General features: G+C 66.3%; 111 protein-coding genes, 2 tRNA genes and 1 pseudogene (2 of these 114 only partly in view). 46 read left to right on the forward strand and 68 right to left on the reverse strand.

Features of this window, described 5'->3' with window-relative positions; all coding sequences use genetic code 11:
• The 16 genes from RM543_RS14065 to RM543_RS14140 all read right to left on the reverse strand — a co-directional run.
• Positions 1-96, reverse strand: the beginning of a protein-coding gene (locus RM543_RS14065) for a M24 family metallopeptidase (protein WP_311692706.1). Its footprint begins 1074 nt before the window's first position; the window shows 96 of its 1170 coding nt (coding positions 1-96); the start codon lies at positions 94-96; the stop codon falls past the left edge of the window.
• Positions 96-1046, reverse strand: a complete 951-nt coding sequence (locus RM543_RS14070) for a D-2-hydroxyacid dehydrogenase (protein WP_311692708.1) — start codon at positions 1044-1046, stop codon at positions 96-98. Before RM543_RS14070 ends, RM543_RS14065 begins: the two co-directional genes overlap by 1 nt.
• Positions 1047-1057: 11 nt before the next feature.
• Positions 1058-2356: a TRAP transporter large permease gene (locus RM543_RS14075; protein WP_311692710.1), complete on the reverse strand. Its 1299-nt coding sequence runs from the start codon at positions 2354-2356 to the stop codon at positions 1058-1060.
• On the reverse strand, positions 2353-2868 hold the full coding sequence (locus RM543_RS14080) for a TRAP transporter small permease (protein ID WP_311692711.1): 516 nt from the start codon (positions 2866-2868) through the stop codon (positions 2353-2355). The genes RM543_RS14075 and RM543_RS14080 overlap by 4 nt, the downstream gene beginning before the upstream one ends.
• A 69-nt stretch (positions 2869-2937) precedes the next feature.
• Complete coding sequence (locus tag RM543_RS14085) at positions 2938-3933, reverse strand: TRAP transporter substrate-binding protein (RefSeq protein ID WP_311692712.1); 996 nt, start codon at positions 3931-3933, stop codon at positions 2938-2940.
• Between the two features lie 124 nt (positions 3934-4057).
• Complete coding sequence (gene kce, locus RM543_RS14090; protein ID WP_311692713.1) at positions 4058-4987, reverse strand: 3,5-dioxohexanoate:acetyl-CoA acetone transferase; 930 nt, start codon at positions 4985-4987, stop codon at positions 4058-4060.
• A 2-nt stretch (positions 4988-4989) separates the two neighbouring features.
• A complete protein-coding gene (locus RM543_RS14095) occupies positions 4990-6021 on the reverse strand; it encodes a branched-chain amino acid ABC transporter permease (RefSeq protein ID WP_311692715.1) in 1032 nt (343 codons plus the stop codon).
• Positions 6018-6881 carry a branched-chain amino acid ABC transporter permease gene (locus RM543_RS14100; RefSeq protein WP_311692717.1) on the reverse strand — a complete coding sequence of 288 codons (864 nt, stop codon included), beginning with the start codon at positions 6879-6881 and terminating at the stop codon, positions 6018-6020. The genes RM543_RS14095 and RM543_RS14100 overlap by 4 nt, the downstream gene beginning before the upstream one ends.
• Positions 6881-7588: an ABC transporter ATP-binding protein gene (locus tag RM543_RS14105; protein ID WP_311692719.1), complete on the reverse strand. Its 708-nt coding sequence runs from the start codon at positions 7586-7588 to the stop codon at positions 6881-6883. The genes RM543_RS14100 and RM543_RS14105 overlap by 1 nt, the downstream gene beginning before the upstream one ends.
• Positions 7581-8309, reverse strand: coding sequence for an ABC transporter ATP-binding protein (locus RM543_RS14110; protein WP_311692721.1), 729 nt, complete (start codon positions 8307-8309; stop codon positions 7581-7583). The genes RM543_RS14105 and RM543_RS14110 overlap by 8 nt, the downstream gene beginning before the upstream one ends.
• A 64-nt stretch (positions 8310-8373) precedes the next feature.
• Positions 8374-9651, reverse strand: coding sequence for an ABC transporter substrate-binding protein (locus tag RM543_RS14115; protein ID WP_311692723.1), 1278 nt, complete (start codon positions 9649-9651; stop codon positions 8374-8376).
• Positions 9652-9695: 44 nt separating this feature from the next.
• The gene (locus RM543_RS14120; protein ID WP_311692725.1) at positions 9696-10625 is read right to left on the reverse strand and encodes a 3-hydroxyacyl-CoA dehydrogenase family protein; all 930 of its coding nucleotides are present in this window, start codon (positions 10623-10625) and stop codon (positions 9696-9698) included.
• Between the two features lie 5 nt (positions 10626-10630).
• Positions 10631-11425 (reverse strand): SDR family NAD(P)-dependent oxidoreductase, encoded by a 795-nt coding sequence (locus tag RM543_RS14125; protein WP_311692727.1) that lies wholly within the window; start codon positions 11423-11425, stop codon positions 10631-10633.
• Positions 11426-11427: 2 nt separating this feature from the next.
• Entirely contained in the window at positions 11428-11772 is a 345-nt protein-coding gene (locus tag RM543_RS14130; RefSeq protein ID WP_311692729.1) for a cupin domain-containing protein, read from the reverse strand.
• A gap of 26 nt (positions 11773-11798) precedes the next feature.
• The gene (locus RM543_RS14135) at positions 11799-12785 is read right to left on the reverse strand and encodes an MBL fold metallo-hydrolase (RefSeq protein ID WP_311692731.1); all 987 of its coding nucleotides are present in this window, start codon (positions 12783-12785) and stop codon (positions 11799-11801) included.
• 86 nt (positions 12786-12871) lie between these two features.
• Positions 12872-13708, reverse strand: a complete 837-nt coding sequence (locus RM543_RS14140) for a cyclase family protein (protein ID WP_311692733.1) — start codon at positions 13706-13708, stop codon at positions 12872-12874.
• Between the two features lie 187 nt (positions 13709-13895).
• On the opposite strand from RM543_RS14140, the gene RM543_RS14145 reads away from it, so the two are divergent.
• The 7 genes from RM543_RS14145 to RM543_RS14175 all read left to right on the forward strand — a co-directional run bounded on the left by RM543_RS14145 (position 13896) and on the right by RM543_RS14175 (position 20608).
• Positions 13896-14663 (forward strand): IclR family transcriptional regulator, encoded by a 768-nt coding sequence (locus RM543_RS14145; protein ID WP_311692735.1) that lies wholly within the window; start codon positions 13896-13898, stop codon positions 14661-14663.
• A gap of 173 nt (positions 14664-14836) precedes the next feature.
• Entirely contained in the window at positions 14837-16354 is a 1518-nt protein-coding gene (locus RM543_RS14150; RefSeq protein WP_311692737.1) for an ABC transporter substrate-binding protein, read from the forward strand.
• Between the two features lie 66 nt (positions 16355-16420).
• Entirely contained in the window at positions 16421-17377 is a 957-nt protein-coding gene (locus tag RM543_RS14155) for an ABC transporter permease (RefSeq protein WP_311692739.1), read from the forward strand.
• Positions 17374-18222 carry an ABC transporter permease gene (locus RM543_RS14160; RefSeq protein WP_311692741.1) on the forward strand — a complete coding sequence of 283 codons (849 nt, stop codon included), beginning with the start codon at positions 17374-17376 and terminating at the stop codon, positions 18220-18222. Before RM543_RS14155 ends, RM543_RS14160 begins: the two co-directional genes overlap by 4 nt.
• Positions 18219-19028: an ATP-binding cassette domain-containing protein gene (locus RM543_RS14165; RefSeq protein ID WP_311692743.1), complete on the forward strand. Its 810-nt coding sequence runs from the start codon at positions 18219-18221 to the stop codon at positions 19026-19028. Before RM543_RS14160 ends, RM543_RS14165 begins: the two co-directional genes overlap by 4 nt.
• Positions 19025-19777, forward strand: coding sequence for an ABC transporter ATP-binding protein (locus RM543_RS14170; protein WP_311692745.1), 753 nt, complete (start codon positions 19025-19027; stop codon positions 19775-19777). Before RM543_RS14165 ends, RM543_RS14170 begins: the two co-directional genes overlap by 4 nt.
• 24 nt (positions 19778-19801) lie before the next feature.
• On the forward strand, positions 19802-20608 hold the full coding sequence (locus tag RM543_RS14175) for a DUF1684 domain-containing protein (RefSeq protein ID WP_311692747.1): 807 nt from the start codon (positions 19802-19804) through the stop codon (positions 20606-20608).
• A gap of 73 nt (positions 20609-20681) precedes the next feature.
• Here RM543_RS14175 and RM543_RS14180 read toward each other — a convergent pair whose 3' ends face one another.
• The 6 genes from RM543_RS14180 to RM543_RS14205 all read right to left on the reverse strand — a co-directional run bounded on the left by RM543_RS14180 (position 20682) and on the right by RM543_RS14205 (position 26059).
• Entirely contained in the window at positions 20682-21521 is an 840-nt protein-coding gene (locus RM543_RS14180) for a DeoR/GlpR family DNA-binding transcription regulator (RefSeq protein WP_311692749.1), read from the reverse strand.
• A 28-nt stretch (positions 21522-21549) separates the two neighbouring features.
• On the reverse strand, positions 21550-22608 hold the full coding sequence (locus RM543_RS14185; RefSeq protein ID WP_311692751.1) for an ABC transporter permease: 1059 nt from the start codon (positions 22606-22608) through the stop codon (positions 21550-21552).
• On the reverse strand, positions 22605-24122 hold the full coding sequence (locus tag RM543_RS14190; RefSeq protein WP_311692753.1) for a sugar ABC transporter ATP-binding protein: 1518 nt from the start codon (positions 24120-24122) through the stop codon (positions 22605-22607). The genes RM543_RS14185 and RM543_RS14190 overlap by 4 nt, the downstream gene beginning before the upstream one ends.
• Positions 24119-24745, reverse strand: a complete 627-nt coding sequence (locus tag RM543_RS14195) for a DUF2291 family protein (protein WP_311692755.1) — start codon at positions 24743-24745, stop codon at positions 24119-24121. The genes RM543_RS14190 and RM543_RS14195 overlap by 4 nt, the downstream gene beginning before the upstream one ends.
• A gap of 94 nt (positions 24746-24839) precedes the next feature.
• On the reverse strand, positions 24840-25778 hold the full coding sequence (locus RM543_RS14200; protein WP_311692756.1) for a D-ribose ABC transporter substrate-binding protein: 939 nt from the start codon (positions 25776-25778) through the stop codon (positions 24840-24842).
• Positions 25775-26059: a hypothetical protein gene (locus RM543_RS14205; protein ID WP_311692758.1), complete on the reverse strand. Its 285-nt coding sequence runs from the start codon at positions 26057-26059 to the stop codon at positions 25775-25777. Before RM543_RS14205 ends, RM543_RS14200 begins: the two co-directional genes overlap by 4 nt.
• On the opposite strand from RM543_RS14205, the gene RM543_RS14210 reads away from it, so the two are divergent.
• From RM543_RS14210 to RM543_RS14225, 4 genes are read left to right on the forward strand one after another with little or no spacing between them, the layout of a single operon-like run.
• Positions 26016-27482, forward strand: coding sequence for an L-fucose/L-arabinose isomerase family protein (locus RM543_RS14210; RefSeq protein ID WP_311692760.1), 1467 nt, complete (start codon positions 26016-26018; stop codon positions 27480-27482). The genes RM543_RS14205 and RM543_RS14210 overlap by 44 nt on opposite strands.
• Positions 27482-28300 carry a transketolase gene (locus RM543_RS14215; protein ID WP_311692762.1) on the forward strand — a complete coding sequence of 273 codons (819 nt, stop codon included), beginning with the start codon at positions 27482-27484 and terminating at the stop codon, positions 28298-28300. Before RM543_RS14210 ends, RM543_RS14215 begins: the two co-directional genes overlap by 1 nt.
• A complete protein-coding gene (locus RM543_RS14220) occupies positions 28300-29244 on the forward strand; it encodes a transketolase family protein (protein WP_311692764.1) in 945 nt (314 codons plus the stop codon). The genes RM543_RS14215 and RM543_RS14220 overlap by 1 nt, the downstream gene beginning before the upstream one ends.
• Entirely contained in the window at positions 29241-30707 is a 1467-nt protein-coding gene (locus tag RM543_RS14225; RefSeq protein ID WP_311692766.1) for an FGGY-family carbohydrate kinase, read from the forward strand. The genes RM543_RS14220 and RM543_RS14225 overlap by 4 nt, the downstream gene beginning before the upstream one ends.
• A 66-nt stretch (positions 30708-30773) precedes the next feature.
• On the opposite strand, the gene RM543_RS14230 is transcribed toward RM543_RS14225, so the two are convergent.
• The 4 genes from RM543_RS14230 to RM543_RS14245 all read right to left on the reverse strand — a co-directional run bounded on the left by RM543_RS14230 (position 30774) and on the right by RM543_RS14245 (position 34322).
• Complete coding sequence (locus tag RM543_RS14230) at positions 30774-31889, reverse strand: HlyD family secretion protein (protein ID WP_311692768.1); 1116 nt, start codon at positions 31887-31889, stop codon at positions 30774-30776.
• 19 nt (positions 31890-31908) lie between these two features.
• A complete protein-coding gene (locus tag RM543_RS14235; protein ID WP_311692770.1) occupies positions 31909-33555 on the reverse strand; it encodes an MFS transporter in 1647 nt (548 codons plus the stop codon).
• Positions 33552-33989 carry a MarR family winged helix-turn-helix transcriptional regulator gene (locus RM543_RS14240; protein WP_311692772.1) on the reverse strand — a complete coding sequence of 146 codons (438 nt, stop codon included), beginning with the start codon at positions 33987-33989 and terminating at the stop codon, positions 33552-33554. The genes RM543_RS14235 and RM543_RS14240 overlap by 4 nt, the downstream gene beginning before the upstream one ends.
• A 243-nt stretch (positions 33990-34232) precedes the next feature.
• Positions 34233-34322: transfer RNA gene (locus RM543_RS14245), tRNA-Ser, on the reverse strand.
• A 296-nt stretch (positions 34323-34618) separates the two neighbouring features.
• Between RM543_RS14245 and RM543_RS14250 the strand changes: the two genes are divergently transcribed.
• From RM543_RS14250 to RM543_RS14285, 8 genes are all read left to right on the forward strand, one after another.
• Positions 34619-35512, forward strand: coding sequence for a DUF2059 domain-containing protein (locus tag RM543_RS14250; RefSeq protein ID WP_311692774.1), 894 nt, complete (start codon positions 34619-34621; stop codon positions 35510-35512).
• A 165-nt stretch (positions 35513-35677) separates the two neighbouring features.
• On the forward strand, positions 35678-36412 hold the full coding sequence (locus tag RM543_RS14255; RefSeq protein ID WP_311692776.1) for a 50S ribosomal protein L21: 735 nt from the start codon (positions 35678-35680) through the stop codon (positions 36410-36412).
• Positions 36413-36418: 6 nt separating this feature from the next.
• A complete protein-coding gene (gene rpmA, locus RM543_RS14260; protein WP_116082332.1) occupies positions 36419-36688 on the forward strand; it encodes a 50S ribosomal protein L27 in 270 nt (89 codons plus the stop codon).
• Positions 36689-36870: 182 nt separating this feature from the next.
• Positions 36871-37443, forward strand: a complete 573-nt coding sequence (locus RM543_RS14265) for a GNAT family N-acetyltransferase (RefSeq protein ID WP_311692779.1) — start codon at positions 36871-36873, stop codon at positions 37441-37443.
• Positions 37444-37491: 48 nt separating this feature from the next.
• Positions 37492-38529 carry a GTPase ObgE gene (gene obgE, locus RM543_RS14270; RefSeq protein ID WP_311692781.1) on the forward strand — a complete coding sequence of 346 codons (1038 nt, stop codon included), beginning with the start codon at positions 37492-37494 and terminating at the stop codon, positions 38527-38529.
• Positions 38517-39626 (forward strand): glutamate 5-kinase, encoded by a 1110-nt coding sequence (gene proB, locus RM543_RS14275; RefSeq protein ID WP_311692783.1) that lies wholly within the window; start codon positions 38517-38519, stop codon positions 39624-39626. The genes obgE and proB overlap by 13 nt, the downstream gene beginning before the upstream one ends.
• A 75-nt stretch (positions 39627-39701) precedes the next feature.
• Positions 39702-40949, forward strand: coding sequence for a glutamate-5-semialdehyde dehydrogenase (locus tag RM543_RS14280; protein WP_311692785.1), 1248 nt, complete (start codon positions 39702-39704; stop codon positions 40947-40949).
• 2 nt (positions 40950-40951) lie between these two features.
• A complete protein-coding gene (locus RM543_RS14285; RefSeq protein WP_311692787.1) occupies positions 40952-41578 on the forward strand; it encodes a thiamine phosphate synthase in 627 nt (208 codons plus the stop codon).
• A gap of 47 nt (positions 41579-41625) precedes the next feature.
• On the opposite strand, the gene RM543_RS14290 is transcribed toward RM543_RS14285, so the two are convergent.
• The 9 genes from RM543_RS14290 to RM543_RS14330 all read right to left on the reverse strand — a co-directional run bounded on the left by RM543_RS14290 (position 41626) and on the right by RM543_RS14330 (position 49023).
• Positions 41626-42021 (reverse strand): DUF8776 family protein, encoded by a 396-nt coding sequence (locus tag RM543_RS14290; RefSeq protein WP_311692789.1) that lies wholly within the window; start codon positions 42019-42021, stop codon positions 41626-41628.
• The gene (locus RM543_RS14295; RefSeq protein WP_311692791.1) at positions 42018-42404 is read right to left on the reverse strand and encodes a response regulator; all 387 of its coding nucleotides are present in this window, start codon (positions 42402-42404) and stop codon (positions 42018-42020) included. Before RM543_RS14295 ends, RM543_RS14290 begins: the two co-directional genes overlap by 4 nt.
• 4 nt (positions 42405-42408) lie before the next feature.
• Positions 42409-43287, reverse strand: coding sequence for a CheR family methyltransferase (locus RM543_RS14300; RefSeq protein WP_311692793.1), 879 nt, complete (start codon positions 43285-43287; stop codon positions 42409-42411).
• Complete coding sequence (locus tag RM543_RS14305) at positions 43284-43748, reverse strand: chemotaxis protein CheW (RefSeq protein WP_311692795.1); 465 nt, start codon at positions 43746-43748, stop codon at positions 43284-43286. The genes RM543_RS14300 and RM543_RS14305 overlap by 4 nt, the downstream gene beginning before the upstream one ends.
• Positions 43749-43753: 5 nt before the next feature.
• Positions 43754-45958, reverse strand: coding sequence for a chemotaxis protein CheA (locus RM543_RS14310; RefSeq protein ID WP_311692797.1), 2205 nt, complete (start codon positions 45956-45958; stop codon positions 43754-43756).
• A complete protein-coding gene (locus RM543_RS14315) occupies positions 45955-46335 on the reverse strand; it encodes a response regulator (protein WP_311692799.1) in 381 nt (126 codons plus the stop codon). Before RM543_RS14315 ends, RM543_RS14310 begins: the two co-directional genes overlap by 4 nt.
• A gap of 3 nt (positions 46336-46338) precedes the next feature.
• On the reverse strand, positions 46339-46662 hold the full coding sequence (locus RM543_RS14320) for an STAS domain-containing protein (RefSeq protein WP_311692800.1): 324 nt from the start codon (positions 46660-46662) through the stop codon (positions 46339-46341).
• Between the two features lie 88 nt (positions 46663-46750).
• The gene (locus RM543_RS14325; protein WP_311692802.1) at positions 46751-47716 is read right to left on the reverse strand and encodes a glucokinase; all 966 of its coding nucleotides are present in this window, start codon (positions 47714-47716) and stop codon (positions 46751-46753) included.
• A complete protein-coding gene (locus tag RM543_RS14330) occupies positions 47713-49023 on the reverse strand; it encodes a GH1 family beta-glucosidase (RefSeq protein ID WP_311692804.1) in 1311 nt (436 codons plus the stop codon). The genes RM543_RS14325 and RM543_RS14330 overlap by 4 nt, the downstream gene beginning before the upstream one ends.
• A 400-nt stretch (positions 49024-49423) precedes the next feature.
• Here RM543_RS14330 and RM543_RS14335 point away from each other — a divergent pair, with 400 nt between their 5' ends.
• From RM543_RS14335 to RM543_RS14360, 6 genes are all read left to right on the forward strand, one after another.
• On the forward strand, positions 49424-50779 hold the full coding sequence (locus RM543_RS14335; protein ID WP_311692806.1) for an ABC transporter substrate-binding protein: 1356 nt from the start codon (positions 49424-49426) through the stop codon (positions 50777-50779).
• 113 nt (positions 50780-50892) lie between these two features.
• Positions 50893-51897, forward strand: coding sequence for a carbohydrate ABC transporter permease (locus tag RM543_RS14340; RefSeq protein ID WP_311692808.1), 1005 nt, complete (start codon positions 50893-50895; stop codon positions 51895-51897).
• Between the two features lie 16 nt (positions 51898-51913).
• On the forward strand, positions 51914-53065 hold the full coding sequence (locus tag RM543_RS14345) for a carbohydrate ABC transporter permease (RefSeq protein ID WP_311692810.1): 1152 nt from the start codon (positions 51914-51916) through the stop codon (positions 53063-53065).
• Positions 53066-53081: 16 nt separating this feature from the next.
• Positions 53082-54764, forward strand: a complete 1683-nt coding sequence (locus tag RM543_RS14350; protein WP_311692812.1) for an alpha-amylase family glycosyl hydrolase — start codon at positions 53082-53084, stop codon at positions 54762-54764.
• A 24-nt stretch (positions 54765-54788) separates the two neighbouring features.
• On the forward strand, positions 54789-55883 hold the full coding sequence (locus RM543_RS14355) for an ABC transporter ATP-binding protein (protein ID WP_311692814.1): 1095 nt from the start codon (positions 54789-54791) through the stop codon (positions 55881-55883).
• Positions 55884-56026: 143 nt separating this feature from the next.
• Positions 56027-56800 carry a gamma-glutamyl-gamma-aminobutyrate hydrolase family protein gene (locus RM543_RS14360; RefSeq protein WP_311692816.1) on the forward strand — a complete coding sequence of 258 codons (774 nt, stop codon included), beginning with the start codon at positions 56027-56029 and terminating at the stop codon, positions 56798-56800.
• Between the two features lie 4 nt (positions 56801-56804).
• On the opposite strand, the gene kynU is transcribed toward RM543_RS14360, so the two are convergent.
• Positions 56805-57980 carry a kynureninase gene (kynU, locus tag RM543_RS14365; RefSeq protein WP_311692818.1) on the reverse strand — a complete coding sequence of 392 codons (1176 nt, stop codon included), beginning with the start codon at positions 57978-57980 and terminating at the stop codon, positions 56805-56807.
• A gap of 103 nt (positions 57981-58083) precedes the next feature.
• On the reverse strand, positions 58084-59142 hold the full coding sequence (locus tag RM543_RS14370; RefSeq protein ID WP_311692820.1) for an ABC transporter substrate-binding protein: 1059 nt from the start codon (positions 59140-59142) through the stop codon (positions 58084-58086).
• 385 nt (positions 59143-59527) lie between these two features.
• On the opposite strand from RM543_RS14370, the gene RM543_RS14375 reads away from it, so the two are divergent.
• The 4 genes from RM543_RS14375 (at position 59528) to RM543_RS14390 (ending at position 63989) form a co-directional block, all read left to right on the forward strand.
• Positions 59528-60067 carry an SRPBCC family protein gene (locus RM543_RS14375; RefSeq protein WP_311692822.1) on the forward strand — a complete coding sequence of 180 codons (540 nt, stop codon included), beginning with the start codon at positions 59528-59530 and terminating at the stop codon, positions 60065-60067.
• A 97-nt stretch (positions 60068-60164) separates the two neighbouring features.
• Positions 60165-60650 (forward strand): (2Fe-2S)-binding protein, encoded by a 486-nt coding sequence (locus RM543_RS14380; protein WP_311692823.1) that lies wholly within the window; start codon positions 60165-60167, stop codon positions 60648-60650.
• A gap of 110 nt (positions 60651-60760) precedes the next feature.
• On the forward strand, positions 60761-63178 hold the full coding sequence (locus RM543_RS14385; RefSeq protein ID WP_311692824.1) for a xanthine dehydrogenase family protein molybdopterin-binding subunit: 2418 nt from the start codon (positions 60761-60763) through the stop codon (positions 63176-63178).
• A gap of 22 nt (positions 63179-63200) precedes the next feature.
• Entirely contained in the window at positions 63201-63989 is a 789-nt protein-coding gene (locus RM543_RS14390) for an FAD binding domain-containing protein (protein ID WP_311692825.1), read from the forward strand.
• Between the two features lie 50 nt (positions 63990-64039).
• Here the strand turns inward: RM543_RS14390 and RM543_RS14395 are convergent.
• The 8 genes and pseudogenes from RM543_RS14395 to RM543_RS14430 all read right to left on the reverse strand — a co-directional run bounded on the left by RM543_RS14395 (position 64040) and on the right by RM543_RS14430 (position 70584).
• Positions 64040-64113 (reverse strand) — tRNA-Gly (locus tag RM543_RS14395).
• Positions 64114-64258: 145 nt separating this feature from the next.
• Positions 64259-64780 carry a fasciclin domain-containing protein gene (locus RM543_RS14400; RefSeq protein WP_311693366.1) on the reverse strand — a complete coding sequence of 174 codons (522 nt, stop codon included), beginning with the start codon at positions 64778-64780 and terminating at the stop codon, positions 64259-64261.
• A gap of 42 nt (positions 64781-64822) precedes the next feature.
• Positions 64823-65350 (reverse strand): annotated as a pseudogene (locus RM543_RS14405) (fasciclin domain-containing protein); the annotation flags it as partial.
• Positions 65351-65540: 190 nt separating this feature from the next.
• Positions 65541-67580, reverse strand: coding sequence for an ASKHA domain-containing protein (locus RM543_RS14410; protein WP_311692827.1), 2040 nt, complete (start codon positions 67578-67580; stop codon positions 65541-65543).
• 96 nt (positions 67581-67676) lie between these two features.
• The gene (locus RM543_RS14415; protein ID WP_311692829.1) at positions 67677-68636 is read right to left on the reverse strand and encodes a methyltetrahydrofolate cobalamin methyltransferase; all 960 of its coding nucleotides are present in this window, start codon (positions 68634-68636) and stop codon (positions 67677-67679) included.
• Positions 68633-69301: an HAD family hydrolase gene (locus RM543_RS14420; RefSeq protein WP_311692831.1), complete on the reverse strand. Its 669-nt coding sequence runs from the start codon at positions 69299-69301 to the stop codon at positions 68633-68635. The genes RM543_RS14415 and RM543_RS14420 overlap by 4 nt, the downstream gene beginning before the upstream one ends.
• A gap of 3 nt (positions 69302-69304) precedes the next feature.
• Entirely contained in the window at positions 69305-70234 is a 930-nt protein-coding gene (locus RM543_RS14425) for a methylenetetrahydrofolate reductase (RefSeq protein WP_311692833.1), read from the reverse strand.
• Positions 70235-70272: 38 nt separating this feature from the next.
• Positions 70273-70584: a virulence factor gene (locus tag RM543_RS14430; protein WP_311692835.1), complete on the reverse strand. Its 312-nt coding sequence runs from the start codon at positions 70582-70584 to the stop codon at positions 70273-70275.
• A gap of 276 nt (positions 70585-70860) precedes the next feature.
• Between RM543_RS14430 and RM543_RS14435 the strand changes: the two genes are divergently transcribed.
• Positions 70861-71973, forward strand: a complete 1113-nt coding sequence (locus tag RM543_RS14435) for a Ppx/GppA phosphatase family protein (protein WP_311692837.1) — start codon at positions 70861-70863, stop codon at positions 71971-71973.
• A 102-nt stretch (positions 71974-72075) separates the two neighbouring features.
• Positions 72076-72804 (forward strand): RlmE family RNA methyltransferase, encoded by a 729-nt coding sequence (locus RM543_RS14440; RefSeq protein WP_311692839.1) that lies wholly within the window; start codon positions 72076-72078, stop codon positions 72802-72804.
• A 9-nt stretch (positions 72805-72813) separates the two neighbouring features.
• Here the strand turns inward: RM543_RS14440 and RM543_RS14445 are convergent, their stop codons facing one another.
• Positions 72814-73077, reverse strand: coding sequence for a hypothetical protein (locus tag RM543_RS14445; RefSeq protein WP_311692840.1), 264 nt, complete (start codon positions 73075-73077; stop codon positions 72814-72816).
• 229 nt (positions 73078-73306) lie between these two features.
• Between RM543_RS14445 and RM543_RS14450 the strand changes: the two genes are divergently transcribed.
• Entirely contained in the window at positions 73307-74575 is a 1269-nt protein-coding gene (locus RM543_RS14450; RefSeq protein WP_311692842.1) for an efflux RND transporter periplasmic adaptor subunit, read from the forward strand.
• Complete coding sequence (locus RM543_RS14455; RefSeq protein WP_311692844.1) at positions 74572-77721, forward strand: efflux RND transporter permease subunit; 3150 nt, start codon at positions 74572-74574, stop codon at positions 77719-77721. Before RM543_RS14450 ends, RM543_RS14455 begins: the two co-directional genes overlap by 4 nt.
• 99 nt (positions 77722-77820) lie before the next feature.
• On the opposite strand, the gene RM543_RS14460 is transcribed toward RM543_RS14455, so the two are convergent.
• The 10 genes from RM543_RS14460 to RM543_RS14505 form a co-directional block, all read right to left on the reverse strand.
• Positions 77821-78816 (reverse strand): oligopeptide/dipeptide ABC transporter ATP-binding protein, encoded by a 996-nt coding sequence (locus RM543_RS14460; protein WP_311692846.1) that lies wholly within the window; start codon positions 78814-78816, stop codon positions 77821-77823.
• Complete coding sequence (locus RM543_RS14465; RefSeq protein WP_311692848.1) at positions 78813-79817, reverse strand: oligopeptide/dipeptide ABC transporter ATP-binding protein; 1005 nt, start codon at positions 79815-79817, stop codon at positions 78813-78815. The genes RM543_RS14460 and RM543_RS14465 overlap by 4 nt, the downstream gene beginning before the upstream one ends.
• Positions 79817-80743: an ABC transporter permease subunit gene (locus tag RM543_RS14470; protein WP_311692850.1), complete on the reverse strand. Its 927-nt coding sequence runs from the start codon at positions 80741-80743 to the stop codon at positions 79817-79819. Before RM543_RS14470 ends, RM543_RS14465 begins: the two co-directional genes overlap by 1 nt.
• A complete protein-coding gene (gene oppB, locus RM543_RS14475) occupies positions 80743-81666 on the reverse strand; it encodes an oligopeptide ABC transporter permease OppB (protein WP_311692852.1) in 924 nt (307 codons plus the stop codon). The genes RM543_RS14470 and oppB overlap by 1 nt, the downstream gene beginning before the upstream one ends.
• A gap of 47 nt (positions 81667-81713) precedes the next feature.
• Positions 81714-83357 carry a peptide ABC transporter substrate-binding protein gene (locus tag RM543_RS14480; RefSeq protein ID WP_311692854.1) on the reverse strand — a complete coding sequence of 548 codons (1644 nt, stop codon included), beginning with the start codon at positions 83355-83357 and terminating at the stop codon, positions 81714-81716.
• Between the two features lie 197 nt (positions 83358-83554).
• The gene (locus tag RM543_RS14485) at positions 83555-84514 is read right to left on the reverse strand and encodes a lysophospholipid acyltransferase family protein (protein WP_311692857.1); all 960 of its coding nucleotides are present in this window, start codon (positions 84512-84514) and stop codon (positions 83555-83557) included.
• A 60-nt stretch (positions 84515-84574) separates the two neighbouring features.
• A complete protein-coding gene (locus RM543_RS14490) occupies positions 84575-85816 on the reverse strand; it encodes a multidrug effflux MFS transporter (RefSeq protein WP_311692859.1) in 1242 nt (413 codons plus the stop codon).
• A 261-nt stretch (positions 85817-86077) separates the two neighbouring features.
• Entirely contained in the window at positions 86078-86713 is a 636-nt protein-coding gene (locus RM543_RS14495) for a DsbA family oxidoreductase (protein ID WP_311692861.1), read from the reverse strand.
• A 52-nt stretch (positions 86714-86765) separates the two neighbouring features.
• Positions 86766-87113: a hypothetical protein gene (locus RM543_RS14500; protein ID WP_311692863.1), complete on the reverse strand. Its 348-nt coding sequence runs from the start codon at positions 87111-87113 to the stop codon at positions 86766-86768.
• Positions 87114-87314: 201 nt separating this feature from the next.
• Entirely contained in the window at positions 87315-89126 is a 1812-nt protein-coding gene (locus RM543_RS14505) for an extracellular solute-binding protein (protein ID WP_311692865.1), read from the reverse strand.
• 348 nt (positions 89127-89474) lie between these two features.
• Between RM543_RS14505 and RM543_RS14510 the strand changes: the two genes are divergently transcribed.
• Complete coding sequence (locus RM543_RS14510) at positions 89475-90248, forward strand: 3-hydroxybutyrate dehydrogenase (RefSeq protein WP_311692867.1); 774 nt, start codon at positions 89475-89477, stop codon at positions 90246-90248.
• Positions 90249-90253: 5 nt separating this feature from the next.
• Positions 90254-91291, forward strand: coding sequence for a patatin-like phospholipase family protein (locus RM543_RS14515; RefSeq protein WP_311692869.1), 1038 nt, complete (start codon positions 90254-90256; stop codon positions 91289-91291).
• Between the two features lie 62 nt (positions 91292-91353).
• Here the strand turns inward: RM543_RS14515 and RM543_RS14520 are convergent, their stop codons facing one another.
• Entirely contained in the window at positions 91354-92145 is a 792-nt protein-coding gene (locus RM543_RS14520; RefSeq protein WP_432280462.1) for a DUF502 domain-containing protein, read from the reverse strand.
• A gap of 243 nt (positions 92146-92388) precedes the next feature.
• Between RM543_RS14520 and rpsB the strand changes: the two genes are divergently transcribed.
• The 3 genes from rpsB to RM543_RS14535 all read left to right on the forward strand — a co-directional run bounded on the left by rpsB (position 92389) and on the right by RM543_RS14535 (position 95403).
• Positions 92389-93162, forward strand: a complete 774-nt coding sequence (gene rpsB / locus RM543_RS14525; RefSeq protein WP_311692870.1) for a 30S ribosomal protein S2 — start codon at positions 92389-92391, stop codon at positions 93160-93162.
• 122 nt (positions 93163-93284) lie between these two features.
• Positions 93285-94160, forward strand: coding sequence for a translation elongation factor Ts (gene tsf, locus RM543_RS14530; protein WP_311692871.1), 876 nt, complete (start codon positions 93285-93287; stop codon positions 94158-94160).
• 406 nt (positions 94161-94566) lie between these two features.
• Positions 94567-95403: a sulfite exporter TauE/SafE family protein gene (locus tag RM543_RS14535; protein ID WP_311692872.1), complete on the forward strand. Its 837-nt coding sequence runs from the start codon at positions 94567-94569 to the stop codon at positions 95401-95403.
• Between the two features lie 16 nt (positions 95404-95419).
• On the opposite strand, the gene phoB is transcribed toward RM543_RS14535, so the two are convergent.
• From phoB to gmk, 9 genes are all read right to left on the reverse strand, one after another.
• Positions 95420-96112, reverse strand: coding sequence for a phosphate regulon transcriptional regulator PhoB (gene phoB / locus RM543_RS14540; RefSeq protein WP_311692874.1), 693 nt, complete (start codon positions 96110-96112; stop codon positions 95420-95422).
• A complete protein-coding gene (gene phoU, locus RM543_RS14545) occupies positions 96112-96825 on the reverse strand; it encodes a phosphate signaling complex protein PhoU (protein ID WP_311692876.1) in 714 nt (237 codons plus the stop codon). The genes phoB and phoU overlap by 1 nt, the downstream gene beginning before the upstream one ends.
• Positions 96826-96857: 32 nt before the next feature.
• Positions 96858-97655 (reverse strand): phosphate ABC transporter ATP-binding protein PstB, encoded by a 798-nt coding sequence (gene pstB, locus RM543_RS14550; protein ID WP_311692878.1) that lies wholly within the window; start codon positions 97653-97655, stop codon positions 96858-96860.
• A 17-nt stretch (positions 97656-97672) separates the two neighbouring features.
• Positions 97673-99025 carry a phosphate ABC transporter permease PstA gene (pstA, locus tag RM543_RS14555; protein WP_311692880.1) on the reverse strand — a complete coding sequence of 451 codons (1353 nt, stop codon included), beginning with the start codon at positions 99023-99025 and terminating at the stop codon, positions 97673-97675.
• Positions 99022-100497 (reverse strand): phosphate ABC transporter permease subunit PstC, encoded by a 1476-nt coding sequence (gene pstC, locus RM543_RS14560; RefSeq protein WP_311692882.1) that lies wholly within the window; start codon positions 100495-100497, stop codon positions 99022-99024. The genes pstA and pstC overlap by 4 nt, the downstream gene beginning before the upstream one ends.
• 113 nt (positions 100498-100610) lie before the next feature.
• The gene (locus RM543_RS14565; RefSeq protein ID WP_311692884.1) at positions 100611-101660 is read right to left on the reverse strand and encodes a substrate-binding domain-containing protein; all 1050 of its coding nucleotides are present in this window, start codon (positions 101658-101660) and stop codon (positions 100611-100613) included.
• Between the two features lie 378 nt (positions 101661-102038).
• Positions 102039-103082, reverse strand: a complete 1044-nt coding sequence (locus RM543_RS14570; protein ID WP_311692886.1) for a sensor histidine kinase — start codon at positions 103080-103082, stop codon at positions 102039-102041.
• Between the two features lie 13 nt (positions 103083-103095).
• A complete protein-coding gene (locus RM543_RS14575) occupies positions 103096-103617 on the reverse strand; it encodes a gamma carbonic anhydrase family protein (RefSeq protein ID WP_311692888.1) in 522 nt (173 codons plus the stop codon).
• Positions 103614-104258: a guanylate kinase gene (gene gmk / locus RM543_RS14580; protein WP_432280470.1), complete on the reverse strand. Its 645-nt coding sequence runs from the start codon at positions 104256-104258 to the stop codon at positions 103614-103616. The genes RM543_RS14575 and gmk overlap by 4 nt, the downstream gene beginning before the upstream one ends.
• A gap of 326 nt (positions 104259-104584) precedes the next feature.
• Here gmk and RM543_RS14585 point away from each other — a divergent pair, with 326 nt between their 5' ends.
• On the forward strand, positions 104585-105385 hold the full coding sequence (locus RM543_RS14585; protein ID WP_311692890.1) for a PAS domain-containing protein: 801 nt from the start codon (positions 104585-104587) through the stop codon (positions 105383-105385).
• Between the two features lie 280 nt (positions 105386-105665).
• On the opposite strand, the gene RM543_RS14590 is transcribed toward RM543_RS14585, so the two are convergent.
• On the reverse strand, positions 105666-107027 hold the full coding sequence (locus RM543_RS14590) for a class II 3-deoxy-7-phosphoheptulonate synthase (protein ID WP_311692892.1): 1362 nt from the start codon (positions 107025-107027) through the stop codon (positions 105666-105668).
• Between the two features lie 228 nt (positions 107028-107255).
• Here RM543_RS14590 and RM543_RS14595 point away from each other — a divergent pair, with 228 nt between their 5' ends.
• On the forward strand, positions 107256-108248 hold the full coding sequence (locus RM543_RS14595; RefSeq protein WP_311693372.1) for a GlxA family transcriptional regulator: 993 nt from the start codon (positions 107256-107258) through the stop codon (positions 108246-108248).
• A 3-nt stretch (positions 108249-108251) separates the two neighbouring features.
• On the opposite strand, the gene RM543_RS14600 is transcribed toward RM543_RS14595, so the two are convergent.
• Positions 108252-108665: a hypothetical protein gene (locus tag RM543_RS14600; protein ID WP_311692894.1), complete on the reverse strand. Its 414-nt coding sequence runs from the start codon at positions 108663-108665 to the stop codon at positions 108252-108254.
• Positions 108666-108867: 202 nt separating this feature from the next.
• Between RM543_RS14600 and RM543_RS14605 the strand changes: the two genes are divergently transcribed.
• The 6 genes from RM543_RS14605 to RM543_RS14630 form a co-directional block, all read left to right on the forward strand.
• Positions 108868-110055, forward strand: a complete 1188-nt coding sequence (locus RM543_RS14605) for an ABC transporter substrate-binding protein (RefSeq protein ID WP_311692896.1) — start codon at positions 108868-108870, stop codon at positions 110053-110055.
• A gap of 142 nt (positions 110056-110197) precedes the next feature.
• Positions 110198-110974 carry an ABC transporter ATP-binding protein gene (locus tag RM543_RS14610; RefSeq protein ID WP_311693374.1) on the forward strand — a complete coding sequence of 259 codons (777 nt, stop codon included), beginning with the start codon at positions 110198-110200 and terminating at the stop codon, positions 110972-110974.
• Complete coding sequence (locus RM543_RS14615) at positions 110971-111720, forward strand: ABC transporter ATP-binding protein (RefSeq protein ID WP_311692898.1); 750 nt, start codon at positions 110971-110973, stop codon at positions 111718-111720. Before RM543_RS14610 ends, RM543_RS14615 begins: the two co-directional genes overlap by 4 nt.
• 2 nt (positions 111721-111722) lie before the next feature.
• On the forward strand, positions 111723-112097 hold the full coding sequence (locus RM543_RS14620) for a hypothetical protein (protein WP_311692900.1): 375 nt from the start codon (positions 111723-111725) through the stop codon (positions 112095-112097).
• Positions 112094-112447 carry a hypothetical protein gene (locus RM543_RS14625; RefSeq protein WP_311692902.1) on the forward strand — a complete coding sequence of 118 codons (354 nt, stop codon included), beginning with the start codon at positions 112094-112096 and terminating at the stop codon, positions 112445-112447. Before RM543_RS14620 ends, RM543_RS14625 begins: the two co-directional genes overlap by 4 nt.
• Positions 112448-112666: 219 nt before the next feature.
• Positions 112667-112789 carry the start of a hypothetical protein gene (locus RM543_RS14630; RefSeq protein ID WP_311692904.1) on the forward strand. It continues 297 nt past the right edge of the window, so 123 of the gene's 420 nt are visible here — the first part of the coding sequence; it begins with the start codon at positions 112667-112669; its stop codon lies off the right edge, out of view.

Raw genomic sequence — 112789 nt, forward strand, 5'->3', positions numbered from 1 at the left:
GAGGAGCGCGTCAAGGCCCAGATCCTCCATGACGGATCGGGCCAGGGTTTGGCGACGCTCCAGCTCGGCGTCTGAAATCGGGGAGTTCGTCTGCATCAGGTCCTCCGGAGAGCGCCGGGCAGGGCGTCAGGCCCGCCAGCGTCATAGGCACGGAAATTTTCGAGAAGGGTGGGAAAGCACTGCTCGTGGTAGACGTCCGCGAAGCCGCCGACATGCGGGGTGAGGATCGCGTTCGGGGCGCTGCGCAGTGGGCTGTCTGCCGGGAGGGGCTCGGTCGCGAAGACATCCATCCCGGCCCCCGCGATGGAGCCGCTTGTCAGGGCGTCCAGAAGCGCGTCCTCGTCCACGCAGCCGCCGCGGGCGATGTTTACCAGGAAGGCACCTGGTTTCATGGCGGCCAGCACCTCGGCGCCCACGATATGGCGGGTCTGCGCAGACAGCGGGACGAGAACGACGAGGAAATCGGCCTCCGCGGCGGCGTCCGCAAGGGCGCTGCGCGCATAGATCCGGTCCACGTTCGGAGCGGTGTCCCGTCCCGAAACGCCGGTCACCCGCATTCCCATCGTCTTGCAGTAGAGCGCCAGGACCTCCGCGATCTGGCCCAGGCCGAGAAGGCAGACCGTCTTGCCGTGGAGGAGTGGCTGGGGCCGGCGATCCCATGCCCCGCTCCGCTGCGCGTCCAGAAGTGCGGGCAGGCGGCGTGCGAGGGCCAGCATCAGCATCAGCGCAAGCTCCGACATCTGCGGCCCCTGGACGCCGGTGCAGGTGGTGATCGGGACATGGCGGGGCATCTCCTCCATGGCCAGGAGGTTGTCGACGCCGGTTGTCAGCGACTGGACCCATTCAAGCTTCGGCATGGCGGCCACGAGGGCAGGCGACATCTGCGGACCGATCCCGACATAGACGCGGGCATCCGGCGCCTCGGCCATGGCCTCCCCGGCGGATTTCGCCCCGCGGATGTCGTAGCCGGGGAACTCGGCGCCGAGGCGATCCACGTACCAGTCGGTCCAGTCGGGCAGCTCGTGCCGGATCAAAATGGTTTTCATGCAAGTCTGTCCTAGTAGAGCAGGCCGGGAAGCCAGAGCGCGAGGCCGGGCACCGCGAAGAGCAGGGCGATGAGGACGACGGGGGCGATCAGGAAGGGCAGGATCGCGCCGTAGAGCGTCTTCATCGGAACGTCGGGGGCCTGGGCCCGGATGATGAACAGGTTCATGCCGACCGGCGGCGTGATGAGGCCGAGTTCCACCAGCACCACGACGAAGACACCGAACCAGATCGGATCGTAGCCGAAGGAGACCACGACGGGGAGGAAGACGGGCACGGTGATCAGCACCATGCCGATCCCCTCGAGAAAACACCCAAGGACGATGTAGATCGCGATGATCAGCATCATCACGGTCCAGGCGGACAGGCCCGCGGCCTCGGCCAGCCCGAGGAGGTTGCCGGGCAGTCGCGTCTGCACCACGAAGTTCGAGAACAGCGTCGCGCCCACGATGATCATCAGAAGCGAGCACGAGACCAGCACGCTCGTCTGCACCGCCCGGATCAGTCCGGCCACGTCCAGCGAACCGCGCGCCATCCCGAGGACGATGGCGCCGAAGGCCCCGACGGAGGCGGCCTCGGTGGGGCTGAAGATGCCGGCATAGATCCCGCCGATGGTGAGCACGAAAAGAAGGATGAACTGCCATGGCTCCCGGAGCGCCCGCAGTCGGTCCCGGAAGCTTGCCGGACGCTCGACGGGCGCTGCCGATCCGCGGTTCGCGATGATCAGGGCGACGATGATGTAGAGGCCGAGAAGGACGAGGCCGGGGATCATCGAGGCCGCGAAGAGCCTCGCGACCGAGGTCTCGGTGATCGAGGCGTAGATCACGAGGATGATCGAGGGCGGGATGAGGATGCCGAGCGAGCCACCCGAGGCGACGGTCGCTGCCGAGTAGCCCCGATCGTAGCCGGCCGCGTCCATCTGGGGCAGGGCGATGCGGGTCATGCTGGCGGCGGTCGCGACGGAGCTGCCGCAGATCGCGCCGAAGGCACCGGAGGCGGTGAGCGTCGCGATCCCGAGCCCGCCGCGCAGTCCGGAAAGTAGAACCCGCGCGGCGTGGAAAAGCTCGGCGGACATGCGCGATCTGGTCGCGATCTCTCCCATCAGGATGAAGAGCGGTATGACCGAGAGATCATAGTTGGAGACCACGTCGAACATCGCGGTGCCGGCGAGGAATTTCGCCGAGGACAGCGAGTTGAGGATCAGGTTGCCGACCACCCCGATCGCGGCGAGCGCGAGCCAGACGGGCTGGCGCAGGAACAGCAGCACCAGCATCAGGCCGATGCCGGACAGGCCGATCGCGAATGGGGTCATGACTGGTCGCCCTCGAAAGGTGCCGCCGGGCGGGAGCGCAAGGCCAGGCGCAATTGCAGCAGGTAGGCCCAAAAGATGCCCAGCAGACCCGCGAACGCGATGACCCAGAGCGGCCATTTGGGGATGCCGAGTTCGAGGGACCGCTCGCCCCAGCGCCAGGCATCGAGCGCGGGCTGGATCATCGACCAGGCGAAGAAGACGAAGAGCAGGGCGCCGGCCAGAGCGGAAATCGTCCGCAGCGCCCTGAGGCCGGCGGTCGGCAGGAGCGGATCGATCAGGTCGATCAGGATCTCGCTGCGGCTCGACACGACCGGCACGATGCCGAACATCGCCATCACCAGAAGCGCGATGCTCACGGCGTCGTAAGCGCCCTGGACGGGAGTGTTGAAGACCGCCCGGAGGATGACGTCTCCGACGACGACGAGCATCATGGCGACGAGGGCGACGCAGGCGATGGCATGCATGGCACGGGTGATCGGGTCGGCCTTCGGGGCCGGAGGATGGTCGCTCATCGCCTGTCCTGACGTGAAGGGATGATGGAAAGGTTGGCGGCCCGACTGGTTCGGGCCGCCGTGGCGCACTTACTCGGTATAGGCGTCGAGGAAGGCTCTGCCGGTCTCGCCCGTGGGCTCCAGCGCGGCGTCCACGATGCCCTGGAAGGCGGAGCGGAGCTGGTCCAGTCCTGCCTCGTCGATCTCGACGAAGGTCACGCCGGCGTCTTCCATGTACTGCCGGCCCTCCTCCTCGCCTTCGTCCCACATCGCGCCGAACCAGGCGGCCCGGTCGGGGCCCGTGGTCTCATCGATGATTTGCCGGTTCTCGGGTGACAGGCGGTCGTAGGCTGCATCGCTCATCACCACCGCGAAGGTGGCGGAGGCGAGGCCGGGCTCCAGGGAGTACTGGGTGACCGGGCCGAGATCGAAGGCCTTCGTCGCTTCGAAGGGGAAGGTCGCGCCGTCGACCACGCCCTTGCCCATTGCGTCTGCCGACTGGGCCGGGGGCACGGGGACCGGAGAGGCCCCCATGGCTTCGATGATGCTCTGCCATGTGGAGCCGGCATACCGAATGCGCAGGCCGTCTAGGGCGCCCAGGTCGGTCGGGTCGACGTCGGCGGTGTGCACCTTCAGGGGCGGCGTAGCGGCCAGCCACAGGATGCGAGTGCCCCGGTGTTCGTCGGCGAGATAGTCCGGGGCCAGCTCCGTCAGCCGGCGGGAGGAGATCGCACTCTCATCGCCTTCCGAAGGATGCGTGAGCGGCAGGCCTGCAAGTTCGGTCATCGGGAAGCGGCCGGGGGTCAGGCCGTGCAGGAAGATGCCGATATCGGCGCCGCCGGACGAGACGATGTCGAACTGCCGTGGCGGCGGCCCGAGCTGTGCGGCGGGGAAGACCTCGAGCTCCAGCTCACCGCCGGACCGCTCGCCGATCTCCTCTCCCCATGCCTCGATGGCCTGGACGAAGGTATGCATCGGCGGCAGGAAGGTCGTGACCCTGAGGGTCTCGGCCGAGGCCTGCATGCCGGTGAATGCGGTCGCGAGCGCGGCCGTTGCAGCCAGTGTTTGCCTGATCATGGACGTCATGGTTTCCTCCCGGAACCTGCGGATCTCTGTCCGCGTGAAGTGCCGCCGGGCGTGGCGGCGTCGAACGTGCCGGACGGGCCGAAGCCCGACGGTCTTGATGCCGAGGTCGTGCGGCGCCGGGGCATCAGAAGGTGACCTTGTCGCCGCCCTTGAGGTCGAGGATCTCCCGGGCCTCGTCCGGCGTTGCGACCTCCGAGCCGAGATCCTCGACGATGCGGCGGATCTTCGCGACCTGCTGCGCATTGCTCTCGGCGAGCGTGCCGCGGCTGATGAAGAGGCTGTCCTCGAGGCCCACGCGGACGTGTCCGCCCATCTGGCTCGCCGTCGTCGCCATCGGTATCTGCGCCGCGCCGGCGGACAGGATCGACCAGCGGTAGGTGTCTCCGAAAAGCTTGTCCGCGGTCTTCTTCATGAAGACGAGGTTGTCGATATCCGCGCCGATGCCACCGAGGATCCCCATCACGAACTGGATGAAGACCGGCGCCTTGAAGAGCCCGATATCCATGCAGAACTTGAGGTTGTAGAGGTGCCCGACATCGTAGCATTCGTGCTCGAACTTGATGTCGTGGGGCGCCAGCGTCGTCGCCGCCTCCTCGATGTCCCGGAAGGTATTGCGGAAGATGTTGCCGTCCGAGCCCTCGACGTAGTCGCGCTCCCAGTCGAACTTCCACGTCTCGAAACGCTTCGCGAGCGGATGGAAGGAGAAGTTCATCGACCCCATGTTCATCGAGCACATCTCGGCCGAGAAGGTCGCGGCGGGCTTGATCCGGTCCTGGATCGACAGCGTCAGGGAGCCTCCGGTGGAAATGTTCACCACCGCATCCGTCGCCTGCTTCACACGGGGCAAGAACCCCATGAAGTCCTCCGGATCGACGGAGGGCGCGCCGGTCTCGGGGTCGCGCGCGTGAAGGTGCAGGATCGACGCGCCGGCCTCCGCGGCGGCCACGGCCTGTTCCGCGATGTCGTCGTAGGTATAAGGCAGGGCGTCCGACATGGTCGGGGTATGGATCGCGCCGGTGACGGCGCAGGTGATGATCGTCTTGGGTCGGGCCATGGTTAGTCCTTTGCGGAATCGTCGTCGCGCAGCCTCACGCGGAAGCCGAGCGGGAAGAGGTTGAGGTCCAGCCTGTCGCGCACGAGGCCCCAGAGGCCGCGGGGCGCCGTCAGCATCACCACGATGGCGACGAGGCCGAGGACGATGAGGTAGAGCGTGCCGAGATCGGCCAGCGTCTCGCGCAGCGCGAAGAAGATCAGCGTGCCGATGATCGGCCCCTCGAGGGTGCCGATGCCGCCGATCACGACGATGAAGATGACGAAGGCGGTCCAGTCGTTCACGCTGAAGGCCGCATCGGGAGAGATCCGCAGCTTCTGCAGGAAGATCAGTCCGCCGATGAGTGCGGTCAGCGCCGAGGTCACGACATAGACGACGAACTTCGTGCGCCATATGTCGATGCCGAGGGAGCGCGCGGCGAGTTCGTTGTCGCGGATCGCGGTGAGGGCGAGACCCTGCCGCGTGCGCAGGAAGAGATAGACCGCGGCGACCACCAGAACGGCTGCGCCGAGGGCCAGCCAGTAGCTCAGCGCCTCCCGTGCATCGCGGCTGTCGCCGAGCGAGCGGACGACGGCGATGGGCAGCGAAGAGCCGGACCCGCCCCCGAGCGCGCCGATCTGGGCGAAGGAGAGGCGGAAGACCTCCGCCATGACCCAGGTTCCGATGGCGAAATAGGCCCCGCGCAGGCGGAAGAGGAGGGCCGCGACCGGCATCGACACAAGCGCCGCCAGGACTGCGCCCAGAAGGATCGCCGGGATCGCGCCGAGCCCCGCGAAAATCGTCAGCGTGAACAGCATGTAGCCGCCGAAGCCGACATAGGCCTGCTGCCCCACCGAAACGAGACCGGCATAGCCCGCCATCAGGTTCCAGAGCGTCGCGAGCGCGAGGTAGAGGCTCATCTCCGCCATCAGCCGCAGCTCCGCGTTTCCGGCCCAGGTGGGCGCGGCGACGAGGATGATCAGGACGAGGGCTCCGAGAAGCGCCGCGATGCGTGCCGCGCGGGACGACCGGGTGACATGGAGATCCCGGACGCTCATCCGTTCATCCTCGGGAAGAGACCGTTCGGGCGCACCGCCAGCACCACGAGGAAGACGACGTGGCCCGCCAGCACCTGCCAGCCGGGGTTGATCTGCGCCCCGACGGCCTGCGCGACACCGAGGATCACGCCGCCGGCGAGCGTGCCCCAGAGATTTCCGAGCCCGCCGATGATCACCGCCTCGAAGCCGAAGATCAGCCGTCCGGGGCCTATGGAGGGGTCGAAGCTGGTGCGGATGCCGAGGAAGATGCCGGCGATGGCGGTGACCACGAGGGACAACGCCATGGCGAGCCCGAAGACATGCGCCTTGTTCAGCCCCATGAGCTGCGCGATCTCCTGGTTGTCGGAGGTCGCGCGGAAGGCCCGGCCGAGGGCCGTGCGGTAGAACACCCATTGCAGCCCCGCGATCACGGCGACGGCCACGGCGAAGGTGATCACCGGCAGCAGTCCCAGCGTCAGGCCCGCCACGTCGAAGGAGGCGGCCTCGAGGGCGCCCGCGTTCATTTTCTGAGGATCGGCCGAATAGACCTCCAGCAGGCCGTTCTGCAGGATCACGGAGATCCCGAACGTCGTGAGCAGGGGCGGGAGGATGTCCTCGCCCAGCGTCCGGTTCAGGACGACCCGCTGAAGCACGTAGCCGATCCCCGCCATCGCCGGGATCGCCACGATGAGTGTGACGAGAGGGTTGATGCCGAGCACGGTCGCCGCCGTCAGCCCGAGATACGCGGCAAGCACGATGAGATCGCCATGGGCAATGTTCACTAGCCGCATGACCCCGAAGATCAGGCTCAAACCGGCGGCAATGAGCGTGTAGAGCCCGCCGAGCAGGGTTCCCTGAACGATGACGTTGATCCAGTCCATCACGCGATTCCGAAATAGGCGCGGGAGATCTCTTCCCGCGAGACCGTGCACGAGGCACCTTCGAGGGAGACGCGCCCTTCCTGCAGGCAGTAGACCCGCGAGGAGACCGAGAGCGCCTTGGCGATATCCTGCTCGACGATGATTGCGCTCATCCCGCCAGCGACGATGCCGGGCAGGGCGTCGTAGATGCTGCGTATGATGATCGGTGCGAGGCCCAGGCTGATCTCGTCGAAGAGGATCAGGTCCGGGTTGGCCATGAGCGCCCGCCCGATGGCCACCATCTGCTGCTGCCCGCCCGAGAGGGAGGTGGATGGTTGTGCGCGGCGGTCCTTCAGGACGGGAAAGAGGTCGTAGACCGCAGCGAGGGACCAGGGCCCGTCCCGCTTCACGCGGCCGCCTATCAGCAGGTTCTCCTCCACCGAGAGCGAGGGGAAGAGCTGCCGGCCTTCGGGAACGAGAGCGATGCCCAGACCTGCGATCTGGTCCGCCCTGAGCGCACCGATGGGGCGGCCCCTGTAGACGATCTGGTCCGGTCCGTTCGCCATCAGGCCGGCGATGGAGCGCAGAAGCGTGGACTTGCCGGCCCCGTTCGCCCCGATGATCGCCATAACCTCGCCCTCGCCCAGTGTCAGGTCCACACCGTAGAGCGCCTGGAAATCGCCGTAACGGGCGTCGAGGGCGCTGATCTGGAGAATGGGATCAGGCATCGGCATCGAGCCCCAGGTAGATCGACCGCACCTCGTCGCTGTCCATCGTGCGCCGCGGATCGCCATCGGCAATCTTGCGGCCGAAATCGATCACCACGAGCCGCTCCACGACGCGCAGGAGCGCGTGCACCACGTGCTCGATCCAGATGATGGAGATGCCGCCGGATCGAATGTCCTTGATGGTCTGGACGAGGGTGCCGCATTCGGCCTCGGTCAGCCCACCGGCGATCTCGTCGAGGAGGAGAAGCTTCGGCCGGGCACAGAGCGCGCGGGTCATTTCGAGGCGCTTGCGATCGAGAAGAGTGAGGCTGCCGGCGGCGGTGTTCGCCTTGGGGAGCAGTCCCGTCTGGTCCAGTATCGCAAGGCAATGCCGCTCGGCCGCGCGTCCGCCCAGACCCGCGGCGCCGGTGGCGGCGACCATGGCGTTCTCGAAGACGGTCATGTGCGTGAAGGGCTGCGGCACCTGGAAGCTGCGCGCGATGCCCATGCGGCTGCGTCTTGCGGCGGAGAGCCCGGTGACGTCCTGCCCGTCGAACTGGATGCGCCCGCTGTCGGGCGCCAGCGTTCCGGTGATGAGATTGAACATGGAGGTCTTGCCGGCGCCGTTCGGCCCGATCACGCCCACCGCCTCGCCGGCGGCCAGCTCGAGGCCCAGCGCGTCCGCGACGATCACGGACCCGAAGGCCTTGTTCAGAGTGTCCAGTTTCAGAACCGTGCTCATCGCGTACCTTGATGGGCTGTGGGAACGGGGAGATGGCGGGCCGGCTTCCCGGCCCGCATCGGCATCAGAGCAAGTCCAGCTCGCCCGTGACCGGGATGTCGGGGGCATGGTCGTTGGCCACGATCCTGAGATCGAAACCGTCGCCCTCCCGCTGCCACTGCCCCCCGACGAGGGGCGTCTTGGCAACGTTCTTCACCGGGCCCGCGGCCCAGCTGAGCGGGCCGACGACGGTCCGAAGGTCGGTGGCGGCGATGGCCTCCGTAATGGCGCGCGGATCTTCCAGGTCCCCGGCCCGCCCGATCACGTCCGCCATCACTTCGAAGAGCGCGTGCTTGAAGCCGATCGGCTGCGTCCAGGGGCGGCCCGACGCGGCGACGTAGCCGTCGGCAAGCTCCTTCGCGCTCTCGCCGGTCAGCGACGAGGAGAAGGGATGCGACGGCGACCACCAGACCTCCGAGGTCAGCCCGTCGCCCCGGGCCCCGAGGGACTCGATCACCGAGGGGAAGAGCAGCGCCTTGCCGATGGTCGCGACCTTGGGCGCAAAGCCCTGCTGCGCCGCCTGTGCCCAGAAGGTCGTGAAGTCCGGCGGGATCATGTTGCCGGTGACGATCTCGCAGCCCGCGTCCCTGAAGGCGGCGATGTAGGTGCTGAAATCGTCCGACAGCGGCTGGTAGCGTCCGGGATCGACGAGCGTGTAGCCGGCGGCCGTCAGCTCCGGCGGCAGGCCCCGCTCGGGATCGCCCCACGCGTTGCCGTCCGCGTCGTTGGGAAAGAGCAGGCCGACATTCTCCTCCACGCCGGACATGCCCCACATGTCGAGGAAGACGGCGATGACGTCCTCCAGCCCCCAGAAGAAGTGGTAGGTGTAGTCGAAGCCCTCGCCCGGAACGCCGTTGCGCCCGAAGAAATAGGGCTGCCACGGGCAATCCGTGGTGATGCAGGGCACCTCCATGATCTCGGCCTGATCGGAGACGGGGTTCACGGTATCGGGGGTGGACGCGGCGAGGATGATGTCCACCTCGTCGCCCAGGATCAGATCCGCCGCGACTTCGGAGGCGCGGTTGGGATTCGACTGGCTGTCCTTCGAGATGATCTCGATGTCCCAGCTCTTGCCGTTGTTCTCGATGCCGCCCGCAAGCTGCTCCCGAATGGCGCCGATGACGTAATCGTCCGCCTCGGCGAACCCGGCAAGGGGACCGGTCCTGGGGCTGACATGCCCGACGCGGAGCGTCGGGCTCTGGGCGTAGGCGCGGGTACTCCGCAGGATCGCCGGGGCCGCGAGCAGGGCGCTGCCGCCCGCCATGAAGCGCCGCCGCGTGGGGGCGATGATGGACCGTTTCATTGTCGTACTCCTCCCTCTTCAGCCGGCCTCCCAACCGGCGGTGATCAATCCGGCAGTATCTCTCCCAACTGCCGCAGATGGGTCGTCACGCGCGCGCGGACCCGGTCGGCTTCCTCCGGCGTCCACCTCCGAAATCCCTCGCCGGTCTTCATCCCCAGCTTGCCCTCGGACACGAGCCGCTCGAGATAGGGCGAGGGGCCGGGGCGGTGCTCCAGATCGGCCAGCACGGTCTGATGGATGTCGAGCGTGAGGTCCGTGCCGACGAGATCGGCATTCTCCAGTGGCCCGAGAACCGCGAGACGCCGCCCGAAACAGGACTTCACGACCATGTCGACTGAGGCCGCGTCACAAATCCCGCGTTCGACGAGGCTGATGGCTTCGCGCCAGAGCGCATGTTGAAGGCGATTGCCGATGAAGCCGGGCACGTCCTTCTCGACACGCACGGGCGTCTTGCCGGCATCGGACAGAAGCCCCATGACGGCGTCGACCGCACTCTCGGAGGTGTCGGCCGTGCGGATGACCTCGACGAGCGGGATCAGGTGCGGCGGATTCCACCAGTGGGTGCCGAGGGCGCGGGACCTGTCCTTCAGCTTCGACATGATGTCGGTGATCGGCATGACGGAGGTGTTGGAGGCGAAGATGCACTCCGCGGGGGCATGGGCTTCCACCTCGGCGAAGATCGCCTGCTTCAGCTCCATCTTCTCCGGCGCCGCCTCGAACACGACGCGCGCGCCCGCGACGGCGGAGGCGGGGCTGCCGGCAATCTCGATCTTCTTGAGGATCTTCGCGATCCGCGCATCGCTTTCTCCCAGTCCCGCGAGGCTTGCCGCGATCCGCGCCGAGACGGTTGCGCGCGCCTCGGGGTCCGGATCGGTGATCGCGACATACTGGCCCGCGCGGGCGAGGGTCAGCGCGATGCCATGGCCCATGAGGCCTGCACCGATCACCGCGATCTGGAGGTTCTTCTCGCCCATCCCCGTCACCCCGCCGTATATCCGCCGTCGGCGTAGAGGATGTGGCCCGTGTAGAAGTCGCTGGCCTTCGAGGCGAGAAAGAGGAGGGGACCCGCAAGGTCTTCCGGCTCCCCCAGCCGGCCTTTCGGCACGCGGGCGAGGAACCCCTTGCGGACCTCGCGGGCCTTCTCGGTATCCTCGAACATCCACTGGGTGAGCGGGGAACGGAAGACGGTGGGGGCGATGGCATTCACCGTGATCCCCTGCGGGCCGAGTTCGCAGCCGAGTGCCTTGGTGATCCCGTCCACGGCCGCCTTCGAGGCGCAATAGGCGGTGTAACCCGCCGGGTGCCCCAGAAGCCCGCGGGCGGAGCTCACGAGGACGATCTTGCCGCCCCCTTGCTCTTTCATCTGGACCGTCGCGGCGCGGGCGAGGAGCCAGCTTTGCGTGACGTTGGCATCCATGACGGAGGTGAAGGTCTCGGGCTCCATCTCGTCGATCGGGGCGACCTTGTTCATGCCGGACGCGACGACGAGGATATCGAGCGCCCCGTAGGCATCGACGGCCTGCCGAACGAGATCGGAGCAGGCGGCCTCGTCAACGGGGCGCGCATTGATCGCTGTGACCTCGGCGCCGATCTCGCGGCACTCGTCGCAGATCTCCTCGAGCGAGGTTTCGTTCCCGGCGACCAGCACCAGCTTGCAGCCGGCTCCCGCCAGGACGCGGGCCGCGACCATGCCGAAGGCGCCCGACGCGCCGGTGATGAGCGCGACCTTGCCGGACACCTCGAACATCGACAGGGGGGATTTCGACGTGTTCATTCTCAGTTCTCCGGCGGGTAGGGCATGACGACCAGCATCTTGCAGACGTGGTTCGATCGGTTCTCGATCCGGCGGGTCTGGCCGGGCGGGATGGTGAGGCTGTCCATGGGCCCGAGGGTCTCGGTCCTGCCGTCCCACTCGACGGTCATTTCGCCCTCGATGACGACATACACCTTCTCGATCGGAGTGCTGTCGGGGCCGGCCCCGCCACCTGGCAGGAACTGACTGAATCCGACCCACTGGTTCCGGGGCCCATTCTCCTCGAAACCCTGCAGCCTGAGGCCGTGGACCCCCCAGTGATTGGGAGCCTCGTACGGCGTCGCGTCCTCGAACCGCTTCAGTAACATTTCTTGCCCTCCCCGGCGTGTGCGCCTTACTGCTCTGGCGGCGTGACGATAACGTCGTCGCCAATCTCGAACCGCATCAGATCCTCGGCGACGACGAGAGGACCGTCATAGGTTTCGCGCGTCATCGAGACGAGCTCCTCCGTCGAGAGCGGCGGAATGCCCGGCCGGCCAAGCAGGACGAGATGCGTCAGGGCCGCCATTTTCGGCGCGGCAGCGGCAAAGATCTCGCCAGCCTCATGCGGCAGTGTGTGGTGTGCCAGGATAAGCTGGATCGGCGGTTTCGCAGCCAGTTCGGGGCGCGCGGCACCGACGCTGTGCAGCAGAAGATCGGCGCCCTTGGCGACCTCAGCCACCCGGTCATCCTTCTTGGTGTCGCCGCTGATCACGACGGTATGGTCCTGATATTCGATTGAGTATCCATAGTTTGGTGTGATCTCGTCACCGTGGTCACTTTCGAAAGCGGTCACGACGACACCGCCCTCGTCGAAGACGACGCCAGGCTGATCGAAAGACGTCACATCGATCTCGGTGCCTTCGGGCGGCAGGTTCTGGTCCGCGACGCGGATGCGGATGTCGTCGGCGAAAGCGATCCTGTGGCCTTCGATCAATGCCTCGATACCGGTGGGACCGGTGACGTTGAGCGGCACTTTGCGCGCGCCCCCTGCGGGGAGCCAGGACATCAACCAGAAGTCACCGAACCCGACGGTATGATCCGAGTGGTAGTGGGTAAAGAAGACCTCTTCGATCGAGGCCGGCGAGACACCCGCCTGCGCAAGCCGCACCACCGCGCCGCGACCGGTGTCGAACAGCAGCCTGTGCTCCCCGGCCTCCACCAGAATGCTCTGGCTGTAGCGGTCCGGGCTCAGGATCGGCGCGCCGGTCCCCAGGGTCGTCACGACAATGGCCGGATCTGCGGCCGGATCTGCATCCTGCGCCGACAAGGACGCTGCCGTCAGGGCGACGAACGCCCCCGCGACGACAGTCCGCACCGGAAACTTCGGTATTCTGATCATCTTTTCTCTCCCCCTGAGGCTGGCGCGCTACAGGCGCCAGCCCAATCAAGCTTGCAGCATCCGTCCGGTGATGCAGGCGCTTCGGCTCAGAAACTTTCGCCGGCCTCGATCCGGTAGTGCTGGCCCTGGTCGATCATCGCCACCAGACGGATGATGCAGCCGTCGCCGCGGTCCCAGTTCCACGGGAAGAACGCGAAGGTGCAGCGTTTGCCACTCACCGCGTCGAGGTCGCCGCCGACATTCTCGATCCCCAGGATTCCGTTCCGGAACAGCGTGTTGTGGACCGGCTCCCAATCGGGGAAATCGTCTTTCCAGTCCCGGCCGCCGGACCATTCCCGGTACTCGTCCGCGAGGTGCGGGAGCAGGGGGCCGTTGCGTTGCGGGCCGATTGCGGTTGCGAGCGGATGGTCGTTGGCCTGCGTGTCATGGCCCACAACCTTGATCTTCTTCTCCACCATCCAGTCGGCGGCGGATTGGACGAACCCGGGACAATAGGCGAAGTAATCCCCGTCCTCGTACTCGTGATGCCAGCCGGTGTTCACGATCAGCACGTCGTTCTCGCGGACGGCGTGGCCGCACGCCTTCTCCAGATCGTCCCCGGTGATCGGCTCCCACTTCTCCTTCGGCAGGGGCACCACGAGGCCGGAGCCGAAGAAATGCGGCAGCGGCACTTCGTCGATGAAGGGGGTCTTCGGCACGACGTGGGCGGGCGCGTCGATATGGGTGGTGACGTGCATGGTGTGGGTCAGCGTCTGGCTGAGCACGCCCGACTTGGCCATGTAATGCGTGCGCTCGATTTGCACGTCCTTGAAATACGGCCAGTTCGGCGCCTGATACCCGAACCGATGGCTGAGGTTGTAGAACTCCAGCCCCATCGCGTTGTCGGTGTTGCCCTGGAATTCGATGCCTCGAATTTCGACCATCGTGCAGTTCTCCTCCGTTCACCGCCGAGGGCGATGTCTGTGCAAAATCAGGTGGTAGGTGACGTTCCTCCCGTCGGGGTCGATGCTGATGGATAACCGTATCGCGGTCAATAATTAATTGAACTGCCGGAAATAGTACCGCATGGTGGTACATCTTTAGGGTGAACGGTCGGAGTTGGGAACGTAAATGGACGCTCAAGAGCAGAAGCAGGGCCGAAGCGGCATACAGGTCATTCACCGGGCCGCACGCATCCTTCGGGTGCTCCGCGGGGCGCCCGAAGGACTGAGTCTCGCCGGGATATCGGAGGAGGCGGACCTACCGCGTTCCACGGTCCAGCGGATCGTCGGCGCGCTGCAGACCGAACGGCTCGTGGCCACCGGGGAGAACGGCCGGCTGGTGCGTCTCGGGCCTGGCGTGAGCGAGCTTGCGCCGCGCCCTGACCGCTCCGTGATCGATCTGTGCCGCCCTCTGCTTGCGACGCTGGCGCGGGAGACCGGTGAAACCGCGGATCTCTCCGCCCTGCGGGGCGGCGAAATGGTGTTCCTCGATCAGGTCGCCGGCAGTCACCGCCTGCGCACCGTTTCCTTCGTCGGCGAGGCGTTTCCGTTGACCGCCACCGCCAACGGCCGGGCCGCTCTGGCCGAGCTGCCGCCGGATCGCGCCGCCGCGCTCGCCGAGGCGGAGTGGCGCAAGATCGGTCGGACGGCCCAGCCGGAGAGGCTCCCGGACCTTCTGGAGCGGATCAGGGCAGGCGGCCTTGCGGCCGATCTGGACGAACACACCTCGGGTATCTCCGCCCTCGGGTTTGCCTTCACCGACCCTGCCGGGGACATCTACGCCATCTCGGTTCCGGTCCCCACCAGCCGCTTCAAGGGCGTGAAGGACCGCGTCGAGACCGCGCTGCGGCGCACGAAGGAGGCCCTGACCCGGAAAGAGGAGGAGGCGCCGCAGTGAGCCTTCCGCAGTGACCGCGGGGCTCGCGTGACCCCTGAAGCGCCCATGCCGGCGCCCGGCGCGTGAGGGGACGGCAGCCGATTCAGGTCCGTCCCACCATGGCGGCGGGAGAAATTTCGTTTAGGTTACTCGCAGAGAGAAAGACCAATCCGACCAAACTGCAGGGCACCTACATGACCTTCCGCTCCACGATGTCTCGCCAGGGCCGCGGCTACGCACTCGCCGCGATGACCACCGCGTCCGCGCTGGCGCTGTCCGCCGCTGCCGGCCTCGCGCAGGATTACGATCCCGAGGCCGTCATCAATATCGGCTCGCTCTACGAGCCGCAGAACCTCGACAACACCGCCGGTGCCGGGCAGGGCATCAACGAAGCCTTCAACGGCAACGTCTACGAGGGGCTCTTCGTCCTGACCGACGAGGGCGAGGTCGAGCCGAAGCTGGTCGAGGACTACGAGATCAGCGAAGACGGGCTGACCTACACCTTCACATTGAAAGACGGCGTGAGCTTCCATTCGGGCGAGCCGATGACCGCCGCGGATGTGAAAAGCTCCATCGAGCGTGTGACGGCGGAGAGCTCGGCCAGCTCCCGCAAGAGCAGCCTCGCGGTGATCGAGAGCGTCGAGGCGCCGGATGACGGCACCGTGGTCGTCACGCTGACGACCCCATCGATATCGCTGCCCTACAACCTCTCCTACGTCTGGATCGTGAACGACGCGGCAGAGAACATCAGTTCGGCCGAGGACGGCACCGGCCCCTATACACTTCAGGAATGGCGCCGAGGTTCGGCGCTCTCCATGGTGCCGTTCGAGGAGTATTGGGGCGACGCGCCCACCAATGGCGGCGTGATGTTCCAGTACTTCACGGATGCCACCGCGCAGAACAACGCGCTCCTGACGGGTGCGGTCGACATCATCACCTCGATCCAGAGCCCCGACGCGCTGTCCCAGTTCACGGACAATCCGGATTTCACCGTCTCCGAAGGCGCGTCCACGACCAAGGAACTGATGGCCTACAACGACCGGGTGGAGCCGTTCGACGACCCGCAGGTCCGGTCGGCCCTTGCCCGCGCCGTGGACAACGAGCGTCTCCTGCAGGCGATCTGGGGGGATTACGGCACGCTCATCGGCTCCTTCGTGCCGCCGACCGACCCGTGGTACGTCGATCTGACGGACGTCAACGCCTACGACCCCGGGAGCGCCAGGGAGATGCTGGAAGAGGCGGGCTACCCGGATGGCTTCTCCTTCACCCTCGACACGCCCGATTACGACCCGCACCCCGTGGTCGCGCAGTTCCTGCAGAACGAGCTGGCCGAGGTCGGTGTCGATGTCAGCATCAACATCATCACCGCCAACGAGTGGTATACCAAGATCTACCAGCAGCAGGACTTCGAGGCGACGTTGCAGGAGCACGTCAACCACCGCGACATCGTCTTCTACGGCAACCCGGACTTCTACTGGGGCTACGACAATGCCGAGGTCCAGCGTCTGATCTCCGAGTCCGAGAGCGTCTCCAGCATGGAGGAGCAGACCGAGATGCTGACCGAGGCGAACCGGATCATCGCCGAGGACGCCGCCAGCATGTGGCTCTACCTCTATCCGCAGATCGTCGTCTCGACGTCTAACGTCACGGGATACCCGCTGAACGGGCTGAACTCCCAGTTCTTCGTGGCGGACATCCAGAAGGCCGAGTAAGGCCCTGATCCGGAGCCGCCAGACCTGCGGCGGCTCCGTTTTCGCGTTCGAAGACTGGATTCATCCATGCTGGGATACATGACGCGGCGGCTGGTGATCCTGCTGCTGTCCCTCGTCGCCGCCGCCATCGTCCTCTTCGTGCTCCTGCGGCTCCTGCCGGGCGATCCGGCGAATGCGCTCGTGGGTGTCGGAGCGACGCCGGAGCAGATCGAGGCGGCCCGGGCGCAGCTTGGATCCGACCAACCGCTCTTCGTGCAGTTCGTCTCCTATCTCGGCGATCTGGCGCGGTTCGACCTCGGCCAGTCCTTCGTCTCCCGCGCCCCGGTGATCGAGGAGATCTCCCGCCGGCTGAGCGTGACGTTGCCGCTGACCTTCGCGGCCTTCTTCCTTGCGATGCTGTTGGCCATCCCGCTCGGCATCGTCGCCGCTGTGAAGGCGCGGCGCTGGTACGGGCTGGTCCTCTCCGTCGTCTCGCAGGTCGGCATCGCGGTGCCGGTCTTCTGGCTCGGGATCCTGCTCGTCTACCAGTTCTCCCTGACGCTTCGCTGGCTGCCGTCCGGGGGCTTTCCCCTGCGCGGCTACGAGGATCCGGGGCGGGCGGTCCAGTCGATGATCTTGCCGGTCCTGACCATCGCGCTCATCATGACCGCGTCCCTGATGCGCTACGTCCGTTCGGCGACGCTGGACGTTCTGGAGTCCGACTTCCTGCGCACGGCGCGCGCTCTGGGCGAAAGCCGGACCGGCGCCCTGATGCGACACGGGCTGCGCAACGCGGCCGTTCCCGTGGTCTCCGTCCTCGGGATCGAGCTGTCGACGACCTTCCTCGGCGCCGTGGTGGTCGAACAGGTCTTCTCGCTCCCCGGTCTCGGCTCGATGCTCCTTCTGGGGATCCAGCAGCGGGACTATCCGAACGTCCAGGGGGTCCTGATCGTGTCCACGCTGCTCGTGCTGCTGGTCGGGTTCCTCGCCGACATACTCCAGCGTGTCCTCGATCCGCGCCTGCGCACGGAGGGGAGCCGATGAGCGTTGCAGGGACTGCCGGGCCACGCCGGAGCCGCGGCGGTGCGACCTATATTCTCGGCCTTATCCTCGTCGGAATCATCGTGGCGGCCGGCCTCGTCTCCTTCGCCTGGACGCCCTACGCGCTCTCGGACATGGCGGGCAGCCGTCTCGAGCCGCCGAGCGCGGCGCACTGGGCGGGGACGGACCGGCTCGGCCGGGATCTCTTCACGCAGCTGATGATCGGCGCACGGATCGCGCTCGTCGTCGGTTGCGGCGCGGTCGCCATCGGCGGGGCGATCGGCGTGGTGACCGGAATCCTCGCGGCCTTCGCCACGCGCTTCGCGGACGATGCACTCGCCGCCGTCTTCGACATCCTCATCGCCTTTCCGACGCTGCTCATCGCGATGCTCGTGGTGGCCGCACGGGAGGAAGCGTCCCTCGGCACCGCGATCCTCGCCCTCGGCATCGGCCTGTCGCCCATCGTCGGACGGATCACGCGGATCCTGACGAAGCAGGTGCTGGGGCAGGATTACATCACGGCGGCGCGGGTCTCCGGCACGTCCTGGGGGGCCATCGTGATCTTTCACATCCTTCCGAATATCGTGCCCTTCCTGGGCGTGAACCTCGCGCTGCAATTCGGCCTTGCGATCATGGCCGAGGCGTCGCTGTCCTATCTCGGCCTCGGCGCGCCGCCGCCCAATGCCTCCTGGGGACGGATGCTGCAGGAAGCCCAGAGCACGGTCTACACCGCGCCATGGGGCGCCGTGTTCCCGGGCCTTGCGCTCTTCGCCCTGGTGATCGGGATCAACCTCTTGGCGGACGGGCTGAGGGACCGGCTCGGCCGGAGTGGGAGGGACGCGGGATGAGCGATCTTCTGACCGTCGAAGGGCTGACGCTCGCCACCTCGGAGACGCGCCTCGTCGAGGATCTGTCCTTTTCGATCGCGCCCGGCGAGCGCTTCGGTCTGATCGGCGAGAGCGGGTCCGGCAAGTCGCTGACCGCGCTGGCCGTCACCGGCCTCCTGCCGCCGGCGATCCGCCCGTCGGGGAGTATCCGCCTTGGCGGAACGCAGGTGGTGGGCGCGCCGGAGCGGGCCCTGGTGCGTCTCAGGGGCGACGCCGTCGCCACCGTCTTCCAGGAGCCGCTGACGGCGCTCGACCCCTTGATGCCGCTCGGCGCGCAGATCGCCGGGCCGGTGCGGCGCCGTCTGAGGCGAAGTAGCAGCGATGCAAGCCGCGGCGCCGTCCGCCGCGAGGTCATGGCGCTTCTCGAGCAGGTGCGCCTGCCGGAGCCCGAGCGGCTGACCCGCGCCTATCCCCACGAGGTCTCCGGCGGCCAGCGTCAGCGGGTCGCCATCGCCATGGCGCTGGCCTGCCGGCCGCGGCTTCTGATCGCGGACGAGCCGACGACGGCGCTTGACGTCACCACGCAGGCCGAGATCGTCCAGCTCATCAACGCGCTGGTGAAGGAGCTGGGTCTGGGGCTTCTGTTCATCAGCCACGACCTCCCCGTGGTCGGGCAGGTGGCCGAGCGCGTGATGGTCATGCAGCAGGGGCGGGCGGTGGAGCGGGGCAGCACGGCCCGCGTCCTGATAGAGCCCGAGGACGCCTATACCCGCCGTCTCGTCGACGCCGCGCGCCGCTTCGACAGCGCCCTGGAGGGCCGCCCATGACCCTGATGTCGGTCGAGAATGTCAGCTTTTCCTACGGCGCGGGCCGGCGCGTGCTGGAGGACATCACGTTCGACGTGCCGCGCGGCTCCAATGTCGGGCTCGTGGGCGAGAGCGGGTCCGGAAAGTCCACCCTCCTGCGCCTGCTTCTCGGTCTCGATACGCCCCGGAGCGGCCGCATCCTGTTCGATGGCCAGCCGCTCGAGGCGAAGAGCGGGCGATACATGCGCAGCTACCGGCGACGTGTGCAGGCGGTGTTCCAGGATCCCTATTCCTCCCTCAACCCCGCGCACCGGATCCTCAGGATCGTGACGGAGCCGCTCCGCTCGCTCAAGGTGCCGGGAGATCACCGGGCCATGGCCGAGGAGGCGATGGCGGCTGTCGGCCTGCCGGCGGACAGCCTGGGGCGTTTTCCCGACCAGTTCTCCGGCGGCCAGCGGCAGCGGATCGCCATCGCCCGCGCGATCGTCGCGCGGCCGGAGCTGGTGCTGGCGGACGAAGCGGTCAGCGCCCTCGATCTGTCGACCCGCGTGCGCGTCGTGGACCTTTTCAGGGACATCTCGGAGCGGATGACGATGGTCTTCGTGTCTCACGACATGGGCGTCGTCGCCGCGCTCTGCGACCGGATCGTGGTTCTCGACCGGGGCCGCATCGTTGAGGCCGGGGAAACCGCCCGCATCCTTGCGGACCCGCAAAACGCCTATACCAGAAGCCTGCTCTCCAGCATCCCGCGGATGCCGGAGGGCGCCTGACATGACGAGACAGGACCCCAACAGATGACCGCCGATACCGACTTCGCCGCCGCCCATGCCGAGTGGTTCGAGACCCGCATGAGCAAGCTGACCGCCGAGGATGGCTGGCTGAACCTGCTCGGGCGCTGGTGGATCACGCCGGGGACATGGACCATCGGCAGCGGCGGGGAGAATGACGTGGTGCTGCCCGTGGGCCCGGAGCTGGTCGGGACGCTGACGCTGACGGACGGCGATACCGGCAGCTTCGTGACGAGCGCAGGCGAGGAGATGCCGCTGGACAGGGCGGCTGGCCGCTTCTCCTGGCGCACCGATCGGTTCGCGATGGAGATCACGTCGCTCAACGATCTGCGCGCGCTGCGCATCCGGGATACCCGGTCCGACAGCGCGACACGGCTGGCACCGATCCCCTTCTTCGATTTGGATCCCGCCTTGCGCATCACCGCGCGGTGGGAGCCGCTGCCGGAACCCATCTCCCTCACGCTCGACACGATCATCGGCGTGCCGACCGAGGTTCCGGTGTCCCACGTCGCACGATTCGAGTTCGCCGGTCGCGAGATGGCGATGCTGCCCACCTACGGCACAGCGGACCGTCCGCAATTCGTCTTCCGGGATCTGACCTCGCTGGACGACACCTACGGGCATATGCGCTTCGTCTTCGGCGAGGACGTGACGGAGGGCAGCGTGGTGATCGATTTCAACCGCGCGACCAACCCGCCCTGCGCCTTCACCTCTCACGCCGTCTGCCCGCTGCCCCCGCGGGAGAACCTCTTCGGCGTGCGGATCGAGGCAGGAGAGCAGCGGGTCCGGAGCGGATCGGACGCCGGGGCCTGACGCTTCGACCTTGGGACGCACGCCCGCCAGTCGGGTGACGCGCTCCTACCGGGGTTCGCGTCCGGCCGCACACCTATTCCGCGATCATCACCTCGATGCCCAGCTCCTCGAAGGCGCGGGCGTCCTTGTCCGAGATGCCATCGTCCGTGATGAAGGTGTTCACCACGTCCAGCGTGTTCAGCCGGGTGAAGGACGACAGGTTGATCTTGGTTGAATCGGCCACGAGGATCGTCTGTGTCGCGGCCCCGATCATGGCTTGCTTGAGCTGGAGGTCGGCGAAGCTGGGATAGGTCAGCCCGGTCTCGATGGACACGCCCGCGGTGGCGAGGAAGAGTTTTCCGGCAAGGACGTCCGACAGGTACTCCACCGCCTTGTCGCCGGAGAGGGAGAGTGTCGGAGGCTTGAACTGACCGCCCGGCATGTGGACGGCGATGCTGGGAACGGCGCCGAGAACGATGGCGATGTTGAGCGCGTTGGTGATGATCGTCAGGTCCCGCTTCGCGGTCAGCCGCGTCGCGATCTCCGTCGTGGTGGAACCGGCATCGAGGATCAGCGTCTCGCCGTCCGACACGAGCGACGCCGCCAGCGCGCCGATCTTGCGCTTCCTGTCCATGTTCGTGCTGTGCTGGAGCGACAGGGACGCGACCTGCCTGGCGACCGTGTTGAGATAGGCGCCCCCGTATTCGCGGGTGATGTGCCCCTCGGCCTCCAGCCGCTCCAGATCCTGCCTGATCGTGACATCCGAGACGGTGAAGGCAGTCGCCAGGTCCCGGACGCGGGCCGATCCCTCCTCCTCGAGCCAGTCGAGGATCCGGCGGCGGCGGGTCTCGGACAGCAGGCCGCCGCGCGTCTTCGGTCGTGATCCGCCGTCCTGTGCCATGGTGTTCTCTCGCGATCCGTCCGCCTGCGTCATGTTCCTCTCTACCAAGTCGCTCCCATGATCAACGTGCACCGGCCTGCTGACGCAGCACCACGCGCGCCTCGAAGCGGCTCTGGGCCTGGTCGACGACGACGGCGGCGATGATGACGAGACCCTTGATGACGGTCTGCCAGAAGGTCGACACGCCCATCATCACGAGCCCGTCGGACAGGATGCCGATGACGAACGCGCCGATGATTGTGCCGAAGATCCGCCCCCGCCCTCCGGACATCGAGGTGCCCCCGAGGACCGCGGCGGCGATGGCGTTGAGTTCGAAGGTCTCTCCCGTGGCCGGGTGCGCAGCCTGGAGCTGGGAGGCGATGATGAGGCCGACGAGGGCGGCGCAGAAGCCCGAGAACATGTAGACGTAGAGCTTCACCCGCCGGACCTTCACGCCGGACAGGGACGCCCCGCGCTCGTTGCCGCCCACCGCGTAGATGTGCCGGCCGAGCGGCGTGTTCCGCGCCACGTAAGCCGCGCCGCAGGCCACGGCGATCAGCATCCAGATCGAGACCGGGATGCCGAGCACGTTTCCCGCGCCGATCCAGCGGAACGTGTCCGACCCCCATTCGGCGTTGCCGGAGAGGTTGGGAAACGTGGCGCCGGAGGAAAACAGCAGCGCGATCCCCCGCGCGACGTAGAGCGTGCCGAGCGTGGCGATGAAGGGGGCCACGTTCAGCCGGGTGATCAGGATCCCGTTCACGAAGCCCACGAAGACGCCCACCGCGATGGTCATCAGGGCGATCTCGAACGTGTTGAACTGGATCGTCCAGGCGAAACCGAGGTCGATGCCGTTCAGGACGAGATACCCCGCCACCATCCCGCACAGACCGACGATTGAGCCGACCGAGAGATCGATCCCGCCGGTAATGATGACGAAGGTCATGCCGATGGCGAGAAAGGCGTTCAGCGCCACGTGCTTGGACATGATGATCATGTTGGCGGTGCTGAGGAAGTTCGGCGCCGCGGCGGCGAAGAACACGAAGACGACGATGAGGGCGATGAACGTCCGCGCCTTCAGGAGCAGGAGCAGCAGGTTCTGGGTCGAGGCCCCGCTTTGGCCGGTGGCGGTCGCGCTCATGCGGCTTTGTCCTTCTTGACTTGGGCGGCTTCGACGATCTCGGCCATTGAAGCCGTGCTGCCGTCGAACGTGCCGGTGATCCGGCCCTGTGCCATGACGATGATGCGGTCCGAGAGGCCGGTGACCTCCTCAAGATCCGACGTGACGAAAAGGATGGCGAGCCCGTCTTCGGCGAGGGCGCGCATCGTGCGGAAGACCTCGGCCTTGGCGCCGATGTCGATGCCGCGGGAGGGCTCGTCCATCAGCAGCACCTTCGGCGACGTCATCAGCGCCTTCGAGATGACGACCTTCTGCTGGTTGCCGCCCGAGAGCGAGGAGACGGGATGCTCCGGGCTCGCGATCTTGATACCGAGGCGCTTGACGAAATCACGCGCCGTCTCCGCCTCCCGCGACAGGCTGAGGTGGAGGTATCGGGTGAAGCGGCGAAGGGAGGAGAGTGTCATGTTCTCCCGGATCGCCATGATCTGGACCAGCCCGTCGCGCTTGCGGTCCTCCGGGATGAGGGCGACCCCCCGGTCGATCCGGCTGGAGACGTCGGGCGGGCCGATCGGCTCTCCGTCCAGCCACATCTCGCCGCCCGCATGGGGATGCAAGCCGAGGATGCATTCGAGGAACTCGCTGCGTCCTGCGCCCATGAGCCCGTATATGCCGACGATCTCCCCCGCCTTCACCGACAGGCTCACGTGATCGACCGCCAGCCCGCCGGCCTCGCGCGGAAGGGTGACGTCCTCGGCGCGGAACACGTCTTCCCCGATGGTCTGGGCGCGGGGCGGGAAGTCCTTCGATGTCTCGCCGATCATGGCGGTGACGATCCACGGAATGTCCACGCCGTCCATCGGCTGCGCGCCGGTGATCTCGCCGTCGCGCAGGACGGTGATGTAGTCGCCGATGCGGATCAGCTCCTCGAGGCGGTGGCTGATGTAGACGATCCCGACGCCCTGTCGCCGCAGCTCTCCGATGACGCGGAAGAGCACGTCCACCTCGGTCTGCGAAAGCGCCGAGGTCGGTTCGTCCAGGATCAGGATGCGGGCATCCTCGTTCAGCGCCTTGGCGATCTCGACGATCTGTTGCTGCCCGATGCGCAGGTTGCCGAGCGGCTGATCGACGTCGATCTGCTGTTCCAGCCGCTCCATCAGCTCCCGCGCGATGCGGCTTTGCGCGGCGCGGTCGATATGGCCCATATGGGTTCGTTCGCGGCCGATGAAGATGTTCTCGGTGATCGTGAGATCGGGAAAGAGGTTCAATTCTTGGAAGACGATGCCGATGCCGGCGCGCTCCGCTTCGTCCTTCGAGGCGAAGGTGACGGGCGCTCCGTCCATCTCGATGCGGCCCTCGGTGAGGCGCTCGACGCCCGCGATGACCTTCATCAGCGTGGACTTGCCGGCGCCGTTCTCCCCCACGAGGACGTTGACCGCGCCCATGCGCAGGTCGAAATCGACGCCTTTCAGGGCGACCGTGCCGGGATAGACCTTCACGCCCCCTCGGATCGACAGGGCGATGGACTGCTCCGTCATGGCGCGCTCCAGTCGAGCGTGACGGGGACGATCTCGGCCGCGGCCTCGCCATCCGTCAGGGTAAAGGCACCGGTGAAGGAGACGTCTCGGCCGATGGCATCCTCGGGTAAGACGGGCATGCCGGCATGTGCGGTGTCGTTGAGCGCGCGGGCAAGCTTGGCGAACTCGATCTGGTCGCGGAAATCGGTGAAGACATAGAAGGGCAGGCTGTCGCGCAGCGCAGTGCCCCGGATGACGGGGCCGAGCTGGAGATCGGCATCCGCTGTGCCGTCGCCGTCGAGATCGACCGACAGGCGCGCGGCGCGGCTTTCGAGATCTGCGTCGACGACGGTTCCGCCCCCCCTGACGATGAAGTTGCTCGGGGCACCTTCGCTCCCGCCGATCCCGTAGCGGTCCTCGGCGGCGGGGAAATCGGAGCGCGCGAGGGACAGCACATCCGTGGCCGGGACGGCCATCTCGCTCAGCGTGGGCAGAACGCGAGGCGTCCAGTCCTCGCTCACGATGGCGGCCATGCGGCTGGCATCGTCCTGCGGGACGGCATCGGCGTCATCCGCCTTTTCGACGATCTTGCACGATGCAAGGGGCAGCGCCGCGGCAGCGACGATGGCGATGAGACGGATCATGAGCGAGGTTCCCGCGGGTCCGGTAGGGTCAGAAATGGGAGAGGTCGGGCGGGCGGCGACGAGGCCGCCCGCGCTCTTCAGGGATGTCCCAGGGTCAGTCCGCGAGCGCGAACGTCTCGAGGTTGTCGGCGTTCTCGGCGGTGATGAGCACGCAATCCATCAGCTGTTTCTCGTCGAGGCCGGTGGACCCGTCCGTCAGGTAGGCATCGGCCTGCTCGACGGCGAGCTCGGCCTGGCGGTAGGCGGGCTGGAGGACCGTGGCCTTGATGCCGCCGTTCTGGATCGAGTCGCGCACGTCGTTGGAGCCGTCGAAGCCCACCACGATCACGTCGGTGCGGCCGGCCGCCTCGAGCGCGGCCCAGGCACCCATCGCCATCGTGTCGTTGCCGGAGATGACGCCCTTGATGTCCGGATTGGCCTGGAGCATCGATTCCATGACCGTGTAGGCCTCGGTCTGGGACCAGTTCGCCGATTGCTGGGCGATCATTTCGAGGTCCGGGTACTGGTCGATGACATCATGGTAGCCGGACGAGCGGATGCCGGCATTGGTGTCGGATTCCTTGCCCAGAAGCTCGGCGTACTGGCCCTCTTCGCCCATGAATTCGACGAACGCCTCGGCGCCGAGCTGCGCGCCCTGGTAATTGTTCGACACGATCTGGCTGACGGCGACGCCGGATTCGGTGATCTCGCGGTCGATCAGGAAGGAGGGGATGCCCGCTTCCTTCGCCCGGCGGATCGGTTCGACGGAGGCATCCGCGCCGGCATTGTCGAGAATGACGGCGGACACACCCTGCGCGATCAGCGAATCGTAGATCTCGGACTGGCGGTTGGGATCGTCGTCATGGGTCAGGACGACCGTGTCGTAGCCCAGCTCCTCCGCCTTCGCGGCGGCGCCGTCGGCCTCTGCCTTGAAGAAGGGGTTGTCGTGGCTCGGCGTGACGATCCCGATGGTGCCCTGATCCTGCGCGAACGCCGCGAAGGGCAGGGTGAGCGCGATGGCGGCCGCGCTGGCGATAAGGTGGCGTCGTTTCATGATTGGAGTCCTCCCGTTTTTCGTTTCGGCACAAGCTGCGCCGCTCCTCCAAAACGAAAGAGACCGAAAGAAAAGCCTTCTGTCAACACAGTCGTTCGGCACCGTCTGTTTTCATTCCCGCGCTTCAGCGGGTCATGGCGAGGAATATTGCTCAGAAATTGTTCCTTGCCATGAAGACGTCCGCCCTCTACCAAATCAAACGAAAGAAAACGAAACCAGTTCTTGAGGGAGGAGCCCATGAGCAGGATCGTCGGGCGCAGGATCACGCTGGGCGTGGTCATCGGAAGCCGTGCGTTCTTCTCTCCCGCGCCGTGCCGCGCCGCGAGGGACGAGATCACGGCAGAACTGGGGGCCCTCGGTGTCGACATCGTCACGCTGCCGTTCGAGGCCACCGCGAACGGCGCGGTCCAGTCGATCGAGGATGCCCGGCTCTACGCCGAGCATTTCCGCAAGCATGCGGACAGTATCGACGGGCTGGTGATCTGCCTGCCGAATTTCGGCGACGAGATCGCGGTCTCCGAGCTGGTGAACCGCGCCCGTCTGGACGTGCCGATCCTGGTTCAGGCCGCGAATGACGAGAACGACCAAGTCGACGTGCACAGCCGCCGCGATGCGTGGTGCGGAAAGATCAGCGTCACGAACAACTTCTACCAGTACGGCGTGCCCTTCAGCGAGCCGTCCCGCCATACCTCGGACATCTCCTCCGACGAATTCCGCGCCGACCTGCGCAAGTTCGTGGGCGTCTGCCGCGTGGTCGGCGGCGTGCGCGGCGCGCGACTCGGAGCCATCGGGGCGCGCACGGGCGCGTTCCAGACCATGCGCTATTCCGAAAAGCTGCTCCAGCGCGCCGGGGTCACGGTCGTCACCGTCGATCTGTCTGAGCTGATGGGACGGGCGGGACGGCTCTCCGACGACGAGCCCGTGGTGCGCGAAAAGGTCGAAGCGATCCGCACCTACGGCCGCATCGCGCCGCATATTTCCAACGATCAGCTCGTCCGGCAGGCCAAATGGACCGCCACGGTCAACGCCTGGATCGAGGAGAACGAGTGCGACGCCTCCGCCATCCAGTGCTGGAGCGCGTTGCAGGACAATTTCGGCTGCGCGACCTGCGTGACAATGTCCATGATGGGCGAGGCGCTGATGCCCTCGGCCTGCGAGGTGGACATCATGGGCGGGCTGTCGATGTACATGCTCGCGCTCGCCTCGGAAGCGCCGCCGGCGATCCTCGACTGGAACAACAACTACAATCGCGAGGAGGAGATGGTCGTCGCGACGCATTGCGGCAACTTCCCCAAATCCTTCATCGGCGACACGCCGGAGATCGGGGAGCTCGACGTCCTCGGCGAATCCCTCGGCCGCTCCAATTGCTTCGGCGCGGTGAAGGGCAAGGTGAAGGCCGGGGACATGACCTATTTCAGGGTCTCCTCGGATGACACGAACGGCACGCTCAAGGCCTATCTCGGCGAGGGCGAGTTCACGGACGATCCCTACGGTATGGACGGCGGCATCGCCGTCTGCCGCATTCCGCGCCTGCGCCGGCTCATGGGGTTCGTGACGCAGCAGGGCTTCGAGCACCACGTCGCCATGGTCCGCGGGCACCATGCCGCGATCCTGAACGAGGCGATGACCCGTTACCTGGGCTGGCCGTTCTACGATCACGACACGCCGCCCGAACCGCAACTGTTCCACCCCCGGAGGTTCTGATGACGGACCGCTCCAACACCCTCGCGACGATCCGCGACAATGCCCTGTGGATGCGCCGCCGCGCCTTCTCGATGGTGCATGCCGCCCAGCTCGGCCATCCGGGCGGCGACTTCTCCGCCACCGACATCGTCGCCACGCTCTTCTTCGGCGTCCTGCGGTACGATCCGGCCCGCCCAGAGAAGGCCGACCGCGACCGGTTCGTCATGTCCAAGGGCCACGCGACGGGGGTCCTCTACACCGCGCTCTGCCGCGCGGGATATTATTCCGAAGACTGGCTCGAGACCTACATGCAGCCCGGCTCGAAGCTGAACGGTCACCCGAACCGGCAATACGTTCCCGGCGTCGAGGCCAATACCGGCCCGCTCGGCCACGGCCTGCCCATCGCCACCGGTATCGCCATCGCCGGGCAGATCGACGGCTCGGATCACCGGACCTTCGTCCTGACCGGGGACGGTGAGATCCAGGAGGGCTCCAACTGGGAGGCCGCGATGACAGCCGGTCACCGCAAGCTCGGGAACCTGACCGTCATCGTCGACCGCAACCGCCTGCAACAGGGGCAGGGGACGGAGGAGACCTCCTCCCTCGACCCACTGCCGCAGAAATGGACCGCTTTCGGCTGGGAGGTGATCGAGGTGGACGGGCACGACCATGCCCAGCTTCTCGAGGTGCTTGGCGCCGAGCCTGGCGATCGCCCCCGCGCCGTCATCGCCAACACGGTGAAGGGCAAGGGCGTGTCATTCATGGAGAACCAGGCAAGCTGGCATCACGGTGTGCCGAGCGACGAACAATTCGCCCAGGCGATGGAGGAGCTGGTCTGATGGCCGATACCCTGACTGCGACCGCGAGGGACTGCCGCGTCGCATGGTCCGAAACGCTGGAGGCTCTGGCCCGCGAGGACGACCGCATCGTCGCCGTGGTGAACGATTCCATCGGCTCTTCCAAGTTGAACGCTTTCGCCACGGCGTTCCCCGAGCGAACCGTCAATGTCGGCATCGCCGAGCAGCTGATGGTCGGCGTCGGCGCCGGGCTGGCCAATGGCGGCAAGGTTCCGTTCGTCTCCGCCGCCGGCTGCTTCCTGACGGGCCGGGCTCTGGAGCAGATCAAGGCGGATGTGGCCTATTCGGGCTACAACGTGAAGCTGGTCGGCCAGTCCTCCGGCATCGCCTACGGGGAGCTTGGCGCGACGCACCATTCCATCGAGGACCTGGGGTGGCTCCGCCAGCTCGGCCAGATCACCGTGATCGTTCCCGCCGACAGCTGGGAAACGGAACAGGCCGTGCGGTGGGCCGCGGCGCATGACGGGCCGGTCTACCTGCGGATATCGCGCATGAAGGTGCCGGATCTCGATATCCCGGACCGCCGCTTCCGTCCCGGCGTCGCGGAGGTGGTGCGCGAGGGCGATGATGCCGCGATCCTGGCCTGCGGCACGACGGTCCACCTTGCCCGCGACGCTTCCGTGCTTCTGGCGGAGGAGGGGATCCGGGCCCGGGTGCTCAACATGTCGTCCGTCAATCCGCTGGATACGGAGGCCACCCTCTCGGCGGCGAGGACAGGCCATATCGTCACGGTGGAGGAGGGGCATGTCCGGGGCGGTCTCGGCGGCGCCGTCGCGGAGTTCACCGCGTCTGCGCATCCCTGCCGCGTGACGCGCATGGGCTTCGACGGCTTCCGCACGACCGGTTCCGCGGAGCATCTCTTCGAAGAGGCGGGGCTGTCGGCGCAAGGGATCGCCGGATCGGTCCGCGCCTCCCTCTCGGCATGAGCCGGATTCTCGCCATCGATCAGGGCACGACCAACACCAAGGTCGTGCTCTTCGATGCGTCCCTTACCCCCGTGGCCCGCGCCAGCCGACCCACGCGCACGCACTACCCGGCCGATGGCTGGGCGGAGCAATCGGCGGACGAGATCTGGCAGAGCGTCAGGGCCGCGATCGGGGAGGTCGTGGCCGCCGAAGGGGCAGGCGGCATCGAGGGGATCGCGATTTCGAACCAGCGCGAGACACTGGTCCTCTGGGATGCGGAGGGCGGACCTGCGCCCTGTCCAGCGATCCTCTGGCAATGCCGCCGCACGGCCGGGCGCTGTGCCGAGTTGATCGCTGAGGGGCACGACGAGACCGTCGTCGCCGCCACCGGCCTCGGCATCAACCCGCTCTTCCCGGCCTCCAAGCTCGCCTGGGCGATGGAGAACGTCGACCGCGTGGCCGAGCTTCACGCGGCAGGCCGGTTGCGGGGCGGAACGGTCGATACGTGGCTTCTGTGGAACCTTACCGGCGGGGCGGCCTTCGCGACGGACCACTCGAACGCCTCCCGGACGCTGCTGTTCGACACCGCGAAGCTCGACTGGTCGGAGGAGCTGGCGTCGCTCTTCGGGGCGCCGCACGATGTCCTGCCGAAGCCGATGCCGAGCGACAGCCGGTTCGGCGTGACGGCGGAGAGCGCCACGGCGCTGCCCGCTGGCGTGCCGATCCTCTCCGTCATGGGCGACAGTCACGCGGCCCTCTACGGTCACGACATCCGCGCGCCGGGGGAGGTGAAGGCGACGTTCGGCACCGGCTCCTCCCTCATGACGCTGACCCCGGAGCGCACCGCCTCCGGAAACGGGCTGTCGGGCACCATCGCCTGGAGCGAGGGGGGGAGGACCGCCTACGCCCTCGAGGGCAACATCACCGTCTCGGCGCAGGCGGCGGCCTATGTGGCCGGTCTTCTGGGTCTGCCATCCCCCGCCGCGCTGTCGGACCTCGCGCAAACTGTCCCGGACGCGAACGGGGTCAGCTTCGTGCCGGCGCTCGCGGGCCTCGGCGCCCCGCATTGGGACGACGCCGCCCGGGGGACCATTGGCGGGCTGACCCTCTCCGCCGGCCCGGCTCACATTGCCCGCGCGACGTTCGAGGCCATCGCCCACCAGGTCGCGGATGTGTTCGAGGCGATGGAGCGCGACATAGGCCAGCCCCTCGCCGCGCTGAAGGCTGACGGAGGCGCCTCCGGCAACGACTGGCTGATGCAGCTGCAGGCCGACCTTCTCGGCCGCCCGGTCCTGAGGCGCGACATGGCCGAGATCGGAGCGCGTGGCGCCGCCTCCATGGCTCTTCGGGCTCTCGGTCACGCGGCAAAGGAGGCGGCGGGTCCGATGGTCCGCTTCGCGCCCCTCATGAAAGATGCCGAGAGGCACCGCCACCGTGCCGCCTGGGTCGCGGCCGTGGCACAGGCCCGCGCACGGTCAGCCTGACGGCCAAGGCTCCGCCTATGCTTCGGGTCGCGCCCGCGATTGAATGCGGGACGGGTTGCGCTTGCCTCACATTCCGTCCGGGGCGGCATCGGACGGCGCTGACTGTCCGGCCGGTCCGGGCGTTCGCTCCGGCTGGGCGACGTCCGTGGCATGGCGGGAGGCGTGCAGGACGACCGACAGGCCCGGTGCAAGGCGCTCCGCGCCGGGCTGGTCCGGGTCGATCTCGATCCGCACGGGCAGACGCTGTGCGATCTTGGTGAAGTTGCCCGTTGCCGTTGACGCCCCCATCACGCTGAACTCGGAGGCCGTCGCGGGAGAGAGGACGGCGACCCGCCCGGTGAAGGATCTGTCGCGCAGCGCGTCCACGGTGAAGCTCACCTCCTGCCCCTCATAGAGGTCGGCAAGCTCGGTCTCCTTGACGTTGGCGATCACCCACAGGTTTTCCGGCACGAGGGACATCACCGCCGTGCCCGCCGTGACGAATTGGCCCCGGCGCACCCCGATCTGGCCAAGACGGCCATCCGCGGGGGCCCGGATCGTGCGGTGTTCGAGGTCGAGGCGGGCGAGGCTTACTGCGGCTTCGGCGCTGGCGATTTCGGCCTCCAGCGCCCGTGACTGCACGCGGGCCCCGGCGACGGATTCCCGCGCCACGTCCACCGTGCTCGTGGCCTCCGTCAGCGTCGCTTCGGCGCGGCGGAGCGCGAGGTCGGCGTCGTCGGTCTGGGTATCGGACACCACGCCACGCTCGAGGAGTTGGTGCTGCCTGTCGTCGGTTGCGCGGGCGATCTCGAGAGCGGCCTCGGCGGCGCCGGCCGCGGCCTTGCGCGAGGCGAGCGTCGCCTCGGCGGACCGGATCGACTGGACGTTTCCATCGAGGGCGGCCTCGGCGGAGGCCAGCCGTGCCTCTGCCTGCGCGAGGGCCTGCTTGGCGCTGCGATCGTCGATACGGACGAGGACGTCGCCTTTCGAGACGGTCCTGAAGTCCGTCACCGGAACCTCGACGACCTCGCCGGCGGCCTGCGCCGAGAGGGTCGTCACGCTGCCCCGCACATAGGCATTGGACGTGCGTATCTCGGCGAGGCCGAAAGGCGGCAGCTGCCATGCCCAGAGCATCAAGAGCGTGCCGAGGATACCGGCCAGCAGGACGAAGAGGGTGGGGATGTTGTGTTTCAGAACGCGCATGTCCGGGTCGCTCCAGATGTCAGGCGGTCGCGGCCGCCGAAGGGGCCGCGCGGGATTTCAGGTGAATGTGCAGAAGGTGAAGGGTCAGCACCGCAAGGGCGGCGAGGGCGAGACCGGCGATCGCGGTGAACGCATCGTTGTAGGCGCTGACGGTGGCCTGCCGGGCGATCTGCGTTCCGAGCTGGGTGACCGCCTGCGCTTTCGCCTGGGCGGCATCGGTGACGGTGCCGGACAGGCCGCGCGCGGTCTGTCCGATCCGGCCCGAGACCGCCGCGTCCGTGATCATCAGTTGGTCCCGGATCAGGGCGCCATGCGTCGAGGCGCGCACCGAGACGAGGGTGCGGAAGAGGCCGGAGCCGATCGTGCCGCCGAGGATCTGGGTGGACAGGAACACGGTGATGAAGCTCAGGAGATACTGCGGACCCTTCATCAGGGCGGCGAGCAGTCCTGCCGCCATGGCCGAGGCGAGAAAGAGCGATGAGGCGAAGGCGATCAGGGCCTGGCTCACGATCATGTCGCGCGGGGCGACCGTGATGCTGGCGTGCGAGTCCATGGACGCGGCGATCGCGATGAGCGCGAGGGCTCCCCAGTGGATGAACGGAACGCGTGCGGGCCGCAGGATCGCCGCGCACACAAGACCGCCGGCGAGCGTGCCTCCGGAAATGGCCCAGAAGAGGGGCATGGTCTGCGACGCATCGTAGCCGAGGCTGCGAAAGAGGCCTGGCGCGCCGGCGCTCTGTTCCGACAGCACGATGCGGAAGAGGATCAGCACGGCCGACAGATGAAGCATCGCGGGCGAGGTCAGCCAGCGCACGTCCAGAAGCGGTGCCTTGCGGTGCAGTTCGATCGTCAGCACGAGCGCCAGCGCGGCGATGCTTCCGCCAAGGAGCCAGCCGAGCCAGTTCGCCTCGAACCACCAGTAGATCGCCCCGGTGGTGAAGCAGGCGACGATCCCGCTGAAGGACGCCGCGAGGAGCACGAAGCTGACCAGATCGAGGCGCTTGATGACCTTCATCGTCGGCGTCGCGGCCAGTGGCAGAAGGTAGACGAAAGGCAGGCAGACCAGCGCCATGCCGAGCTTCAGCACGAGGATGCTCATCGTGCTGGCATTCTCGAGGATGAGGGGGGCCAGCGCCTGTCCGAGCGGCGCGCCGAGCGAGATGACGGTGAGCGCGAGGGGCAGGCCGATCACCAGCTTTCGCTCGGCCCGGAACGGCTCCAGCATGTAGAGAAAGGCGAGCGTCGAGAGCGAGGATGCCGCGATCCCGGAAAGCGCCTCGGCGACAAGGGCCGAGCGCAGATCGGTGGTGAAGAGGTTCAGAACGGCCACGGCGGCGTAGATCAGGATCGAGACCTCGGCAAACCGGCGAAGGCCGAACTGCGTCCTGATCTTGATGAGCATGAGCGGCATCCACGCGCGGGGCGACATGAAGGCGACCATCAACCAGGCCGTCTGGCTCTGCGTGGCACCGAGTTCGCCGCCGAGTGTTGTGAGGTTCGCCGTCAGGAACCCCTGTCCAAGCGATTGCGTGAGGGCAAGGAAGCTCGCCGCGGCGATGTAGGCCACGGCGAGGTAGAGCGGCTTCGGAACGAAATCCGGCGCGCGTGCGGGCTGCGGCGCAGGGTCTTCCGCCGCGCTGCCGGGATCTGTCCTGACCTCGGTCATTGGTTGCCCATCGCGTCGAGGTTGGCCTCGATCCGGCGCAGGGTCGCGAGCGCGTGTTCGACGTCCTCCGGCGGGATGCCGCGGTAGGCCTCGCTGCGCAGGACGTGGGTGAATCGCACGACGCGATCGGCCTGGCTGTGCGCCTCCGGCGTGAGGAAGAGCCTGCGCACGCGCTTGTCTTCCCTGGACGTCTTCCGTTCGATCAGATGCGCCGCCTCGAGGTGATCGAGGGTGCGGTTCATCGTGGGCGTCCTGATGTCGAGAAGACCGGCGAGCTCCGTCTGCGTCAGGCCCTCGTTGGCCGAGATGTGGGTCAGGGCCTGCGCGCGGGCATATGTCATGTCGAGCGCCGAGGCTTGCGCATCGAACCGTTTGCGGATGGTGCGCACCAGGGTGAAGACCGAGGCCAACAGATCCGTTCGAACTTCTTGCATGACGATACCATAAGCGTGCTAACGATTTGCTTAGCTAACATCTTATCGTCGCAGCGCAACGTGCATTTGTGCACAGCGTTAATTCACTGGCGTCACAGGAGGACGTGTGGAGGCAGGGCTGCCGCCTGGCGCGGGACGGCATCGCATCGACATGCTGAAAGGTCCGCTGGCGAGCTCAGCTCCGGGGCTGCAAACGCAGAGCGTCAGCGGATGTCGCAGCTTGCCTGGGTTCCTGGGGGGAAATGGCGGAGAGACAGGGATTCGAACCCTGGGACCCCGTGAAGGGTCAACGGTTTTCGAGACCGCCCCGTTCGACCGCTCCGGCACCTCTCCGCGCTGCTGGGTCGCAGGTGGCGTGTCGTTTAGGCCGTGGCGGGCGGGCATGCAACCCCCGATCTGGCGGGTTTCCCAGCGGAATGCGGGGAAGGGGGGCCGGGCCGGCCAAGGGGCGCCGACGTCTGACGATTTGGTGGGCCCCGCTTGGCAGGACGCATCGCGTTGCGTATCGCTGGTCACTGCGATGGGCGGCGCCGTGCCGGACCTGTGCTGCCTCGCGGCACTCCTCGGCACGGCGCCCCGTCTCGTCCTGACGTCTTGCAGCGTCACCGTCCGTAAAAGGGGTCATCCGAATGCGTCCGACCGAGTTTACCGCCCGCGTCCTGTTCTCCGCGCTGCCGGCCACTCTTTGCTGCGGGCTCGCGCTGGCGCCGATCGATGCTGCGGCCCAGCCAGCGCCGATGCCGTCAGTGAGGGCCGCCGATCGTGCGGAGGTCGCGCCGCTTGCGGAGGCGCTGCGCATCGAGGAGCTCATGGCGGTGATGCGGGCCGAGGGGCTGGCCTATGCCATCGAACTGCGGGACCAGCTCTTTCCGGGCGAAGGCGACGCGAGGTGGACCGCGGCGACGCGGGAGATCTACGCAATGGACGCCATGACCCGGGTCATGGTGGAGGGCCTGGTGCACGACATGTCCGCGGAGGACGTCACCGCCGCGACGCGGTTCTTCGAATCGGACCTCGGGCAGCGGATCGTGGATCTGGAGATCGCCGCCCGTGAGGGGCTGATGGAGGAGGGCGTCGAGGAGGCGAGCCACGACCACCTGGACGAGCTGCCCGATGCGGACCCCGAGCGGATGAAGCTTCTGGAGGCGTTCATCGCGGCGAACGATCTGCTGGAGGAGAATGTGGTCGGCGCCCTCAATGCCAATCTCGCCTTCTTCGAAGGTCTGGACGCGGGCGGCGCCTATTCGGAGGAGTGGAGCGAAACGGGCTCGATGTACGGCGATCTCTGGGCCCAGGAGGCGCGCATCCGCCAGGAGACGGGGGAATGGATCTATTCCTACCTCGCCATGGCCTATGCGCCGCTGACCGATTCCGAGCTCTCGTCCTACATCGCATTCTCCGAATCCGACGCCGGGATCGCCCTGAACACGGCGCTCTTCGGCGCATTCGACCGGCTCTATACCCGGATCAGCTACGACCTCGGCCGCGGCGCGGCGCGGTTCATCGCCGGCGATGACATCTAGGGTGCCCCAGCGGCGCTTGACACCAAGAGGCTTCCTCGCCATAGAGCGGCTTCCCTAAGAACCGAGCCCCAGATGGGGCCGCCGTCACAGGCGCCGGCATGGCCGGCACGAACGTTCCGGAGACCCGGAAGGCCGCAGACGCGACAGAAATGAAGGAAACGGCCCATGTTTGCGGTCCTCAAGACCGGCGGCAAGCAATATCGCGTTCAATCCGGCGATGTGCTTCGTGTCGAAAAGCTTGCAGCTGAAGCAGGCGAAACCGTTCAGTTCAACGACATTCTCATGATCGGCTCCACGGTCGGTGCCCCCCTCGTCGAGGGTGCGGGCGTCCAGGCCACGGTGATCGAGCAGATCAAGGGCGAGAAGGTCATCCACTACGTCAAGCGTCGCCGTAAGCACAGCTCGCAGCGCCGCAAGGGGCACCGTCAGCAGCTCACGCTCCTGCGCGTCACCGATCTTCTGGAATCGGGCGCCGACAAGAGCGACGTGAAGGCCGCGATCGGCGCCGGATCCGTTTCGGGTGCCGCGATCGTCGCCTCCGACGGCCGCTACGCCATGAACAAGACCGACCAGGCGGAGATGAACCGCCGCGTCACCGAGGGCAAGGCGAACGAGAAGGCCGCCGAGACCACGGATGCGGCTGATGCTCCGAAGAAGAAGCCTGCGAACCTCCTTAGCGAATCGCGGGACGGCAAGGGTGACGATCTCACGAAGATCGGTGGCGTCGGCCCCAAGCTGAAGCAGAAGCTGAACGACAACGGTGTCTACCACTTTGACCAGATCGCGGCGTGGACGCCGGACGAGGTCGAGTACATGGACGAGCAGTTGTCCTTCAAGGGCCGCATCACGCGTGACGGCTGGATCGACCAGGCGACCCAGTTCGCCGCAGAACAGGAGTAAGTCCCGATGGCACACAAGAAAGCTGGCGGCTCTTCCCGGAACGGTCGCGACTCTGACGGCCGCCGCCTCGGTATCAAGAAGTTCGGTGGCGAAGCCGTGATCCCCGGCAACATCATCGCGCGTCAGCGCGGCAACAAGTGGTGGCCGGGCGAGAATGTCGGCGAAGGCAAGGACCACACGCTCTTCGCCAAGGTCGAAGGCGCCGTGTCCTTCCGCAAGGGCTTCAAGGGTCGGACGTTCATCTCCGTTCTTCCCGTCGCCGACGCTGCCGAATAAGGCGCGTCAGATCCGGACGTAACCGGATCGAAAGACATCCGATCTATCTGGACGGGGCTGGCGTTGTCGCCGGCCCCGTCCCCGTATCGGCCGGAGAATCCGGCTCGGCCGCGTCCGGGGAGGGCACGCGGACGGGCTGCTGGTCGGCGCCGGGCAGTCCCGGTTGCGAGGAGGGTATTTCCATGAGCGAGACAGTTTCCCTGACCGGGCAACCGGAGATCGTGGCCGACCGCGTGGTTCTGCGGCCGCTGCGCCGCTCCGATGCCGGCCTCTTGAGCCTCTATACCGGTGACAAGCGTGTTGCGGCATCCACCTCGTCGATCCCGCATCCCCTGCCGCCCGGCACCTCGGAGGCCTTCATCACGCGTGCTCTCGCGCCGAACCGGCGGGAGGAAGTCTGGGCCCTCGATGGATCGTCCAGCGGGCTTGGAGAGCTTGTCGGCGTCATTTCCCTGACGCGCATGCTCCACGGTGCGCCCAACCAGGCGGAGATCGGATACTGGGTGGCGCCCGCCTTCTGGAATACCGGCCTCGCCTCCGAAGCCGTGCGCGCGCTCACCGCGGCCAATCCGCTCGGCAGTGCGACGATCTTCGCCAGTGTCTTTCAGGACAACCCGATCTCGGCGCGCGTCCTGACGGGGGCGGGGTTCGACTATATCGGCGATGCCGAAACCTTCTGCGTCTCCCGCGGCGCAAAGGTGCCGACCTGGACCTATCTGCTTCGTCTGGGGGCTCGTCGCTCACCCGCGGCTTGATGGCCGCGTCCTCTTGGCGTAGGCGGACAGCCTGACAAGGGGGCGGACATGAAGTTCCTCGATCTGGCCAAGGTCTATCTGCGCTCCGGCGCCGGCGGTAACGGGGCGGTTTCGTTCCGACGCGAGAAGTATATCGAGTACGGCGGCCCCGATGGCGGGGACGGCGGGCGCGGCGGCGATGTGATCGTCGAGGTGGTCGAGGGGCTGAACACGCTCATCGATTTCCGCTATCAGCAGCATTTCTTCGCCAGGAACGGTCAGGGCGGCATGGGTCGCCAGCGCACGGGCCGCACGGGTGATGACATCGTGCTCCGCGTGCCGGCCGGGACCGAGATCCTCGAGGAAGACGAGGAAACCGTGATCGCCGATCTGGCCGAGGTCGGGGATCGCGTCGTCTTGGCGCGCGGCGGCAACGGCGGCTTCGGCAACCTGCATTTCAAGACCTCAACCAACCAGGCGCCCCGCCGCGCCAACTCAGGGCAACCCGGCGTCGAGCGGACGATCTGGCTGCGTCTGAAACTGATCGCGGATGCGGGCCTTCTCGGTCTGCCGAATGCGGGCAAGAGCACCTTCCTCGCGGCGACGTCCAACGCCCGCCCGAAGATCGCGGATTATCCCTTTACCACGTTGCACCCCAATCTCGGCGTCGTCGGCGTGGATAATGCCGAGTTCGTCGTCGCCGACATCCCCGGCCTGATCGAGGGCGCGCATGAGGGCAGGGGCATCGGGGACCGCTTCCTCGGCCACGTTGAACGCTGCGCCGTGCTGCTTCACCTCGTCGACGGCACCTCGGAGGATCCGGTTCAGGACTGGCGCACGATCATCAGCGAGCTCAACGCCTATGGCGGCATCCTCGCCGACAAGCCGAGGCTCACGGTTCTTAACAAGATCGACGCCCTGGACGACGAAGAACGGGATGCGCGCGCGGCCGCCCTCGAAGAGGCGACGGGCGGCGAGGTCATGCGCATGTCCGGCGCGTCGGGCGAGGGCGTGCGCGAGGTGCTGCGCGCGCTTCGCCGGATCATCCTCGCCGAGCGTGGAGCCGAGGCGGCGGTGGACGAGGAGCCGGGACCGTGGCGCCCCTGACGCTGGCCTCCGGACGCCGCATCGTCGTCAAGATCGGCTCGGCGCTTCTGGTGGACGCCGCGACGGGAGCCCTTCGCGAGGACTGGCTGACCGGTCTCGCCGAAGATGTCGCGGCGCTGCGCCGCAACGCGGACGTGATCCTCGTTTCCTCGGGCTCCATTGCCCTGGGGCGCCGCATCCTCGGCCTCGCCCCCGGTGATCTCTCCCTCGATCACGCGCAGGCTGCCGCGTCGGTCGGCCAGATCCGCCTCGCTCGCGCCTACGAGGCTGCCCTCGGCGCCCATGGCATCATCTCCGGCCAGGTCCTCCTGACGCTGGACGACAGCGCGTCCCGCCGCCGCTATCTCAACATTCGTGCGACGCTGCAGACGCTTCTCGGCCTCGGTGCCGTGCCGGTCGTCAACGAGAACGACACCATCGCCACCGACGAGATCCGCTACGGCGACAACGACCGTCTCGCCGCGCAGGTCGCCGTCACCATTGGCGCGGACCGGCTCATCCTCTTGTCCGACGTCGATGGCCTCTACACCGCGAACCCGGCGCTCGATCCCGGGGCGCGCCACCTCCCCGAGATCGGTCGCATCACGCCTGAAATAGAAGCGATGGCCGGCGATCCCGTGTCCGGCCTCTCCAAGGGCGGAATGCGCACCAAGCTCGCCGCCGCCAAGACCGCGACGGCCGGCGGCTGCGCGATGGCGATTGCCCGCGGGGATGCGCATCGTCCGCTGGCGGCGCTCGACGGCGGCGCGCGCTCGACGTGGTTCCTGCCCCAGGACGATCCGCAGGTTGCGCGCAAGCGTTGGATCGGCGCCATGAAGGCGAAGGGCACGGTCGCGGTCGATGCCGGCGCTGGCGATGCGTTGCGTCAAGGCCGCTCGCTTCTGCCGGCTGGGGTGACCGCCGTCACCGGCCGGTTCGAGCGGGGTGACCCGGTGGAGATCGTGGACCCTGGCGGCGCACGCCTCGGCCTCGGCCTTGTCAGGTACGCCGCAGCCGAGGCGAGCCGCATCATCGGGGCCCGTTCGGAGGAGATCGAGGACATCCTCGGACATCCTGCGCGCTCCGCATTGATCCACCGAGACGACATGGTGCTCTGAAGCCGAGCGCCGCCCTTTCATCTTGGGGCGAATAGCCATATTCCGAACATCGAACGGCAACGAAGGGGTCGGGCCATGAAGGACGGCACAGGCGACATTCACGAGATGATGCAGGATATGGGCCGCCGCGCGCGCGCCGCGGCCGACGTGCTCGCCTACACCCCGGCCGAGGCCAAGCGCGCCGCCCTCGAGGCCGCCGCGGACGCGATTCTCGATGCCGAAGCCGAGATCCTGGCGGCGAATGCCGCCGATCTGGACGCCGCGACCAATCTTACTTCCGCCATGACGGACCGGCTGAAGCTCGATACCGGCCGCATCGCCTCGATGTCGGACGGCGTTCGCGCCATTGCCGCACAGCAAGATCCCGTCGGTGCCGTGATCGCCGAATGGGACCAGCCGTCCGGCCTGCGTATCAGGCGTGTTCGCACTCCTCTGGGCGTCGTCGGAGTGATTTATGAAAGTCGCCCCAACGTGACCGCCGATGCCGGCGCGCTCTGCCTCAAGGCCGGCAATGCCGTCATCCTGCGCGGCGGCTCCGAGAGCACGCGCTCCTCCGCGGCCATCCACGACGCCCTCGTACAGGGTCTGAAGGCGGCCGGGCTCCCTGCCGATGCCATCCAGCGTGTGCCCACCACCGACCGGGCCGCCGTCGGCGAGATGCTCACCCTGTCCGAGTATATCGACGTGATCGTTCCTCGCGGCGGCCGCAGCCTTGTTGGCCGGGTACAGGCCGAAGCGCGCGTTCCGGTCTTCGCCCATCTCGAGGGCATCTGCCACATCTACGTCGACAAGGACGTCGATCCAGAAATGGCGCTTGATGTCGTGCTCAATGCCAAGACCCGCCGCACCGGAATCTGCGGGGCGGTGGAGTGCCTCCTCGTTCATGAGGATGCTGCCGAACTCGGTCAGAAGATCGTCGACGCGCTGATGGCGGCCGGTGTCGACGTTCGCGCCGAGGGGCTTTCGGGCTCCGCCCCCGCGACGGAGGAAGATTGGGGGAAGGAGTATCTCGACATGAAGATCGCCGCCCGCCTCGTTCCGGATATCGACGCATCCATCGCGCACATTCGCCGCTACGGATCCTCTCATACCGAGGCGATCCTGACGGCGGATGACGCGGCTGCCGATCTGTTCTTCGCAAGGCTGGACAGCGCGATCCTCTTGCGGAATGCCTCGACGCAGTTCGCCGACGGCGGCGAGTTCGGAATGGGCGCCGAAATCGGCATCGCCACCGGGAAGATGCACGCGCGCGGCCCCGTCGGGGCTGAACAACTTACCTCCTTCAAGTACCTCGTCACCGGCGACGGAACGGTCAGGCCCTGAACATGACGGATACCTCCGAACTCCCGCAGCTTTATCTTGTCACGCCGACGCTTCCGGATCCGGATAGCTTTCCGGACAGGCTCGCGCGGGTCCTTGATGGTGCCGAGATCGCCTGCGTCCGTCTTGCGATCCAAGGCACCGACGAGGATGCCATTGCCCGGGCGGCGGATGCCGTTCGGCCGGTCTGTCATGATGCCGACGTCGCCCTCGTCGTGACGGACCACTTCAAGCTTGCCGAACGCCTCGGCCTCGATGGGGTCCACCTGTCCGGACCGAAGAATATTCGAGCCGCGCGCAAGACCCTCGGTCCGGATGCCATCGTGGGCGCCTTTTGTGGTGCCTCCCGGCACGACGGCCTGAATGCAGGCGATGCAGGCGCCGATTATGTGGCTTTCGGGCCAGTCGGCGGCGGCGGTGTTCTGGGAGACGGCACGGTTGCGGAGCGTGATCTTTTTGCCTGGTGGTCCGAGATGATCGAATTGCCGGTGGTCGCGGAGGGCGCTCTGGACGTCACCGCGGTCAGGTCGCTTGCCCCCGTGACGGATTTCTTCGGGATCGGCGACGAGATCTGGCGCGAAGATGATCCCGCCGCGGCGCTCGCTCGATTGAAGGACGCGATGGGCGTTTAGATGGCATCGCAGCCCGGCATTCCGGCTGCGGCTTTCACCTGGTCCCGTCAGAACATCTGAATGTCTCCTAGGTCCGGGCTCTCGGTTCGAACGATGTCGGCGTGGTCTCCATTCAATCGCTGCTTGAGCGAGGCCAGGCGAAGGCCATCAAACAGATCGGTGTATTCGATCTCGGTGTTGCCAGTCCGTTCGGCAATGTTTGAGGCGAGGCATCCCAAGTCTCGCGCAACCTGAGTGGCGAAGTCCAGGTTCTGGAGTTGTGTCACGCTTCCTGCCGATGCCCGGCCTTCCTCACCGGCAAGGTCCCGCGCCTGAATGGCGGCGGTCAGATCCGACAGGCGGACGAGCTCTGCCGCCATGTTCGTCAAGACCGAGGAAAGGTCCGAGATGGCATCAGTTTCCTCGCCCGACGGATCTCCAAGCCGCTGGCCGATCGTGCTCACAGACGCCCCACCACGGCTTCAATGCAGTTCAGGAGTCCCTGTGGTTCGAAGGGCTTTGCGATGAAATTGTTCATTCCCAACTGCTTTCCGGCATTGATGATGTCGGGATCTGCCTTTCCCGTGATCAGGATGAAGCCGACGCCGCTGAGTTTCGCATCCGAGCGGAGGGATTTGAGAAGTTCGAGCCCGTCCATTCCGGGCATGTTGTAGTCCGAGATGACGAGATGCGCGGGCGCTTTTCCGAGTGCGGCGAGCGCGCTCGGCCCATCTTGGGCGTTGCGTACGTTGCGCACTCCGAACCCGTCCAGGGCTTGCAGGATAAGGCCGCGGCTCGTCGACATGTCATCGACGACCATGACGTGGAGCTGATCACGAAGGGCCATGTTGTCAGTACCTCTCTCTGGAGCCGGAGTATTGGGCGCCGCCCTTTCGATAGGTCGTCGTTCCGACCGGGACGAGCTCCGTCGCTGGTACGCCTTCGACCCGCTCCGAATGTCCGACGAACAGGTGCCCCCCCGATTTGAGCAACGCTTCGAACCGCGGCCACAAGGCCGCCTGCGTTTCTGCATCGAAATAAATGACGACATTCCTGCAGAAGATGATGTCGAATGCGCCGCGCATCGGCCATTGCGTCATGAGATTCAGCGGGCGGAAGGTGCAGAGGGCACGCAGGTTTTCACAGGCCCGCAACGTGTCGCCATCTCTCGACCTCTCGCTGAAGTACTTTGCCCGGATCTCCGGGGGAACCTTTTTGAGCAACGTTGCCGCGTAGACGCCTTTCTCAGCGGTCGCGAGGACGTCCCTGTCGATGTCGGTGGCGAGGATCCGAATGTCGAGCTGTGCGGCTTCGGGACACGCCTCGAGGACGCACATCGCTATTGTGTATGGCTCGGCGCCGGTCGAACACCCGGCCGACCAGATCCGCACGCGCTCTCCCTTTCTTGCGGCGTCCATCAAGGACGGGAGAATCTTCTCTGCCAGATGATCGAAATGATGGGGTTCGCGGAAGAACGATGTCACGTTCGTCGTCAGCGCTTCGATCAGTCCGCGGCGCTCATCTTTTCCATTCGGGCCGTCGAGAACCGCGAGATAGGATGCGATGTCCGGCAATCCCAGCTTCCGCGCGCGTTTTGCGAGGCGAGAAAAGACCATGGAGGCCTTTTCCTGCGGGATCTGGAGGCCGGCTTCCGCGCGCGCGATATCGGCGATGCGGGCGAAATCGACTTGTCTGTCGGTTTCGGAAAAAGAGGACTGAGCCGATGTCATGCCGCCTCCGTCTCATGGCCGGGCTGGACTGCATCGAGATCGAGGATGCGAAGCATGCGACCTTCGATGATCGTCAAAGCCTCGATGAAGCTATGGCTCGCATCCTCCGCCATGTCGGGCGGGGGCTGCATGTCCCCCTGCGGGATCGAGAGGATATCCGAAACGGCATCCACCAGCAGTCCAAGGGTCTGGTCATGGACATGGACCACGATGATCACATTGCGTTCCGTGGCCTCCGCGACCGGGATGCCGAGCAGGCGCGCTAGATCTATGATCGGCAGGACCGTGCCGCGAAGGTTGATGACACCACGGACATGCGCCGCCGAATGGGGCAGGGGCGTTGCGCGGGCCCAGCCCCTTATTTCACGGACGGACATGATATCGACCGAGTATTCCTGTTCGCCGACGCGGAACGACAGCAGCTCCTGCTCGGTGGGATCGATGTGACCTTGCTCACTCATGGACTCTATCCTGCCTGGAGGGATTCTTCGGCCGACGGATCCCGATCGGGGATGACCGTCAGGTCAGCGGCGGCCCTGGTTGCGCCCGAGGCCCGGGCCATGAGATCGACCGGATCGAGGATCAGCGCGACCTGTCCGTCCCCGAGGATGGTTGCCGCAGCAATGCCGGGGACGTGTCCGTAACTTTCCTGGAGGCCCTTGATCACGACCTGTCGCTGTTCCTGGATCTCGTCGACGATAAGGGCGGAGCGGCTTCCATCCTCTTTGGCAATGAGGAGAACGACGCTCGAATCGTAGGTGCCGAGCGGGGTTCGGTAGCCCAGCTCGGCTCCCAGATCGAGAAGGGGGACGAAGCTGTCGCGAATATGGATCACGCTCGTCCGCGGGCCTAGGTGCCGTATCTCGCTGCCGGCAAGAGTAAGCGTTTCGACGATCGATCCGAGGGGGACGACGATGGTCTCCCCGGCGACGCGGACGACCATGCCGTCGAGAACGGCGAGTGTCAGCGGAAGGCTGATCTGGAGTGTCGTGCCACGACCGGGCTCGGACGAGATCGCGATGCGACCGCCGAGGGACTGGATGGAGCTTCGAACGACGTCCATTCCGACGCCGCGGCCGGACAGGTCGGACACTTCGCTGGCCGTTGAGAAACCCGGAAGGAAGAGGAGGTTGTCGATCTCGCTATCGCTGAGCGGCAGACCCGGCGCAATGAGGCCCTTCTCTTCGGCAATCTGTTTGACCTTCGGCCTGTTGATGCCAGCGCCATCGTCGGACACCTCGATGATGACGCGTCCCGACCGATGCGCGGCACTGAGCCTCACGACGCCTTCGTCCGGTTTGCCCGCGGCAACGCGTTTGTCGCGGCTTTCAAGGCCATGATCGACGGCATTGCGCACCATGTGGGTCAGGGGATCCGACAGCCTTTCGATGACGGTCTTGTCGATCTCGGTGGCTTCGCCTTCGGTGACGAGGCGGACGCGTTTGTCGACGCTTGCCGAGGCTTCGCGGACGATCCGAGCCATACGCTGGAACAGGGATTTGACAGGCTGGGCGCGGATCATCATCACGCTGTCCTGAATGTCCCGGGTCAGTTGCATGAACTCTTCGAGCCCGTGGGAAACGGGTGAATTGGCGGGGATCCCCATCTCCGCGACCGATTGAGTGAGCATCGCCTGGTTGATGACCAGTTCGCCCACGAGATTCACCATGCGATCGATGCGATCGAGATCGACCCGGACGGTCTGCCTTGGCTTTGCGGTTTCTTCCTGAGGCGAGGCAGGCGCGGGCGACATCTGTCCCGCTGCCGCTGCCGCTGCCGCGACAGGGGCCGGGGCGGGGGTTTCTGCGACCGGGACCGTTGCCGGCTCGGGCTCAGGGTTCGGAAGCGCCGAGGCAGGATCGGCGGACGAGCCATCTTCTAACGTCGCGGCCTCGGCCGCCTCCGGACTGCGGGGGGAAATGTCGAGCTGGCAGACCCCGTCGACGAAATCGAAGACCTCGGCCACGCGATCGCGATCGACATCCGTCTCCAGCGTCATCGCCCAGGACAGGTAGCTTTCCTCAGGGTCGAGGTCCCACAGCGTCGGAACGGCAGAGATGTCACAGCGCGTCTCAAGCGGCCCGAACTCCGAGAGGGCGGCGATGAGGTGCCGCGGCTCGTTTCCTGTCACGAACAGATCCCGCTCAGGCCTGAACGCGATGTCCCAGCCGGGATCGGCACCTGCCTCGTCCGGCGAACTGTCGAGGCCGGGCAGATCGAGGGACAGGGTCATCGGCGTGAACTCGACGGTCTCCGCCCCGCCCTCCGTTTCGGGGCTTCCGCCGGCCAACCCCTCGAGTTCGCTCAGTGTCGCTTCGACATCCGATTCATCGAGGGAGGCCCCGTCGCGGGCGGCGCGGACGAGGTCGAACAGGACGTCGGCAGCGCGGAAGAAGAGTCGCATCGCTTCCGGATCGGCGCTGAGACGGCCGGCGCGCATCTCGTCCATGACGGTTTCGTAGCGGTGGGCAAACCGGACGAGATCGTCGAGGCCGAACGCCCCCGCGCCACCCTTGATGGAGTGAACGGCGCGGAAACAGACGTTGATCGTTTCGGAATCGGATGCACCGCCCTCCATGGCGGTCAGGCCATCTTGCAGACTTTCAAGGAGTTCCTCGCACTCGAGAAAGAACGAGGCGCGGATTTCGGCCATGGGATCGGGAGCGCTCATCTGACATCTCCGTTTCCGGCGACCATGTGCAGGGCGCGGATCAGCTTGTCCGGATCGAACGGCTTGACGATCCATCCCGTGGCCCCGGCGCCGCGGGCACGGGCCTTGAGTTCCGGCGCGCTCTCCGTCGTGAGAAAGAGGATCGGCGTCGTCCGGTGCCTGGGCTGTTCGCGGACGGCTTCGATAAAGCCGAACCCGTCCATCCGCGGCATGTTCAGATCGGTAATGATGACATCCGGGGAGGTCTGCTCGAGGACCTCAAGACCGTGGACGCCGTCCTCGCCGAAATGCGAGTCGAACCCCGCGCCCGAGAGGGTCAGGCGGAGCATGTCACGGATCGTGCGGCTGTCATCGACCGCCAGTACTTGCAACGCCATGTCTCAGCCCTCCGCCGCGGGGGGCTGGAAATCGGACGCGGTCAGCCCGAAGATCGCAAGCTGCCCGGTGATCGCATCTTCGTCCAATCCTTCGATGGAGAAGTCCCGGCCCGTTTCCCACCACGTCCGGACAGCGGAGAGCAGGACCTGCAATCCCGGCGTTCCGAGATGCGCGACATTCGTCGCATCGATGACGATCGGGCCGTCCGCATGCGATTGCAGCTCGGCGGCCAGCGGTGCGGCGGCTGGCAGGTCGAGGCGCGCCGGCAGGACGATCCGCGGGGCGCCATCGTCTTGGCGCCGCTCTTTAGTGGTGGCTGGGGCCACTGGTAGACCTCCCTCGCGTTGACTGTCACGCGAGGGGGTTTAGCGCCCGGCCCGTTAACATCCGCTTACCGGCAGGAGGCTTTGTGGGTCAGGTGTGCGCCATCCGGTGTTCAAGGTGAACGATCGAGCCGATGAGGGCGGCATAGTCGTCCTCGACGACCGTCACGCCGAAGCGCTCCATGAAGGTCGAGAACCGCCCCTTGTCCCGGAACGCTTCGACGAATCCGTTGGTATGCATGTGGGGGACCATGGCGCGGGCGACGCCGCCGATGAGGTAGATGCCGCCGAACGGCAGATGCGTCAGGGCAAGGTCTCCGGTGACGTTGCCGAGAAGCCTGACGAAGGTCGCGACGGCGTCCTGCGCGCAAGGATCGCCGCCCGTCTCGGCGGCCTGCATGACCTTTGCCGCGGATGCGCCGTCCCCCGTTTGACGCTCGCTGCAGAGCCAGGCGTGGATGCGCTCGAGACCGCGGCCCGAAAGGACGTCCTCGATGGAGGCAAAGCCGTGGTTGTGTTCGACAAAGGCCGCGAGGCGGCGGTCATCGTCTCGCCTGGCAGGCAAGGAGGCGTGGCCGCATTCGGACGGGGGGACGTAGCGGCCGGTATCGGTGTTCCAGACGGGAGCTGCATTGAAACCGGTGCCGACCCCGACGACGAGCTGCGCCGCCTCGCCGGATGTCTCGTGCGCACCGATGATGGGGTGCAACCGATCGGCGCTCAGATGGCCCAGAGCGTGGCCCTGGGCCTGAAGGTCGTTCAGAAGCGCGACGGTCCTGGCCCCGGTCGCGCGGGCGAGCACGTCCACGTCCAGAACCCAGTCGAGATTGGTCATCTTCCCGCGGCCTTCGAAGACAGGTCCTGCCATGGCGATACAGGCAGCATCCGGCGCGCCGCAGCCCGCCTCCTCGATGAACTGGCGCAGGACCGGCTCGAGGGCGCCGAACTCGGAATTGCGGAACGCGCGGGTGGAGGCGTCCACCAGCACACCGTCGCGGGCGAGCGCGACGCGGGTATTCGTTCCGCCGATATCGGCAACAAGGGACTGGCGGCTCATGCGGACCTCTTCAGCGCTGATCTGAGCGCGTGATAGGATGCCTTCGGGCGGCGTTCCAGCGTGTCGTAGTCGACATGGACGAGACCGAAGCGGGGACCGTAGCCGAGCGACCATTCGTAATTGTCGAGAAGCGACCAGGTGATGTAGCCGGCGAGCGGAACGCCGTCCTCCGCCATCGCCTTGCGGGCCTGCTCGATGTGATCGGTCAGGTAGGAGATGCGCTGGTCGTCCTGATGCGGTGCTTCGGCTGCGAGCCCGTTCTCGGTGACGTAGATCGGCAGGCCGGGCGCGTCCCGGGCCACCTGGTTCAGGAAGTGGCGCAGGCCCTCGGGATAGATCTCCCAGCCGACCTGCGTCTTCGGCAGGCTCCCGTCCACGGGCGCGAGGGCGGGCCAGGGGCCGGGCGCCGCCGCGATGTTCTTGCGCGTGTAGTAGTTCACGCCGAGCCAGTCGAGCGGCTGGCCGATGAGCGGCATGTCGTCCTGCCAGCCATGGGGCAGGTGGGGCTCCAGCCCTTCGAGAACCTCCTCGGGATAGGCGCCGTGGAACAGGCCGCCGGTGAAGAAGCGATTGTAGATCGCGTCATAGGTGCGGGCGGCGCGGCGGTCTGCCTCGCTGTCGCTGGCGGGGTTGGAATACTCGAAGTTGCAGACCGCGCCGACGTTGGAGACGTTCGCGCCCCGCAGGACCTCGACGGCGCGTCCATGCGCGTAGAGGACGTGGTGCATGGCGCGGGCGGCCGCTCGGATGTCCCTGAGGCCGGGAGCGTGGACGCCCTCGAAATGGCTGAGCCAGGCGACGCACCAGGGCTCGTTGATCGGGGCGGCGGACCACACGCGGTCCCCGATGCGGGAGGCCATCAGGTCTGCATATTCCGCGAACCAGTCGCCGATGTCGCGATTGCGCCAGCCGCCCCTGTCCGCCAGCACGCTGGGCAATTCCCAGTGGTAGAGCGTCCAGGCGGGCTTCAGGCCGCGCTCCAGAAGACCGTCGACGAGACGATCGTAGAAATCGAGGCCCTCCCGGTTCGGCGTGCCGGTGCCCTCGGGAAGGACCCGGGCCCAGGAGGTCGAGAACCGGTAGATGTCGAGACCGAGATCCTTCAGCAGGTCCAGGTCCTCGTCCATCCGGCCGATATGATCGCAGGCGACATCGCCGTTCTCGGCGCCTTCGACATTGCCGGGGGTCGCCGCGAAATCGTCCCAGTGGTTCCGGCCCGCGCCGCCCTGCGCGCCGCCCTCGATCTGATACGCGGACGTCGCGGCGCCCCACAGGAACCCGTCCGGGAATTGCGACCGGTCGAACATGGCATTTCTCCTGATCTCATGTCAGCGCTCACAATAGGCGACACCGACGCATTGGAAAGGCGAAGCCTGCTCCGGACCGGCGCCGCCAGAGAAGATGAACGCGGGTCTCGCCCGGGCCCCGGCTTCGCCGCAGCCTCGTGGCCTGCTGCGGGGCCTGCGGACAGTGCCGCGCCGACATACCGCGCTTCGAGACCGGCTCCCGCGGCCGAATTCGAGGAGCGACGCGGCGACATAAAGTTATTTCTCGCGATGTCGCGTTGACAGGGAATTGCGTGGGCATACGATGTGCGTGGCAAGGCCCCGGCGGAATTCGTGTTTGCGCGCGATGCCGCAATACGGGGCCGATTGGAAGAACGACGCCGTTCCCGCAAGGGTAGGGGTCAAGTCTGGGAGGACATTCATGAAATTCCATCTTATGGCCGGCGTGGCCACCATCGCCCTCGCCGCCGGAGCCGCCAACGCACAGGATCTGGTTTTCCCGATCGGCGAAGGCGATTTCAACTGGGACAGCTATCAGGCATTCGCCGACAGCCACGACGCGGACGGAACCGCGATCACCGTCTTTGGCCCCTGGCTCGCCGGAGAGGCCGAGGCGTTCGAGAACCTCGTCGCCTACTTCAACGAAGCCACCGGCGCGAACGCGACCTACTCGGGCTCCGACTCGCTGGAGCAGCAGATCGTCATCGACGCCGAAGCCGGCTCCGCCCCCAACATCACCGTATTCCCGCAACCGGGTCTTGCCGAGAGCATGGCAGAGCGCGGCTTCCTGTCGCCGCTGCCGGAGGGCACCGAGGAGTGGGTGCTCGACAATTACGCGGCGGGCCAGTCCTGGGTGGATCTCGGGACATACGCCGATGCCGATGGCAATGAGGACCTTTACGGCTTCTTCTTCAACGTGAACGTCAAGAGCCTCGTCTGGTACGTGCCCGAGAACTTCGAGGATTTCGGGTACGAGGTCCCCGAGACGATGGAAGAGCTCAAGGCGCTGATGGACCAGATGGTCGAGGACGGCGAGACGCCGTTCTGCGTCGGCCTCGGCTCCGGCGGCGCGACCGGCTGGCCGGCGACGGACTGGGTCGAGGACCTGATGCTGCGCCTCCACGCGCCCGAGGTCTACGACCAGTGGACCACCAACGAGATCCCGTTCGATGATCCGCAGGTGGTCGAGGCGATCGAGGAATATGGCTTCTTCACCGGTAACGACGACTATGTCGCCGGTGACGCGACCGCCACCGCCGCCACCGACTTCCGGGACAGCCCCAAGGGCCTGTTCGACGTGCCGGCACAGTGCATGATGCACCGGCAGGCATCCTTCATTCCGGCCTACTTCCCCGAGGGAACGGTCGTTGGCCAGGATGCGAACTTCTTCTACTTCCCGGCCTACGAGGAACGCGATCTCGGGCGCCCGGTGCTCGGCGCCGGCACGCTCTTCGCCATCACCGAAGCGAACGAGGGCACGGACGCCTTCATGCAGTTCCTGCAGACGCCCATCGCCCACGAGATCATGATGGCGCAGGATGGCTTCCTCACCCCCTACACCGAGGCCAACCCGGAGCTCTATTCCTCCGATGCGCTGCGCGGGCAGGGCGAGATCCTGACAAACGCGACCACGTTCCGCTTCGACGGATCGGACCTGATGCCCGGCGGCGTCGGCGCTGGCAGCTTCTGGACGGGGATGGTGGATTACTCCTCCGGCACGGCCTCCGCGGCGGAGGTTGCCTCCGACATCCAGGACAGCTGGGAAAACCTTCAGTAACGACGCGGCCCGGCCGGGGAGCGCTCCGGCCGCCGCATTCACCTCGCGACCGGTCCGGACGGCATGATCCGTCCGGGCCCATCGTCACCGCCGCCTGATCTCGTGAGGACCAGATGAATCCAGCCCTGCAAGGTGTCATCATCGTCGTTCTGGCCGTTGCGGTCTGCGTCGGTTATTTCTGGTCGTCGAACCAGATCCTCGACCGGGTGATCTTCCCTGCGAAGGGCGAGAAGGCCGGGCAGAACATCAACCGGGCGAACATGGTCCGTCCGTGGCTCTTCCTGTTCCCCGCGCTGCTCGTCCTCGGCGTCTACCTCGCCTACCCGGTGGTGGAGACCATGCGCCTGTCGCTGACACAGCGGGTCGGATCGGGATACGAGTTCGTCGGCTTCGACAACTACGTCCAGATGTGGAACGAGCCGAAGTTCCGCGAGGCGCTCCTGAACAACATGCTCTGGCTGGTCGTCGTGCCGGCGGCCTCCACGGCCTTCGGGCTTCTCGCCGCCCAGCTCACCGACCGGATCGGATGGGGCGCCATCGCCAAGTCGCTGATCTTCATGCCGATGGCGATCTCCTTCGTCGGCGCTGCGGTGATCTGGAAGCTGGTCTACGACGCCCGCCCGCTCGGGCAGGACCAGATCGGTATCCTCAACGCGATATACCTCGGCCTCGGCGGCGACGCGCCGCAGACTTGGCTGACCATTCCGTTCTGGAACAACTTCTTTCTCATGGCCGTCCTCGTCTGGATCCAGACGGGCTTTGCCATGGTGATCCTTTCCGCCGCGCTCAGGGGCATCCCGGAGGAGACCGTCGAGGCTGCGATCGTCGACGGGGCAGGCCCCTTGCGGGTCTTCTTCCAGATCAAGGTGCCGCAGATCATGGGCACGATCCTCGTCGTCTGGACGACGATCACGGTGATCGTACTCAAGATCTTCGACATCGTCTACGCGATGACGAACGGCCAGTTCGAGACGCAGGTCCTGGCCAACTACATGTACGACAAGCTCTTCCGCGCGAATGACTGGGGCGTGGGATCGGCCGGGGCCATGGTGATCATGCTGCTCGTCACGCCGATCCTGGTCTGGAACGTCTACAACGCGCGCAAGGAAATGCGCTGAAGGGGGAGCGGACGTCATGGACAATATCGCCGGACACAAATCGAGCCTGACATGGGCGGTGCACATATCGGTGGCGCTTCTGGTGCTCCTGTGGCTCCTGCCGACGCTGGGCCTCCTGGTGTCGTCCTTCCGCACGGCGGACCAGATCGCGGGGTCCGGCTGGTGGGCCGCCCCCTTCCCGCAGGAGGAGAGCCTCCAGCTTCGGACCGCCGGTCCGGACGAGATGACGCAGGAGGGCGATCTCTACGTCATCGAGGGCAACCTTCTCGAACAGAACGAGGCGGGTGAGCTGGATATCTCCGCCTGGGGCACATCCGCGCGGGACGTGTCCGCCTACGCGCCCGGCGACACCGCCGAGATGCGGGGCGGCGAGACCATGACGCTGGCGGCGGACGGAACCTACCGCCTCTCGTCTGCCGAGGCGTTCGAAGGGCGGGGCGAGAGGGTGTTCGTCTCGGCGACGGTGCCGCCCGAATTCACGCTCGACAACTACGAGCGGATCCTCTTCTCGGACGACAGCCGGGAAGGCATGGCAAAGGCCTTCTTCAACACGCTCACCGTCACCATCCCGGCGACGATAATCCCGATCCTGATCGCCGCCTTCGCCGCCTACGCGCTTGCGTGGATGGATTTCCCGGGGCGCGCGCTCCTCGTGGCCGCGGTCGTCGCGCTTCTTGTCGTGCCGCTGCAGCTTGCCCTGATCCCGCTTCTGCGGCTGCACCTCTCGATCGGAATCGGCAAGGGATACATGGGGGTGTGGCTTGCGCATACCGCCTTCGGGATGCCGCTCGCCGTCTACTTGTTGCGCAACTACATGGTCGGTCTGCCAAGGGACATCATCGAGAATGCGAAGGTCGACGGGGCGACGGATTTCCAGATCTTCACCCGCATCGTGCTGCCGTTGTCCTTCCCGGCGCTCGCCTCCTTCGCCATCTTCCAGTTCCTCTGGACGTGGAACGACCTTCTCGTCGCGCTCGTCTTCCTCATCGACGCCTCGGGACAGACCACGGTGATGACCCGCCAGATCGTGGAACTCCTCGGCACGCGGGGCGGCAACTGGGAAATCCTCGCGACGGCGGCTTTCGTCTCGATCTCGGTTCCGCTGGTGGTGTTTTTCGCGATGCAGCGGTATCTCGTCCGGGGCCTGCTTGCAGGGTCCGTTAAGTGACAGACGAGGCTTCCGAATGAGCTTTTCAGCCAGCGCCGCCGCCGACGCCGGCCATCCCTCCGAGCCGCCGAAGGCGGACAGGGACTGGTGGCGCGGGGCGGTCATCTACCAGATCTATCCGCGCTCCTTCCAGGACAGCAACAATGATGGCGTGGGGGACCTCTCCGGCATCATCCACCGGCTGACCCACGTGTCGGACCTCGGCGTCGACGCGATCTGGATCTCTCCCTTCTTCCGCTCCCCGATGCTCGATTTCGGCTACGACGTGAGCGATTACCGGGATGTCGATCCGCTCTTCGGAACGCTCGGCGATTTCGATGCGCTGATCGCGCGGGCTCACGAACTCGGCCTGCGCGTGCTGATCGATCTCGTGATGTCGCATTCCTCCTCGGAGCACCCGTGGTTCAAGGAAAGCCGCTCCAACCGCACGAATGCGAAGGCGGACTGGTATGTCTGGGCGGACCCGAAACCGGACGGCACCGTCCCCAACAACTGGCTGTCGATCTTCGGCGGTCCCGCCTGGCAGTGGGACAGCGAGCGGATGCAGTATTACCTGCACAACTTCCTCGCCGAGCAGCCGGACCTCAATTTCCACAACCCCGCGGTGCAGGACGAGATGCTCGACGTTGCCCGCTTCTGGCTCGACCGGGGCGTGGACGGCTTCCGGCTCGACACCGTCAATTTCTACTTCCATGACGCGCAGCTGAGGGACAATCCGCCGCTGCCCGAAGAAGAGCGGAACGACAATACCGCGCCGTCGGTGAACCCCTACAACTTCCAGGACCATCTCTACGACAAGACCCAGCCCGAGAACCTCGCCTTCCTGCGCCGTCTGCGCGCGGTGATGGACGAGTATCCGGCCGCGGCCTCCGTCGGTGAGGTCGGCGAGAGCCAGCGCGGCACCATCGTTCAGGCGGAGTACACCGCCGGCAACGATCTGCTGCACATGTGCTACGATTTCGATTTCCTCTCGAGCACCTATCCCGGGGGCCGCGAGGTCGCCCACGTGCTGCAGAAATTCGCCCGCTTCGTGAAGGACGGCTGGGCCTGCTGGGCCTATTCCAATCACGACGTCGTCCGCCATCCCAGTCGCTGGGGCCTGGGCGAGCCGGCCCGGCGGCTCTACGCGGCGCTTCTGATGTCGATCAAGGGCTCGGTCTGTCTCTACCAGGGCGAGGAGCTGGGGCTGGGCGAGGCCTATGTCGCGTACGAGGATCTTCAGGACCCCTACGGCAAACGCTTCTGGCCGAAGTTCAAGGGCCGGGACGGCTGCCGCACGCCGATGCCGTGGAACGGCGAAGCCCGCAACGCCGGCTTCTCTGATGCCAAGCCGTGGCTGCCCGTCGCCGTCGAGCATCTCGACCGCGCTGTGAGCGAGCAGGGGCGAGATCCATCCTCCACGCTGGCCTTCTATCGCGAGATGATCCGCTTCCGGGGCATACATCCGGCGCTCGTCAAGGGAGAGCTGGAGCTCGCCGAATTCGACGAGGGGTACGTCTCGTTCCTCAGGGGAGATGCGGGCGCCAGGGTCTTCTGCGCCTTCAACCTGACGGGCCGCCCGCGGGAAATCAGCCTGCCTGAAGGGCGCTGGCTTCGCGATCCGGCCGCCCCGTTCGAGGCCGAGCAGATCTCGGACGACCGTTACACGTTGCCGGCCTGGCAGGCGATCTTTGCCACGGAAGAAGAAACGGACGGCTGATCCGTCAGCGAGGGGAGGGACGACATGGCGAACCTGAAATTGAAGGACGTGGAGAAATCCTACGGAGAGGTCCGCGTCCTCAGCGACATCAACCTCGAGATCGAGCAGGGCGAGCTCGTGGTCTTCGTCGGCCCCTCGGGCTGCGGCAAGTCCACGCTTCTGCGCATGATCGCCGGTCTGGAGAAGATCACCGGCGGCACGCTGGAAATCGACGGGCGCGTGGTGAACGACGTGCCCCCGGCGCAGCGCGGGATCGCCATGGTCTTCCAGTCCTACGCGCTCTATCCGCACATGACCGTGCGGGACAACATGGCCTTCGCCCTCAAGATCGCCAAGAAGTCGAAGGAGGAGATCGAGGCCGCGGTGGCCAAGGCCGCCCGCATCCTCCAGCTCGAACCCTATCTCGACCGGCTGCCGAAGGCGCTTTCGGGCGGCCAGCGCCAGCGCGTCGCCATCGGCCGTTCCATCGTGCGGGACCCGAAGGTCTATCTCTTCGACGAGCCGCTCTCGAACCTCGATGCCGCCCTTCGCGTCGCCACCCGGATCGAGATCGCCCAGCTCAAGGAAGCGATGCCGAATTCCACCATGGTCTACGTCACCCATGACCAGGTGGAGGCGATGACGCTGGCCTCGCGCATCGTCGTGCTGGCCGGTGGCGGGATCAGCCAGGTCGGTGCGCCTCTCGAACTCTACCGCAAACCGGAGAACGAGTTCGTCGCCCGCTTCATCGGCTCGCCCGCGATGAACCTGATGCCGGGGGAAATCACCGGCACCGGAGCGCAGACGCGGGTCAGGCTGAAGCACGGCGGCGGTGAGATCCTCTCGGACTACCCCTCCACCGAGGACGATCTCGGCCGCGAGGTGAATGTCGGCATCCGCCCCGAGGACATGCAGATCACCGAGGGCGAGGATTTCGCCTTCGCCGGCGAGGTCGAGATCCGGGAAAGCCTAGGGGAGGTCACGCTTCTCTACTTCAAGGAGCACGAGGAGGGCGCCGACCAGGTCATCGCCAAGCTGCCGGGCATCCATCCCGACAATCGCGGCCAGCATCTGCGGCTCACCGGCGCTCCCGATGCCGTCCACGTCTTCGCCAACGGTCGCTCGCTGCTCTATCGCTGAGCGGGCGGGCCCGCTTGCGCCTTCATCGCAGGCAGGGGGCTACGTGCGCGGACGTACGGGGAGGTGTGCGCGGTCTCCCCCTTTGCGCGACGATCGGGAGCGCTTAGTCTCTGGCTCGAACCCCCAAGGAGACGATCAGCCACATGCGTCCACGCGTCGGCATCATCTGCAATCCCGCCCTGCTGGACGGGGCCTACGAGGTTCACGCCGGAGGCGTGATGAACACCGAGGCCGTGGCCGAGGTGACGAACGCCCTGCCTCTTCTCATCGCGGCGGATCCACGCTTCGTGACGGTGGAGGAGCTTCTGGAGAGCTTCGACGGCTTCCTCTTCACCGGCGGCCGTCCGAACGTGCATCCGGAGGAATACGGCGAGGCGGCGACCGAGGCGCATGGGGATTTCGACCGGTCGCGCGACGCGATCACCCTTCCGCTCATCCGCGAGTTGACCCGCCGCGGGCAGCCCTATCTCGGCATCTGCCGCGGCTTCCAGGAGGTCAACGTGGCCTTCGGCGGCACGCTTCATCCCGAGATCCGGGATCTTCCGGGGCGGATGAACCATCGTATGCCACCCGATGGCACCATCGAGGAGAAGTTCGAGCTGCGTCACAAGGTGACGTTCGGCGAGAACGGCCCGTTCCACCGCCTCTTCGGTGCGCGGGAGGTGATGACCAACACCCTCCACGGCCAGGGGGTCAAGTCTGCCGGCGGGCGCATCGTCGTCGACGGTCACGCGCCGGACGGAACCCCCGAAGCGATCTACGTGGATGGCGCACCGGGGTTCACCCTGTCCGTGCAGTGGCACCCCGAGTATCGGGCCGCCGAGGATCCCGTGTCCCGCCCTCTTTTCACCGCCTTCGGCGACGCGGTCCGGGCCTGGGCCGCCGGCGGCCGTCAGCCCGTTCGGCTGTCCGCCTGACGGATCAGGTCACGGCTGACCGGGTGGCATAGGCGGGATCGTCCCAGAGCCGCTCGGTCATCACCTTGGCGATGACGCCGGCTGCGACGTCGATATCCTCTTCCGAAAGGTAGAGCGGCGTGATCCCGAAGCGCATGATGTCCGGCGCCCTGAAATCGCCCACGACGCCATGCGCGATCAGGGCCTGCATCGCCGCATAGCCATGCTCGAACCGAAATGACACTTGGCTGCCCCTTGCTTCCGGATCGCGCGGAGAGACGAGGGCGATGTCCGGGCATGCGCTCTCAACGGCCGCGATGAAGCGCTCCGACAGCACGATCGAACGCGCGCGCAACTCGCTCACGTCGACCTCGTCCCAGATATCGAGCGCAGCTTCCAGCGCCGCCATCTGAAGGATAGGCGGCGTTCCGACGCGCATCCGCTCCGCTCCGGCCGCGGGCCGGTACCCCGGCTCGAAGGCGAACGGCTCCGCGTGGCCGAGCCACCCTTGCAGGATCGTTCGGGCCGTGTCGGCATGGCGCGGGGCGACATAGGCAAATCCCGGCGCGCCCGGCCCGCCATTGAGGTACTTGTAGGTGCAGCCGCAGGCGAAATCGGCGCCGGCGCCGGCAAGCTCGACCGGAAGCGCCCCGGCCGAATGCGCCAGATCCCAGACCGTCAGCGCGCCGGCCTCGTGTGCGGCGCGGGTCAGGGCGGCCATGTCGTGCTTGCGACCCGTTCGGTAATCCACCTCGGTCAGCATCAGAACCGCCACATCGGGCCCGATCCGCCCGGCGATCTCCTCGGGTTCGACGACGACGAGCTGGACGTCCCCAAGCGCTTCGGCGAGACCGTCCGCCATGTAGAGATCAGACGGAAAGTTCCCGCTGTCGGACAGGACCACCTTGCGCTCCGGCCGCATCGCGAGAGCCGCTGCGACGAGCTGGAAGACCTTCACCGACAGCGTGTCGCCGACGGAGACGGAGCCCGGCTCCGCACCGATCAGGCGCCCGATCCGGTCCCCGAGCGCCATCGGCTGACCGATCCAGCCGGCCCGATTCCAGCCGGCAATCGCCAGTCGCCCCCATTCGAGCTCCATCGTCGTCCCGACGCGCGCCGCCGCGCCGCGGGGCAGGGGGCCGAGCGAATTCCCGTCGAGATAGACGAGTCCGTCCGGCAAGATAAATCGCTCTTTCATCATGAGCGCAGGGCCCCCGTTCGCTTGGGTTCGTAAAAGTTCGGCCTGACATGTAGAGCCGCGCCCCGGACGTCCGGAGCGCGGCAGGATCATCATGCGGCAGGGATCAGAAGCCGGCCTTGATCCGCTCGAAGGCCTCGTTCTGCTTTTGGCGCAGCTCCTGACTCATCGGGAGCTGCGCGAGGACCGGCGCGTCGATCTCCTCGAGGCCGGACGCGGCAAGCTCCTCCTGGGACTTTTCGGACATCGCCGCCTGGTTCGCCTGACCGTAGCCTTCGGTCAGAAGGGCGTCGGTCGAGGTGGGCGCCAGCATCGCGTTTATGAAGTCGTAGGCCTTGTCTTCGACGCCTTCGCCACTGGCAAGGTTCACGTAGCCGCAGAGCCAGAGGGAAGAGCCTTCCTCAGCGGTCCGCTGGAAGCCGGCGGGGAAGTCAATCTCGGTGAGCGTCGGGTAGGTTTCGTTCCAGGCCCAGGCGACCTGCACTTCACCGGTAGAGACCAGCTGCGCCAGTTCCGCCGGATCCTGCCAGTAGGTGCGCAGGTTCGGGTGGACCTGCCGAAGCCAGTCGGTCGCGGCCTCGAACTCCGCATCGTCCACATCGCCCCAATCGGTCACGCCGGTGGCGAGGTAGGCAAGCGCATAGGCGTCGTCGACGTTGTCGGGCAGCGTCATGCGGCCGGCATAGGCGGGGTCGAGGAACACGTCGAGGGAGGCGACGTCCTCGGCGGGCACGTCGTCCTCGTTATAGATGATCGCGGTGGAGCCGAAATCGGTCGGGACGAAGTAGACGTCCTCGGCGCCGGTGGTCACGTCCTGACCGGTCAGCTCAGGGTTCAGGTCCTCCCAGGCGTCGATCTTGGAGGTGTCCCACGGCTCGAGAAGGCCGCTCTCCTGCCATTTCGTCACCGATCCGGCGCAGACGTGAGAGACGTCTGCGCGGAAGCCGCTCTGCAGCTTCTGGAAGGCTTCGTCCTCGTCACCGAAGAAGGCGAAGGTCGGGCTGGCGCCGTTGGCCTCGATGTAATCGGGATGGAAACCGGGATCCTCGAAGCCTGAATAATCGAAGACGAGAAGGTCGGAATCCTGCGCGAGGGCCGGGCCGGCGGCGAGGGCGGCAAGAGCGGCGCCGGCCAGCAGGCGGGCCGTACGGGTCGGGTTGGACATGGAATGTCTCCTCCGGGTCATGTGTTTCATCGTTTCGGACGGTAGCAGCCGGCGAGCCGCTCGCAAGTCATTTAACCTTCCCGATGCGCAACCCGGTCCGCTCCGGCAAGGCGGCGCAACTTTTTCGAAACCACGACGAAACTTTTCCGCATGCCCGTCCGTGAATTCCATCGTCCGGTCCGGGGAACACCCGGGTCGCGATGCGTCACGAGTGAGGGGCGGAGGTGGCCTCCCCCAACGGGTCGCCCTCGTGCAATCCCCGCCCACCAGTTTCGGGCGGGGACCCTCACCGTCGCGTCTCCTTCCCAGCTCGGTCCCGGTCGCGGACATGATTTTTCTCGCAATCGTGCGCCAATGGTGCAGGATGAGGCGAGGGAGGCGTCGCATGGAACTCACGGACAGCCGCAGGATAGAGGCACCCCCGCAGGACGTGTGGGACGCGCTTCTGGACAAGGACGTGCTCAAGGCCTGCGTGCCCGGGTGCCAGGAGATGGAGGGCTCGCCCGAGGACGGCTTCGACGCCAAGGTCGTTCAGAAGGTCGGCCCCGTGAAGGCCACGTTCGCCGGCCGCGTCACGCTGGAGGACCGCGTACCACCGGAAACCCTGACGATCTCTGGCGAGGGCAAGGGCGGCGCTGCCGGTTTTGCCAAGGGCGGCGCAAAGGTCCGGTTGGAGCCGCTGGACGGCGGCGACGCGACGCAGCTTCACTATGATGTCGAGGCGCGCGTCGGCGGCAAACTGGCCCAGCTCGGCAGTCGCATCATCGACGGATTCGCAAAGAAGATGGCGGACCAGTTCTTCACCCGTTTCGAAGAGGTGGTCACCGGGACGGACGAGGCAGCCGAGGCCACCCCGCGGGACGACGCGGGCAGCGAGGCGCCGCCGGGCGGGACCGCGGCCGCCCAGGACGAACGGGCGCGATGACGGGACGGGCAGAGCAGCGGGATCTGACGAGCGAGCGGAATTGACGGGCCGTCCCCGACGCGGGCGGTCGGAGAGCAACCGGGAGGGACGCCATCCGATGACCAAGGTGACAATGAACGTGAATGGCAGGAGCCGCAGCGGCGAGGTCGAGGGCCGGACCCTGCTCGTCCAGTTCCTGCGGGAGACGCTGAGCCTGACGGGAACGCATGTGGGGTGCGACACGTCCCAATGCGGCGCCTGTGTCGTGCAGGTGGACGGGCAGGCGGTGAAGTCCTGCACGATGCTCGCGCTGGAGGCGGATGGCGCGGAGGTCACCACGATCGAGGGCATGGCCAACGCGGATGGCTCCCTCGGCGTGATCCAGCAGGCGTTCCAGGACTACCACGGCCTTCAATGCGGTTTCTGCACGCCCGGCATGGTGATGTCCGCCAAGGCGCTTCTGGCCGAAAATCCGGCGCCCTCGGAGGAGGAGGTCCGGGAGTATCTGGAAGGCAATATCTGCCGCTGTACCGGCTACCACAATATCGTCAAGGCGATCATGGCGGCGTCCGGGCAGCAGGTGGAGCCGGTCGCGGCGGAGTGAGACGCGAGGACTGATGGGCGGGGCGCCTGGAGGAGGGCGCCCGGCCTCGATGCAGCACGGCGTCCGCCCTGGTGAGGAGGCAGGCCGCCGGACTTTGAGGGAGGAGTTCCATGCCCAAGGACGGAGGCATCGGCGCCAGCACAAAGCGGCGCGAGGACGTTCGGTTCCTGACCGGAACCGGCCGTTACACCGACGACATCAACCTGCCAGGACAAGCCTACGTGCATTTCGTCAGATCGGACGTCGCGCATGGGCGGATCAGGTCCATCGACCCGAGCACTGCCGAAGGCATGCCCGGGGTCCTCAAGGTCTTCACGTCGAAGGATTTCGAGGCCGCGGGCGGCATTCCCTGCGGCTGGCAGATCACCAGCCGTGACGGCAGCGTCATGCAGGAGCCGAAGCATCCGATCCTTGCCGAGGGGGTGGTGCGGCATGTGGGCGATCCGATTGCGGCGATCGTCGCGGACAGCCATGATCAGGCCCGCGATGCCGCCGAGGCCCTCGAAATCGACATCGAGGAACTGCCGGCGGTGATGAACATGCGGGACGCGCTGAAGGATGGCGCGACGCAGGTCCACGACACGCTCGACGGCAACCTGTGCTTCGACTGGGGGTTCGTCGAGGAGAACTGCGAAGCGGTCGACAAGGCGATCAGCGAAGCGGCCCACGTCACGACGCTCGAGCTCGTCAACAATCGCCTGATCGCCAACCCGATGGAGCCGCGGGTGGCCATCGGCGCCTACGACATGGCCGCCGACAGCCATACGCTCTACACCACGTCGCAGAACCCGCACGTCATCCGCCTCCTGATGGGGGCGTTCGTTCTGAACATCCCGGAGCACAAACTCCGCGTCGTCGCGCCGGACGTGGGCGGGGGCTTCGGCTCCAAGATCTATCATTACGCTGAGGAAGCCTTCTGCACTTACGCCGCCAAGGTCCTGAGACGGCCCGTGAAATGGACGTCGAGCCGGTCCGAGGCGTTCATGTCGGACGCGCATGGCCGGGACCACGTCACGAAGATCGAGTTGGCGCTCGATGCGGAGCACAACTTCACCGCTTTGCGCACCCAGACCCACGCCAACATGGGCGCGTACCTGTCGACCTTCGCGCCGGCCGTGCCGACCTGGCTCCACGGCACGCTCATGGCGGGGAACTACAAGACGCCGCTGGTCTACGTGAACGTGAAGGCGGTCTTTACCAATACCGTCCCGGTGGATGCCTATCGCGGCGCGGGACGCCCCGAGGCCACGTTCCAGCTCGAGCGCGTGGTGGACAAGGCCGCGCGAGAGCTCGGGATCGATCCTGCGGAGCTTCGGCGCAAGAACTTCATCACCGAGTTTCCCTATGCCACGCCGGTCGCCGTCGAGTACGACACGGGCGATTACAACGCGACCCTGGACAAGGTGCTGGAAATCTCTGACTGGGCCGGCTTCGATGCTCGCCTCGAGGAGAGCCGCGCGCAGGGCAAGCTGCGCGGCATCGGACTTGCGCATTACATCGAGGCCTGCGGCATCGCGCCGTCCAACCTCGTCGGCCAGCTCGGCGCGCGGGCCGGCCTCTTCGAGAGCGCCACGGTCCGGGTGAACGCCACCGGCGGCATCACGGTGATGACCGGCAGCCATTCCCACGGACAGGGCCATGCCACCACCTTCGCCCAGGTCGTGGCCGACATGATCGGGATCGATGCAAGCCAGGTCGAGATCAGCCACGGCGATACCGCGAACACACCCATGGGCATGGGCACCTACGGCTCGCGCTCCATCGCCGTCGGCGGCTCCGCCATGGTCAAGGCGACGGAGAAGATCATCGCAAAGGCCAGAAAGATCGCCGCCCACATGCTGGAGGCGTCCGCCGACGATATCGAGCTGAAGGACGGCGCCTTCACCGTGGCCGGGACTGACAAGTCGCTGAACTGGGGGGACGTGACCCTCGCTGCCTACGTTCCCCACAATTATCCGCTGGACGAGATCGAACCGGGGCTTGAGGAGACCGCGTTCTACGATCCGGCCAACTTCACCTTCCCCTCCGGCGCCTATGTCTGCGAGGTGGAAATCGATCCCGAAACCGGCAAGGTGGAGGTGCAGGGCTTTGCGGCTGCCGATGATTTCGGGAATGTTATCAATCCGATGATCGTCGAAGGTCAAGTGCAGGGCGGGCTGGCGCAGGGCATCGGGCAGGCGCTTCTGGAAGCCTGTGCCTATGATGCCGACGGGCAGCTGCTGTCGGCGTCCTACATGGATTACGCCATGCCTCGGGCCTACGATTTCCCCATGTTCAAGGTGGACTCCTCGTGTCAGACGCCCTGCACGCACAATCCTCTTGGTGTGAAGGGCTGCGGAGAGGCCGGGGCGATCGGCTCGCCGCCGGCGGTGGTCAACGCGGTGATCGACGCGCTTCACCGCGCCGGTCACAAGATCCCGCATATCGACATGCCGATGACGCCGAACCGCGTCTGGTCAGCGATCTATGGCGGAGCCGGACCGGACAAGGACGGCGAGACGATGGAAGAACGGTCAGTCGGCGCTTGAGGAATTTCGGGAGATAACAACGATGTATGACTTCGAGTTCATGAAGCCCACCTCGCTGGACGAGGCCGTGGCTGCGCTCGCCGAAGAAGACGCCCAGCTTCTCGCCGGTGGACAGACCCTCCTGCCGACGATGAAGCAACGTCTCGCTATGCCCTCCAGGCTCGTGAGCTTGAACGATATTCCGGGCTTTGCTCACGTGACGGCCGATGGCGACGCGCTCACGATCGGAGGCGGCACCACGCACCGCCAGGTCTCAGAGGAGGCCGAAAGCGCCTTTCCGGGTCTCGCATCGCTTGCCGGCCGTATCGGAGACCCGGCGGTGCGCAATCGCGGCACCATCGGCGGAAGCCTCGCCAACAATGACCCCGCCGCCTGCTATCCCGCCGCAGTCCTCGCGACTGGAGCAATGGTCATCACGAACCGGAGGGAGATCGCGGCGGACGATTATTTCCAGGGCATGTTCACGACGGCGCTCGATGAGGGGGAAATCGTCACGGCCGTACGTTTTCCCGTTCCCGAGGCCTCCCGCTACGAGAAGTTTGCCCAGCCTGCGAGCCGCTTTCCGATGGTCGCGTGTTTCGTCGCAAAGATGAAAGGGGACGTGCGCGTCGCCGTCACCGGTGCTTCGGAAGAAGGTGTCTTCCGGTGGAGCGAGGCTGAGGAAGCGCTGACGGCCACGTTCTCGGCGGACGCGCTGGACGGTCTAGCCCATCCTGCGAACGGCATGATTTCGGACATCCACGGATCGGGCGAGTACCGCGCGCATCTGATCGGCGTAATGACCAAACGCGCCGTCCTGCATCTGACGTGATCGAGGTGGGGCGGACTTTTCTACCGCCGCGCTGACCGATGCAAAGGAGCTGGAGCGGGTGAAGGGAATCGAACCCTCGTCGTAAGCTTGGGAAGCTTCTGCTCTGCCATTGAGCTACACCCGCTGAGCGACGCGAGATGTAGCTAGCGCACCCGGTTCGGTCAAGCCGGGATCATGGCCTTCCAAAAAAGAACCGGGCCGCGATGCGAGGACATCGCGACCCGGTCTCGACGCCGACCCTCAAGCCGGCGTCGATCTCAAGCGTGGGTTCACTCCGGAAGGAGAACCCCGTCCACCACATGGATGACACCGTTGGACTGCATCACGTCCCCGGTGCTGATGAGGTAGTTGTTGCCGCTCTCGTCGAAGGCGTAGAGCTGGCCGTCCCGCTCTCCGACCGACAGCGCATCGCCCGACACGGTGGTCAGGTGCGCAAAGCCGTCGGAGCCGAACTCGTCCCGCAGGGCCTGCGTGGTGAGGTTGCCCGGGACGACATGCGCGGTGAGGATACCGGCAAGCTGCTCACGGTTTTCGTCCATCATCAGCGTCTCGACTGTGCCATCCGGCAGGGCCGCGAAGGCCTCGTCGGTCGGCGCGAACACGGTGAACGGACCCTCGCCCTGAAGCGTCTCGACAAGGTTCGCCTGCTGAACGGCCGCCACGAGGGTGGTGTGGATCGGCGAGTTCACCGCGTTCTCGACGATGTTCATGTCCGCCATCATGGGCGCGCCGCCGACGGTGGGATTGTCGGAGGCCATGGCCTCGCCGGACATGTCGTTGCCGCTGTCCATTTCCCCGGATGCCGTGTCGCTGGCGAGCTGGAAATCTTCCTCGGCGGGAAGGAGGACCGTGTCGATCACGTGGATGACACCGTTCGACTGGCGGACATCGGCCGTGGTGACGGTCGCGACCTGACCGCGCTCGTCGGTCAGCGTGATTTCATCGCCATCCATCTCGGCGGTCAACGTGCAGCCTCCCAGCGTCTCGACCGGGTGCGCACCGCCATCGTCGGCGATCATGCCGCCGATCGCGTCGGACATCGCGTTGGCCGCGACGACGTGGCATGTCAGAACCTGTTGCAGCGTCTCGAGATTCTCGGGGAGCAGAAGGGCGTCAACCGTGCCCGCGGGAAGCGCGGCGAAGGCCTCGTCCGTGGGGGCGAAGACGGTGAACGGGCCCTCGCCCTGGAGCGTATCCGCGAGACCGGCGGCCTGAACCGCGGCGACGAGGGTTGTGTGGATCGGCGAGTTCATCGCGTTCTCGACGATGTTCATGTCCGCCATCATCTCGGCGCCGCCGACGGTCGGGTTGGACATGCTGTCCTGCGCGATCGCCGGAGTGACGAGGGCGGTGGCGCCCATCAGTGCGACGATAGCGGTGGTTTTGCGAAAACCGGTCATTGATCGTTCCTCCCAGTGATGAGGCCCCGTTGTTCGGGGCCGATCTGCTGGAAGTTACGGAGACCGGGCTCTTCGAGTTGCGGAGATTTACATCACGGCAGCGTGATGCAAAATAGCGCGTTGATTATGTGCAAATAAATGGTGAACGATCCTACGTCCGGCGTCTGCGCCGTCGCCCTCCGCCGCCGTCTTCGCCCGATCCACGCGTGTTGTAGCTGACGTCCGGCAGCGGCACTTCGGCGCGGAGGAGGGGAAAAGGATCGACGGCATGAGGCATCGCGTTCGCGGCAACGAAATGCTCCTGGAAGCGCGGCTCGATCGCGGTTTCGACCTTCGTGATCTGTCGGACCTGCGCCTCGACCTGTCTGCGTGCGGCCTTGTTCAGAAGGGCAATGCGGGCGCCGGTGCCGGCGGCATTGCCGGCGCTGGTCACGTCGTTCAGAGCGACATCGGGGATCATTCCGAGGACCATGGCATGCTTCGGCGAAATATGCGCCCCGAACGCCCCAGCGAGGACGACCCGCTCAACCCGGTCGACACCCATCTCGTCCATAAGGAGGCGCGCACCCGCGTAGAGAGCGGACTTGGCAAGCTGGATGGCGCGGATGTCCCCTTGCGTGACGGAGATCAGCGGGCCGCCATTCTCCCTGCCGTCGTGGATCACGTAGGAATGGGTCCGGCCCTCGGGGACGCAACGGGGCGTGCCGGTCTGCTCAGGGGATCCGATGAGGCCGGCGCTGTCCACGATGCCGGCCATGCGCATTTCGGCCACGGCCTCGATGATGCCGGAGCCGCAGATGCCGGTGATGGCGCCGGCATCCTCGGAAAAGCCTGGCTCGTCCGACCATACCTCCGAGCCGATGACCCTGAAGCGGGGCTCCTTGGTTTCCGGATCGATCCGGATGCGCTCGATGGCGCCCGGAGCGGCGCGCTGGCCGGAGCTGATCTGGGCCCCCTCGAAGGCCGGTCCGGTCGGCGAAGAGCATGCGAGCACGCGGGAGGTGTCCCCCAGGAGGATTTCCGCATTCGTGCCCACGTCCACGATGAGCGTCAGGCGCTCCTGTGCGCCGGGCTCTTCGGACAGCGCCACCGCCGCGGCATCGGCGCCGACATGGCCTGCGATGCAGGGCAGGATATAGGCCTGCGCCTGCGGGTGAAGTCCCGCCACCAGCGCTCCGGCCGGGAGATGGGTCGCGTCCGAGGTCGCAAGCGCAAAGGGCGCCTGGCCCAGTTCGACCGGATCGATCCCGAGGAGGAGATGGTGCATCACGGGATTGCAGACGAAGACCGTCTCGACGATCTCGCTCGCCTGCGCGCCGGCCTCACCCGCGATCTCGGCGGCCAACACCTCCAGCGCGTCCCGCACCGAGGCGGTCATCTCTGCGGCGCCGGTCTCGTTCATCATCGAGTAGGAGACCCGGCTCATCAGGTCCTCGCCGAACCGGATCTGCGGGTTCATCACTCCGGCGGACGCGACGACCTCTCCGGTCACGAGGTCGCAGAGATGGCCCGCGATCGTGGTCGAACCAAGATCGACCGCGAGTCCCAGGAGCCGCGGTTCGGCGTAGCCCGGCCAGATGTCGAGGATGGACGGCGTCGCGCCCGAAGCGCCCTGATGAACGAGGCAGGTGATCTGCCCGCTGCCCTTGCGCAATACACCCTGGAGGCGGGTGAGAACGGGCAGGGGCATCGAGGCGTTCTCGACCCCCCAGGCCATTCGAAGCGCCTCCTGCAGCCGTTGAAGATCGCCGCGGGGCTCGTGCATGTCCGCCTCGTCGACCTCGACGAGATAGAGCCGGACGGCCGGGTCCATGTCGATCAGGCGCTGTGCGGCATCCTTGCGGACGACCTGCTTGTGAACCTGGCTCTCGGGAGGCACGTCGATCAGCGCATCCGCCAGGATCCGGGCCTGACAGCCGAGGCGTCGGCCCGGCTTCAGGCCGCGCTTCTCCTCGTAGCGGGCCTCGACCTTGTTCCACTCCGAAAGCGCCTCTGGACCGGTCGTCACGCCGTGCTTGGGGAAGGCACCGACGGCTGGAGCCACCTGGCACTTCGAACAGATCCCGCGCCCACCGCAGACGGAATCGAGATCGACGCCGAGCTTCCGGGCCGCCTGGAGGACTGTCGTTCCAGGCGCGACGCGACCGCGGCGGCCGGACGGCGTGAAGATGACGAGGGGATCATCGTTCATGACGCTACCTTCCCCGGGGCCGGACATGGGCCTTGCAGCCTGGGAAGGCGGCATGTTGCATGCGCCCTGTTATGCGACCCGCGGGCAAACATTCGGTTAACCCCGCCGGCGTCTCCGGCCTCCACGGCCGCTGCCGGCATCCTGCGCCGCCTTGGACGCTTCGGCGAAGCTCGCGCCCTCCTTCATGCCATCGAGCACGCGGGAGAAGCCGATCCAGGTTGCGCCGTTCGCATCGTGGTTCATCAGGAAGTTCGCCGCGCGGATCGCTTCCATCTCGCCGGGACGGACGGGGTTCATGATCGCACTCGTCATGCCCGACGCGATCGCCATGGGCAGGAAGGCCGCGTTGATACCGTGACGGTTTGGCAATCCGAACGAGACATTGGAGGCGCCGCAGGTCGTGTTGACGCCGAGCTCGTCCTTCAGACGTCTCACCAGTGTGAAGACCTGCCGTCCCGCAGTCGCCATGGCGCCGACCGGCATCAGCAGCGGATCGACCACGATGTCGGCGGCCGGAATGCCGAAATCCGCCGCGCGCTCGACGATCTTCTTGGCGACTGCGAACCGCACGTCGGGATCCTCGCTGATCCCGGTATCGTCGTTGGAGATCGCGACGACGGGCACGTTGTACTTCTTCACCAGCGGCAGGACGAGTTCGAGGCGATCCTCCTCGCCTGTCACGGAGTTCACGAGCGGACGGCCCTTGGCCACCTCCAGACCCGCTTCGAGCGCACCGGGCACCGAGCTGTCGATGCAGAGCGGCGTGTCGACGAGGCCCTGCACCAGTTCGATCATCTGGCGCATGAGGGGCGGTTCGGTCTCGTTCGGGTTGGGATTGGAGTTGTAGACGACCCCCGCATTCACATCGAGAACCATCGCCCCGCACGCGGCCTGCTCGATGGCGTCGCGCTCGACGGTGCTGAAATCACCCGCCTCGAGTTCGGCCGCGAGCTTCTTGCGCCCCGTGGGGTTGATCCGCTCGCCGATCACGCAGAACGGCTCGTCGAAGCCGATGGTGACCGTTCTGGATGCACTCTCGACGGTGGTTCTCGTCATGCTCTTGCTCCTTCGAGGCGGAGGAGAAACGGCTCCAGCGCCGGGTCGGTGAAATCCTTGATGGTGGCCTCTGCTCCCGCCGCAAGCAGGGTGGCGTCGTCGAGTGACGAGCGCACTCCGATAGCGGTCAGCCCGGCGGACGCCGCGGCCCTGAGGCCGCTCTCGCTGTCCTCGAACGCCAGCGCGCTCGCCGTCGAGGAGCCGGTGAGTTCCATGGCGCGCAGGTAGGGATCGGGATGCGGCTTGGCCCGCGCCTGCTCGTCGCCGATCAGGAGCGGTCCGAGACGTCCGGTCAAGCCGATTGCCTCGAGCATCGCCTCGGCATTGGCCCGCGGTGCGTTCGTGACGACGGCCATCGCCCAGTCCTCGGCCTCCGCCCGCTCCACCAGCTCGTGAAGGCCCGGCATCGCACCGACTTCGTCCAGCCGGGCGCGAACGCGGGCCTCCTTCTCGTCCGCGAGTGCAGCGGGATCGCGATCCGGGAAGTGCTTGCCGAAGATGTCCGCGTTCAGCCAGCCGTGCAGGTCCGTGTAGTAGAACGCATCGTCGATCTCCTTGCCGAGCTCGGCGAAGAGATCCTTGAAGACCGCAGCGTGCAGCGGATCGGTCTCGAGAAGAGTGCCGTCGAGATCGAACAGGAGGGCTGGCGTCGAAGCTGCGGTCACGTCTCAGCCACGGCCCGTCGCGTGGCGGCGCTCGGCGCGGTGCCCGTGCTCCGCGGCCCAGGATGTCGTCTTGTCGATCCCGCCAAGGGGGAAGAGATGCAGGCGTTCGACCGCGAAATCGGGATCCGCCGCGCGGGCGCGGGCGAGGTCGGCGACGAGGGTGGTTGGCTCGAATGGCATGACCAGCTTCGTGACGTCTTTCGCGCGGCGCTGCAAGACCCGCAGCGAGGGACCGACGCCGCAGGCCACGGCAAACTTGATCATGGTCTGGAGCTTTGCGGGCCCGGCAATGCCGAGATGGACGGGCAGGGTGATGCCCTCGGCGCGCAGGCGGCGGGACCAGGCGACGATGGGGGCGGCCTCGAAGGCGAACTGCGTCGCGATGGCCATGTCGATCCCGCGTTCGGCGGCGAAGGCCTGCTTCTGCCGCAGCGCCTCCATCGCGATCAGGTCGCCGCCGTTGCCGTCGATATCCTTGTTTCCCTCGGGGTGGCCGGCGATGTGAAGGCGGCGCGCACCGTCGAAAAGGCCGGTCTCCAGCATCTCCGTCACCGATCCGAACGGGCCGTGCGGTGTCGTGACGCCGCCGCCAAGAACGAGAAAACTGTCGATCCCCGCCTCGCCTTGATAGCGCGCGAGCCAGTCCGCCAGTTCGGCATGGCTCCCGGCGACGCGGGCCGGGATGTGCGGCATCACCTCGAACCCTTCGGAGACGAGGCGGCGGGCGGTTGCGACCATGTCCTCGATCGGGGTGCCGTCGATATGCGCGATGTAGACCCGGGTTCCGGCCGGAAGGAGCGCCGCGAAATCCTCGACCTTCGCTGCCGTGCGCGGCATCACCTCGATCGAGAAGCCGTCCAGAAGATCAGCAGTGCTCGCCTCGCCGGGGCGCAGGGCGGAGCGGCGGGGCTTGGCGAAGGGCAGGAGGGACATGGGCGGCTCCAGGATGGCGTGGATGGTCGAAAGGTCCGTCAGGTCGTCCGTGGGTCGGCGTGCCCGTCATTCGCGATCAGGCGTTTCAGGAAATCCGTATCGTATTCCGCATCGATCCGCGCCGCCTCGCTCGCGGCGGCCTCATCGGGAGCGCCCTCGCGCTCGCCGGACGGCACCTTGCGCCATTCGGCAAGGTAGGCGTCGTCATCCTTCGCGCCGACCTTCATGGCGCAGCGGTCGATCGCCTGTTCGAAGCGCTCGGGCAGGATCGCCTTCGACGCGCGCCGGCCCTTGCCGACGATCACCTGCGCCGGAATGTCCCGCCAGTACACGATGGTAAGCTCCGCCATGAGGCGCGTCCTTTCGATCTTCCATTCGGTTTATAGTGTAGCCGCCAACCGTTGATGGCGGATTTCGACACTGCGCACGACACGCGCGACATTGCGCCACGCCGCCGCGCGTCCTTCTAGACGGCCTCGCGCGATGGCGCCACACCGCGCGATCGCCGAAATCCTCATCGCTGTCGGGATGCGGGAACGGCATGACGTCGAGGCGCGCGCATGGCAAATGTTGCGCTTTCGTCCCGCCAGGCCTACTATCATATCAACCGATAGGAGGGCGTGATCATGACGCCCAGGCGTCCCACAGGCGCGGCGGCGTTCCCCATGACGGTCGAACCCCTCGCGCCGAGACCCCCCGATCCGGATGCGCCTTATGCTGCGCTGGATCTGGGGACCAATTCGTGCCGCATGCTCGTGGCTCAGCCCAAGGGCAGCCAGTTCCATGTGGTGGACAGTTTCTCGAAATCCGTGCAGCTCGGCTCGGGTCTCGAAAGCTACGGCCGGCTGAGCCGGGCCTCGATGGCCCGGACCATCCAGGCCCTGAAGATCTGCAAGTCCAAGTTCCAGAAGCACAACGTCCAGCGCATGCGGCTCGTTGCGACCGAGGCGTGCCGCCGCGCCCGCAACGGAGCGGAGTTCCTGAACGCCGTGCGTCGGGAGACGGGCCTCAGGCTCGACATCATCCAGCCCGAGGAGGAAGCGCGGCTCGCCGTGGTCTCCTGCGCGCCGCTCGTCTCGACCAAGACCGAGCAGCTCCTCGTCGTCGATATTGGCGGCGGCTCCACGGAGCTCGTCTGGATCGACCTGTCCCGCGTGCCGGCTCAGGAACGGCCGCGCGCCATCATGCGGCTGCACCGCGGCTTCTCCACCATGGACAGTCCGTTCCCGGCCGCGAAGGTGGTGGACTGGATCTCCGTCCCGCTCGGCGTCGCGACGCTGAAGGACCAGTTCCGCGACGTGGAGGACGATGCCGGCCGCTTCGCGCTGATGTCCTGCCATTTCGAGGAATGCCTCGCGGATTTCACGCCCTACCAGTCGGACCAGACGCGGGAGGGGTTCCAGATCATAGGCACCTCCGGGACGGTCACCACCGTCGCCGCCTCCCATCTCGGCCTCAAGCGCTACGACCGGACCAAGGTGGACGGACTGCGCATGACCTCGGACCAGATCGACCTGGTGATCCGTGACTACCTCTCGCTCGGCGAAGAGGGCCGGCGGGCGGACCCCCGGATCGGCCGGGACCGGCAGTCGCTCATCATGTCCGGCTCCGCGATCCTCCAGGCGCTGATGCGGGCCTGGCCGACGGATCGGCTTTCGGTCGCGGACCGGGGGCTGCGCGAGGGGCTGCTCTATGCCCAGATGTGCGCCGATGGCGTACTGGAGGACGGGCCCTACTGACGGACGGGTGGCGCACCGCGGCGCCCCGGTCTATGCGGGAGGCCGAACAGGATTGCGGCCGCGGCGGCGGCCCCCCAAGAGCGACAGGCGCGAGCGACTTTCATGGCTAAGACACCCGGAAACAGCGGACGCGGACAGCGCGATCTCAAGGTCAGGGTGAAGACCGCCCGCGGCAGGCGCTCGTCCTCGACCCGCTGGCTCGAGCGGCAACTGAACGATCCCTACGTGGCCCGCGCCAAACGGGAGGGCTACCGCGGCCGCGCCGCCTTCAAGCTGATCGAACTGGACGACCGCTTCGGCTTCCTCAAGCCGGGGACCCGCGTCATCGACCTCGGCTGCGCGCCGGGCGGCTGGTGCCAGGTCTCCGTCGAGCGCACGAACGCGCTCCGGAGCAACAGCAACAAGGCGCAGGGCTTCGTCGTCGGGCTCGACCTGCGGGAGATTGAGGCCGTGCCCGGCGCCGAGACCCACGTGCTCGACTTCCTCGACGAGGGAGCGGACGTGACCGCGAAGGACTGGCTCGGCGGTCCGGCGGACGTGGTCCTGTCGGACATGGCCGCGGCTTCGTCAGGTCACAAGCAGACCGACCACCTGCGCATCGTTGCCCTCTGCGAGGCGGCGGCCGAGTTCGCCTTCGACGTTCTGGAGCCGGGCGGGACCTTCGTCGCCAAGGTCCTGGCGGGCGGGGCAGAGGCCACGCTTCAGGCGGAACTGAAGAAGAGGTTCGAGAAGGTGGCGAACGTGAAGCCCCCGGCAAGCCGCTCGGATTCGTCGGAGAAGTACGTCGTGGCCACGGGGTTCAAGGGTCTCGCCCGCGCCTCGGACGACTGATCCGCGCGGTCACCGCGCGAGAATGGCGATGGTGGCCCAGAAGGCCACCGGCCCGGTTGCGCCCGCCCCGGCGAAGAGCGCCGTGAGGGCGGCCAGCAAGATGACAGCCGCTCCGATGAGGGCCATCTGCGCGCCCAGGGGTTCGCCGGAGATGCGCGCCTCGATCTGATCCGTGCCCAGATGCGCGAAGAGGATGCCCAGGATCGCGGAAACCGCGCGGCGGGTCATGATCGCCGGCAACACGGCGAGGAATGCGAACCGGTCCACCTTCATGTGGCAAGATTAGGGCGCGATTCGGGCCGTGGCAAGAAATCGACGGCATTCGGCTCACGCGCACAGATTGGACGGGTCGGTGCAGGTCGCGCGCGCGCGCGCGCAGCGCATGTCCTGATTGTGCACTGACCGGAGCGACAATTTCCCGGCGGCACCTGTGAAAATGTCGCGGCACCGATTACATGCTCGTCGCATTCCAAGGTATTCCTCCGCACAGAGACCGAGCCACGTGTCACAGACCGATACACCGCCTGCCGAGACGTCCACGCCCCGGCGGGAGGAAATGAACTTCGATGGTGACCGCGGTGCGTCCCGTTCCAAATGGGTGGCGGGACTGATCGTCGTGCTGCTTGCCGTCTGGATGGGCAGCGGGTTCATGACAGAGGAGGCGGCCGAGCCTGCCGCATCCGCCGAAGCAGAAGAGGGGCCGGCGCCGGTCTCGGTCGCCGTTCGTACGAGCGAAGCCTCCTCGGTGATCGAGGAATTCCTCGCCGAAGGGCAGGCCGAGCCCGATCGCCAGACCGCAGTCGTCGCCCAGACGTCCGGAACGATCGACGAGGTCGCCGTCACGAAGGGCGCTGATGTCGAAGGGGGCGCGCTCCTGGGGCGGATCGCGCTTGCCGAACGCCGGGCGGATCTGGAGAACGCACGCGAGGCCCGCGCCCAGGCGCAGCGGACCTTCGACAATGCGCAGACCCTCCTCGACCGGGGCGTCGGCACGCAGGACCGCCTGTCCGAGAGCCGCTCGGCGCTCGCCGCCGCCGAAGCGCAGGTCGCCGCCGCCGAGGAAGCGATCGAGGATACCGAGATCCGCGCGCCCTTCGCGGGCCGGGTCGAGGTGCTGGACATGAATGTCGGCGAAGTCGTCCAGGCGGGCGGAGAGGTGGCCCGGATCGTCGACAATTCCCCCCTGACCGTCGGCATCCAGGTGCCGCAGCAGATTCTGCGCGGTGTGCGCCCGGGGCTTCCCGCCGATGTCACGTTCATCACCGGCGAGGTGCGGGAGGGCACTGTCGTCTTCGTCGGCAGCAGCGCCGACACCCAGACCCGGACCTTCACCGCTGAAATCGAGGTTCCGAACGACGGGGGAGAGATCCCGGCCGGGATCTCGGCCTCGGTCCGCATTCCGACAGGCGAGGCGCAGGGGCATTTCCTGTCGCCCGCCATCCTGTCCCTCGGCACATCGGGCGAGCTCGGCATCAAGACGGTGGATGACGACAATGTCGTGACGTTCCACCCCGTGACCATCATCCGTGCCGAGACCGAGGGCGTCTGGGTCGCCGGCCTGCCGGACACGGCTCGGATCATCACCGTGGGGCAAGGCTTCGTGAGTGACGGCGAGACGGTCACGCCCCGCGCCGAGAGCGAGACCGACATGGACGTCGACGCGGGTGGCGAGACGGCCGATGCCGTGGCCGGGGAGACGGAGGATGCCAGCCTCGCGGGCGCCGCCCTGGCCGCCGAAAGCGCCAATGCCAACGCGGAGACCACCGAATGAACGCGATCATCGACGGCGCCTTCGACCGCGCCCGCGTCGTCGCGCTCGTCCTGATCGGCGTTCTTTGTGCAGGCGCCTACGCCTACATCACGATCCCCAAGGAATCGATGCCGGAGGTTCCGATCCCGGTCATCTACGTCGTCACGACGCTGGAAGGGATCTCGCCCGAAGACGCGGAACGTCTCCTCGTCTCCCCGCTCGAGACCGAGATGTCCTCCATCGAGGACGTGAAGCAGATGGAGGCGAGCGCAGGCGAGGGCTATGCCTCCGTGACGCTGGAATTCGATGCCGGCTTCGATGCGGCAGAGGCCCTCGACCGGGTGCGCGAGGCGGTGGACACCGCCTCGACGGAACTGCCCGAGGATGCCACCGAGCCCAGCGTCAACGAGGTCAATACGGCGCTCTTCCCGATCCTGACCGCGACCCTGTCCGGCCCGGTTCCGGAGCGCACGCTGAACCGGCTTGCCGAGGATCTGCAGACGCGCCTCGAAAGCCTGGCCGGCGTGCTCGAGGTGGATGTGGGCGGCGAGCGTACGGAGCTGATGGAGGTCCTGATCGATCCCACGGTCTTCGAGACCTACAACATCAGCTTCGAAGAACTCATCAATCAGATCAACCGCAACAACCGCCTGATCGCCGCCGGTGCGATCGAGAACGGCGCGGGGCGGATCGTGATCAAGGTGCCCGGCCTCATCGAGAACCTCGAGGACGTGATGGAGCTGCCGATCAAGGTCTCCGGTACGACCGTGGTGACCTTCGGGGACGTCGCCACGGTTCGCCGGACCTTCGAGGATCCGACCAGCTTCGCGCGCATCGGCGGCCAGCCCGCGCTGGCGCTCGAGATCAAGAAACGCTCCGGCGCCAACATCATCGAGACGGTGGAAGCCGCCAAGGAGGTTATCGCATCCGAACAGGAGGGCTGGCCCGACAGCGTTCAGATCGAGTACCTTCAGGACGAAAGCCAGCAGGTTCGCGATCTTCTGAGCGACCTCGAATCCAACGTCATAACCGCGATCATTCTCGTCATGGTCGTGATCGTCTGGGCGCTCGGCTTCCGTTCCTCGATCCTCGTCGGTCTTTCGATCCCGGGCGCGTTCCTCGCCGGCGTCCTGACGCTCTACGCGATGGGTTTGACCATGAACATCATCGTGCTCTTCTCGCTCATCCTCGTCGTCGGGATGCTGGTGGACGGGGCCATCGTCACGACCGAACTCGCGGACCGGAAGCTCATGGAGGGCGCGAGCCCCAGGGAGGCATATTCCTACGCCGCCAAGCGGATGACCTGGCCGATCATCGCCTCGACGATGACGACGCTTTCGGTGTTCTTCCCGCTCCTTTTCTGGACGGGGACCGTGGGCGAGATCATGAAGTTCCTGCCGATCACGGTCATCCTCACGCTGAGCGCCTCTCTCTTCATGGCGCTGATCTTCATCCCCGTTCTCGGCGGTCTGATCGGGCGCCGGCAGCCCCAGACGCAGGCAGCGAAGGTGACGATGTACGAGGCCGAGACCGGAGATCCCCGGCGGATCGGCGGTATCACGGGCGCCTATGTCCGCGTGCTGACCGCCGCCGTGAAGCGCCCCTGGGCCACGCTGCTGCTTGCCGTCGCGCTTCTCGTCGGCGCCTTCACGGCCTATAGCCGCCTCGGCACCGGGATCACCTTCTTCCCCGAGATCGAGCCTGATTTCATGCAGGTGGAGGTCCGGGCGCGGGACAGCTTTTCCATCTACGAACGGGACGCCCTGGTGCGCGAGGTGGAGAACCGCCTGCTCCGCTACGAGAATATCGAGAGTGTCTATGCCCGGACCTCGGCGGATCGGCAGAGCGACGAGGAGGTCATCGGCACCATCCAGCTCGAGCTGGACGAATGGGACACCCGTCCGACCGCGGCCGTCATCGGCGAGCGGATCCGGGAGGGGATGCAGGACATCCCGGGCATCGACGTGCAGGTACAGACTGCGCAGGAGGGGCCCGCCGCCGGCAAGCCGGTGAACCTTCAGCTCAGTATCCGGGATCCCGACTCGCAGGTCGCCGTGGTCGAGCAGGTGCGCGAGGCGATGGAGCAGATCGGCGGCTATACCGACGTGACCGATACGCTGCCCATCCCGGGCGTCGAATGGCGGATCGAGCTGAACAGGTCCGAGGCCGCGCGCTTCGGCGCCGACGTGAGCCTCCTTGGGCAGGCCGTGCAGCTTCTGACGCAAGGGATCACGGTGGCCGAATATCGCCCGAGCGACGTGGACGGCTCTGTCGACATCCGTGTCCGCTTCCCGGCCGGGCAGCGGACGCTCGAAGAGCTTCAGAGCCTGCGCGTTCCGACCAGCGCGGGCCTCATTCCGATCGGCAACTTCGTCACCTTCGAGCCGTCCCCGCGGACGGGCCTGATCCACCGGATCGACCAGCGACGCGTCGTGACCATCGAGGCCGACGTGGCCCAGGGGCTGCTGGCAAACGACCAGATCAACGCCCTTCGCGGTGCGCTCGAGCGGATGGAGCTGCCGCCGGGTGTGGACTGGTCCTTCGGGGGCGAGGCGGAGGACCAGCAGGAGAGCATGATCTTCCTCGCGACGGCGTTCCTCGTCGCCATCGTTCTGATGTTCGCGATCCTGCTGACCCAGTTCAACAGCTTCGCGCAATCCGTCATCGTCATGACGGCGATCATCTTCTCCGTGGCGGGTGTCCTCCTCGGCCTCCTCGTCACCGGCCGGCCCTTCGGCATCGTCATGGGCGGTGTCGGCGTGATCGCGCTGGCGGGGATCGTGGTGAACAACAACATCGTCCTGATCGACACCTACAACGAGCTCCGCGCCGAGGGGCTGTCGCCGATGGAGGCCGCGATCCGGTCGGGCGCGCAGCGCTTCCGGCCGGTGCTCCTGACCTCGATCACGACGGCTTTGGGGTTGATGCCGATGGTCTTCGCGCTGTCGGTGGACGTCATGGGGCGCGACGTCGTCTACGGCGCGCCCTCGACGCAGTACTGGACAGAGCTGTCCTCCGCCATCGCGGGCGGCCTGACGGTGGCGACGGTGCTGACGCTCGTCGTGACGCCGGCGATGCTGATGTTGCCGCTCAAGAAGAAGCGCCGGGCCGTGCGGGACGGCCCGCTCGCCGCCCGTCCGCAGCCATGCGCACAGCCCGCCGAGTAAGGAGGCGCCGCCCGGCGCGGCGTCCTGCCTTCGGCGCCCGTGGTCGGTAAAAGAAGAGAAGCCGCATTGGGTTATGCGGCTTTCTTCATATCAACTTGATCAGGTTTCGTCGGCGAAGTGGCAGGCGATACGCTGTCCGGGGCGGCCGGAGCTCTTCTCCTCCAGCGCCGGGTCCCGTTCGGCACAGAGGGCCTGCGCCCGGGGGCAGCGCGTCCTGAAGACGCAGCCCGAGGGCGGATCGAGCGGCGATGGAAGCTCGCCCGACAGCACGATCACGTCCTTTGTGCGCTCGATATCGGGATCGGGCACCGGAACGGCGGACATCAGGGCTTGCGTGTAGGGATGCCGCGCATTGCTGTAGAGGTCGTTCTTTTCCGCGATCTCCATGATCCGCCCGAGATACAGGACCATCACCCGGTCGGAGATGTGCCGCACGACGGAGAGGTCGTGGGCGATGAAGATCAGCGCAAGACCGAGCTCCTTCTGCAGGCGCATCAGCAGGTTGATGACCTGGGCCTGGATCGACACGTCGAGCGCCGAGACCGGCTCGTCGCAGATGATGAGCTTAGGCTCCACGATCAGCGCGCGCGCGATGCCGATGCGCTGGCACTGGCCGCCGGAGAACTCGTGCGGGTAGCGGTTGATCTGGTTGGGCAGGAGCGACACCCGGTCCATCATCTCCTTCACCCGCGCCTTCACCTCCTTGGAGGAAAGGTCGGGGCGATGCGTGCGGAGCGGCTCGGCGATGATCTGGCCGACCGTCATCCGCGGATTAAGCGCGGCGAGCGGATCCTGGAAGATCATCTGGATCTCGCTGCGATAGCTCAGCATCTTGCGGCGCGAGACGGCGAGAAGGTCGTCCCCGCCCATCCAGACGACGCGGCCCTCGCCCGGAACCATACGGATGAGCGCGCGGGCGAGCGTGGACTTGCCGCAGCCGGATTCGCCCACGATGCCGAGGGTTTCGCCGGCGTTCAGGGTGAAGCCCACACCGCCCACGGCGCGCAGGTGCATCGGCTCGGAAAAGGGCAGGGCGCCGCGGCGGGGAATGTCGAAGGTGACCCGGAGATCCTCGACGCGCAGAAGCTCGCTCATGGCAGCGCCTCCTCGTAAGCGGCCGGGATGCCCTCGCGGATGGTCTCCACCGGGCGGATGCAGGCGCGGGACCGGTTCGGACCGACCGGGTCGAGCGGCGGGACGACGGCATCGCAATCGTCACCGCCCCAGGCGCAGCGCGGACGGAAGGGGCAGCCCGGCGGCGGATTGGTCATGTTGGGCGGCGCACCCGGGATGGTCAGAAGCTCCTCGGTGCCCGTATCGACCCGCGGGATCGCACCGAGAAGGCCGAGCGTGTAGGGGTGGACCGGATCGGCGAAGAGCGGGTCTACCGGAGCCTTCTCCATGATCCGGCCGCCATACATCACCACGACATCCTCGCAGGAGCCGGCGACGACGCCGAGGTCGTGCGTTATCAGCAGGAGGGCCATGCCGAATTCCGACTGCAGCTCCGAGAAGAGCGACATGATCTGCGCCTGAACGGTCACATCGAGGGCCGTGGTGGGCTCGTCCGCGATCAGGAGCCGCGGGCGGCAGAGCAGCGACATCGCGATCATCACGCGCTGGCGCATGCCGCCTGAGAACTCGTGCGGGTAGAGCCGGATGCGCTCCCGGGCACTCGGGATATGGACCGCGTCCAGCATCCGGACGGCCTCGGCGACGGCGTCCTTTTTGCCCATGCCCTTGTGGTGAATGAGCACCTCGCTCATCTGGTCCGAAACCCTCATGTAGGGGTTGAGCGAGGTCATCGGGTCCTGGAAGACCATCGCGATCTTCTCCGCCCGGATCTTGTTGAGCGCCTTGAGGGGCGCGTTCAGGATCTCCTCACCCTCGAAGCGCACGGAGCCCGTGGCGCGGCCGTTCTTTGCCAGAAGGCCAAGGGCGGCGAAGGCGGTCTGGGACTTGCCCGACCCGCTTTCGCCGACGATGGCCAGCGTCTTTCCGGCCTCCAGCGCCATCGACACGCCGCGCACGGCGCTGACCGTGCCGTCCGGCGTGTCGAAGGAGACGCTGAGGTCGTCGATCTCGAGAAGGGGCATCAGCGATCCTTGGGGTCGAGCGCATCCCTCAGGCCGTCTCCCACGAAGAAGAAGCCGAAGAGGGTGATCACGAAGAAGAAGAGCGGGAAAAGAAGCTGCCAGAGCGTGCCGTACTGCATCGTCCCGGCGCCTTCGGAGATGAGCGCGCCCCAGCTCGTCAGCGGCTCCTGCACGCCGAGACCGAGGAAGGAGATGAAACTCTCCGTCAGGATCATCAGCGGGACGAGCAGCGTGGCGTAGACGGCGACGATGCCGAGGAGGTTCGGCACGATATGGCGCAGGATGATGCGGAAGCCGGAGACACCGGTGGCGCGCGCGGCCTCGATATACTCCATGTTCTTGAGGCTGAGCGTCTGTCCCCGGACGATGCGGCTCATGTCGAGCCAGGACAGGAGCCCGATGCCGAAGAACAGCATGGCGATGGAGCGGCCGAACATGACGAGGAGCAGGATCAGGACGAACATGTAGGGGATCGCCATGAGGATATCGACGGTGCGCATCATGACGTTGTCCGTGGCGCCGCCGACATATCCCGCGATGGCGCCCCAGAGCGTTCCGACGATCACCGCGATGGCCGCGCCGACGAGGCCGACCATGAGCGAGATCTGCGTGCCCTGCACGACGCGGGCGAAGAGGTCCCGGCCGAGGTCGTCCGTGCCGAAGTAGTGACCGGTCTCGATCGAGGGGCCACCGAGCTCGGCGACCTGTCCGAGGACCATGAAGTCCAGCTCGTCGATGGACCACGCCGCGATGTAGGGCCCGAAGAGGGCGAAGGCGCCGACGAAGACGAGGATGACGAGCCCGAGCATCGCGGCCTTGTTGCGCACGAAGCGGCGCCTCGCATCCGCCCAGGGGGAGCGTCCCTTGACCTCCTCCTCGACGAGACGGCCGGCGAGGCTTTCCATTTTCTGCTGTTCGACGAGCATCAGTAGCGGATCCTCGGGTCTATCCAGGCGTAGAGAATGTCCACGACGAGGTTGAAGAGGATGGTCAGTCCGCCGATCAGGATCGTGATCCCCATCATCACCGAGTAGTCGCGGGAGAGGGCGGCATTGACGAAGAAGAGCCCGATCCCGCCCGTCGAGAAGAACAGGTCGATGACGACGGAGCCGGTGATCATCGTGACGAAGGCGGGCCCGAGATAGGAGATCACCGGCAGCATGGCCGGCTTAAGCGCATGGCGCAGCAGGATCCGCCGCGTCGGCAGGCCCTTGGCCCGCGCGGTGCGGATGTGGTTCTGCGCCAGGACCTCCAGCATCGAGGAGCGGGTGATCCTTGCGATCGACGCCATGAAGGAGGTGGAAAGCGCGACCACCGGCATGATCAGGTATTCCCACTGCCCGTCATTCCAGCCGCCGCCCGGCAGCCAGCCGAGCCACAGGGTGAAGACGAGGACGAGGATTGGCGCCATCACGAAGTTCGGCAGGACCTGCGCCCCGATGGAGATGCCGACGGCGAGGTAATCGAGCCAGGAATTCTGCTTGATGGCGGCCGCGACCCCGAGCGAGCACCCGACGATGACGGCGACGAGGAAGGAAATGGCGCCGTAGGTCAGCGTGATGGGGAAACCCTGCGCGATGACGTCATTCACCGTCCGGGACGGGTAGACGAAGGAGGGGCCGAAGTCGAAATGGGCGACGATATTCCACAGATACGTGCCGATCTGCTTCCAGAGCGGCTCGTCGAGGCCGTAGCGGGCGTTGAGATTGACCAGCACCTCGGGCGGAATCGCGCGCTCGCGCGTGAACGGCCCGCCGGGCGCGGCGTGCATCAGCACGAAGGACAGCACGATCAGGACGAGAAGCGTCGGGATCGCGACGGCCAGACGTTTGAGAATGAACGAGACCATGAGGGATCAGGAGGCCGGACGACGCGCGCCCGGCCTCCCTTCTACCATCAGTTCGCGGAGGAGGAGGACGAAGCGTCCTCGGCCGCGATGTAGAGATCCTTCGAGTACCAGTTCTGCATCAGGTTATCGAAGGGGTAGTTCCGGACCTGCGGATCCACCATCAGCACGCCGGTGTACTGGTAGATCGGCGCGAACGGCATGTTGTCCGCGAGGATCTGCTCGGCTTCGGTGTAGTTCGGGTTGGGATCTTGCATCGTCTTCGATTCGCTCATCAGCTCGTCGTAGGTCTCGTCGGTCCAGCCCGAGACGTTGTGGTCCGAGTAGGAGGTCATCAGGTCGAGATAGGTCGAGGCCTCGTTGTAGTCGCCGCACCACGCGTAGCGGGCGATCTCGTAATTGCCGTCCTGGAGACGGTCGGTATGGGTGGCCCATTCGTAGTTGGCCAGCTCGACATTCACACCCAGCGTCTGCTTCCAGAACTGGCTGACGGCCACGGCGATCTTCCGGTGGCTCTCGTCGGTGTTGTACTGGATCGTGACGGTCAGGGGCTCGCCGTCCGGGCCGTACCCAGCCTCCGCGATCAGCTCCTTGGCCCGCTCGTTGCGCTCTTCCTGGGTCCAGCCGGCATAATCGATCTCGGGCAGATCGAAGCCCGCGGTCGCCTGGTGGGCCCAGTTGTAGGAGGGGTACTGCCCGCCCTGGAGAATGCGCTCGACGATGATGTCGCGGTCGATGGCGTAGGACAGCGCCTTGCGGACGCGCTCGTCCTTCAGGGCGGGGTTGCCGTTCTCACCCTGGTTGAACCAGTAGATGTACGAGCAGGACCGCGGGAAGGAATGGGCCTCGTCGGGGTATTCCTCCGACAGGCGCGGATACTGGCCGGAGGGGATATCGGTCATGTCGAGTTCGCCGGCGAGATAGCGGGTCAGGCCCTGGTTCTCGTCGTTGATGATCAGCGTGACCGTCCGGTCGAGGATCGTCTCCTCGTCGTTCCAGTATTCGGGGTTCCGCTCCCGCACGACCCGTTCGCCGGGATTGTATTCCGTCAGGGTGTAGGCGCCGTTGCCGACGAGATTGCCGGGCCGCGTCCAGGCATCGCCCAGCTCCTCGACCACGGCCTCGGGGACCGGGAAGGTCGAGGGGTGCGTCAGCATGGAGATGAAGTATGGCAGGGGCGTCTCGATCGTGACTTCGAGCGTCCGGTCGTCGACGGCGCGGATGCCGAGCTCTTCGGGCTCCATCTCGCCCTCGACGATGGCCGAGGCGTTCTCGACGCCCATCAGCTCCATGTACCACGCATATTCGGAAGCGGTCTCGGGATCGACGAGGCGTCGCCAGGAATAGACGAAATCGGACGCCATCACCGGCTCGCCGTTGGACCAGTTCGCCTCGCGCAGGTTGAAGGTGTAGGTCTTCCCGTCCTCGCTCAGCTCATGGTCCGTGGCCATGCCGGGGACCTGATTGCCGTCGATGTCGTCGTTGTAGAGGCCTTCGAAGAGGTCGCGGAGGATCTTGGAGCCGGAGACGTCGGTGGAGATCTGCGGGTCGAAGGACTTGATGTCATCGAGTTCGCGGTAGGTGAAGACCTGCTCCTCGGCGAGGGGCGTGCCGTCGGGGCCGGCCTCCTGCGCGACGGCTGGGAATGCGAGCGCGGTGCTCAGCAAAAGGGATGATACGAGGGAACGTGTCATTGCGGATCCTCCTGAAGGTGCCTTGGTTCGACGCGTCTTGCGGCGTCGTCATCGTGGCAGTCCAGCATTGGACGCGCCCATTGGCAAGGCCAGTCCAAGGCGGTGTGATCGGATCTTTGCCGTGACCTTGCGCAATTGCTTCGAAAACGGGCGAAAGTGAGGACTGCTTTAGGGCTGGCCGATCGCGCGCGACCGCCTCAATTCCGGCGCTTCCGCTGCGGAAGGGCGGCCGGATGCAGGCCCGGGCGGGCGCCGGGGCCCTTGCCCTTGCCCCACTTGAGCTTCCAGCGTCGGTGGATCCAGAACCACTGACCCGGATACTCCCGCACCATCTCCTCGAGTCGCGCGTTGAATTCCTGCATCCTGGTGTCCGGATCGCCGTCGGGGATCGGCCTCTCGACGAGGACGCGGAAATTGATGCCGTCCGACTGCCGGATCGCGAAGGCCGGGACGAGGAGGGCGTCGTAGCGCGTCGCCATCTCGGCGGCCGACACCGCCGTCATGGCCGGGCGGCCGAGGAACTCGAGCTCCCGCCCGCTGCCGATGTAGAGATCGTTGAGAAGCATCGTCCGCCCGCCTCGCGACAGATGGCGGAGCAGCCCCTTCATGCCGGTCCGGTCGGAGGCGAACATCGGCTTGCCGACATTCTCCATGGTCCTGACGTAGTGGGCGTTGAAAAAGGCGTTGGCCATGGGACGATAGAGCCCGCCAAGCTCGAATCCGAGCCCGTTCAGGCATCCTCGCGCGGCTTCGTAATTGCCGAAATGGCCGGAGATGACGATGACGGGGCGCCCCGCTTCCTTCGCCTCCATGAGCGCGGCCATGCCGGGCCCTTCGGGCTCGATCTTCGCCGCGCGTTTGAGAAGGTCCGGGGCGGAGTAGTTCTCGATCAGCATCCGGCCGGCATTGTCGGCAACCTCGGCCGCGATGCGCCTGCGCTCGGCGGGGGGCATGTCCGGGAAGACGTAGTCGAGGTTCTCGGCGATGCGGGGCCCGTAGCCGGCCAGCGGCGTGAAGACGCGGCGGGAGAGGGCGCCGAAGAGGGGAACACGTGTTTCGTAGGGCAGGCGGCGCGCGGCCCAGATCGCAGCGCGCAGAACCGCATCGACGGCCCTGTCCTTGGCGCTACCCGTAAGGGGCTCCTCCTCTTCGCTCATCTCCCCCTCCACTCAGACGGCGGAGGGAGGGATAGGATGCCGGACCCCAGGGCGCAACATTCAGTGCTGGGTCGAGGCATGTCCGGACACCTGCCGCTTGCTCACCGGATCGAGCTTGCGGGATTTCATCATCAGCACCAGAGCCAGCGCCGAGCATATCAGGACGCCGACCGAGAGCGGAACGATGGTGCCGTTGAACGCAAGGCCGATGGGCGCCGCGAGGATCACCGCACCGATGGTGGAGACGCAGCCGACGACGGAGGAGGCGAGGCCCGCGATATGGCCCATCGGCTCCAGCGCAAGTGCGTTGAGGTTGCCGAAGGTCAGGCCGGCCATGAAGAAGACGCTCGTCGCCCAGAAGAAGAAGGCCGGGAAGAAGAGCGCCTCCGGCAGGAGGCCGGACAGTTCGAGCAGCACGAGCAGCGTGGAGATCGCCGTCTGCGCACCATAGGCGGCGATGGCGAGGCGGCGCATTCCCAGTCTCATGACGAGCGTCGCGTTGATGATCGTGCCGGTCCCGGCGATCAGGCCCTGCACCAGAAACCACTGCGGAAAGCTGTCGGTGATGCCGAAGATCTCGGCATAGATCTGCTGGATCGAGGAGAGGAAGGCGAACATCTGGCCGAAGCCGAGGGTCAGCACGGCGATGTAGATCAGCACGAGCTTGTTCGTCAGGACTTCCTTCACCGCGGTCCAGAGGCCACCGAGGCGCAGGGAGCGCCGCCTGTCGAGCGGCAGTGTCTCGTCCTGGCGGATATTCAGCCAGGTGCAGCCCAAAAGACCGAAGAGGGCGAAGGCGAGGAAGATGGACCGCCAGCCGAATGCGTTCATCACGAGCTCCCCGGCGGAGGGGGCCATCGCGGGGATGAGGATGAAGATCATCATCATGAAGGATGTGATCTGCGCCATGCGGCGGCCTTCGTAGAGATCCCTCACCATGGCAAGCGCCACGATGCGCGGCGCGGAGGCCCCGAGGCCCTGAAGAGCCCGGAAGGCCAGCATCGTCTCGAGGTTCTCGGCCTGCCAGGACCCGATCGCGCCCGCGATGAACACGCCGATGCCGAAGGTGATGACCGTCTTGCGCCCGAACGTGTCGGAGAGCGGCCCGCTGAAGAGTGTGCCGATGCCCATGCCGAAGACGAAGGCGGTCAGCACGAGCTGCGCCTTGTTGGGCGCATCCGGCGTCAGGTCCTCCGCGATCTGGGGCAGGGCGGGCAGCATGGCGTCGATCGAGAAGGCGACGCAGGCAAACAGCATCGCAAGCATGACGACGAATTCGGGAACGGCTAGACGACGTGGCATCGGGCACCTCGGGATGGTCCCGGGCGGACCGGGCGCGCATTGAATGTTGGCCACGGCGACGCGAGGCGGCTTCTCTCTCTCCCTGCGTGCAGTCCTTAGACTGCTCGCGCCGCACTGGCCAGTCGGCAGGGGCGCCGTGAGACCTGTGCATTCGTGCAGGATGACGCATCGTGCAGGCGACGTGCAGAGCCGTGCATCTCGTCCGCGCGGCGGGGCTTCGGAGGACGCCGGGCAAGTCCGGCGTTCCGACAGCCCGAGCGGTCAGGCGAGTTGGGCGTTGATCTCGTCGATGAGCTTGAGCCAGAGGTCCGACTGCTGCGCGCCCGGAACGACGTGCTGGTTGGCGATGATGAAGGTCGGAACGGCCGACACGCCGCGCTCCCTGGAATGGGCCTCCCGTACCTCGATCTCGGCCGTGTCAGCGTCGCCGTCCAGAAGGCGGCGGATGGCCGCGGCGTCTAGCCCGGCGCCATCCGCGATATCCGCCAGGACGTCCTGGTCGCCGATGTCCCGACCTTCCTGGAAGTAGGCCGCGAAGAGGGCGTCGACCACTTTCCCCTGCTTGCGCTCGATCCCGGCCCAGTGGATCAGGCGATGCGCATCGATGGTGTTCGGCGACCGCTTGATGGTCTCCCAATCGATCTGCAGTCCCGCATCTTTCGCAGCCTCGTCGATCCGCGCATGCAGCTGTACGACTGCCTCCTTCGAGCCGAACTTGCCCTCGAGGTACTGGCCCCGGTCGAGCCCGTCCCGCGGGATCTCCGGGTCGAGCTGGAACGGATGCCAGACGATGGTGAAGGGATGGTCCGGTCTTTCGGCAAGCGCACGGTCAAGATGCGCCTTGCCGATGTAGCACCACGGGCAAACGGGATCTGAAATGATGTCGAGCGTGATCATGGACGCGGCTCTATCAGATCCCGTTTCGCTTCGCGAGGCCCGGCGCCCTAGATCAATCCGTCCGGCCGGCCGGCGGCTCGGCGGTGTCGTCGTCACCGAAATCGCCATCCTCGGCATAGACGTCCTCGCCTTCGGGGATGGACCGTCCGGAGAAGGTGATGTTGGCGTTGTCGTTCAGCTCGTCCATCCGCGCGTCGATCGGCATGTTGGACGTCATGAACTCGTCGATCTCCTCGTTCGCCTCGACCTGCGTGAGGGCGTGGGCCTCCATCAGGTAGCGGGTGAACGCCTCCTGATCGCCGTCGATCTCCACGAGGCGGGAATGTGCGAGGTTCGGCCAGCGATCCTCGATCCCGTCCAGCATCTCGTCCCAGTTCCGTGCGATCGGGGCCCAGTCCATCTTCTCGTCTCCAGCATCTGTGTCGGTGTGAATATCGATGTCGCGGGACAAGACTTCGGCCCGGAGGATGGTTCCCTACGGGGCGGATGCCCTCAAGGCAGGATCGCGGCCGGCGGCGAGACGGGGCGGGGCGGGGCCGAACGTGAAGGGGCCCGGCCGCATCGCGACCGGGCCCCGGGATTCTTGTCGTCCGATACGCCGTTACTCGGCGGCCTCCTCGTACCACCAGACATCCGGCTGGAAGCCGAGCCAGTCGCCGTACATCGCGATCGTCTCGGGGTAATTGATCTCCTTCACGTGGGCGAGGTGGCTCTCAGGGGAGTACCAGAAGGGCACGACGTAGCGACCGGTCGTCAGCACGCGGTCGAGGGCCTTCACGGCGGACCGGAAATCCTCCTGGCTCTCGGCCGTGAGCATTTCACCGATCATCGCCTCGATGGCCGGGTTGTCCGCGCCCATCCAGTTGTAGGTGCCCGGCTCGTCGACGCCGTCAGCGCCCCAGTAGAGATATTGCTCGTTGCCGGGGGAGAGGGACACGGCGCGCTGGTAGATCGTCATGTCGAAATCGTAGGCGTCCGAGCGCTCCTTGTACTGGGCGCTGTCCACGGTGACGACCTCGGCATCGACGCCGATCCGCCTCAGCCCTTCGACGTAGAGCTCGGCGGCGGTCGAATATTGTCCGGCGCTCTGGGGCAGGACGATGTCGAAGGAGAGGGCCCTGCCAGTCTCCTTGTCGGTCATCACGCCGCCGTCGATGGCATATCCCGCCTCGCTCAGGAGCCGGATCGCGGTACGGGTGCCGGCGCGGTTGGCCTCGGAGCCGTCGGAGACGGGGAGGGAATAGCCCTCGAGCGCTCCCGGCAGCAACTCATCCGCAAACGGCTCCAGGAGCTCGGCGACGCGGCCTGTCGCCGGGCCGTCCTCCATCGCCAGGACAGAGTTGCAGAAGTAGGAGCAGATCCGGGGCTCCGTGCCGCCGTTGATCGCGGAGTTGATGAACTCGAAGTTGAACGCGTGGATCAGCGCCTCCCGCACGCGCCAATCGTCGAAGGGCGCGCGGCGGGTGTTCATCACGAAGCCGAGGATGCCGGAGGGCCGCTCGTGCGGAATGGTGGACAGGACGACATCGCCGCTGCGGACCGCCGGGAAATCGTACGCCGTCTGCCAGCGGCCCATGTTCGTTTCGCGGTTCGAGGAAATCTCGCCGGCGCGGAATGTCTCGAAGGCCACGTCCCCATCGCCGAACCATTCGTACCGGATCTCGTCGAAATTGTGGACGCCGGCCATCAGGGGCAGGTCCGCGGCCCACCAATCCTCATCGCGTTCCAGAACCATGTACCGGCCCTGCTCGTACGGGCCGACGGTGTAGGGACCGGAGCCGACGGGGATGGTGTTCGACGCCGCCGCGAAATCGACATCCTCGAACTGCGCCTTCTTGAGGATCGGACGAAGGCCGAGAATCAGGGGAAGTTCATCGTCTTCCCCGGAAAATTCGAATCGCACGGTCCGCTCGCCCACGATCTCGGAGCTCGCGATCTTGTCCCATGCGGAATGATAGCGGGGATGCCCCTCGGTTCCGAGGATCTCGAAGGACCACAGGACATCCTCCTCGGTGACGGGAGAGCCATCGGAGAATCGGGCCTCTGGGCGAATCGTGAATTCCACCCATTCCCGATTCGGTCCGGTTTCCACCGATTCGGCCAGCCATCCGTAAAGCGTGAACGGCTCGTCGTAGGATCGGCCCATCAGCGATTCGTACCCGTAGACCCGCTGGCCGTAGACCGGGCTGCCTTTCAGGACGAAGGGATTGAGGCTGTCGTAGGAGCCGATCTCGGCGAAGGTGAACCGGCCGCCCTTGGGGGCATCGGGATTGGCGTAAGGCAGCGCCTCGAACCCCTCCGGAAGCGCCGGATCGCCGTACATGGCAATGCCGTGGGTGGGGTCGGCCGCGGCCGCGCCCGCCATCGTCCAGATCGCGGCCAGTGCCGTCGCCTGCGCTCGGAAGGGGGTCATGGAATGCCTCATTATCTGCCGGTCTCCTGTTGCCGGCGATGCTACGGGGCCGGCATGGGCGATTCAAACTTTTAACTTTGACGTCCGTAATTTGCCGGTTATATAGAGGGCACTGCTCGATAGGTTTCTTGCCTGTATGAAACCTGCCTCAATAACTTGCGCCCGCCTTGTGCGGGCGCTTTTTTTTGCCCGGGCGGGCCGCCTGTTTCCCGCAGGGACAAGACGTTTCGGCATGATCCCCGAGCAGTTCATTCAAATGGAACCGGCCATGTTCGGCTTGCGCTCTGGCAACCGCGAACCCGTCGCCTATGCTATGCTGCGAGTGCAAACAACGCTGAGGGCGATCACATGAAGCTGAGTGGCAAGACGGCGGTGGTGACGGGATCGAACAGCGGCATCGGCCTCGGCGTCGCGACGGAGTTCGCGCGGGCCGGAGCGCGCGTTGTGCTGAACTCCTACACCGACAGCGAGGAGGACCACGCCCTCGCGCGCAAGCTGTCCGAGGAGACGGGATCCGAGGTCCTCTACATCAAGGCGGACATGTCGAAAGGCGGGGAGTGCCGCCAGCTGATCGAGACGGCCGGCGCCTGCGATATCCTGGTGAACAATGCCGGCATCCAGCACGTCGCCCCGGTCGAGGATTTCCCTCAGGAGAAGTGGGACGCGATTATCGCGATCAACCTGTCCTCTTCCTTCCACACCATCGCCGCGGCGATCCCGATGATGAAGGCCGCCGGGTGGGGGAGGATCGTCAACATCGCCTCGGCCCATGGCCTGACCGCGAGCCCCTACAAGTCCGCCTACGTCTCCGCCAAGCACGGCATCGTCGGTCTGACCAAGACCATCGCGCTCGAGACCGCCCGGGAGGACATCACCTGCAATGCGATCTGCCCCGGTTACGTGATGACCCCGCTCGTCGAGGCGCAGATTCCGGACACGATGAAGCAGTACGGGATGGAGCGTGAGGAGGCCATCGAGAAGGTCATCCTCGACCGTCAGCCCTCCAAGGAATTCGCAACCGTGGAGGAGATCGGCGGCGTCGCGACCTTCCTGTGCTCGGATGCGGCGCGGCAGATCACCGGCACGACGATAAGCGTCGACGGCGGCTGGACGGCGCTCTGAGCGGCGTGGCGAACCCGGTACGCATCACTCTCGCCCTTCAGGGTGGCGGCGCGCACGGCGCCTTCACCTGGGGCGTGCTCGACCGGCTTCTGGAGGAGGAGAGCATCGAGATCGCCGGGATCTCCGGCTGCTCGGCGGGCGCCCTGAACGGAGCGGCGCTCAAGGCCGGACTCGTTCGTGGCGGACGGGAGGCGGCGCGTGAGAACCTCGACTGGCTCTGGGCTCGCGTGGTCGGCGTTCAGGATCTGCGGCTCACGCACTGGTTCGCGCAGTTCACGCCCAATGCCACTCTCAGCCACCTGCTCGGCAATTCACCGGCCTTCTTCCTTGCCGACTCCGTCTCCCGCGCGATCAGCCCCTATGCCTACGGGCCGTTCTATTCCAATCCCCTGCAGCCGGTCGTGGATCATTTCGATTTCGACCTGGTCTGCTCCGAGGCGGGACCGGCCTTCTTCGTCTCGGCGACCAACGTGCGGTCCGGCAAGATCCGCGTGTTCTCCGGCGCCGAATTGTGCCCGGGTGCCATCCTCGCCTCCGCCTGCCTGCCGACGATGTTCAAGGCGGTGGAGATGGAGGATCCCGTGACCGGGGAGATGGAGGCCTACTGGGATGGCGGCTATACCGGCAACCCTGCGCTCTTCCCGCTCTATGACGATGCGCTGCCGTCCGATCTCGTCATCATCAACATCAACCCGCTCTGGCGGCCGGACGTGCCGATGAACGGCACGGATATCCAGAACCGGATCAACGAGATCAGCTTCAACACCTCGCTCCTGCGGGAGCTGCGCTCCATCGACTTCGTGCGCCGCCTGATTGCCGACGGGCGCATCCCTGAAGGCGCGATGAAGGCAGTGCGCGTCCACATGATCGCCGACGACGCACTGATGAGGGATCTGTCCGTCGCGACCAAGACGGTGCCCTCGGCGCTGGTCACGGGGCGTCTGAAGGCGGCCGGGCGAGAGGCGGCGGAGACCTTCCTGTCCGTCCATGGTCACATGCTCGGCGTGGAGGGGAGCGTAGATCTGCAGCAGATGTTCGACTGATACATCCCGCCGCAAATGTCCCCGCAGGCGGCCCGATCATCTCTTAGCAGGATCAGGTCGCGTCAGGCGGTCTCGCGACGCTCGGCGGGCGCATGGTCCGGCTCACCGGGAAGTCCCGCGGGGACGGGGCCGGCGGGCGGGGCAGGGGGAACGGTGCCTGCCTTCTGGGGCGGGTAGACCAGACCGGCCGAGATCACGAGCTTCGCGGCATCCTCGACGGTCATGTCGAGATAGGTCACGTCCCGCTCCGGTACGATAAGCAGGAAGCCCGAGGTCGGGTTCGGCGTCGTCGGCAGGAAGACGGAGATCATGCGCGTATCCGCATCGCCGAGCTTCAGGGCCAGCTCGCCCTTCGCCGTGGTGGAGACGAAGGCGAGCGCCCAGACACCCTTGCGGGGGTATTCCACGAGGCAGGCACGCTCGAAATTGCTTTCGGTCTGCGCGAACACGGTCTCGGCAATCTGCTTCAGGCCGCCGTAGATCGAACGGACGACGGGCATCCGGTCCACGAAGCGCTCGCCCCAGCCGATCAGCGAGCGGCCGATGATGCCTTTCGCGACCCAGCCGACGAGGACCGTGAAGATGAGGAAGATCACCACGCCGAGGCCGCGGATATCCACGCCGATATATTGTTCGGGACGGAAATGCGCCGGCACCAGCGGCAGCACGAAGCCGTCGATCCAGCCGATCACGGACCAGATGAGATAGATCGTAAGCGCGATGGGCGCGATGACGACGAGACCGGTCAGGAACGATGCACGCAGCCGCCCGAAGCGTTTCGGCTTGCCGGGACGCCGCGCGAGGGGGTCAGTGCCGGGATCGCGCGGCTGGGGAGCAGATTTTGGGGGAACCACTTGGTAAGAGCGCCTGAATGAGAGGAACGAGGCCCGTTGCCGCCGTGTAAAAAGGGTAGGGGCCCCCCGGGGGCTATGCAAGAACGGCTTGCGTTCCACAAGACCTTGCTCTATCCGGCGCCCACTTCACAGGCGGAGTCGGGCCATATCGGGGGAGACATCCCCGTGACGTCCACCGGTTGGGGCCTTCAACGGCCCCTCACGCTCCGCCGAGGCATGAAACCGGAAAAAGGACAGACGCACATGGCGCTTCCCGAATTCTCCCTGCGTCAGCTGCTCGAAGCTGGCGTTCACTTCGGTCACCAGACCCAGCGGTGGAATCCCCGCATGGGTGAGTACATCTACGGTGAGCGGAACGGCATCCACATCATGGACCTGACGCAGACCGTCCCGATGCTGGACGCTGCCCTGAACGTGATCCGCGAAACCGTGGCCCGCGGCGGACGCATCCTCTTCGTCGGCACCAAGCGCCAGGCCCAGAAGCCGATCGCCGACGCCGCAGAGCGTTGCGCCCAGTACTACATGAACCACCGTTGGCTCGGCGGCACGCTGACCAACTGGAAGACCGTCTCCCAGTCGATCAACCGTCTGAAATCCATCGACGAATCGATGGCGATGGGGGCCGAGGGCCTGACCAAGAAAGAGCGCCTCCACATGGAGCGCGACCAGGAGAAGCTGAACGCGTCCCTCGGCGGCATCCGCGAGATGGGCGGCGTTCCGGATCTTCTGTTCGTCATCGACGTGAACAAGGAAGATTTGGCCATCGCCGAAGCCCGCAAGCTGGGTATCCCGGTCGTCGCCGTCGTGGACACGAACTGCTCCCCGGCTGGCGTGGATTACGTGATCCCCGGCAATGACGACGCGGCCCGTGCGATTGCCCTGTACTGCGATCTCGTCTCTCGCGCCGCCCTCGACGGGATGAGCGCGCAGATGGAATCGGCCGGCATCGATGTCGGCGAGATGGAAGAAGCGCCCTCCGAAGAGGTCGCCGCCGAAGGCGAGACAGCCGAGGCCTGATCCCTGATCGCCGCGCCGCGCGCTTCATGCGTGCGGCGTGACCTTCGGGATTGTCATTCCACTGACATGCGCGGGCGGCACAGGCTGCCCGCGGAACTGCCTATTTCAGGAGCACTGATACGATGGCGATTACCGCTGCACAGGTGAAACAACTCCGCGACACGACCGGCGCGGGCATGATGGACGCCAAGAAGGCGCTGACCGAGACCGATGGCGACATGGAAGCCGCCGTCGACTGGCTGCGCACCAAGGGCCTCGCGAAGGCTGCCAAGAAATCCGGCCGGACCGCCGCCGAGGGCCTCGTGGCCGTCCGCGTCGACGGTGGCACGGGCGTCGCGGTCGAGGTGAACTCCGAGACCGACTTCGTCGCAAAGAACGCCGATTTCCAGAAGATGGCCGGCGATATCGCCGATGTCGCGCTGAAGGCGGACAACGTCGAAGCGCTGGTCGAGGCCGACATGGGCGGCAAGAAGATCAAGGAAGTGATCACCGACAAGATCGCGACGATCGGCGAGAACATGTCGGTCCGCCGCATGGCCAAGCTCAGCGGCGAGAACGTGGTGTCCTACGTCCACAACGCCGCCACCGACGGCATGGGCAAGATCGGCGTTCTCGTCGCCATCACCGGCGGTGACGAAGCGTTCGGCCGCCAGGTCGCGATGCACGTCGCGGCCGTGAACCCGGCCTCCCTCGGCGAGAGCGATCTCGATCCCGAGCTGGTCGCCCGCGAAAAGCAGGTCCTGACCGAGCAGGCCCGCGAGAGCGGCAAGCCCGAGCAGGTCATCGAGAAGATGATCGAAGGCCGGATGAAGAAGTACCTGTCCGAGGTCACGCTGCTCGGCCAGAGCTTCGTCATCAACCCGGACCTGACGGTCGAGCAGGCCGCCAAGGACGCCGGCGCCACGATCACCGGCTTCGTCCGGCTCGAGGTCGGCGAAGGCATCGAGAAGGTCGAGGAAGACTTCGCGGCCGAGGTCGCCAAGGCCGCTCAGGGCTGATCGGCGTCCGACATCAGGATGACACGGGACAGGGCGCTTCGGCGTCCTGTTTCGTTTTCGGATGCAACGCGCGGATTCCGAAGGATAAGGTGAGCATACAGCAGCCGTGATCGCCGCGGAGTTCCGCTGCAGCCGGTCGCATCACGGAAGTTCGGTCGCAAATGTCGGCAGCGCTACGGCCGCTTCGTTCACCCAATATTAACATAATACTGATTATCGGACTGATGCTTGCGCGGTTCCTGGCAGGTTTCCACATGGCAAGCTGCCCCCTTCAATTGACATCGGAAGAGCTAAGGGTCTCAACGTAGTCGCGGCTCCGGATGCGGTCCGCGCCGATACATTGCCAAGCGAGACATCTCACGACATGCGACCCTGTTTCCCGATCTTCGACATGGCGAGCTGAGCCATGGACGTGCTTTCACAGAACCCCACGCTTCTTGCGGCCATGGTCGCTCTTCTGCTCCTCATCGGTGCCTTCGCGGGCGTTCTCGCGGGGTTTCTCGGTGTCGGCGGCGGGATCGTCCTGGTGCCCGGCTTCTACTATGCCTTCGCGGTGCTCGGATACGAGAGCCCCAACCTGATGCAGATGTGCCTGGCGACGTCGCTTGCGACGATCATCGTGACCTCGACCCGGTCCGTTCTGTCGCATAACCGCAAGGGCGCCGTGGACTGGTCCGTGCTGCGTGGCTGGACGCCGGGGATCGTCATCGGCGCGCTGATCGGCGTTGCGGTGGCCGCGGCCTTGCGCTCCGGAACGCTGCAGGGCATTTTCGGCTGCCTCGCGATTGTCGTCGGGCTCTACATGCTCTTCGGCAATTCGAACTGGCGCCTCGGATCCGAGATGCCGAAAGGCCCCCTGAAATACGTCCTGTCGCCGATCCTGGGGTTCCTGTCGGTGCTGATGGGAATCGGCGGTGGCTCTTTCGGCGTGCCGGTCATGAGCCTCCACGGAATGCCGATCCACCGCGCCGTCGCGACGGCGGCAGGTTTCGGAACGATCATCGCCGTTCCCTCGGTCCTCGGCTTTCTGCTTGTCGGCGTCCCCGCCGAGATACGTCCGCCCTTCACCGTGGGATCGGTCAATCTCGGCGCGTTCGTGCTGGTCATCGCGATGACGCTGATCACCGCGCCACTTGGCGTCGCGCTCGCTCACAAGACGGATCCGAAGCCGCTCAAGCGGTTCTTCGGGGCGTTCCTGCTCCTCGTGGCGCTCAACATGCTGCGCAAGTCGTTCGGGTACTGATCCCGGTCGGACAGCGTCAGCCGAGGGCGTATCCCGCGCCGCGAACCGTGCGGAGCGGGTCATCGCCGCCGGTGGCGCAGAGAGCCTTGCGCAGCCGGCCGATATGGACGTCCACGGTGCGGGTGTCGACGTAGACATCCCTGCCCCACACGCGGTCCAGAAGCTGCTCCCGGCTCCAGACGCGGCCGGGCTTTTCCATGAGCGTGGCGAGGAGCCGGAATTCCGTCGGGCCGAGCTTCAGGGGATTTTCGTTCCGGGTGACCTTGTGGGTCTCGGCATCGAGTATGATCCCGTCATACTCGACCCTCTCGCCGACGGAGGCCGGACGCGTGCGGCGCAGTTGCGCGCGGATGCGGGCCATCAACTCGATCACCGAGTACGGCTTCACGACGTAATCGTCCGCGCCGGTTTCGAGCCCTCGCACGCGATCCACTTCCTCGGAGCGCGCCGAGAGCATGATGATTGGGACGCCGCGGGTTTCGTGGCGCATCTTAAGCCGGCGGCAGACCTCGATCCCAGAGACGTTCGGCAGCATCCAGTCCAGCACGATGATGTCCGGAGACTCCTCGTCCACGGCGATCAGGGCCTCGTCTCCATTGCCTGCGCGAGACACGCGGAACCCCTCGGCTTCGAGGTTGTAGATCAGGACCTCGCGCTGAGCGGGTTCGTCCTCGACCACGAGGACACGGGGCTGTTCCTGCGGTGACATCAGGTTTGTCCGAACGTCTCGAGGGACGAGCGATCGCCCTTGGGTCGGTCCTCATCCGGTTTTTCGCCGCTGACCAGATAGATGACCTGCTCGGCGATGGAGGTGACGTGGTCCCCCATCCGCTCGATGTTCTTGGCGATGAAGTGAAGGTGGATGCAGGCGGAGATGTTGCGCGGATCCTCCATCATGTGCGTGACGAACTCGCGAAAGAGCGCGGTGTACATCTGGTCCACCTCCGCGTCGCGCGCCCAGACGTCACGGGCCATCTCGACATCGCGCTGGATGTAGGCGTCGAGGGCGTCCTTCAGCATCTGTTCGACGGAGCGGGCCATGCGGCGGATGGACCCCGCCGTGGAGCCGATCTGCGGCATCTCGGTCAGCGCGATGGTGCGCTTGCCGATGTTCTTGGAATAGTCGCCGATCCGTTCGAGGTTGCCCGAAATCTTGATCACCGACAGGACCGTGCGCAGATCCCGCGCCATCGGCTGGCGAAGCGCGATCATGCGCGCCGCCTCCTCGTTGATCCGCTCTTCCAGCCCGTCGATCGCCTTGTCCCCGCGCCGCACCTTGGTGGCCAGGTCGCCGTCGTTCTCGACGAGGCACTGGGCGGCGTTCAGGATCGATTCCTCGACGAGACCGCCCATCTTCATGATGAGTGCCTGCACCGCCTCGAGATCGCGGTCGTAGGAGCTGACGATATGGCTCTCGTTCATGGTACTGCCCTTTCCTGCCCTCTGCGAAGAGGTCAACCGATGCGTCCGGTGATATAGCTCTCGGTGCGCTGGTCCTGCGGTGTGTTGAAGATATCGCCGGTGTCGCCGTACTCGACGAGATTGCCGAGATGGAAGAACGCCGTCTTCTGGCTGACGCGGGCCGCCTGCTGCATGGAGTGCGTCACGATGACGACGGAATAGGTTTCCTTGAGCTCGTCGATCAGTTCCTCGACCTGCGCCGTGGCGATGGGATCGAGGGCGGAGCACGGCTCGTCCATCAGCAGGACCTCCGGCTCGGTCGCCACCGCGCGGGCGATGCACAGACGCTGCTGCTGACCGCCCGAAAGCCCGGTGCCGGAGGCGTGGAGCCGGTCCTTCACCTCGTCCCAGATCGCGCCGCGGCGCAGGGCCTTCTCGACGATCTCGTCCAGCTCGGCCTTGTTGCGCGCCAGGCCGTGGATCTTGGGGCCATAGGCGACATTGTCGTAGATCGACTTGGGGAACGGATTGGGCTTCTGGAACACCATCCCGACCCGCGCCCGAAGCTGCACCGGATCGACGCGCTTGTCGTAGATATCCTCCCCGTCGAGGAGGATGTTCCCCTCGATGCGGGCGATGTCGATCGTGTCGTTCATGCGGTTGATACACCGCAGGAAGGTCGACTTGCCGCAGCCGGACGGGCCGATGAAGGCGGTCACGGTGTTGGCGAGGATGTCGACATCCACGTCCTTGATGGCGTGCGTGTCGCCGTAATAGACCTGCACGTTCTTTGCCGTGATCTTGACGTTGTCGGTATCCACGATGCGCTCCAAGGGTCTCATGTCGTTCATGGGTCTCTCCTGCGCTCTTACCAGCGACGTTCGAAGCGGCGTCTGAGCACGATCGCCAGCGTGTTCATGATCAGTAGGAAGACCAGCAGCACGATGATTGCACCGGAGGCCCTCTCGACGAAAGCGGGATCGGCGCGCTGGGTCCAGTTGTAGACCTGGACGGGCAGCGCGGAGGCGGGATCGAAGAAGCCGTCGGGCGGTCCCGCCGGGTAGTCCCGGACGAAGGCGACCATGCCGATCAGCAGGAGCGGCGCGGTTTCCCCGAGGGCCTGGGCGAGGCCGATGATCGTCCCCGTCAGGATGCCGGGCATCGCGAGCGGCAGCACGTGGTGGAAGACGGACTGCATCTTCGAGGCGCCGATCCCGAGCGCCGCGTCCCGGATGGACGGCGGAACCGCCTTCAGGGAGGCGCGGGTCGCGATGATGATCGTCGGAAGCGTCATCAGCGTCAGGACGAGGCCGCCGACGATGGGCGCCGATTGCGGCAGGCCGGCGAAGTTGATGAAGATCGCGAGGCCGAGGATACCGTAGACGATGGAGGGCACCGCCGCGAGATTCGAGATGTTCACCTCGATCACGTCGGTGAACCAGTTCTGCGGCGCGAATTCCTCGAGGTAGATCGAGGCGGCCACGCCGATCGGGAGCGCTAGGCACAGAACGATCAGCATCATGTAGAGCGAGCCGATGATCGCGACCCCTAGACCGGCCGCTTCGGGGCGGTTGTCGGAGGCGTCCGGCGCGGTGATGAAGGCCCAGTTGAAGTGGACGTTCAGGATCCCGGCGTCCTGCATGGCCTGGGCCAGCCGGATCTGGGCCGGCGAGACGTTGGAGTTCAGTTCGGCGGTGCGATCCGTCACGCGGCCCTTGAAGTAGCCGTCGATCCAGGAATTCGCGAGCACCTCGATCTCCACGGTCTGGCCGATGAGGTCTGGATCGGCGAGCACGCGGTCGCGGATCTGCGCCGAGGCTTCGGGAGAGATGATGCCGCGCGCCTCTTCCTCCGACAGCCCCTCGATCTCGATGCCGGCATTGCGGAACGTGTTCAGCACGGCATCGCGGATGATCGACGAATAGCCGAAGGTGGAGACCGAGGCGATGTCCTCGGGGTCGCGGTTGCCGCCCGGATCCAGCGTCTCGGCGGTGAGCGGCACGTCGAGCGTGACGTAGGCCTGACGGAAGGAGCTCAGACCCTGGCTGAGGATCGAGACCAGCAGGATGACGAGCGCGGCGAGGCCGACACCGATGGCCGCGAGACCGTAGGCGCGGAAACGGGCTTCGGCGGCGTTGCGGCGGCGCGTTCCCTTGTCCGCTGTCATCAGCGACGTCTGGCGACGCGCGGGCGCGGCTCCGGATGCGGTTGCATCGGTCATTCGTACTGTTCCCGGTACTTGCGGACGATGAAGAGGGCGAGGACGTTGAGCGCCAACGTGATGACGAAGAGCGTCAGGCCAAGCGCGAAGGCGACCAGCGTCTCGGGGCTGGCGAAATCGGTATCGCCGGTGAGCTGGCTGACGATCTTGACGGTGACGGTGGTCATCGCCTCGAAGGGGTTGATGGCCTCGGTCAATCCCTCGTTCAGGCGTGCGGCCGCGGCCCCTGCCCCGAGGACGACGATCATGGTCTCACCGATGGCGCGGGAGGCTGCCAGGAGGATCGCGCCCACGATGCCGGGGAGCGCTGCCGGAATGATCACCGAGCGGATCGTCTCGGAGGGCGTCGCACCGAGGCCGAGCGAGCCGTCCCGCATCGATTGCGGCACCGCGTTGATGATGTCGTCCGACAGCGAGGAGACGAAGGGGATCAGCATGATGCCCATGACCAGGCCCGCCGTCATCACCGATGAGGAGCTGTTGCCGAGGCCGAGGGGCTGCGCGAAGTAGTCCCTGAGCGCCGGGCCCACCGTGATCAGCGCGAAGAGGCCGTAGACGATGGTCGGGATGCCGGCGAGCACTTCGATCAGCGGCTTGGCGACGGCGCGCATCTTCGGCCCGGCATACTCGGAGAGATAGATTGCTGCGAAGAGCCCCACAGGAACCGCCACGAGAAGGGCGATGAAGGAGATGTAGAGCGTGCCCCAGAGCAGCGGAAGGATGCCGAGTTCGGAATTGCCGCGGAAGTCCGGGGACCAGGTGGTCGAGAAGAAGAATTCGCTCGCAGGGTACTGGCGGAAGAAGTTGATCGTCTCGAAGAGCATCGACAAAACGATGCCGAGCGTCGTCAGGATGGCGATGGAGGAGGCCAGGATCAGCAGCGCCAGGAGCCCGGTCTCGACCGCGTTCCGGGCGCGGAAGGTCGGCTTGATCCGGCGCAGGCCGAGCAGCAGGCCGCCGGCCGCCAGGGCGATCACCACGACGGCCATCCAGATCTGCGAGGCTGCGGCGAGGCCGCGATAGCGCTGCGCGGCGGCGAGCGTGCTCTCCGTGACGGAGGAGCCGAGCGAGATGCGCAGACCCATGAGACGGCCGGCCAGCGTATTGTCGGCGACGAGGTCGGACGCCTCGGTCGCGCTGAGGGCGCCGGAGGCGACCGCGGAGTCGAGGCCGGCCGCGAGGCGGCGCACGTCGGACATCAGGAGTGAGAGGCTGGAGCCCTCCTGCATTCCCTCGTCCACCAGCCCGGAGACCATGCCGTCGATCACGATCGGCGCGATCAGCATCCAGGCGGCGAGAACGAGAAGTGCGGGGACGACGGTCAGGATGAACGCGTTCCAGCCGTAGTAGGAGGGGAGCGAGTGCAGGCTGCGGTAATCATCACCGGCCGAACTCAGGGCGCGGGCGCGGCCGAGGACGTATCCGGCGGCGCCGAGCACGAGAACGATGGCAAGGATCCAGAATACGGGCATCGCGAACCTGTCGGGAAAAGGGGAAGCCGGCGAAACCGGCGAGACGCGCGGGGACACACGCCCCGGTCGAAAGGTGCGGGAGGCTCCGAAGAGCCCCCCGCGAAGCGCGAAGCTTACATGTTCTCGGACATGGTCACTTCGTCGGCGATCTGCTGCTGGGTCTGCTCCAGCTCGGGATCGGCGACGAGGCCGTAGTTGGAGAGCGGGCCGTTCGGGCCGGCGACTTCGTTGGACACGAAGAACTCGGCATAGTCCTTCAGGCCCGGGATGACGCCCATGTGCGCCTTCTTGATGTAGAAGTAGAGCGGGCGGGAGACCGGGTAATCACCGGAGGAGATCGTCTCGGTGGAGGGCTCGACACCGCCCATCGTGGCGACCTTCAGCAGGTCGGTGTTGTTCTCGTAGAACGCCAGGCCGAACACGCCGAGGCCGTTGGGGTTGCTCTCGATGCGGGCGAGGGTCTCGGTGTAGTCGCCGTCGATGTCCACGGCCACGCCGTCGGTCCGGATGGACATGCAGGCATCTTCGGCTGCATCTTCGTCGCCGCCGTTGATCTCGAGGATCTGGTCGTAGGCGCCGCTGTCTTCGCAGCCCTGGAGGATGACCTTCTCTTCGAACACTTCACGCGTGCCGTGCTTGGTGCCGGGGATGAAGGCCTGGATCTCGACATCGGGGAGCGCGCCGTCGACATCGGCCCAGGTGCTGTTCGGGTTGGAGGCCATCTCGCCGTCCATCGGAAGCTCGGCGGCCATCGCGTTGTACCACTGGGCCGGCTCGAAGGCGGTGAACTCGGGGCCGTCGATCTGGCTGGCGAAGACGATGCCGTCATAGCCGATCCGGACTTCCATGATGTCGGTGACGCCGGCGGCGGCACAGGCTTCGATCTCGCTTTCGCGGATCGCGCGGGAGGCGTTGGCGATGTCGATGGTGTTCTCGCCGACGCCTTCGCAGAAGCGCTTCAGACCGGCGGAGGAGCCACCGGATTCGACGACCGGCGTCGGATAATCAAAGTTCTCGCCGAAGGCTTCGGCGACGATGGAGGCGTAGGGCAGAACGGTGGACGAACCGGCGATCTGCACCTGCTCGCGCCCTTGGGCGGACACGGCGGTGGCGGAGACGGCAGCGAGGGCCAGCGTCGAGACAGTCAGCTTGGCGAGAGACATGTATGTCCTCCTTTGAATACTGTGGCAGGCTACCCCAGGCAGCCTCGGGGAGCCGTCTATGCTCCGGATGCTGGCCTTTTGTGACAGCCGTGTAACAGTTAGATGACAATGCGGAAGTTCGGCTGATTTATTAAGACGCCCCTGCCCTGCGGCATCGCAGCGGGACGGGCCATGGTCCGGATTGACGCGGAATCTGGCGATCTCCGCGCGCCTGAAGGCCCGCAGAATCGTGGCTCTTCCGTGATGGCGGCAGCTCCCGGATCCGGTTGTAACGACGATGGTTCCGCGCGCGGCGGCCCGCCCGCGTAGGTCATGGCGGCGCATACCGGCGCGGGTCCCTCGGCGCGAAGACCGGACGGCGCGCCCCCCCGGGGCGCCTCAGGCGGCTGGCAGGAGAATCGTGAACGTGGCGCCCTCGCCCGGTGCACTTTCGATCCGGAACCGGCCGCGGTGCCGGGAGACGATGTGCTTGACGATGGCAAGGCCGAGGCCGGTGCCGCCCTGTTCCCGGCTGCGATGCGTGTCCACGCGGTAGAAGCGCTCGGTCAGACGGGGGATGTGAATGGGGTCGAACCCTTCGCCCTTGTCGATCACGTCGAGCTGAACGCCGGGACCGCGGAACACCGCCTCGCGCTCCCGAAGGGATAGCCGGATCGTCACCTCCCCGCCCGACGCGCCGTACTTGATCGCGTTCTCGACGAGGTTGAGGACGATCTGCTGGAGCTGGTCGGGGTCGCCCATCACGTCGAAGGCGCTCGTCTCCAGCCCTTCCTCCGTCTCGAGCCGCAACACGACATCCGCGGCATCGGCCATGGGGCGCACCGCATTCACCACCGTTCCCGCGATCTCCCGCAGGGACAGCTTCTCGGTCGGGCGGAGGCGTTCCGTCGTTTCCACGCGTGACAGCGACAGAAGGTCCGAGACGAGGCGGTTCATCCGCGCCGCCTCCTTCTCCATGATCTCGAGGAACCTGTCCCGCGCGGCGGCATCTTCCCGCGCCGGGCCACGCAGCGTCTCGATGAAGCCCAGAAGGGCGGTCAAGGGCGTCTTCAGCTCGTGACTGACATTGGTCACGAAATCCCGCCGCATCTGACCGGCATGCTCGACGTCGGTCACGTCCTCGAAGGACAGCATCATGCCACCGTCCCCGCGCACCGGGATGGCGGAGACGCGCCACGTCCCCTCCCGGCTGTCACCGGTGTAGAAGCGCGCGGTGCCGGGCCGGTCGCCCTTCAGAACCGCGTCGATGGCATCGAGCACGGCGGGATTGCGCAGCACGGTGGCGTAGTGCCGGCCGATCCCGGCCACACGGAAAAGCTCGCTCGCCCGCGCGTTCATCGCGGCGATGCGCATGTCCGCCCCGATCAGGACGAGCGGCTGCGGGATCGCATCTAGGGCGGCGGCGGTCTGCTCTGGGCTCATGGGAGCGCGGGGGTCAGGTTTCGGTCAACTCGGCCCGGAAGCGCTCGGCGTTCTGCCGGTAATACGCCGTCCCGGCCGTCATCCGCTTCAGCGCCGCCTCGTCGATCTGGCGGACGACCTTGCCCGGCGCGCCCATGACGAGGCTGCCGGGCGGGATCTCCTTGCCCTCCGTCACCAGGGCCCCTGCCCCGATCAGGCTGCCAGCGCCGATCACGGCCCCGTTCAGGATCGTCGCGCCCATGCCGATCAGGCAATCCTCGCCGATTGTGCAGCCGTGCAGCATTGCCTTGTGGCCGATGGTGACATTGGGGCCAACGTCGAGCGGGAAGCCGATATCGGTGTGCATCACCACGTTTTCCTGCACGTTCGAGCCCTCGCCGATGACGATGGGCTCGTTGTCCCCCCGCAGCGTCGCGCCGAACCAGACGGAAGCGCCGGCCTTCAGAACGATGGCGCCGATCACGTTGGCATCGGGCGCGACCCAGGCCGTTTCGGCAATCTCGGGGCGCAGCTCGCCCAGGGCGTAGACCGTCATGACTGAAGCTCCTCGAATTCGTGGTTGAGCCGGCGGACGATATCGACGAGATCCGGCTGCTGGGACAGGCGCATCCGCTCGGCCTGCACGATCGTCTTAAGCTTCGACTCGGTCTCGTCCAGATCATCGTTCACTAGGACATAATCGTATTCCGGCCAGTGGCTGATCTCGTCCCGGCTCTTCTTCATCCGCCCGGAGATCACCTCGTCCGTGTCCTGGGCGCGGCTCCTGAGACGCCGCTCCAGTTCCGGGATGGAGGGGGGCAGGATGAACAGCGAGAGCGTGTGCTTGCCGAGGACGGAGTTGCGGATCTGCTGGCCGCCCTGCCAGTCGATGTCGAACAGGACATCGCGTCCGGCGCTGATCGCCTCTTCGACGGGTTGCCTCGGCGAGCCGTAGAAGTGCCCGAAGACCTCGGCGTGTTCCAGCATGTCCCCGCGCGCGACCACCTCCTCGAACGCCTCGCGGCTGCGGAAGAAATACTCCCGGCCCTCCACTTCACCCTCGCGCGGGGCGCGGGTCGTCGCGGAGACCGAGAAGGACAGGTCGGGATCCCATCGCATGAGGCGCCGCGCCAGCGTCGATTTTCCGGCGCCGGACGGCGACGAGAGAATGATGAGCAAGCCGCGGCGGTTCACCATGGGTCGATTGTCTCCGAGATCCTGGCCGTGCCTCGACGGGCCGGCCGGTCCCGGTTCCACCATGCGCCGGGCAAGGTCAAGTCTCGGGGGAACGGCTGTGCCATCCCTGCCCCGCGCGCCCGCGACAGCACGCATCGGTTAACCAGGGGTCAAGAAAAGGCGTGAATTTAAGTGAAACTCCGGCGCATTAAGAAGTCGGTAAGAATTGCGACTTTAACGTTAGCGCGAGCTTAATTTGCAGGGCGCGTGATCCGATGGTCTCAATTCGCGAAACACCCACCACGGCGTCGTCGGACTCCGGGGGTCGGTTCAGAATGGGGTCAGACATGACGCGTGACGAGACCAGGAACGGGCAAGACGCCAAGATCGTCTCGCTCAGCAGCATGATGCCGAGGGAGAACCGTTTCTCTGCCATCAGCGCCGTCGAAGCCTACTGGAGGGAGATCCGGGCATCGCGTCCGGTGCCGTTCCGGTCGGAGATCGACCCCCGCCGGATCGAGGACGCCCTCGAATATGCTTTCATCCTGGAGCGGATCGCGCCGGGCATCGCGCGCTTCCGCCTCGCCGGCATGCACCTGAGCGATCTGATGGGGATGGAGGTGCGCGGCATGCCCCTGACGGCGATGTTCATGCCGGAAGCCCGGCGCCCCGTCTCGGACACGCTGGAGCGGGTCTTTACCGGTCCGGCCGCGGCGACGCTCACCATGGCGGGGCAGCGCGGCCCCGGACGCCCCCAACTCGATGCCAGGCTGCTCCTCCTGCCGCTCAGGAGCGACATGGGAGACATCACCCGCGTTCTCGGTTGCCTTGTGAGCGAGGGGCCGTTGGGTCGCGCGCCGCGCCGGTTCGAACTGCGCCAGACGCAAATTTCCCCCATCGTCATGCGCGACGACGGCGACCGGACGGGCGGCTCGCCACCGGTCGCCCCTCGCGCGACGGCGCAAGGCCGCGTGAGTGATGCGACGCCGGAGCGGCCCGGCAGGAAAAGCGTGCGGGGGATGGCCGAGGGGTTCATGCCCTATCGCCGGAGCGAGTCGCTCAGACGACCCGACGTCCCGTCTGGCGCGACCCGCGTCGAACGGGATGGCCGGCCGTCGCTCTACGTCGTGGAGGGCGGCGCCGACTGACGGCGCTCTTCCCTACGCTTTCGTCGGCCAGGGGCCCGCCGCACCGCGTGAAACGGATCTTCGGCGCTGCCACGGACCATGTCTGGCCCGCGGATCGGGCGGCTCGGAAGGCCGAGACGTGGAGCGCCGAAGAGCCGGTCAGTTCCAAAGCGGCTTCCGGACGACGACGCCGCCTTCCAGCCCACCGCCAACGCGGTTTTCCGTCCCGAAACGAATCACCCCCGCCGGATGAGGCGGGGGTGAAAGACATCGGTCTTGTGGCGAAGCGCCCGTCCGGTGACTACGCCGAGGCGCGCGCAGCCTCGCGGGCGGTGGTCAGCTCCTCGGCCACGAGGAACGCCAGTTCCAGCGACTGGGACGCGTTGAGGCGCGGATCGCAGGCCGTGTGATACCGGCTCGACAGATCCTCGTCCGTGACGGCCCGAACGCCGCCGGTGCATTCGGTCACGTCCTGCCCGGTCATCTCGAAATGGACACCGCCCGGAACGCTCGCCTCGTCCCGGTGCACCGCGAAGAATTCGCGCACTTCGGACAGAACCCGGTCGAAGGGCCGGGTCTTGTAGCCCGACTCGCTCTTGATCGTGTTGCCATGCATCGGATCGCAGACCCAGACCACGTTCGCCCCCTCGGACCTCACCGTTTCGATGAGGCGCGGCAGGTGGTCGGCCACCTTGCCGGCGCCGAAACGGGCGATGAGCGTGAGACGTCCGGCCTCGTTCTGCGGGTTCAGCGTGGCGAGGAGGCGCTTCAGGTCCTCCGTATCCATCGTTGGACCGCATTTCAGGCCGATCGGGTTCGACACGCCGCGGCAGAACTCGACATGGGCGCCGTCGGGCTGGCGCGTGCGGTCCCCGATCCAGATCATGTGGCCGGAGCCGGCAATGGTCGCACCGGTGGTGCTGTCGACCCGCGTCAGGGATTCCTCGTATTCCAGCAGGAGCGCCTCGTGGGAGGTGTAGAAGTCTACCGAGGAGAGCGCGTCAATATTTTCGCCGCTCAGGCCGGCGGCGCTCATGAAGTCGAGCGCGTCGGCGATCCGGTTGGACAGGTCGCGGTAGGCCAGCGCCTTGTCTTCCTCGGCAAAGCCCGTGGTCCAGCTGTGAACGCGGTGGATGTCGGCGAAACCGCCCGTTGAAAAGGCACGGAGCAGATTCAGCGTCGCGGCCGCCTGGGTGTAGCCCTGCAGCATCTTCGCGGGGTCCGGGATCCGGGCCTCGGGAGTGAAGTCGAGATCGTTGACGATGTCGCCGCGGTAGGACGGCAGCTCGACACCGTTCACCGTCTCCGTCGGGGCGGAGCGCGGCTTGGCGAACTGACCGGCCATGCGCCCGACCTTCACCACCGGCACCTTCGCGCCATAGGTCAGGATCACCGCCATCTGCAGCATGACCTTGAACGTGTCGCGGATCTGGTCGGCGCTGAACTGGCCGAAACTCTCGGCGCAGTCGCCGCCCTGAAGCAGGAACGCCTCCCCGCGGGAGGCCTTGGCCAGCTCCGCCTTCAAGCGGCGCGCTTCGCCGGCAAAGACGAGCGGCGGATACTTGGAAAGCTGGCCTTCCACGGCCCGCACGGCATCCTGATCGGGATAATCCGGCATCTGCACGCGGGGTTTCGAACGCCAGTCGGTCTTGCTCCAGCTCATCTTGGTCGCCTCTTTCATCCTTCCCCGCCAGAGGCGCGGGGTGGCCGTCCTTATAGGCGGCAGGGCGCGTCAGTCCAACGCCGAATCCCGCCCGCCCTGGCGCCGCGGCGCACCGAAGTGTCGTGGTTGCTCTTGCGGAAGGCTGGTTTTGGTGAGAGCGATTGCGAAGCGCGACAGAGAAATGAGCCCGCGATGGACAATCGTACCACCGCCTCCTCCCCCCGCTCGATGCGGGATCCGGCCCCCGGGCCCGGAGGCGGTATTCGCCGGTTCGTCTTTCTTCTGGTCCCGGATTTCACGCTGCTGTCGTTTGCCTGCGCCATCGAGCCCCTGCGTCTGGCCAACAGGATCACCGGAGAGCAGCTCTACAAGTGGATCACGGTGTCCGAGGACGGGGCGCCCGTCGCCTGCTCCAACGGGGCGGAGATCTCGGTGAACGGCGATCTCGCTGAACTGATGCGGGACGACACGATCCTCGTGTGCAGCGGCGCCAACGTGCAGGATCACACGAACCGCAAACTGCTGAACTGGATCCGCCGGGAGGCGCGGCGCGGCGCGGCGCTTGGCGGGCTCTGCACGGGCGCGCATCTTCTGGCCGATGCGGGATTGCTCGACGGCAGGCGCGCGACGATCCACTGGGAAAACCAGGACAGTTTCGCCGAGGCCTTCGAGGAGGTGACGCTGACCAAGGCGGTCTTCACGGTGGATGGCCCGCGGATGACCAGCGCCGGCGGGACCTCCTCCCTCGATCTGATGCTGAAGGTCATTGCCGACGATCACGGGGAGGCGATCGCGGGCGCCGTGGCGGATCAGCTGATCTACTCCTCGATCCGCACCGATCAGGACACGCAGCGCCTGTCCGTGCCCACGCGCATCGGCGTGCGGCATCCCAAGCTTGCGGTCGTCATCCAGGTCATGGAGAGCAATCTCGAGGAGCCGATCTCGCCGGCCCGTCTGGCCAAGGATGCGGGTCTCTCCACGCGGCAGCTCGAGCGTTTGTTCCGGCGCTATCTCGGCCGATCTCCCAAGCGCTATTACATGGAGCTGCGGCTCCAGAAGGCGCGGAACCTGCTCATGCAGACCGATATGAGCGTGATCAACGTGGCCCTCGTCTGCGGCTTCACCTCGCCGTCGCACTTTTCCAAGTGCTACCGCGCGCAATACCAGACGACGCCCTATCGCGAGCGCGGCGCCCGGTCGAGCCGGAGCGGCGCCGAGTAGCTCTCAGAACTTCGACAGGATCGCGTCCGGTACGCTGTTGAGCGCGAAGCTGACGACGACGAGCCCGTCCTCCTTCCGGTGCAGCAGCGCGTAGAAGAAGGCGTAGCTCTCGTCGGTCCAGAAGGCCCGCGCCTCCTGGACGAACCCGCCCTCCATCTCCTCGGCTTTCAGAAGCGACATTCCCGTAAAGTCCTTCGGAAAGCTCGCCCGAAGCTGGGCAACCGCCTCCTCGAGCTGGCCCGGAGCGTAATCGTCCGCCCCGTCCAGCCGCCGCGTGAGGCCCTCGAAATCCCGCGCCGAGATGGCCGTATCGACGAAGGCCGCATAGGCCGCGTGATCCGCGAAGACGCCGGGCTCCTCGGCGGCGGCCGCAAGCGGAACGGCACAGGCACCGGCGAACAGGATGGCGCGGTTCATGTCGGACGTTCCCCCTCAGGACTTTCCCCGAGACTGCCACGGAGACCCTGCGCCTTGATAGACGATTCGCCGGACGGCTCGCAGCGCTTCGGCCCCCGCGCCGGACGGTCTCTCGGCAGTCCGCCCCAGCACGGGACTTCCCATCCTCGATCAATCGGTTAGGCTGTGGCGGAATAACGCAATACCAGGGAGAGAAACCATCATGCGTCTTCTGATGACCACGGCCATCGCGAGCCTCGCCTTCGCCGGGGCGGCCGCCGCCCAGGACAACGAGGTCAAGCTGGGCATCCTCTTCGGCTTCACCGGGCCCATCGAATCGCTGACGCCGAACATGGCGTCCGGCGCCGAGCTTGCCATGTCGGAAGTGACCGAGGCCGGCACCTTCATGGACGGCGCCACCGTCACCCCCGTGCGCGCCGATTCCACCTGCATCGACAGCGCCGCCGCAACGGCCGCCGCCGAGCGCATGATCACCTCTGACGGCATTTCCGGCCTCGTCGGCGCGGATTGCTCCGGCGTCACGGGCGCGGTGCTCTCGAACGTCGCGCTGCCGAACGGCATGGTGATGATCTCCCCCTCGGCCACGTCGCCGGCCCTGTCCGACACCGAGGATGACGGCCTGTTCTTCCGCACCGCGCCCTCCGACGCGCGCCAGGGTCAGATCATGTCCGACATCCTGATGGAGAACGATATCTCCACCGTCGCGCTGACCTATACGAACAACGATTACGGCAAGGGTCTCGCCGACAGCTTCCAGGCCGCCTACGAGGCCGCCGGCGGCACCGTGACCACCTCCGCGCCCCATGAGGACGGAAAGGGCGACTACTCCGCCGAGATCGGGACCCTGGCCGCAGCCGGCGGCGATGCGCTCGTCGTTGCGGGCTACGTCGACCAGGGCGGCGCCGGCATCGTCCGCGCCGCGCTCGACCAGGGCGCCTTCGACATGTTCCACTTCCCCGACGGGATGATCGGCGACTCGCTCACCGACCAGTTCGGCGACGAGATCGAGGGCTCCCGTGGCCAGCGCGCCGGCAATGACAGCCCCGGCGGAGAGCAGTTCGTGGAACTCGTGGGCGATGCATTCGACGGCACCTCGACCTATGCCGGCGAGAGCTACGACGCCGCCGCGCTGATCCTGCTCGCGATGCAGGCCGCCGGCTCCAGCGATCCCGCCGATTACAAGGGCGAGATCGAGGGCATCGCGAACGCGCCGGGTGAAATGATCTACCCGGGCGATCTCGGCCGCGCGATGGAGCTGCTCGCCGCCGGCGAGGAGATCGACTACGTCGGCGCCACCGCGGTCGAGCTGATCGAGGGCGGCGAGAGCGCCGGCAACTTCGAGGAGCTGATCGTCGAAGGCGGCGAGCTCACCACGGTCGGCTACCGCTGATCTGCATCTGAAACGGACGGGGGCGGCCGCCATGCGCCGCCCCCTTCCCACTGGACGGCACGCAAACGGCGGGGCAAGACGCCATCCGCAGACGCAAGCCGCAAGGGGCGCCCGAGAGATGTCATCCAAGACCGACCGGCCGATGATCGAGGTCAGGGACCTCCACCGCCATTTCGGCGGCTTTCACGCCGTCGACGGCGCCTCGCTGTCGATCGACAAGGGCACGATCACCGGTCTGATCGGCCCGAACGGCGCCGGCAAGTCGACCCTCTTCAACGTGATCGCCGGGGTCCTGCCGCCGACCTCCGGACAGGTCCTGATGGAGGGTGAGGAGATCACCGGCCTCAAGCCGCACGAGCTGTTCGACCGGGGCCTTCTGCGCACCTTCCAGATCGCCCACGAATTCCACTCGATGACCGTGCGCGAGAACCTGATGATGGTGCCTCCCGGTCAGACCGGAGAGACCCTCTGGAATACGTGGTTCTCCCGCAAGCAGATCGCCGCCGAAGAGGCCGCGCTCCGCGACAAGGCGGACGAGGTGCTCGATTTCCTGACCATCTCCCACCTCGCCGATGAGCGGGCCGGGAACCTCTCCGGCGGCCAGAAGAAGCTTCTGGAACTGGGCCGGACGATGATGGTCGACGCGCGTGTGGTCTTTCTCGACGAGGTCGGCGCCGGGGTGAACCGAACGCTTCTGGGCACGATCGGTGACGCCATCGTGCGCCTCAACAAGGAGCGCGGCTACACCTTCTGCCTGATCGAGCACGACATGGATTTCATCGGCCGGCTGTGCGACCCCGTCATCGTCATGGCCGAGGGGCACGTCCTTGCCGAGGGCAGCGCGGAGGAGGTCATGGCCAACGAGCAGGTGATCGAGGCCTACCTGGGCACCGGTCTCAAGAACAAGGGGGCGGCATGAGCAGGGCGGCAGAGGCACAGGTCGCCGAGGTGGCGCAGGATCCCGTTCTCATCGGGGAAGGCATGACCGGCGGCTATGGCCGCGGCGCCGATATCCTGCACGGCTGCACCATCGCCGTGGAGCGCGGAAAGATCGCCGTGATCGTCGGCCCCAACGGCGCCGGAAAGTCGACCGCGATGAAGGCCGTCTTCGGCATGCTGAACATCCGCGAAGGCTCCGTGCGTCTCGGGGGGAAGGATATCACCGCCCTCTCCCCCCAGGCCCGTGTGGCACAGGGCATGGCCTTCGTTCCGCAGGTTCGGAACATCTTCCCCTCGCTGTCGGTCGAGGAGAACCTGGACATGGGTGCTTTCCTTCGGCGGGACGATATCTCGGAGACCAAGGCCCAGATCTTCGACCTCTTTCCCATCCTCAAGGACAAGCGCCGGCAGGCCGCCGGGGAACTGTCCGGCGGGCAGCGGCAGCAGGTGGCGGTCGGACGCGCGCTGATGACGCGCCCCGAAGTCCTGATGCTCGACGAGCCCACGGCCGGCGTTTCTCCCATCGTGATGGACGAGCTCTTCGACCGGATCATCGAGGTCGCCCGCACCGGCATCTCGATCCTCATGGTCGAGCAGAACGCGCGGCAGGCTCTCGAAATCGCGGATGTGGGCTACGTTCTCGTTCAGGGCGCCAATGCCCATACCGGGACGGGCGCCGAGTTGCTGTCCGATCCGGTGGTCAGGCGGAGTTTCCTCGGAGGGTAGTCATGGTTCGCGCCGCGTTCGTCTGTGTCCTGTTCGGTTTGGCTACCTCGTCCGGTCCGCTGCACGCGCTCGATCTCGACTGTACCACCATCGGATCCTGCAACGACGACCTGACGTGCCGCGAATCGGCCGACCCGTTCAGACTGCGGCAGACCGAAGACGGCCACGAGTTCTGGTTTGTCGACACCTCCCGCTTCCCCGCGACGGAAACCGTCAAGGAAGGCCTGCGCATCTTCACGTCGGATGCCAGGCCCGAAAGCCAGCAGCGCCTCACGATCGCCGAGAATCTCATGGCCAGCTACTCGGTCGTCTATTATGGATATGGTCGACTTTATTCGACGCAGACCGCCCTCAACTGCCGGAAGGTGGACCCGTGACCCGTCTTGTTCGTCTTGTTCCAGTTCTGTTTCTGGCGATGGCCGCCGTCCCCGTCGCGGCGGAGGATATCTCCTGCACGCTGAGCCGCGCCTGCGTGGCCGGCGAGGGCTGCGGACAGCCTGACGCGAGCGGGCTGACCGTTGCGGGGTGGGACGGCGCCTCCCCCGCGATCCGCGTTGGAGGCGACACCCTGCCCGCCAATGTCTCACGTCAGGGCGGCGCCATCGTGGCCAGTGCCGGCGGCGCCGAGGCGCGGGTGGAATCGAACGGCATGCTCCTCTTTCGCCGCATCACGACGCGCGATGGAGCGCGCACCGTGACCGATTATACCGGACGCTGCGACCGCTGATCGTCGGGCCCGCCCGTCGGCCTCTTCGTTTCCGATCTGTCGTCTGAGGCCCCGTTCGAGGCAGAATTTGCGCAAATGATGACCTGTTTCGCAATATCCCTGCCCGGCGGGCGGTGCGGAGCACGCTGTTAAGCACATATTGGGACGTTGGCGGCAATACTTCCCCCCATGACATGCCGAGCCGGATGACCCGGCGGTGCAGCAAGGGGTAGAACGGCCATGATCCTTTCGACTTTCCTCGCCTTTTTCCTGTCTCCCTTCACCATGAGCGAGGGCCTCGAAGCCCGCTGCGTCTTTCCGGGCACCCATCCCGAGATGGCGCCTGTCATGGTGAGTGTCGAA

The organism is Tropicimonas omnivorans, from assembly GCF_031846565.1.
GTDB classification, from domain to species: domain Bacteria; phylum Pseudomonadota; class Alphaproteobacteria; order Rhodobacterales; family Rhodobacteraceae; genus Tropicimonas_B; species Tropicimonas_B omnivorans.

Coding starts and splice junctions, on each gene's coding strand:
- RM543_RS14470 (WP_311692850.1), bottom strand. CDS start 80,743: ATGCTCGTCGAACAGCAGAAAATGGAAAGCCTCGCCGGCCGTCTCGTC.
- RM543_RS14255 (WP_311692776.1), top strand. CDS start 35,678: ATGTTTGCGGTCCTCAAGACCGGCGGCAAGCAATATCGCGTTCAATCC.
- RM543_RS14175 (WP_311692747.1), top strand. CDS start 19,802: ATGACCGCCGATACCGACTTCGCCGCCGCCCATGCCGAGTGGTTCGAG.
- RM543_RS14570 (WP_311692886.1), bottom strand. CDS start 103,082: ATGAGCCCAGAGCAGACCGCCGCCGCCCTAGATGCGATCCCGCAGCCG.
- RM543_RS14105 (WP_311692719.1), bottom strand. CDS start 7,588: ATGCCTGATCCCATTCTCCAGATCAGCGCCCTCGACGCCCGTTACGGC.
- RM543_RS14370 (WP_311692820.1), bottom strand. CDS start 59,142: ATGTCCAACCCGACCCGTACGGCCCGCCTGCTGGCCGGCGCCGCTCTT.
- RM543_RS14230 (WP_311692768.1), bottom strand. CDS start 31,889: ATGCGCGTTCTGAAACACAACATCCCCACCCTCTTCGTCCTGCTGGCC.
- RM543_RS14190 (WP_311692753.1), bottom strand. CDS start 24,122: ATGACGGAGCAGTCCATCGCCCTGTCGATCCGAGGGGGCGTGAAGGTC.
- RM543_RS14220 (WP_311692764.1), top strand. CDS start 28,300: ATGGCCGATACCCTGACTGCGACCGCGAGGGACTGCCGCGTCGCATGG.
- RM543_RS14080 (WP_311692711.1), bottom strand. CDS start 2,868: ATGAGCGACCATCCTCCGGCCCCGAAGGCCGACCCGATCACCCGTGCC.
- RM543_RS14125 (WP_311692727.1), bottom strand. CDS start 11,425: ATGAACACGTCGAAATCCCCCCTGTCGATGTTCGAGGTGTCCGGCAAG.
- RM543_RS14415 (WP_311692829.1), bottom strand. CDS start 68,636: ATGACGAGAACCACCGTCGAGAGTGCATCCAGAACGGTCACCATCGGC.
- kynU (WP_311692818.1), bottom strand. CDS start 57,980: ATGATGAAAGAGCGATTTATCTTGCCGGACGGACTCGTCTATCTCGAC.
- RM543_RS14590 (WP_311692892.1), bottom strand. CDS start 107,027: ATGAGCTGGAGCAAGACCGACTGGCGTTCGAAACCCCGCGTGCAGATG.
- RM543_RS14145 (WP_311692735.1), top strand. CDS start 13,896: ATGGACGCTCAAGAGCAGAAGCAGGGCCGAAGCGGCATACAGGTCATT.
- RM543_RS14440 (WP_311692839.1), top strand. CDS start 72,076: ATGGCTAAGACACCCGGAAACAGCGGACGCGGACAGCGCGATCTCAAG.
- RM543_RS14485 (WP_311692857.1), bottom strand. CDS start 84,514: ATGAGCGAAGAGGAGGAGCCCCTTACGGGTAGCGCCAAGGACAGGGCC.
- pstC (WP_311692882.1), bottom strand. CDS start 100,497: ATGCCCGTATTCTGGATCCTTGCCATCGTTCTCGTGCTCGGCGCCGCC.
- RM543_RS14335 (WP_311692806.1), top strand. CDS start 49,424: ATGAAATTCCATCTTATGGCCGGCGTGGCCACCATCGCCCTCGCCGCC.
- RM543_RS14605 (WP_311692896.1), top strand. CDS start 108,868: ATGCGTCTTCTGATGACCACGGCCATCGCGAGCCTCGCCTTCGCCGGG.
- RM543_RS14310 (WP_311692797.1), bottom strand. CDS start 45,958: ATGAGCGCTCCCGATCCCATGGCCGAAATCCGCGCCTCGTTCTTTCTC.
- rpmA (WP_116082332.1), top strand. CDS start 36,419: ATGGCACACAAGAAAGCTGGCGGCTCTTCCCGGAACGGTCGCGACTCT.
- RM543_RS14265 (WP_311692779.1), top strand. CDS start 36,871: ATGAGCGAGACAGTTTCCCTGACCGGGCAACCGGAGATCGTGGCCGAC.
- phoU (WP_311692876.1), bottom strand. CDS start 96,825: ATGAACGAGAGCCATATCGTCAGCTCCTACGACCGCGATCTCGAGGCG.
- RM543_RS14130 (WP_311692729.1), bottom strand. CDS start 11,772: ATGTTACTGAAGCGGTTCGAGGACGCGACGCCGTACGAGGCTCCCAAT.
- RM543_RS14210 (WP_311692760.1), top strand. CDS start 26,016: ATGAGCAGGATCGTCGGGCGCAGGATCACGCTGGGCGTGGTCATCGGA.
- RM543_RS14495 (WP_311692861.1), bottom strand. CDS start 86,713: ATGATCACGCTCGACATCATTTCAGATCCCGTTTGCCCGTGGTGCTAC.
- RM543_RS14390 (WP_311692825.1), top strand. CDS start 63,201: ATGTATGACTTCGAGTTCATGAAGCCCACCTCGCTGGACGAGGCCGTG.
- RM543_RS14430 (WP_311692835.1), bottom strand. CDS start 70,584: ATGGCGGAGCTTACCATCGTGTACTGGCGGGACATTCCGGCGCAGGTG.
- RM543_RS14620 (WP_311692900.1), top strand. CDS start 111,723: ATGGTTCGCGCCGCGTTCGTCTGTGTCCTGTTCGGTTTGGCTACCTCG.
- RM543_RS14325 (WP_311692802.1), bottom strand. CDS start 47,716: ATGAGCCGCCAGTCCCTTGTTGCCGATATCGGCGGAACGAATACCCGC.
- RM543_RS14120 (WP_311692725.1), bottom strand. CDS start 10,625: ATGGGCGAGAAGAACCTCCAGATCGCGGTGATCGGTGCAGGCCTCATG.
- RM543_RS14585 (WP_311692890.1), top strand. CDS start 104,585: ATGACGCGTGACGAGACCAGGAACGGGCAAGACGCCAAGATCGTCTCG.
- RM543_RS14225 (WP_311692766.1), top strand. CDS start 29,241: ATGAGCCGGATTCTCGCCATCGATCAGGGCACGACCAACACCAAGGTC.
- tsf (WP_311692871.1), top strand. CDS start 93,285: ATGGCGATTACCGCTGCACAGGTGAAACAACTCCGCGACACGACCGGC.
- RM543_RS14480 (WP_311692854.1), bottom strand. CDS start 83,357: ATGACACGTTCCCTCGTATCATCCCTTTTGCTGAGCACCGCGCTCGCA.
- RM543_RS14600 (WP_311692894.1), bottom strand. CDS start 108,665: ATGAACCGCGCCATCCTGTTCGCCGGTGCCTGTGCCGTTCCGCTTGCG.
- gmk (WP_432280470.1), bottom strand. CDS start 104,258: ATGGTGAACCGCCGCGGCTTGCTCATCATTCTCTCGTCGCCGTCCGGC.
- RM543_RS14140 (WP_311692733.1), bottom strand. CDS start 13,708: ATGGTCGAAATTCGAGGCATCGAATTCCAGGGCAACACCGACAACGCG.
- RM543_RS14235 (WP_311692770.1), bottom strand. CDS start 33,555: ATGACCGAGGTCAGGACAGATCCCGGCAGCGCGGCGGAAGACCCTGCG.
- RM543_RS14425 (WP_311692833.1), bottom strand. CDS start 70,234: ATGTCCCTCCTGCCCTTCGCCAAGCCCCGCCGCTCCGCCCTGCGCCCC.
- RM543_RS14510 (WP_311692867.1), top strand. CDS start 89,475: ATGAAGCTGAGTGGCAAGACGGCGGTGGTGACGGGATCGAACAGCGGC.
- RM543_RS14615 (WP_311692898.1), top strand. CDS start 110,971: ATGAGCAGGGCGGCAGAGGCACAGGTCGCCGAGGTGGCGCAGGATCCC.
- RM543_RS14070 (WP_311692708.1), bottom strand. CDS start 1,046: ATGAAAACCATTTTGATCCGGCACGAGCTGCCCGACTGGACCGACTGG.
- RM543_RS14075 (WP_311692710.1), bottom strand. CDS start 2,356: ATGACCCCATTCGCGATCGGCCTGTCCGGCATCGGCCTGATGCTGGTG.
- RM543_RS14205 (WP_311692758.1), bottom strand. CDS start 26,059: ATGACCACGCCCAGCGTGATCCTGCGCCCGACGATCCTGCTCATGGGC.
- RM543_RS14300 (WP_311692793.1), bottom strand. CDS start 43,287: ATGACATCGGCTCAGTCCTCTTTTTCCGAAACCGACAGACAAGTCGAT.
- RM543_RS14465 (WP_311692848.1), bottom strand. CDS start 79,817: ATGCCCCTTCTCGAGATCGACGACCTCAGCGTCTCCTTCGACACGCCG.
- RM543_RS14135 (WP_311692731.1), bottom strand. CDS start 12,785: ATGATCAGAATACCGAAGTTTCCGGTGCGGACTGTCGTCGCGGGGGCG.
- RM543_RS14250 (WP_311692774.1), top strand. CDS start 34,619: ATGCGTCCGACCGAGTTTACCGCCCGCGTCCTGTTCTCCGCGCTGCCG.
- RM543_RS14565 (WP_311692884.1), bottom strand. CDS start 101,660: ATGTCTCTCGCCAAGCTGACTGTCTCGACGCTGGCCCTCGCTGCCGTC.
- RM543_RS14115 (WP_311692723.1), bottom strand. CDS start 9,651: ATGAAACGGTCCATCATCGCCCCCACGCGGCGGCGCTTCATGGCGGGC.
- RM543_RS14110 (WP_311692721.1), bottom strand. CDS start 8,309: ATGAGCACGGTTCTGAAACTGGACACTCTGAACAAGGCCTTCGGGTCC.
- RM543_RS14500 (WP_311692863.1), bottom strand. CDS start 87,113: ATGGACTGGGCCCCGATCGCACGGAACTGGGACGAGATGCTGGACGGG.
- RM543_RS14170 (WP_311692745.1), top strand. CDS start 19,025: ATGACCCTGATGTCGGTCGAGAATGTCAGCTTTTCCTACGGCGCGGGC.
- oppB (WP_311692852.1), bottom strand. CDS start 81,666: ATGGTCTCGTTCATTCTCAAACGTCTGGCCGTCGCGATCCCGACGCTT.
- RM543_RS14400 (WP_311693366.1), bottom strand. CDS start 64,780: ATGGACAGCGGCAACGACATGTCCGGCGAGGCCATGGCCTCCGACAAT.
- RM543_RS14195 (WP_311692755.1), bottom strand. CDS start 24,745: ATGATCCGTCTCATCGCCATCGTCGCTGCCGCGGCGCTGCCCCTTGCA.
- RM543_RS14160 (WP_311692741.1), top strand. CDS start 17,374: ATGAGCGTTGCAGGGACTGCCGGGCCACGCCGGAGCCGCGGCGGTGCG.
- RM543_RS14360 (WP_311692816.1), top strand. CDS start 56,027: ATGCGTCCACGCGTCGGCATCATCTGCAATCCCGCCCTGCTGGACGGG.
- kce (WP_311692713.1), bottom strand. CDS start 4,987: ATGGCCCGACCCAAGACGATCATCACCTGCGCCGTCACCGGCGCGATC.
- RM543_RS14085 (WP_311692712.1), bottom strand. CDS start 3,933: ATGACGTCCATGATCAGGCAAACACTGGCTGCAACGGCCGCGCTCGCG.
- RM543_RS14410 (WP_311692827.1), bottom strand. CDS start 67,580: ATGAACGATGATCCCCTCGTCATCTTCACGCCGTCCGGCCGCCGCGGT.
- RM543_RS14240 (WP_311692772.1), bottom strand. CDS start 33,989: ATGCAAGAAGTTCGAACGGATCTGTTGGCCTCGGTCTTCACCCTGGTG.
- RM543_RS14445 (WP_311692840.1), bottom strand. CDS start 73,077: ATGAAGGTGGACCGGTTCGCATTCCTCGCCGTGTTGCCGGCGATCATG.
- RM543_RS14455 (WP_311692844.1), top strand. CDS start 74,572: ATGAACGCGATCATCGACGGCGCCTTCGACCGCGCCCGCGTCGTCGCG.
- RM543_RS14340 (WP_311692808.1), top strand. CDS start 50,893: ATGAATCCAGCCCTGCAAGGTGTCATCATCGTCGTTCTGGCCGTTGCG.
- rpsB (WP_311692870.1), top strand. CDS start 92,389: ATGGCGCTTCCCGAATTCTCCCTGCGTCAGCTGCTCGAAGCTGGCGTT.
- RM543_RS14610 (WP_311693374.1), top strand. CDS start 110,198: ATGATCGAGGTCAGGGACCTCCACCGCCATTTCGGCGGCTTTCACGCC.
- RM543_RS14100 (WP_311692717.1), bottom strand. CDS start 6,881: ATGGACTGGATCAACGTCATCGTTCAGGGAACCCTGCTCGGCGGGCTC.
- RM543_RS14095 (WP_311692715.1), bottom strand. CDS start 6,021: ATGAGCGTCCGGGATCTCCATGTCACCCGGTCGTCCCGCGCGGCACGC.
- RM543_RS14575 (WP_311692888.1), bottom strand. CDS start 103,617: ATGACGGTCTACGCCCTGGGCGAGCTGCGCCCCGAGATTGCCGAAACG.
- RM543_RS14315 (WP_311692799.1), bottom strand. CDS start 46,335: ATGGCGTTGCAAGTACTGGCGGTCGATGACAGCCGCACGATCCGTGAC.
- RM543_RS14355 (WP_311692814.1), top strand. CDS start 54,789: ATGGCGAACCTGAAATTGAAGGACGTGGAGAAATCCTACGGAGAGGTC.
- RM543_RS14385 (WP_311692824.1), top strand. CDS start 60,761: ATGCCCAAGGACGGAGGCATCGGCGCCAGCACAAAGCGGCGCGAGGAC.
- RM543_RS14375 (WP_311692822.1), top strand. CDS start 59,528: ATGGAACTCACGGACAGCCGCAGGATAGAGGCACCCCCGCAGGACGTG.
- RM543_RS14305 (WP_311692795.1), bottom strand. CDS start 43,748: ATGAGTGAGCAAGGTCACATCGATCCCACCGAGCAGGAGCTGCTGTCG.
- RM543_RS14165 (WP_311692743.1), top strand. CDS start 18,219: ATGAGCGATCTTCTGACCGTCGAAGGGCTGACGCTCGCCACCTCGGAG.
- RM543_RS14505 (WP_311692865.1), bottom strand. CDS start 89,126: ATGACCCCCTTCCGAGCGCAGGCGACGGCACTGGCCGCGATCTGGACG.
- RM543_RS14280 (WP_311692785.1), top strand. CDS start 39,702: ATGAAGGACGGCACAGGCGACATTCACGAGATGATGCAGGATATGGGC.
- RM543_RS14345 (WP_311692810.1), top strand. CDS start 51,914: ATGGACAATATCGCCGGACACAAATCGAGCCTGACATGGGCGGTGCAC.
- RM543_RS14185 (WP_311692751.1), bottom strand. CDS start 22,608: ATGAGCGCGACCGCCACCGGCCAAAGCGGGGCCTCGACCCAGAACCTG.
- RM543_RS14200 (WP_311692756.1), bottom strand. CDS start 25,778: ATGAAACGACGCCACCTTATCGCCAGCGCGGCCGCCATCGCGCTCACC.
- obgE (WP_311692781.1), top strand. CDS start 37,492: ATGAAGTTCCTCGATCTGGCCAAGGTCTATCTGCGCTCCGGCGCCGGC.
- pstA (WP_311692880.1), bottom strand. CDS start 99,025: ATGACCGATGCAACCGCATCCGGAGCCGCGCCCGCGCGTCGCCAGACG.
- RM543_RS14180 (WP_311692749.1), bottom strand. CDS start 21,521: ATGACGCAGGCGGACGGATCGCGAGAGAACACCATGGCACAGGACGGC.
- RM543_RS14380 (WP_311692823.1), top strand. CDS start 60,165: ATGACCAAGGTGACAATGAACGTGAATGGCAGGAGCCGCAGCGGCGAG.
- RM543_RS14535 (WP_311692872.1), top strand. CDS start 94,567: ATGGACGTGCTTTCACAGAACCCCACGCTTCTTGCGGCCATGGTCGCT.
- RM543_RS14490 (WP_311692859.1), bottom strand. CDS start 85,816: ATGCCACGTCGTCTAGCCGTTCCCGAATTCGTCGTCATGCTTGCGATG.
- RM543_RS14150 (WP_311692737.1), top strand. CDS start 14,837: ATGACCTTCCGCTCCACGATGTCTCGCCAGGGCCGCGGCTACGCACTC.
- RM543_RS14435 (WP_311692837.1), top strand. CDS start 70,861: ATGACGCCCAGGCGTCCCACAGGCGCGGCGGCGTTCCCCATGACGGTC.
- pstB (WP_311692878.1), bottom strand. CDS start 97,655: ATGAACGACATGAGACCCTTGGAGCGCATCGTGGATACCGACAACGTC.
- RM543_RS14155 (WP_311692739.1), top strand. CDS start 16,421: ATGCTGGGATACATGACGCGGCGGCTGGTGATCCTGCTGCTGTCCCTC.
- RM543_RS14460 (WP_311692846.1), bottom strand. CDS start 78,816: ATGAGCGAGCTTCTGCGCGTCGAGGATCTCCGGGTCACCTTCGACATT.
- RM543_RS14350 (WP_311692812.1), top strand. CDS start 53,082: ATGAGCTTTTCAGCCAGCGCCGCCGCCGACGCCGGCCATCCCTCCGAG.
- RM543_RS14285 (WP_311692787.1), top strand. CDS start 40,952: ATGACGGATACCTCCGAACTCCCGCAGCTTTATCTTGTCACGCCGACG.
- RM543_RS14295 (WP_311692791.1), bottom strand. CDS start 42,404: ATGGCCCTTCGTGATCAGCTCCACGTCATGGTCGTCGATGACATGTCG.
- RM543_RS14595 (WP_311693372.1), top strand. CDS start 107,256: ATGCGGGATCCGGCCCCCGGGCCCGGAGGCGGTATTCGCCGGTTCGTC.
- RM543_RS14330 (WP_311692804.1), bottom strand. CDS start 49,023: ATGTTCGACCGGTCGCAATTCCCGGACGGGTTCCTGTGGGGCGCCGCG.
- phoB (WP_311692874.1), bottom strand. CDS start 96,112: ATGTCACCGCAGGAACAGCCCCGTGTCCTCGTGGTCGAGGACGAACCC.
- RM543_RS14215 (WP_311692762.1), top strand. CDS start 27,482: ATGACGGACCGCTCCAACACCCTCGCGACGATCCGCGACAATGCCCTG.